Origin of the sequence: Bacillus tequilensis KCTC 13622 (assembly GCF_000507145.1) — a bacterium.
Lineage (GTDB): Bacteria > Bacillota > Bacilli > Bacillales > Bacillaceae > Bacillus > Bacillus tequilensis.
In genome coordinates, this window is record NZ_AYTO01000031.1 from 1 (window position 1) to 115,343 (window position 115,343).

Here is a 115,343-nt window from a genome sequence, read left to right on the forward strand (position 1 = left end):
GTAAAGAAACAGCACAAAACAAAAAAGCTTGTAGAAAAAACACCGTTTTCTCTACAAGCTGAAGATACCAATATCATTTGGTATCTTCTTTGGTAGTTCGAGTCCCTCAACCTAGTAAAAACATATCACTGGTTATGAAAGCTTATTTTCATTATACGCCCTATCCCCATTTTCATCATTTCTATATGTTTTCACGAATTATGGTTAAAAATCTGTGATTAAATTGTGCCCATATAGATTAGCAAATATGCCATTGACAGCAAATCATGAACTCCTAAATGAAGGGCAGGTTACTGAAAAAAGAAAGAATAACATGCAGTTGTATTGAGAACATAAAAACAAATAATTTATATACATTCCGCATCTTGTCAATCCAGTATGTTATACTGTAAACAAACCTTTGAAGTTTAAACCTTTTTCTATTACCTTGTACCATCTCTCCCTACTCGAACGTTGAGTGGGGTTTTTTATTAAGTATTGTACAGAGAACATAAAAAAACAGGCCCTTTATAAAGAGCCTGTTTGTATAACGATTGAAGATTAAACAGTTTTTTGAACGTTAGCAGCTTGAGCTCCGCGAGCACCTTGCTCAACGTCAAATGTTACTTTTTGACCTTCGTCTAAAGATTTGAATCCGTCGCTTTGAATGGCAGAAAAGTGTACGAATACATCGTCTCCATTTTCACGTTCGATAAATCCAAAACCTTTTTCTGCATTAAACCATTTAACTGTACCTTGTTCCATTTTTGTTGCCTCCTAGTGTGTTACCACAATGTATTACTATCCTTGCCCAAAGTATCATCAAGACGAAAAGTCAATATTCATACTATCCTTTACACGAACAAAAATAACTCCCCTTTATAATAGCACGAACCGGAAATAACTGCAAGTTAATATTATGTTCCATTTATGGTATTATTCGTTAGGTAAGTCATTCAAATTACTTGCTACAATAAATTGACATCGCAATGTCTGATTTCGTAAATATTTATGCTTCTCAAAAGCACTGATCATCTATTTCTTTCGCTTTCATATAAGGTAGCGTTTCATTTATTCGTAACAAGATTATACGGAATACCTAGGGAGCTGAACTCTAGTTCTAAATCAGCGTTTTCCGAACATATAAAAATCTGGAGCATCTCTACAGAAGCTTCAAGATTTGATTCTTCATGGAATACGCTTTTTCCAGCCCCCATAACGATATGTATTTCGTAAGTATAATCATCACTTTTTTCCACTAAAGTCTTCGTGAAGCATTTCATTTCCCTCCTATGTTCATTTATTTAACCATTACAAATACTCATTTTGTTTTTCTACACTTAAGTTATTGAATTATTTCCCTTAAACAGCCACATCTTGTTACCAATAAAATATATTTCATTTCATAATCATAATTTGACTATTTTAGAAAATTATTTGATACTAAAAGGAACTAGGGGTATAAAAAGTAACTAAAAAAAGAGATATCAACCTTTTTAATTCAAAGTACCCAAATACTTTTCCATTATTTTTGTTACAATAAATGCATAAGTTATTTTTCATCCATATTTATTGAAGGAGGACTTATAATATGGGAGAGTCGAAAGATTTACAACCTAAAGTAGAAAAAAGCTTCGAGATAATTGGGAAAAAGTGGACAGGGTTAATTATTTATGTGCTAATGAGTGGGCCTAAGCGCTTTAGTGAATTAAGTGAGAGCATGCCTTCCTTAAGTAGAAGGATATTAACTGAACGGATTAAAGAATTAGAAGAACAGGGAATTATTGTACGAAATGTAATCCCCGATCGTCCGATACGTTCTGAGTACTCTTTAACTCAAAAAGGAACAGAATTAGGAAAAATATTAGGACCGATTAGTCAATGGGCGGAAAGCTGGGTCAAGGATTGACCGTTCTTTTAGAATCTATGCCAATAAACACAACGTTATTGTTAATAATCTAATAAGGAAGGAAGATCTCCATGTCTAATGTTCTCTATATAACAGCACATCCTCTGCCTGAAGATGAATCACTCAGCATGACCGTAGGCAAAGAATTCATTGAAAGTTACAAGCAAACACATCCTGATGATGATGTTGTCCATTTAGATTTATATCAAGCTGATATTCCTTATCTAGACGCAGATGTATTTAATGGTTGGAAAAAACTTCGCTCTCAAGCTTCACTTCAAGATTTATCAACGGATGAACGGCTAAAAGTCGCCCGTTTAGCTGAATTAGGCGGACAGTTTTTGTTAGCTGATAAATATATTTTTGTAACACCTATGTGGAATTTTTCCGTTCCAGCCATCATGAAGACCTATATTGACGCAATCGCAGTGTCAGGTAAAACCTTCAAGTATACTAAAGAAGGTTCAAAAGGATTACTAAAAGGAAAAAAAGCTCTCCATATACAATCTCGAGGAGACATCTACTCACATGGTCCTGAAATGGAAAGAGAGATGGGAAACCGATACTTAGAAGCCGTTATGGATTTTTTTGGTGTCAAATCTTTTGAAAGTATTATTATTGAAGGGCAAATGAAGTTTCCAGAACAAGCTCCTCAAATTAAAGATAAAGCAATTCAACAAGCCAAAGAGATGGCTAAACAATTTTAATCCAAAACATAGTAAGGCCTTGAACCTTTTCAAGGCCTTCAAATGTCTACAAGCTTTTTTGTTTTATCCCTCTTCATATAAAATAGCTCCCTCATGCCTCTAACCTGCTTGATTTATACGACTGTACCCTTTATGGTCGATTGTTGAGTGCGTATTGAATTTACTTCTTTTCTTTCCCAGAAGATATACTAGATGAATTTTGTATGATCGTAAGAATATGTTGCCATACATAATATCTCTGCCATTTTTTGAGTCTCGCCTTTCTTTTTTATATGTTGGTTAACAAACCACACATAACACATGCGATAAACTAACCTAAGTAACCATTAGTAACTTAGATTAGTTTTTTTCGTTGTAACTGAATTTTTCTTTTGGAATCAGATTTCATATAGATTAACCATTTTTATTATTTCAGACCCGAAACATTAAAAATAAAACCTTATTCTATAAGGTTTTATTTTAATTTGATATAGAAAGATTTATTCGAAGAACTAATCAGAAACGCAAAATAAAATCATTGACTATTTTAGTTACCTAAGTTACTATTAGTAACGTAAAGTGACGAAACAAAACTAGCCACTTTTAATACATCAAGGGTTTGGGAAAGAAGGTTTGGATCAAATGGATATTTTCTTAGCCATTCTTCCTGCAGTTTTTTGGGGAAGTATCGTCCTCTTCAATGTCAAGTTAGGCGGAGGACCTTATAGTCAAACACTTGGAACAACGATTGGAGCACTGATCTTTTCAGCTGTTACCTATCTCGTTATCCATCCTGTATTGACGCCTTTTATCTTTATTGTAGGAATCGTTTCTGGGTTGTTTTGGGCTGTTGGACAAAGTAATCAGTTAAAAACCATTGAATATATTGGTGTTTCTAAAACGATGCCAATTTCAACAGGTATGCAGCTCGTATCAACAGCTTTGTTTGGGGTGATTGTTTTTCATGAATGGTCAACAGTCACTACAGTTCTATTGGGAATACTAGCCCTCCTTTTTATCGTGATTGGGATTGTGTTAACCTCTCTTGAAAGAAAAAAAAGCGAAGAGCAATCTGGTCAATTTAAGAAGGGCATTATCACACTCATCATATCTACGATTGGATATTTAGTATATGTTGTCGTTGCACGTTTGTTTAACGTTGATGGCTGGGTAGCTTTATTCCCTCAAGCTATTGGTATGTTTATTGGCGGACTCATCCTCACTTATAAACATAAACCTTTTAATAAATACACAATTCGTAACATTATACCAGGTCTTATATGGGCTGCGGGTAATATGTTCTTATTTATTTCCCAACCTAAGGTAGGGGTAGCGACAAGTTTTTCACTATCACAAATGGGAATTGTCGTTTCAACGCTTGGAGGTATCTTCTTACTAGGCGAAAAGAAAACAAAACGTCAACTGATTTCGATTTCACTTGGCATTGTGCTCATTATTTTGGGTGGAGTGCTGCTGGGAATAGCAAAAAGTTAAAATACATTTCGAGCTAACAGTAATATATCTAAAAAATAATCGTTAGAATCAGGAGGAACTGATCATGTATAAAGATTTAAAAGATAAAGTAGTTGTGATTACAGGCGGATCTACAGGCCTAGGACGTGCAATGGCTGTTCGCTTCGGTCAAGAACAAGCTAAAGTGGTCATTAACTATCGCAATAATGAAAATGAAGCCTTAGAAGCTAAAAAAGAAGTGGAAGCAGCAGGCGGACAAGCTATTATTGTACGTGGTGATGTAACAGTAGAAGAAGATGTCATCAACCTTGTACAAACAGCTATAAAAGAATTTGGCACATTGAATGTAATGATTAACAATGCAGGTGTTGAAAACCCTGTACCTTCTCATGAACTTTCTTTAGACAATTGGAATAAAGTAATTGACACGAACTTAACAGGAGCCTTTCTTGGCAGCCGTGAAGCGATTAAATACTTTGTAGAAAATGATATTAAAGGGAATGTCATTAACATGTCTAGTGTACATGAAATGATTCCTTGGCCGCTATTTGTTCACTATGCAGCTAGTAAAGGCGGTATGAAGCTAATGACAGAAACATTGGCGCTTGAATATGCACCAAAAGGAATTCGCGTGAACAATATTGGACCAGGAGCAATGAACACACCAATCAATGCTGAAAAATTTGCAGATCCAGTACAACGTGCAGATGTTGAAAGCATGATTCCAATGGGTTACATTGGTAAACCAGAAGAAGTAGCCTCTGTAGCAGCATTCTTAGCATCTTCTGAAGCAAGTTATGTAACAGGTATTACACTCTTTGCAGATGGCGGTATGACGAAATATCCTTCTTTCCAAGCTGGAAGAGGTTAATAAGAATAAGGCCTTAAGGCTTTAGAAAAATAAAAAATAGAAGTCTGCGGACACTGAACTTATAGCACTAGTGCTGTTTGTTCGGTGTCCTTCTTTATATCCTTTCAAACTTTTTTCAGAGCAATTATCACGTTATTATGATATTCAACACGATCATAAAAATTTTCACTTGATTTTCCCGAAAAGTTATTGACACTGAAAAACCGATCATGTTATTATTAAAAATTTGATATCCCATTCCATGTATGGTAATCTTAAGTTGAGTTACCATATATGGAGGTGGATTATATGTTTCAAATTGGCGATAGGATTGTTTATCCAATGCAAGGAGCAGGTATAATTGAAGCCATAGAAGAAAAAGAAATCTTAGAGGAAAAACAACACTATTATGTCATAAAAATGTCAATCAGTAATATGACAGTTATGATTCCAACGCGTAAAATATTGAGTTCAAATATACGACCAGTTACTGATATACTTGCATTAAAACACATTATGCACATTTTTCAGCATGGAGAATCAGATAAGTTACTGCCGTGGAAACAAAGGTATAAAGTAAACACAGACAAAATAAAAACGGGTAAAATACAAGAAGGTGCTGAAGTTGTGCGTGATTTAATGCGTTTGAAGAAAGAAAAAGCACTTAATGCAAGCGAAAAAAAAATGTTGGATAATGCATATGAATTTTTGATTAGTGAACTGGAAGTCATAAAAGGAATCACTGAAAATCAAATAAAAAGTTTCTGTTAAGGTTAATTATAGATAATGTTTTGCATTCCAAAAAGCACCCTTTAATTTTCATAATATTACGATTAAGGTAAACTATTTCAAAAACGTTTAACTTCTTCAACTTACTTTAGAACATTAACCTCTTTTATTATCCCTACAATCTAATCAGTTTCAAAATTTCTTCAACGAACATTTGAAGTTTTATCAAAACACTCACTGAAATAGTCACTTGGTTTTTGTAATCCTGATTCACACTGGCACGGACAAGGAGCCGTAAGGATGGAAGAGAGGCAGGGCTTTCATTGTTTTAGGTCTAAGTGATTATTTCCAGAAGAAAAAATAATTACTCTCCTCTCTATCTTTAAGAATTTCTTACATCTGCTGCGACAGTGAGAGATATGCGAGTTGTAACAACTAAATATATGGTCAACAATAAAAAATGAAGAAATTTCTAGATATCATTCATTTAATCTTGTACTTAAATTAACAGGCAGGTTACTGAAAAAAAGAATAACATGCAGTTACATCGAGAACAGAAAAACAAATAATTTATATACATTCCGCATTTTGTCAATCCAGTATGTTATACTGTAAACAAACCTTTGAAGTTTAAACCTTTTTCTATTACCTTGTACCATCTCTCCCTACTCGAACGTTGAGTAGGGTTTTTTATTAAGTATTATACACAGAACAGAAAAAAACAGGCCCTATATAAAGAGCCTGTTTGTATAAACGATTGAAGATTAAGCAGTTTTTTGAACGTTAGCAGCTTGAGCTCCGCGAGCACCTTGCTCAACGTCAAACGTTACTTTTTGACCTTCGTCTAAAGATTTGAATCCGTCACTTTGGATTGCAGAAAAGTGTACGAATACATCGTCTCCATTTTCACGTTCGATAAATCCAAAACCTTTTTCTGCATTAAACCATTTAACTGTACCTTGTTCCATTTTTGTTGCCTCCTCGTGTGTTACCACACATTTTGTTACTATCCTTGCCCCAAGTATCATCAAGACGAAAAGTCGATATTCATACTATCCTTTACACGAACAAAAATAATTCTCCTTTATCATAGCACGAAACGGAAATAACTGCAAATTAGTATTATGTTCCATTCATGGTTTCATTATTTGTTAAACATGTAGATAATACCAGTGCAAAATAAGATGCCTATTAATAACTTTGCTTTGAAAACACCGTGAAAATGAATCACAAGTGTCTTCAAACCTTTTTCTTGGCTAAATAGTACTTCACTATTGATTGTTAAAGATTTCTTTAAAAAGTTCAGCTGTTTCTCGATCGAGTGCAATGATGTTCTTTTAAAAGCAGAGCTGCCCGCTGGTAAAGCTTGTTTCTGCAGATGTTTCCAAACGGTCACTCATGGTATATCCCCATTTGCCAAGGTGCTCATAAAAATAGAGCTTAATCATAAATCATCTTCCTTTCCAAAGCCTTTTTAATTAAGAAACAAGGAAATTCAAGCTGAATAGTAAATGGGCTTCTAGCTCTCTTTATCTTGTCTCTCAAAAATCAATCAATATTTTCTTAATGTTTGCTCCTCAAACAATCCATGTTCACGGTCTAATTAAACTGATTCCCATAGAGACCAGGGAGAGAGTTTAGCTCGATAAAAGGCTGGGTATAATCTTCATACGCTTTGTATCTCGGTTGGCTCTGCTAATTGAGCTTTCAATCAGTTTTCGCAATCCCAATCATTTTACAGTGGGATCGAGAAACTGATTCATTTAACAGCTTTTGAAAAGGATCCTTAGCTGGCGGGCAAGTTATAACAAAACCATGATACTTATCATATATGGAGTATGACAGCTGGGACTTCAAAGGCTATAAAACGTTTTCTATACTTAGATTAAAAACAGCAGGGAAGGAGAAACTTTTAAGAATGAATAAACAAAATCTAAGGACTTTGAGAAAAATGGTTACCCCTTATGAAAAGTCCGATTCACAAAAAAGTATTTATCAAATCATAAACACATTGGTGCCATTTTTCCTGTTATGGTGTTTGGCATATAAGAGCTTGTCGATTTCTTATATCCTTACATTAACGATTTCTGTCCTTGCGGCAGGTTTTTTAGTGAGAACTTTCATTATCTTTCATGATTGCTGCCACTATTCCTTTTTTAAGAACAGAAAGGCGAATCGAATTCTTGGAACAATAACAGGAATTCTAACTCTGCATCCTTTTGATCATTGGGCACACGATCATTCTATCCACCATGCGACAAGCAGCAACCTGGACAAACGCGGTACAGGCGATATTTGGGTACTGACCGTTGAGGAATATAAGGAAGCCTCAACTAAGACAAAAATCATGTACCGTTTGTACAGAAATCCGTTTGTTATGTTTGTTATCGGACCGATTTACGTCTTTGGGATTACTAATCGTTTTAATCGTAAAGGGGCAACACGCAAAGAACGGATGAATACGTATGTAACGAACCTGGGGATCGTCGCTTTGGCAGCACTTTTATGTTGGGCTATCGGCTGGCAAAACTTTCTGCTGATTCAGACGCCAATTTTTATGATATCGGGATCCCTCGGAATTTGGATGTTTTATATTCAGCATACGTTTGAGGATTCATATTTCGAAGAAGATGAGCATTGGGAATATGTAAAAGCAGCAGTTGAAGGAAGCTCTTTTTATAAGCTTCCAAAAGTCATGCAATGGTTAACAGGCAATATCGGTTTCCATCATGTTCATCATTTAAGCCCAAGAGTCCCAAACTATAAGCTTGAAATCGCACATAACAACACTGAACCATTGCAAAACGTGCCGACCATCACACTGACAACAAGTATTAAGTCGTTAAAGTTCCGCCTATGGGATGAAGAAAGCAAAAAATTTGTTGGTTTTAACCACTTAAAAAAAACTTCTAAAAGCCAAGTACCAGATCAGCTAAGAACGGATTAAATAAACTCCATAATCGATGATAATGGGCAGTGTATCTTACAGAATAAAAGTGCAGACTCGCGCAAAGGTTTTGTGCAGAGGTCAGCACTTTTTTAATGCCAAATGTACTTGCAACAAAAAATACCAAAGGTGATTAAATCCTTGGTATTATCGGGATGCGGCCGAGAGGACTTGAATATCCACGGGTTATTCACCCACTAGGCCCTCAACATAGTAAATCTTTAACATTGGTTATGAAAGCTTGTTTTCATTACACTCCGTAACTTCTCGTTATACCATTTCTATATGTTTATACGAATTATGGTTAAAAAATGGTGAATCAAAACATAATGATATCAATCTGTCCATACGGTAAACGTCAAAATCCATTCTATGTTTTTATTCTCTAAGGAACATTTAAAAATTAGTATATCATACTGTTGAATCTCATTTTTATCATTTGTTAAGCTTAATGCTAGCATAAGAAGAATCCGTGCTTTTGTGGGATTTCATGATTCAGATACGACTATCCGAGTTGATTATCCATATCAGTACGGCTAACAATTCCCCTATTGAGTCGAGATGACCGTATGACGGTAACCCCGTTGTTTAACGCATCATGAATTTCAACTTCTGCTTGTTTAGAAATAGTATAGCCTTCAGCCATAGCTACAATAATTCCTTTTGCACCTGCTTGTACCGCTGCGTCATATAAATAACGATTATCCCCTTGATGCGCATATATAATCGAAACCTTAGACAACTCGTTGATTAACCTTACGTCAAAGGCTGTTTCGGTAGTATGGCGATAGGTAATATCTTTATAAAAATAGTAAACCTCTCCTCCAACAATTGAGCCAATGTATCCTTGTTTCAGGCCTTAAACGGGTCTACCGTTGCAGTGTTCGTTTTTGTTATAAAACGTGCGGATCCAATACGATCATTGAGAACAACAAGCACACCTTTTCCATGTGATTTTTTTTATCACAATCAACTTTCACACCATTATAAATGTTTAACAGGCCTTCTGGATTTATTTTGATTTAATACCTGCGCCACAAAGAGGTATGATTATTTTTTCTTCTGGTGCCTTTTTATACTTGATGTAGCCAGCATAGTTTACTGCTGATGTCACTTCCACATAAAATCCTTTCGTACTCAGTTTTGCTCGTGCACTCAGAATCTCATCTTCTTCAATATCAATAAACGTACCATTGGTATTACGTACAGCTTCTAAAATTTGTTTGGAACGCGCTGGTGCAGCAATAGATATCCCTTCCGCTAAAGTACCTTTATTTGCAACGGGTTGTGCTGATTCCTCCCCGGTTTGGTAAGCTTTCACAAGGGGCGCACAGTTCTCCGCTTGAATGGCAACGATTTTCGGTATTTTATCAATTAATCCATTTTCAAATAACTCTTTAAAGCCATAGTACGCACCTAGGAGAAGCGTACCGTTTCCAACCGGAATAATTAAAGCATCAGGCGCACCATTTAATTGTTCATAAATTTCATAGGCATATGTTTTCGTTCCTTCATAAAAATAAGGATTATACACATGACTTGCGTAAAAAACTTTTTCTTCGTCTACAGCTTTTTGTGCCGCGGCTGCAATGTCCTCTCGTGTACCACGAATCTTTTTAATCGTTGCTCCGTGGGCTTTTATTTGAGCAATCTTTTTGGGTGAAGTTTCATCACTTAGATATATATCACAGGCAATATTACAACGTGCTGCATAAGCTGCAATAGCCGTTCCTGCATTACCACTGCTATCAGCAATTACTTTTGATACCCCTAATTCTTTTGCCTTTGTCATCAAAACAACGGCTCCTCGATCTTTAAAGGATAATGTAGGCATCATATAATCAACTTTTACATACGTATTGGTCTCGATATGGTCTAGAACGATTAAAGGTGATTGACCTTCACCCATTGTCACGGATTCCCATGTCTTCGAATCTTTTGCGAATGGCATGGTTTCAAAATAACGCCATAATGAGTTTGGATAGTTATTCCAAGCTGCAATATCAACTTTTGGGGTATCTTTTACTATGTTTAATACTCCGCCACATTCACATTTCCATAAAGTTGGTGTAATATCATGCTTTTTACCACAACTGTTACAAACAAATTGTTTCATCATTTATCAATCCTTTCGAATAATTTTTTATACGAATTAGATTTTTTTATACGATATAGACAAAAAAATATAACTAAATATATGCAATAGCATCAATTTCAATTTTGAATCCAAAATGTAATTCATTAGTTGGTACAACGGTACGAGCTGGTTTATGGTCACCGAAAAATTCCTTACACACAGCATCTGCTTTATCCCATAATTTCACATCTGGAATATATAATGTTATACGCAAAATCTTCTCTTTTTTACTTCCAGCTGCTTCTACAATCATTTCCACATTCTTAAGTGCTTGTAGTGTTTCTTCTTCGATGGTGCCAAATTTTCTTTCACAGGTTTCTGGATGAATAGCAAATTGCCCTGATACATAGACAGTGTTCTGATGAGCTGTTGCCAATGCATAGTGTCCATTTGATTTTAGATTTCCTACTTCAAAGATGCTTTTCATTTGATTCCCCTTAACTTGATTTATTTTTGATTTCATCCAAATAACTATAAACTGTTACTTTGGATATACCTAACAAAGATGCGACCTTCTCAACAGATCCTTTCATTAGAAAAATGCCTTTTTCGTCCATAAATCTTATTAATTCAATCTTTTCATGACGTTTCATGACTGGATGAACACTGTTTTGAATAATTTGTTGAATCAATTGATCCACTATTCCTTCAACATTTTCAATATCATCATCTGATTTTGTTTCATTCTCCTGAACTTCAACTTGTGTAGAAAGAAAAGCATTCATAAATTGTTGCATTTGATTCAGTGCTTCAACATCAAAATTTATGCAGAAAGCACCAATCACTTTTTGCTTGGAATCACGTATTAACGAAGTCGAAGAACGAATCGTACGCTTATCTTCTGTTACAAATGTATAACCTGCAAGATAATCTTCTTTAAAATCTTCTGATTGTAATACAGTCTTTACTAGGTGATCAAATGATTGACCGATTTCTCTTCCTGTAACATGGTTATTTACTGTAAACATTACAGAGGCTTGAGGGTTCGTCAAATCATGAATAACGACTTCACAGTTTGATCCAAACATTTTTGCAGTAGATTTTGCTATAGGGATAAAACTCTCTAATACTTTCTTAATTTCTTCCACGTCTAATTACCTCATTTTTTAAAATTCCACCCAATTGTATATTTTTTTATACAAAAAGGCAATATGTAGATTTTTTTATATATCCAACAGAAAAATTTTTTTGCCATACAATCATCAATAAAAGCTTTTAGCAACTCCAGACTATCTCATTTTGCAGATGAAGACACTACTCCAAATAGTGGTTTCAAAATTGCCGCAGATCGAGTTGGTGCATAAAAAGGGAGGGGAGTTGATCCTTTCTTTTTTTCGAATAACTCTTCTTGCTTCTTTCTCTAACTCTTTACCCTGCAATAATATTCCTGAGCAACATTAAAATTATTTCTTTTCGCCTCAACATGAGCCATAGCAAATAAAGCTTTTGTTAAAAAGATGTGTTCAGATTTTCCGAAAATTTTAATTGATACACCTAGATGATTAGCCGCATTATCAAATCCTTTAATTCCTCATAACAAATTCCAATATTCATGTGAGACATACCAATGAAATGATCAATCTTTATCTCCTCTGCAATATCTTTAAAAATTGCTGTAAAGTCATTTCAAACTCAAAAGAATCAATCAAATTACCCGCTGCAATAAATTAACATCGCATTGTCTGAAAAGCATATTCATCATATTTCTTAAATATTTTCAGTGCTCGATTAGCATAGTTCATTGAGAAATAAGTCTGTTTCATATCATAATAAACGTACGACACTTTGAAGAAAAATTCTGCCCTCTCTAATTCATCCTCAACCTGATATAACTTAGATTCAGCAATCCTATAAGCCCTTATAGCAGTTGTTAACTCTTTTCGTCTAAATTCGTGCATACCCAAGAAAAAGAAATAATAACATTCAAGCATTCCTGCCAATTGCCCTGCTCTTCTATTTCCTTTATTGTCTCGTAAGCATTATTTAGATCATCTATTTCTAGTTTCAAGTGTTCGAGTCCATTCAACATCAAATGAATACTGTTACTATAAATGACTTGATGATTAAAAGAAACTCAACACAAAATATGGAAACATATGATACACTATAAACAATAGAAAAAGATATTAAATTTTGAAACTTATTCTTAAATTTTCTGTATTTTAATATAAAATGATATCTAATGCAGGGAGGAATATTAGTTGGCTGAAAAACAAAAAAGTGTTTCATTTTTTAAAAAATATTGGGTTTCTCAAATTGGTGTATTTTTATTGTCACAGGTGATTTTTATAACATTTGAAACAACAGGATGGTTACCTAATTATAGAGAGATTGATGGAACACTATTTGGGAGAATTACGGAATCGTCTATTTTTATACAATGGTTTACCTTTTATAAAACACCACAATTAAATTTACTTACTGTCTTTTTTGGCGTCTTCTTTCTTGTGCCTGGAATAATAAGTGCATTAAAAAACGTATTTTCACCTAGACACTATAGTAATAGCTCTAGATAACGGTGATTAAAAATAAATTGGTTTAGAAGAGTTTTACTTAGCCTATTGAGTGTGTTCGTTGAACAAGTCAATATCACAAGAATGGAACTTCAATATATTTAGGAGTTCCGTAGCCGAAAAATCAAAACAATTTGTAATCGAAGAGAAGTAGAACTGATCTGCCTTCATGATCTGAGTCATTCACATGTTGCACTATTAATACACCAAGGAGAAGATTACATCACAATAAAGGAACGACTAGGACATGCTTCAATCAAAACAACAATCGATGTTTATGGTCATCTCTTTCCTAATAAACAAAAAGAAACTGCTGATAAGCTGGATGAATTATTCTAACAAGTGGGGTAAAAAGGAGTAAACCACCCTAAAATTAAAAGAGAGCATAAAAAAATACCAGGGGTCTACAACCCTTGGTATCATTGATGCGGCCGACAGGACTTGAATATCCACGGGTTATCCACCCACTAGGCCCTCCATCTATATTCATAAAACTATTGCTCAGTTGTCAGCATGTTAAGCAAATTACGAATTTCCTTGTTATAACTTTTAATTTCTTCTTCATTACAACCAGTTTTATCAAATACTGCATTAGGAATCATTGTGACTTTTTCTTTAAACTCATTCCCTTCAGTTGTTAACGTAATAATTACACTTCGTTCATCCTCTTTTGAACGCTCTCTTATAATAAGACCTCGCTCCTCAAGTCGTTTTAAAACTGGAGTTAATGTTCCGGAGTCTAGATATAATTCTTCGCCTAAACCTTTAACAGATATTTTTTCCTTCTCCCATAAAACAAGAAGAACCAAATACTGTGGATAAGTAATTCCTAATTCTTTTAAGAGAGGATGGTATAACTTTATCATTTCACGGGAAGCTGCATAAATCGCAAAACATAGATGATTACTTAACAGTAATTTATCATCATTCTTCATGTTAAATCCCTCACAATATTTATATTCATTATTACACATAATAGCACAAGAATTACATTAAGTAAAATTGAATGACTAACAATTTAATTAATCATAACTTATACGCATGGAAAATCAGAAAGAATCTATCTTTATTTATAACCATCATGTGTTTGAGGGGCTTTCTTATTATTACCGATACTATATTGTTTAAACCGACTCATAGATTTATTGAGCCGCCAATAATATGATCTTCTATTTTCTCAATATGGTTATTATGTACACTAACTTTAAACTGCCGAAAACTGTTCTTTATTTTAGTCTAATCAATAATTTAGAGGATTTTCATTATGAATTTAAATTGAGAACAATTAAATTTTTAAAAATTTAATTGACAACGATAATTATATTGATTAAAATTCAATTGTGTTAAATTTAATTTATAGGAGTGTTTGATGATGACAGTATATTTTACAGCAGAAGCTACAACAAAAGGCGGAAGAGAAGGTCATGTAAAATCTAATGATCTTATTATTGATTTGGATTTAGCTATGCCAAAACCAAATCAAGCATCCACGGCTACAAATCCAGAACAATTATTTGCGGCAGGCTATTCAGCTTGTTATGACAGTGCTCTTCATTTAGCAGCCCAAAGACAACGATTAAAAATCGAATCAGCAGTTACTGGTAAAGTAAGTTTATTAAAAGATGAAAGTGATAATGGTTATAAACTCGGAGTTGTTTTGGAGGTGGAAATTCAAGGGGTATCTCAAGAGCAAGCGGAAGAATTAACCCATGCAGCTCATCAAGTATGTCCATATTCTAAAGCTACTCGCGGAAATATTGATGTACAAATCATTACAACAGCAATGTAAGACGAAAGATGCCAAGATCAAAAGGTAATGGAATAAAAGTTACCAACCTTCAAATAAGGAGAGAGATCTATGTTAAAAAAAGTACAATTAGAAAAAGCAGCTCAAGAATTTGCAGAAGCAACCGCGAACCCCCCCTATCTATTCGACCTTGGACCTGAGAAAGGACGAGAAGCTGTAGATGAGGTTCAATCTGACCCAATTGATAAACTGCCAGTTGATATTGAAGATATTATGATTTCAGGAGGACCGAGCGGACAGGTATCAGTAAGAATAATGCGCCCACAGAATGCGCCTGCGCACCTTCCTGTCATCGTGTACATTCATGGGGCCGGCTGGGTATTTGGTAATGAGCATACACATGATCGGCTCATCCGTGAGCTCGCAGTTGGAGCACAAGCTGCTATTGTCTTTCCAAATTACACCTTATCTCCAGAAGCAAAATATCCGACAGCCATTGAAGAAATCTATGCAGTAGTGAAGTGGGCAGCTGAAAATGGCCGTGAGAACGGCATGATTCCCGAGAGTCTAACAATTGCAGGTGATAGTGTTGGAGGCAATATGACTGCTGCTGTCACGCTAATGGCCAAAGCACGAGATGACTTGAATATCCGACAGCAATTACTTTTCTATCCGGTAACAGACGCTTCTTTCGATACGGAATCCTATCACCAGTTTGCTACAGGATACTTTTTACGCAAGGACGCGATGATGTGGTTTTGGGACCAGTACACAACCAATTCGAACGAGCGTACTGAAATTACAGCATCACCTCTACGTGCAACTACTGAGCAGCTTCAAGGGCTTCCACCTGCATTGATTATCACAGCTGAAGCTGATGTACTTCGTGACGAGGGAGAAGCATATGCCAATAAACTTCGTGAAGCCGGTGTTCCGGTCACTGCCGTACGTTTCCAAGGTATCATTCACGATTTCGTGATGCTCAACGCCTTAGCCAAAACTGAAGCTGCGCGCGGAGCAATTGATCTTGCCACAACCTGGTTGCGTAAAGGGTTTTAATGAATCTATTGTTTCGTCACAACTGCTGCAAATAAATAAATAAAAAACAAACAGATCCACTCCATAATTGAGTGGATCTTATATCTATTCAATCACTTATCGCAAATATATTCACAATCGAGTATGCTTTCTTTTACTTTCGTGAGGATAAATTGAAAAATGCTGAAACTGATGCTCAAACAAATGCTAACTATCATGAATGGAATGAAAAGGCCAATATCATTTATGAATTTGTGATGAAATACAATGATTATATAAAAACTGCACGTGATTATGGTACCGGTGAGATCATTAATATGGTTGAAGTACACACTCTCACTGTTATTGAGGAGAACCTAAGAATTACTGTTAACTGAGGTAGCGTTGAAGCGGAACCGAACAAGGGGTGCTGTATCACAGATTATCTCTGAACTTGAAAAACGCGATTTGATTATAAGAAAAAAAGAAGACGGAAACGCCAAGCATGTACATCTGTATGCAACCGAATTGCTGAATAGACCTTAAATAATGTTTCTTGACATGTATATGACCCATCTATACCCTAATAAACAAAAAGAGATGGCTGACAAATTAGATAACTTACTATAAGTTAATCGACACTTTTGGTCACAAAACACATTTTAAATAAATAAAAAATACCAAGGGTATCAAAACCCTTGGTATCATTGATGCGGCCGAGAAGACTTGAACCTCCACGGGTTATTCACCCACTAAGCCCTCAAAGCTTCTTGCTTCTTATTTTGCTGTATTGCTCGGATAATCCCAGCTTATTCTGAGTCTGTATTTCGAGTAGCCGGTCAATTAAATGGATGTTTTTTTCATTCCTTTTCTGTTTGTTCCATTTTCCACCACAGTGAATCTTTTGGATTTTCCACAGCTTCTTGAAACTCAGCTTTAGAAGCAACTGTTGGGTAAGAACCTTTTAAAGATTTACCTGAAGTATCTTTAAATAAGGTTAGCACAACTATTAAGCCAATTAAACTGACTGCTAATAAATAGAAACCTGGCGCCAAATTGTTTCTTGTCACATGGGTTAACCAAGAAGCAACTAAAGGTGTTGTTCCGCCAAAAATAGAAACTGATAAGTTGAATGTCCAGGATAATGTACGATATCTAATGTCAGTATGGAACAACGTAGGTAAAGATCCTGGCATAGTACCTTCGTATACAGATAATACAATACCTAACATTAAAAGCCCTATAAACAAGAATGTTATATTCCCCATATTAAGAAATTGGAAAGAGATAATCGAAAATACAATTCCTAATACTAATCCAATTGTTATAACTTTTTTATTTCCTAATTTATCTCCTAGTTTACCAAAAGTTAAAGCGAACGGTACCATAATAATCAATACAATTGCTGTAACCGGTGTACTTATATTATCACTTATACCAAGGTTCTCATCTAAATAAGAAGGCATATAACCTAACAATAGGTAATTGGTTATATTGAAAAATGCCACAAATACGATACATAAAAAGATATCTTTTTTATATGTTTTAATTACTTCTAATAAACCTGGTTGTTGTTCTTGGTTATCAGAGATGTCATTTTCAAAGATTGGCGATTCATCTAAATGACTTCTCAAATATAAACCAAATAATCCCATTGGGATACTCAAGAAGAAAGGAATTCTCCATCCCCAACTATTCATTTGAACATCAGATAAAGTCCAGAAAAGTACTGTAACTAAAACAGAAGCTACTATATAACCAGATAATGTGCCGATTTCTAAACCACTGCCTAACCTTATACGTTTATTATCTGGAGAAGATTCTGCGATATATACCATTGCACCAGCGTACTCTCCACCCACAGAAAAGCCCTGTAGAATACGAGCTAAGAGTAATAATATAGGGGCCCATACGCCAATCTGATCATAGGTAGGAAGTACACCAATTATTAAAGTAGATAAAGCCATCATTAAAATAGTAATTGTTAATACTATTTTCCGACCAAATTTATCACCCATTTTACCAAAAATAATTCCGCCTACCGGTCTAAGTAAAAAGGCAATTGCAAATGTAGCAAAAGTAAATATTAACTTTAATTCATCGTTTTGAACTGGACTGAAAAAGTTTTTACTAATAATAACTGCCAAATAAGAATATAAAGCAAAATCAAACCATTCCATCGCGTTTCCTATCCCTGTAGCAAACACGCTTTTCTTCGCTTTTTGAATGTCTACAACGTTAATTTTTTTCTTGTTGAACTTCATCTAATAATATCAACTCCTTAATTATCAGAACCTCATTATACAAGCGCATAAACGGTCCAAGCATGCAGTCCCAGAATGTATAGCGTAATGCTTCTCTAAAAGTCTGGGGGTTTCTGTTTCACCTGATGGAGAGCTAATGGCATAGTGGCTGATTGGTTCAACTGTACCTTAAAAGAATAGACTAACATCCATATCAGCCCCAAATAACATTGAACCAGGAAAGAAGGATGAAATTCAGTTTTTTCGCTGGTTTCCTTAACTTATTTTTGCCGATTGGACTAAAAATAATACAAAAAGCAACAAAAAGAGAAACAGCCAACAGATAATACCAGCCAAAGTGGTTGGTGATATATCCTTGGGCTGTGGTTGGATTTTCTGCAGACTATTTGGAGAAATGATTCCCCTTCATACAGCTTGATTGTGAATATTATCACAATCAAAAAGACTTTTATTTCTTCTAAGTATCCAAACCTTTATTTTAGTTCTTCCATTACGTCTTCCAATATGTTTATTATGTTTTGCAGATAGATTGAGGTCATTCCTAAGAATTATTTACTGATTCTATCTTTATTACCCCACAATCAGGTGAAACAAAACACTATAAACGTACCATATCTTTTTAAAATCTGACAAGCCCAACAGGGTGATAGAAACCCGGCTAAAGCCAAGCTAATCAATGGATAGAAGAATTTTTTTTTGTTTTTCCCAAGGAATAACGTCTGTGTTTAATCTAGCCCAATTAGAAAGAAAAAGAGCAGGAGTAATCCTGCTCTTTCATTCAAAACTTTAATTTATATGACGAATGTCGTATACCTTTTCGACTTTCTTTACCTATTAATTAGTATGCAGACTACAACAGAAATAAGTGAAATAATGGTTGTATTTAAACAGGCCAATCATCGACAATTGAATGTATTGCATGACACCTAACAAAATTATTTTTCATCCAGCTGGAAATAAAGTAACATTTTTAAGGTAATGGTTTTATTTTTGATCGGCTTTTTCTTACAGCTAAATCCAGACATCATTTTCAGCTGTTTGATCAGTTATTTCTTGCCCGGTATTCACAACACCTTTAGGTTCTACAAGCAAAATTTTACACTCTGCTTCTGCATAAGGTTTATGTTCAACATTTTTCGGAATGACAAACATTTCACCTTCATTTAATTTTACTTCTCCATCACGAAATTCAATGATTAAATTACCCCCAATGACAATAAAGACTTCATCTGTTTCGTCATGCTTATGCCAAACAAAGTCCCCTTGTACTTTAACTAGTTTAAATTGATAGTCATTCATTTCAGCGATTACTTTTGGAGACCATTGATCTTGGAATTTAGATAATTTCTCTTGAAAATTAATCGGTTTATATTTCATTCTTTCTCCTCCCCGTGTAAAACTAAAGACAGCATATTTCGGTCTTTGCTCTTCCCCTGATTTTAACTAGTCCCAAATTAAAGACCGGTCCACTTCAGCAGTTCTAAGATAGTCTAAAAGTTGACCGGTTTGTACTGACTCATGATAAGCGATTCTTAATAACCTGTCCCCTAGTTTTCGAACTGACCCAACATCAGACCTGTCTATCTTTCTATTTGTTAAATCTGTTTCGTTTAAAGATTTAATGACATTGATGACACGCCATGGGTATTTTAAAAACATAAATAAAAACTCACGGAAATTCAGGTGTGTTTCAGATAGGCCCTCAACCTAGTAAAAACATATCATGAGTTACAAAAGCTTTTATTCAAAGCATCTGTTTATTTTATTTATACTTATTTTCATCATTTTACATGAATTCTGGGCACAAATTGGGCACCTATTATTATTAAAATCTATCACAAACCCTTACTTTCACAACACATAATTTGTTTCAGTTTCCCTCGCGAATACCGGGTCAATGCTCAGCTTTTAGATATTCAACCAATTTCTCCGCACTGTTCTTAACATCTTCTTTTGAAAGGTGAAGTGTATCATATTGTGTAAACGCAGGAAGAAAACGCATTCCTATATAGTTAGCCGTGACTTGAAACGGTCTGATAAGCTCGCTGATCGTGATATTATATTCTCCGCCTGCTTGATAATCAGATTCCTGTGCGCCTAAGGAGATAGCTAAGAGTAGTTCTTTTCCATGCAATTTAGTTCCCCCAGTTCCATAAGCCCAACCATGTGTTAACACATCATCTTCCCATTGTTTGAGTAACGCGGGACTGCTGTACCAATACATTGGGAACTGGAAAACGATACGCTCATGATCTAACAGGAGCTGCTGCTCTTTTTCTACATCAATGATAAAATTAGGGTATTCACTGTACAGGTCATGAACCGTAATGTCATTCTCTTGCTTTAAACGATTCATCCAGGTTTTGTTGACAACAGACGTTTCCAAATTTGGGTGTATAACGATAACTAATGTTTTCATATGACTGATTATCCTTTCTTCGCCGATTAGTTATTATTGCCGACAATGAATTGATTCTAATTTTAAAAAAGCAACTTTATTTACACCTATTTTATCCTTTTTCATGAATTCAGGGCAACTAATTGGGCACTGATTATATTTGTAGCCCCAAAAAAGGCTTAACCTTTTAAAAAAGATTAAGCCTTTTTAGTCCCCTCATGCGCCTACCCTATCTGCAGCCACTTTGACTTCTGTACTATGATCACTTTGCAAATAAATTATTGAAAATACACTACTTAAAACCACTGCTGCCAATAGAATCCGGCTGATTTTCATTAATAATCTCCCTAATTTTTCGTCTTGCTTCAATACTCATACGATAATATTCATGAGAGAGCATTAAATTTCCTTTTCCCCTCTAATATTTTGATTTGAATTTCGCTGAGTATTCCTTATCATCACTTTTATTGGCAATAAATCGCCCTATCCTAAAGTATAGCAATGCAACATCATAATTTTGTTGTTTTGCTTCAACATAGGTTAAAGTGAATAAAGTCTTTGCTAGGAAACTATCTTTTGATTTCCCGAAAATTTCTAACGACAAGATTAAATGTTATGAAGCCTTTTTATATTCTTTCAATTCATCATAACAAATCCCAATATTCATGTGTGACATTGCAATTAAATGCTCTATGTTACTTTCTTGGCAATTTCTAAAGAAATTGTTCCAAGGCTCTTTTATTAGATATTATCCATTTTTTTTCTCACTCTCTTACTAAGCTTGAAGCCGAATCTATTTATATACTCTTCATTTTTCACCATGATTTGATATGCCTCTATGATTGGCAAGGTACGAATCAAGATATAGACACCTACAGCTATCAAAACTACACAAACCGGATAGTAGGCAATTAAACCTGAGGCAATATGTTTTCTTTCAAGAAGAAAAGGAATTACGCCTGCCACAATAGAACAAACTCCAACGACCATGATAGCAGCATACCTTTTTTTAATATCTTTATATCTCGCTGTCAGCTCTTTATGATGATTTTGATCAAAAATCAGAGCCTCTTTCTTGAGTACCTTATATTTATCTTCTTCCGTAATCATTCCTGTCACAATAGCTCCAATGCCTAGTACTGCTATAATAATGATAAGGAGTGTATAAATAGCGGGTTCTTGTTTAAAAACCAAATAAGGGACAGTGGAAAAAATAAGCATGCTCAGTCCGAAAGATACATACTGGAAAACTTTGCGTTGATGCAATAAAAAGCCGTCTGCCATTTCTCTGCTTACATAATATCCTTCTTTGTTATCGGGACGAGGTTCAACAGAGTCTTTTAACAAATAATCAATTGATACTTCGAAAATGTTTCCAATCATTAGAAGCTTTTCTGTTTCAGGAAACCCTTGCCCATTTTCCCACTTACTAATCGCCTGCCTTGTCGTGTTTACTTTCTCTGCTAAAGCTTCCTGTGACAGACCTTTTTCTTTTCGCAGCTTAAAAAGTTTTTCACCAAATGTCATATTTAAGAACTCCTTTACTTTGATGACTACATTGTATGAAAACAGCGCTCTCCGTTCTATCTTCCAGCAAATGCACTTTGTCAACTTACGGTTGCAACGATGTTATACAGTGTGTTTTATACCTATTATGATCATGTCTTTGATAAGTAAAAGTTTTCAAAATTAAGCACCTAATTCCTTTTCCTTCTTAAGTATAGATAAACAATAAATTCTTTTCCACTTTTTATTCACCCTTTAACTTGTGATGTGCATTTTAAATTCAACTCCTAATTATTAATTCGTCCAAGAGATACAAGGTGATCTCTCCAATACTTGAATTTCAGATCAGAATATTCAATTCCACTGTCATTTGAATTAAACATTCTGCCATTGCCTACATAGATGCCGACGTGAGTAATGGCTTTTCCTTCATATGTGCCGCCAAAGAACACTAAGTCACCCGCAGTCGCTTCTTTTTCACTTATTTTCTTTGTTACCCCATGTTGTTCCTGTGCTGTTCTTGGAAGAGTAATTCCGGCTTTGGCGAAAGCCCACTGAACTAGGCTTGAATAATCAAAACCAGTTTTCGGATTTGAATCTCCCCAGGCATACGGTTGCCCTTCATGCTTCAAAGCTTCTTTCATGAAAGTTTCATAGAAATCCATAGAGCCGTTCACATACCCCATGACATGGTCAACATAACTTGGGTCACCGTAGCTTTTCCAGCCCATTTTAAAAGCTTGCAACCGGCTGAAATCAAGTGCCAATTTCTTTGTGTATTTTCCGCCATTCTTTTTGACATAGTCTATAAATCCAGAACCAAAGTTGTATGCCTGTAAGGTTAAACGAACATCACCGCCAGCCTGTTTAAAAACCTTCTTAAAATGTTTAATGCCGACTTCAATCGAACGTTCTGGGTCAGTTATGGAGTTGGGAGGTAAGCCGATACTTTCGGAACTTTGCATGATATCTAAAGAACGCCCACCACTTTCTTGCATGGTGAGCGCCATAATAATATTCACTTGGTCAAAAACCAAAAAGCATGTGCAAAAGTGAAAAATTTAAGTGTTGTCAAAAACAGATGAAATTTTGGAATCCCGATCAGTTTAAAGAATTTATTAGTCTCATAGAAAAAGACGAATTTATTTTTAAGGTGTTCTATACAACTGATGATCTGACTGGAATGCACTTAGGAGAAATTTTAGCGTTTCAATAGAAAGATTTAGACAAGTTTAGAAGAGGAAATCAATGTATACAAAGCTTTAACATATATAAATCAAGAATATATAATTACAGCTCTCCAAAACTAAAAATTCTGTTCGCTGTATAAGTATCAATTCAAAACTTATAACGTTGCTTGATGAATGGAGACGACATCAGAAGGAAATCTTACAGATTTGTCCAAGAGGGAATGTTGAGCCTATCCGTTTCCATGATTTGAGGCAATCACTTGTAGCCTCGCTTATCCATCAAGGGGAAGAAAAGAACGATTAGGACATAGTTCTGTTTCTTTTACTATGAATACTTACGGACACCTTTTCCCTAATAAATAGAGGGAAACTGCCGACCGTTTAGACGAATTACTTTAAGTAACTGGTGAGTATTGGTGAGCAAGTCCTTTTTAAAGGCCGTATTTTCAGCATAAAAAAATAATACCAAAGGTGGTTAAACCCTTGGTATTATTGAGATGCGGCCGAGAGGACTTGAACCTCCACGGGTTATTCACCCACTAGGCCCTCAACCTAGCGCGTCTGCCATTCCGCCACGACCGCGTGATCATTAAATTGTTTGTGCTGGTTTAGTAGGCTCTTAACCTAGTAAAACCCATTTGCGTGCACTTTGTAAATAAAGTGCGGGTGAAGGGACTCGAACCCCCACGTCGTAAGACACTAGATCCTAAGTCTAGCGCGTCTGCCAATTCCGCCACACCCGCAAAAAGACAAATGGTGAGCCATGAAGGACTCGAACCTTCGACCCTCTGATTAAAAGTCAGATGCTCTACCAACTGAGCTAATGGCTCTTACTATTCAATTTCAAAATAAAAATGGCTGGGCTAGCTGGATTCGAACCAACGCATGACGGAGTCAAAGTCCGTTGCCTTACCGCTTGGCTATAGCCCAACGAAAATGGAATGACCCGTACGGGATTCGAACCCGTGTTACCGCCGTGAAAGGGCGGTGTCTTAACCGCTTGACCAACGGGCCGATGGTTGAGAACTTATATCGAAATGTTATGGCGGAGAAGGAGGGATTTGAACCCTCGCGCCGCTTACGCGACCTACACCCTTAGCAGGGGCGCCTCTTCAGCCACTTGAGTACTTCTCCAATATGGCTCCACAGGCAGGATTCGAACCTGCGACCGATCGGTTAACAGCCGATAGCTCTACCACTGAGCTACTGTGGAATAATGAGACAAAGCTTATTATATCAGCCTTGATTTTTAGCGTCAAGAGGTAAATGTTTTTATTTATCTCTCGTGACGACTTTTATAATGTAACATAGGCTTGCCATATTCGTCAACCTTTTTCACGAAAAAATTCTTTTTATTTTTCCGCGGCATTTTCCGCATCTGTATCTGTCAGGGTTCATGGCGCGCTTCTTTATATACTGTTGGCCGCAGGCCGTGCAGATATACATATAAGTTTTTTTGCTTTCTGTTTTTTTGTTAAGAGGTGTACAGAACCTCGGCGCATTGACCTTCTGCAGCAGCTCTCGGAAATCTCTGTCTCTGTGCTTGTACCCTTTTCCTTCAAGGTGAAGGTGATAATGGCAAAGCTCGTGCTTAATGATGCCGATCAGTTCCTCTTTGCCGTGTTCAATCAAATATCTTCTGTTCAATTCAATGTTATGGGAGGATAACAGGTACCTTCCGCCCGTAGTTTTAAGCCTGTCATTAAAAAGCGCCTGATGGCGGAACCGCCTTTTAAAATACGTTTCCGAAATATCCTCTGTCAGTTTTTGAAGCTCTGTGTTATCCATGGTGCACCTCACTTAAAAAACATTGAACGGGACAATTCACCGTTTGCATACAATATGGTAATCACCGTCCCTCTTATGATAAAAGCTGAGGAGGAATGAGCCTATGCCAAATTGGCTTAAAAAACAGATGCAAAAAGCGTTCCTTGAAAAAGATAATTACCAAATTAAACTGCTGAATCAATGCTGGTATTTCTATAGGAAAAAACACTGCTCGTAAGCAGCGCTTTTATTTTACCATAGACAGCGATACTCTGCCTTTTTGTACATCTACGCCATCAACCCACACCGTCACAATATCACCGACGGATACGACATCAAGAGGATGCTTGACGAATTGATTGCTGAGCTTTGAGATATGCACAAGCCCGTCTTGTTTGACTCCGATATCAACAAACGCTCCGAAGTCCACTACATTGCGCACGGTGCCCTGCAGTTCCATTCCCTCTTTCAAATCTTCCAGCTGAAGGACATCTGTTTTCAGTAAGGGCTTAGGCACCTCATCACGCGGATCGCGTTCCGGCCTTGTCAGTTGCTCACAAATATCTTTCAGAGTGATTTCACCGATTCCCAGCTCTTTTGCCGTTTCAGAAAGCGCAAGCTGATTGATTTTGTCCTTTAATTCCGCCGTGCCGATTTGTTCTGTTGAAAGACCAAGCTTTTTCAATAACGCTTTTGTTTCCTTATAGCTTTCCGGGTGGATGCCCGTTCTGTCCAAAGGCTCTGTCCCTTCCTGCACCCTTAAGAAACCGATGCATTGCTCATAGGTTTTCGCACCGAGTCTCGGAATGTCCTTTAGTTCTTTTCGATTGGAAAACTTTCCGATTTCCTCGCGTTTTTTGACAATGTTGCCTGCGACAGACTTTGATAATCCCGCTACATATTGAAGCAGCGCGGCGGATGCTGTGTTAACGTTTACTCCAACTTGGTTTACAACGGTTTCAACAACAAACCGCAGAGATTCATTTAAGCGCTTTTGGCTGACGTCATGCTGGTACTGCCCGACGCCAACAGACTTCGGATCGATCTTGACGAGTTCCGCGAGCGGGTCTTGAAGTCTTCTCGCGATAGATACAGCACTGCGCTCTTCAACCTTAAGCTCAGGGAATTCTTCTCTGGCAAGCTCAGAAGCCGAATATACGCTTGCTCCCGCTTCATTGACGATCACATAATAAATTTTACGCGGCATGTCCTTCAGTACATTAACGATGAACTGCTCTGTTTCTCTGGATGCCGTGCCGTTTCCGATCGCCACCATCTCGACTTGGTGCTGCTCAAGAATCTTTTTCACTTTTTCATGGGCTTCTTTTGTTTTGTTGACTGGCGCATGCGGATAGATGACATCAATCTCCAAAACTTTTCCGGTCTCATCTGACACAGCGAGCTTGCAGCCAGTTCGGAAGGCTGGGTCAACACCGAGAACGGTTTTGCCTTTCATCGGCGGCTGAAGCAGAAGCTTTCTCAAGTTTTCAGAGAAAATATGAATCGCCTGTTCATCCGCTTTTTCTGACAGCTCTTTTCTGATTTCACGTTCGATTGCCGGCTGAATCAGCCTTTTATAACTGTCTTCAATCGTCTCCTGCAAAATTTCTTTTACAGACGTTGCGCGGTTTTTGATGATTTGCTTTTCTAAATATGCCTTAATGTGATCCGCTGGCGGTTCGATAGACACCTTTAAAATGTCTTCTTTTTCGCCGCGGTTCATCGCCAACACTCTGTGCGGAACGACTTTTGCGATTGGCTCTTCATACTCATAATACATTTCATATACATTTTTCTCATCGGCGTCTGCCGATTTTCCGGCTGCAGACTTAATGGTTCCTTTTTTGAAGGTTTCCTGGCGAATCCACTTTCTGAAATTCGGCTCGTCTGAGATTTGCTCAGCAATAATGTGCTTGGCGCCTTCAATCGCTTCTTCCCGTGTGAACACTTCTTTTTCTTCGCTGATGTATTTGTCTGCAACTGCTGCCAGACGGTTATCTTGCGGGAGTGTCAGAATATAGTCGGCAAGCGGATCGAGACCTTTGCTTTTCGCAACTGTCGCCTTTGTTTTGCGTTTTTGTTTATACGGGCGGTAAAGGTCTTCCACTTCCTGAAGCTTCACCGATTGCTCAATTTTACGTTTTAGATCATCTGTCAGTTTATCCTGCTCTGCAATCAGCCTGATGACTTCTTCTTTTCGCTGATTCAGGTTTTGTATGTATTGCCAGCGTTCAGAAATCGTCTGAATCTGAACCTCATCCATTGACCCCGTCTGCTCTTTTCGGTATCGGGCGATAAACGGGACTGTGTTGCCGTCCTCCAGCAGGCGGATGACACTTTCAACGTGTTTTTGTGACAAACCTATTTCTTTCGCAATTTGCTGTTTTAAAAGGGCTGACGTTTCCATATAACCAAAGCCTCCAATATTGTCGTTCTATCTCTAGTGTATCAAAAACCGAAAAAAACACATAAAAAAAGACAGCTGCCGCTGCCGGTTTTTTTCCTCTTATTTCAACATGTCCGTTTAATTGCCTGTAAAAAAAGAAGCCGGTATTCCGGCTTCTTTTTGTTCTTATTCTCCTAGGACAGCTGTCCAAGAATATAGGTCAGATCGTCTTTTCTTGATGTCGTATACATTTTCAGTGAATTCGATATGTCTTCTACCGATTGGCCTTTTTTCAAATGGGAGCGGATATCGGGTACGTTGAGTCCATCTGTATGTATAATGAACTTTGAACCCTTTTCATAAGTGGCGGTATGCGTTTTGTATTTTTGCGGCTTGCCTGATAAGTAGCCCGAAATCGGCAGAGGATAAAAGCTTTCACCAGACGGGGAATGCAGAATAAACCGTACGTTTCCGACAGAGCAGTACGTAAACTGCCTTTGTTCAAAATTGATTTTCAGGATTGACGCTGTAGCGCCTCTTTTGTTTTTCATGGCCTGATTACAGCGTTCGATAATGCTTTGTACGTCTTCATCCGCATAGTTTTTCACTAAGTCTTTAATTGCTGAAGAAGATTCGTTGGCAAGCGACCCGCTTCCAAGTCCGTCAGCTACCGCACAAATTAGCTCCTTATCATCAGCTTTCATAAAAAAGCTGTCACCGCAAATCGATTTTCCTTCTTTATTCAGTTGGTATACAAGAGTTTGAATATGCTCGTTTTCTTCAACCTGGATCATTACATTAACTCCATCGAGGGATCTTCAATCAAGGCCTCTCTGAGCTTCTTCACAGCTTTGCGCTGCAGACGCGAGACGTGCATTTGAGATATACCGAGAATGTCCCCAGTTTCTTTTTGGCTTTTGTTTTGGATATACGTAAGGTCTATGATTTGTTTTTCACGGTCTGAAAGGACATGGAACACGCTTTGCAGCATCATTTGCTGGTTCACCCGCTCATATCCGTCCTCCTGTGATCCGACAATATCAAGAATTGTGACCGTGCTTCCGTCCGAATCCGCTTCAATGCTGTGGTCAACAGATAGAGCCTGATAGCTTTTGCCCATTTCCATCGTTTCAAGAACTTCTTCTTCTGAAACATCGAGAAATTCGGCAATCTCTTCGACTTTCGGTGACCTTTGGGTTTCAGTCGTCAGCTGATCAACCGCCATTTTGATTCTTGGGCCCAGCTCTTTAATCCGTCTCGGTACGTGAACGCTCCACGTTTTATCTCTTAGGAAACGTTTAATTTCACCGATGATTGTCGGAATCGCAAAAGCTTCAAACGATTTGCCGACGACGGGATCGTATCGCTTAATCGCACCAAGCAGCCCGATCATGCCGACCTGACGAAGGTCCTCGTGAAAGCTTTTGCCTTTTGAATATTTTTTCGCAAGCATATCAACCAAATTTGTATACACCCGCACAAGCGTTTCCTGCGCCTGTTCATCTTGATTTGTTTGGTAATCGCTTATGAGCCGATCGACTTCATCTTTAGTTAGTTTCGTAGTTTTTGATGGTTGTGTCATGATCAACTCGCTCCCCATTTAAATACTTTGTCATCGCTACGGTGACGCCTGAGTTGTTTTGCACTCTGACTTCATCCATGAGCGTTTCCATTAAATATAGACCGAGCCCTCCTTCTGATAATTGATCAACTGTGTGCGAAGGTGTGTACGGGCCTAGATCTTGCTGCTTTTGATCGAAATCAAAGCTGTCTCCTTCATCCGCCACAATCACCTCTAACCGGTCTTCGAACACACCGAATCGTATTGACACTTCCCCATTTTTATCTTCTTTGTAAGCGTGCTGAACCGCATTTGTACACGCTTCACTGACTGCGATTTTCAGATCTTCAATTTCATCGTACGTATAGCCCATTCTGCTTGCGACGCCTGACAGCGTCAGCCTTATAATTCCCACGTATTCAGGCTGGGCCGGCACTTTCATTTCGATGTAATCAGCGTTATTCTTCATTGCACTCCACCTTCTGACTTTGCAGAAATATCAATGATGTCCTTCAGACCTGTGATGTCAAACAGACGGATCAGCCGGTCAGAAAGATTTTCAAGCTTCAGCGAACCGCCTTGTTTTTTCACTGTCTTAAAGACACCTACAAAAACGCCCAGTCCGGTACTATCCATGTAGCTCACATCTTTCAGGCAAATTTTTAAATCAGCGCCTTGTTCTGCCAGAGGAACAAGTTTCTCTCTGAGCACCGGAGCTGAATATACATCGATTTCTCCTGCAATATTTACTTGTATATCATTCTCGTTTTGCTTCACATCAACATTTATATTCATACATATCACCTCAAATTTTCCTTCAAATCACTAATTCACTTATACCCACGGCCGGCTGATGCTAAACCTTTCTTCGCAAAACAATTAACGTAAAATCATCGTGAAGCTGAAAGTCCTGCAATTTGAGGAGGCTGTCATAAATGTTTTTGACCATTTCCTGCGCGGAGGAACACATATGTTCCTCAATGAGTTTCTGTAAATCAGGACGCTCCAAGAAACCATTTTCTGTTCTGCATTCTGTGACGCCGTCAGAAAATAACACAATCATATCGCCCGTTTCGAGATGCTGATCGAATTGTTTATAGTCATAATCCTGCGAGATGCCGAGAACAAGCCCTTTGGCCTCTAAATCGTAAAACGTGTTGTCTTTTTGAGAATAATAGAATCCCGGTTCATGTCCCGCTGAAGCATATGTAATTTGATGTTTGTCCATATTGTAATTTGCATAAAACATCGTAATAAACATGCTGGCATCAACATTTTGCTCAACAACCCGGTTTAAATTTTTCAGCACCTGAGAAGGGTGTATGCCCGTTTCCGGCAAAGAATCCATCGCATATTTAATCATGGACATACAAAGAGCCGCCGGAATGCCTTTTCCGATCACATCAGCAATTGCGATATTGATGGATTCCTTGTCTTTGACAAAGTGATAGTAATCACCGCTCATCTGTTTAGCGGGCACACTGATGGCGCCGATATCCAGCGCTTCTTCTTGCGGAATCTTTGTTCCTAGCAGCGTCTGCTGAACATTTGCCGCGATTTCAATTTCTGATTTGATTTCCTGCTGTATCCCCCTAAGGGTTTGATGCTCCTGATAAGCCATTCCATACCCAATCATGACTTCTATTAAAAAATCCAGCGAATGAAAAACATCTTCCGGGAGACTCGGATACAGCTCCTTCAGCACTTTTCGGTGTATGCTGATGATTTCTTCCGGAGGAATTTGATGCTCGATTGTTTTTCGGCTGAATTTTTGGGCCTGATATAAAGATGTTTCTGTTAATTCGGCTATATATCGACTAAGCAGCTGGTGATACCGCTGCTCAATAACCTCCCTAAAATCCACTTTCTTACCTCCTACCGAAGCCATTTAATGGCTTGTATCTCTGTTCCTTCCCCCGTTACGGAATTTAAGCTGAATTCATCCATCAGCCTTTTCACGCCGGGAAGTCCCGCTCCGAGTCCGCCAGACGTTGAAAATCCGTCTTCCATGACTTTGCGGATATCGGGAATTCCCGGCCCTTTGTCTTCCGCTATGATTTTGAGGCCTTTTTTTCCTCTGTCAGCGACCTGTTCAATTCCGATCTGGCCTTTACCGGCATATAAATAAATGTTTCTGGCTAATTCTGAAATAGCCGTTGTAATTCTAGCCTGGTCTACAGTGCCGAAACCCAGTTCTTTTGCAACGTTTCGCCCCAGCTGTCTGGCGGCCACAATATCCCATTCTGTCATGATTTTTACACAGGATTGGTCGTTCATTCGCTATTCCCCCAATTCCCGCTTCAATGTCTCAAGCCCCTGCTCTAAGTCGAGCGCAGTTTCGATTTCCTCAAGCGCGATTCCAAGCTCAATCAGTGTCACTGCTACAGCAGGCTGAATTCCCGTCAAAACCACTTTTGCGCCCATTAGTTTGGACATCGTGATCACGTCGCCAAGCACTTTTGCGATAAAGGAATCAATCATGTCCACAGATGTCAGGTCAATGACAACTCCGTTAGCGCCTGTTTCGTATATTTTATTTAATAAGTCTTCTTGAAAGGTTAATGCGGTTTGGTCATCAAGTTCCCATTGAATGGACACTAATAAGCAATTATACAGTTTCAAGATCGGGATTTTCGGATGTCTCAAAATGTTATTCCCCCAATGAAACAATTTTTCGATCTGTCATTTCCAAAGCCGTTTGAATTCCTTTTTGCAGGGTATTCTTAGTAATAACTTGGGATAAATCAATGCCAAGGTTGACGATGGTCTGAGCAATCTCCGGACGGATTCCGGCAAGCAGGCATTTTGCTCCGACAAGCCTTACCGCTTCAGACGCTTGAATAATATGATGGGCAACCATCGTGTCGACGACCGGCACGCCCGTAATATCTATCAAAACGACTTGTGAGCGATATTTGACGACGCCATTAAGCAGATTTTCCATAATTCGTTTTGCGCGTTCGGTATCAATTGTTCCGACCAGCGGCATCACAGTGATATTTTCAAACACCGGGATGAGCGGCGCCGACAGCTCCTGCAGGGCGATTTTTTGCAGGGATACTGTTTTTTCCCAGGAGATGGAGTACTGATTAAAGATTTCTGTATTAATCGGGCTGAAAAAGCGGTCAATCTGCCAGATTAGTTCCGTACTCTCTTGATCTGGCAATCTCTTATCATTCATTTTTGTGTAGAGACCCTTCCAGAATTCAGCAAGCGCCGTAGCGAGAAACTTCAAAGAAAGTCCGATTTGCACGGCTCTCAGCGCCAGTTCACTGATTTGGTCCTCAGCAGAGATGTCATCCTTAACAGATAAAAGAAGAATGTCGATATATTCTTTAGATATATTTTCATACACTTGATCAGTGAGCTGATATGATTCTTGCTCGCTTAATTCTTTTAGTGTGTCAGTCCACAGTTGGAGCAGTTCATTTTGATTCTCGGCAATGAACTGGTATACAGTCTGGTTCGACATCAAATTCGCTTACCTCCCGATAAAAAGCAACATATTTTTTCGTTATTTCATTATTATATCGCTAATTTTTTTTGAAAACAAAAAAAGTTGCTCTATTTGAGCAACCTGTACATATGTCTAAAAATCAATGAGTGCCAAACTGATTTGTAAGGCTTCATCAACCTTATCCATCATTTCATCATCCAGATGAGTAATCTTATCCGTTAACCTTTGCTTGTCAATCGTCCGAATTTGCTCCAGCAAAATAACGGAATCTCTTTCAAAACCGTAGCGTTTTGCATCGATTTCGACGTGGGTTGGTAATTTCGCTTTCTGTATTTGTGCTGTTATGGCTGCAACAATAGCAGTTGGGCTGAAGCGATTTCCGATGTCATTTTGGATCACTAAAACCGGGCGCACCCCGCCTTGCTCTGAGCCAACAACAGGAGATAAATCAGCAAAATAAACATCGCCGCGTTTCACAATCAAATGATTATCCTCCGCTGACTAAGCGCTCAACTGTCGTTTCAGCCTCGCACTCCGCAAAGTGAGCCTCAGAAGAAATATTCAGGTTGATTTTCGCCATTTCCATATAGCCGCGTCTCATCAAATCACGGTTGTGACGAGTTGTTCGTTCGCTGACATACGCTCTCACTGCTTGTGATATCAGTTCGTTTCTGCTTCGTTTCTCCCGCATCGCTACACCATCCAATTCAGCCACTAGGTTTTCGGGCAAGCTGATTTTCATTTCGGTTCTTGCGCTGGATTCAGACAAAAAACATACACCTCCACCAAACTTACGGATACGACTCTTTATCCATCCAGTGATAATGATACCATTATTCACTCTTCAAGCAAAGCTGTTTTATGAATTCTCCATTGAGATGAGCTATTTGCTTGCATTTTCCTGCAATAAAGGATTTCTCAATTCCATTATACTCCCATTTTCCAAAAACATACGGGGAACACGGGAACTTATTGTACAAGACACCTCGTAGTTGATGGTTTCCAGCCTGCCGGCGATTTCATCCATGGAAATATATTCATCCCCCTGCCGGCCTATTAATGTTACTTTTGTGCCCGGCGGATATTCCTGATCCAGTTCCACCATAAATTGGTCCATGCAAATTCGGCCGGCGATTTTCAGCCGTTTTCCCTTCACAAGAATCTCGGTTCCTTTCAATTTTCGAAGCCAGCCGTCGGCATAGCCAACAGGCACCGTTCCGATCCATGTGTCTTTTTCTGCTGTGTATTCCGCTCCATAGCTGACACTCTCGCCTTTTCTGATTAATTTAACATGAGACAGCGTCGAATGCAGGGTAAATGCAGGGAGCAGCTGAAACGGTATTTCGTCCGTAATGTCGGCTGACGGACGGAGGCCGTACATGCCAATGCCGAATCTGACCGCGTTGAAAAAGCCTTTTTTCAGACGAAGACCGGCGGCGCTGTTCGCGCAGTGGACCATCAGGTTCTTTAACGGCAGCGGCGCAATCAGCTCTTTAAAGCGCTCAAATTGCATCAAAAAATAGCTTCTTTCTTTTTCATCCGCTGTCGCAAAATGGGTAAATACCCCCTTGCACTTTAAACGGGGGTTGCGGTCAAGAATCGCCAGCACGTTCTGAACTTCTTCTTCCGATTTTACGCCAAGCCTGTTCATCCCCGTATCGACCTTCAAATGAAAATGAAGAGGACGTTTTTTCAAGTGGCGGGCTGCTTCCTGAAGCCATTCAACAGAATAGCCTGTTAATGTCACGTCATATTCCGCCGCGATTTCCGCATACTCCGGCGGGACCGCGCCAAGCACTAATATAGGCGCCTTAAAGCCCTTGTTGCGCAGGGAAATCGCTTCATCCAGAATGGCCACCGCCAAGCATGAAGCACCTGCATCAAGTGCCGCCTGCGCTGTTTCTGCGTCGCCATGCCCGTAGGCGTTCGCTTTTACAACCGCTATCAGTTGGACATGTTCGCCGATGTGTTTTTTCATATTGCTGACATTTTCCTTTATTGCGGACAAGTCGATTTCTGCCCACGTATCTCTGTAAAAAGGTTTTGTGCTCATCATGACACTTCCTAGCTTTTATTCAATATCATTTACATATCATACTAAAATTATAGACAAAGGGAAATGATCCCTAACGAAAAAAGGCCAAATCACGTTTGGCCTTTGGCGATTATTTAGACGATTGTCCCTGCATGCTTTTCGCGACTGTCACCATTTCCTCTTTAGAAAGATCTTTAGAGGAGAGAAGGTAATCTACACCGTCATATGTCCATGATAGTGATGCGTCTGACAAGGCGCCGATGGTGTAGCCGAGATTCACCGGTTCGCCGTTCATTGTAACTGAGGAAGAAGCTTTGGCGACCTGGGCTTTTTCCTGTATTAAAGTAAATGATTTTTCTCCTCCGTAGGTCATGATGATACGCTTCCCGTCTTCAGAGGAAATATCTTTTTCTTCAAGCAGCTTTACGCCAAGCGGCAGTTCAAGCGGGGTTTTGACCGCGAACGTGTCGGATGGCTTCGCGCTTGTGGCGACATCCATTTGGGAAAGCGTCATATTTTTCTTTTCGTCAAATGATTCTTTGTCGAATTGTTTATTAAATTCGAAGCTGCTGAATTCCACTTTCACCATGACTTTTCGGTCTGTATCCATCACTTTGACAGATGATGGGCTCATATCTTTTTTGTTAAATGTGATTTCTTGCGTCGGCAGCATTTTGTTATGCTGATAGTTTGTTTTTGTTTCGAATACGTATTTCTTTTCTTTCGCAGTGAAGACTGCATCCGAATCGTTTTGAACATCCTTTACAAGCGATTCAAACAGGTAGACCTGGCTGCTGTTGTTCGGCCAGTCGCTTTGAAACCTGAAGCTCTTATTTAAAGACGGCGTGAGAACAAATACTCCGTTTTCATTTCGTAAAATGACTTGGTTTTGGTCCTTTTTCGGATTTTCCAGATAAACTCTGTACAGAGACGGCTTTTTGTGCCAGATTTCCACATTGTATACTTGAGGCTCACTCCCTGTCTCGATGGTCATTTTCGCTTTTGCTTTGTACGAGGTGTATTCTTTCGCCTTTTCATCTAATCCGGTCACAATATCTTGCTGCGTTTTTTGCCCGCAGGCAGAAAGAATAAGGACAGCAAGCAGTCCCGTTAAAAGCAAAACAAAGCTTTTTCTCACCTTTTTCAACCCCTTTTTCTCAATTGATGTAAAAGGAAGAAATCGCTTGTTTGACTTTAACGGTACGCTCGGTACACGTTAGGCAGAACGGATGCGTACCATAAAAGCCTCAAACAACTTGTCTCCCTTAATGCACTATCAAATATATGAGTGGGGTTTCCCTAATATGCAGACTAGCTTGACAACCTTTCAATCACAACCTGCGCGGCCGCATATTCCTTTGTATGTGTGATTGATACGTGAACAGCGGCTTGGCTCAGTTTCGTGCAAATGATGTAAGGCTTGCCATTATGGTCTTTCTTAATTACGATGTCCTGAAAACTGAGATGCTTCCCTATACCGGTGCCATATGCCTTCGAGAATGCTTCTTTTGCCGCGAATCTGCCCGCGAGAAATTCGATTTTTCTTTTTTCTGAAAGCTCATGATATTGGTCAAGCTCGCTTCGGGTTAAAATCCGCTCGGAAAACCTTTTCTGGCGGCCTGCCATAGAGGCGATCCGTTTAAGCTCGGTGATGTCCAGTCCAATGCCGTAAATCATGTGCAATAACCTCCTTTGCGGTACGTACTATTTGAATGGTTTGTCTCATAAACGTGTTACTATAGAAATACAAAAATGAAGAAAAGGGGCTCGGAATGTTTATACGGACTGAAAATTTCCAAACGTTCATCAGACTTTATCCCGCTGTCACCTTTATATTGGCCTTACAAGCTGTTCTCTGGCTGTTTTTTTCACTTCCTGCCCATTCAGTCGTGTTGTGGAGAGACGCGGTCACAGGCTATAATCTAGGCGTTGCAAACGGTGAATGGTGGCGGCTGATCACACCGATTTTGCTGCACGCAGGTTTTACCCATCTGCTGTTTAATTCCATGTCCATCTTTTTATTTGCCCCCGCTTTGGAGCGCATGCTGGGAAAAGTGCGTTTTCTGCTTGTGTACGCCGGCTCCGGTATCATCGGCAATATCGGCACATATGTGGCAGAGCCGCTTGATTACGTGCATGTCGGGGCTTCAGGCGCGATTTTCGGGCTGTTCGGCGTGTATCTGTTTATGGTTCTTTTTCGGAAAGAGCTGATCGGACAGGAGCACTCCAAAATGATTCTCACACTGCTCGCATTTGCCATTCTCATGTCGTTTATCAACTCCAATATTAACATGATGGCCCATCTGTTTGGGCTTTGCGGCGGGTTTCTTCTCTCGTTTTTATGTGTGCAAAAAAAAGAGCGGCGGTATTAACCGTCCGCTTTTTCATATGAATACCAATTCAAAATGAAGCCCGCATCCTCTTCACCTACATCCCTCACCGTTAATTCTTCCATATGGCTTGATGATTTTACCGAGGTAGAAATGGTATACAGGCTGCCTTTCTTTTGAAAATAGGATTGGCTGAACTTGCAAACCTGCATTCGTTTTTTCAGCACAATCGCTGTTGTTCTATTTATCAATCTGGACGTCAATTGGAGGCGATCGCCGTTAATCGTCCAAGCCGCATCCTTATATGCGAGGTAGCCGAAAATCAATTCAACCGGCAGCAAGATGATTGACAGATAACCCCACGGCTGAAAGAAGATGCATAACGGGATAATCAAAAAGATTGAAAAAATGACGGAACGGAATAAATATCGTTTTAACGCGCGCCGCGGCAGGCGGCGGATGTTGTCTTCCAGCGTGTATTCCGGCGTAAATGTCCGAAGCATGTCCGGAAGCTTTTGTTTATGAATCATCGGAAAGAGGATGGTCAAAGCGCCTTCTTCTTTTTCCCTTTCGCCGCCGCCCGCGCTGACGATGGACACCGTCACAAAGCCGAAGAGCTGTCGGATGATATTTTCTTTTATTTTAATGGCTTGTATTTTCCGGAGCGGTATTGTGACTTGATGTTTTTCAATAATTCCTCTTGAAATCACCAATTCCTGCTCTTTTTTTATGATTTGAAAGTTCGCGTATCTAAACATCATACCGGCGATGCTGAAAATCCAGGCAATAAATAAACCGATAAAAATAAGGACCGCGTAAATGCCGATGCTGGCGTGCTTCAGGAAGGAGAATTTATCGAAAATCCAATCCATCGGCAGCACTTCGTCAAGCTGGGAAATAAGCGCAAATACAGCGGAAATAATCACTCCGATTCCGCCGGAGGTTGAAGCGGCCACGAGCAATTCTTTTGCGTTCATGCGGTAGTGCTCTTGCGGTTCAACTGCTGGAATCAGCTCCTGCTCTGCTTCGGAACAATCTTCATCGTGTTCGCTTGCGTGTCTTTGCGCTTTTTTCTTAAAGACGGCTTCCTTGATGCGCTCGGCTTCTTCAACAGAAATAGCAGAAAGAACCGCTTCCGCCTCCTTGCCTCCGCCCGCCGTTTCAATTTGCAGCTTCACTAGCTTAAAAATTTGCTGGACCACGCCCGCACTCGTATTCATCGTTTGAATACGCTCAATCGATATGTATCGCTTTTTCGTCACAAACAAGCCTTCTTCGATCCTAAATTCATCATCTTCAATTCGATAGGTGAACTTTCTCCATTTGATGATGCTTGCCGCTACAAGCCAGATGAACAGCACGCCGAGCACAATGGCTCCGTAAAAACGGACTGTATGGTTCGAATTGACGATGTACACAAAAAAGAATGGCAGAATGATATTTTTTACCGTTTGAATAATGGTATGGCATAAATTCAAAATGACTGCCGCCGGGTGCAGGCGTTTCGGTTCAGACATCATCGTCAGTCACCCTTGCCAGACGGGAAATGGAGTCTCTCAGCCGATCCGCTTCCTCCATCTCTAAAGCTGGGATCGAATGAACGGTCGCGGCCGTGGAAATTTTCACCGTTGCCAGGTTGTATTTTTTTAATAATGGCCCTTGTGACGTATCGACGTGCTGAACTCTGACCATCGGGACAATCACACGTGTCACCACAAAAATACCTGACTGAATGTCTATTTCATGTTCATGGACTTCATAGCGCCACACTTTATGGCGGATCTTTGGAATGATAAGGACTGTCACAATCGAACCCAGCAGCCAAACCGCGCCGAGCACGCCGCTGATCCAGTACGGCCAATGAAAATAATAGCTTAACACTGCAACTGCTATGACAATAAGCAAGCAGACAGCGGATACGATGATTTCTTGAAGTCGCCAAACCTTTAATCCGTCTGGACTGATTTGGTTTTTTGGCTGCTCTCTCAATATACCTACCTCCCGTTTTTTCGTCGTTACTTATACGTCTCTTATACAGAAAGGTTTCATTCTTAAGCATACATAGAAAAATGGCTCCCGTCAGCTGAAAGTTTGCTGAATCACAAATTGCGAACATAAAAAAGCCCAAAACGTTATGTTTTGGGCTTTAATCGATAGAATTAGTAAGATTTTTTCTGGCGTCTGTCACCTGAACCTGAAGAACGGCGATCGTTTGAACGCTTTTTGTCATAGGAAGAACGGTTGTTGCTTTTCCCTTTTCCGCCGCGGTAGCCGCCGCCTTGCCCGTCTCTGCGTTTAGAAGAGCGTTGGTTCTTATAGCGTTTGCTGACCATCGGCGCTTCGTCTGTTAAGCGAACCGGTGTGTCGTCCGGCTCTTTTGTAGCCATTTTGATAGCCGCTGCAACCACTGTTACTGCATCATGATCTTCAAGCAGCTCAGCTGCCGCTGTCATGTAGAAGTTCAGGTTGTTTTCACTGATTGTCGTGCGAAGACGTTCAACAGTAACCTGCTGCTGGCCTTCTAACGCTTCATCAAGTGTAGGCTCCTTCATGCGGTCCATTTTGCGTTTTGTTGTTTGTTCAATTGCGCGAAGCATGCTTTTCTCACGCGGTGTAATGAACGTCATCGCCATACCTGTTTTTCCTGCACGGCCTGTTCTTCCGATACGGTGAACATAGCTTTCAGGATCTTGAGGCACGTCGAAGTTGTACACGTGTGTTACGCCTGAGATATCAAGTCCGCGAGCGGCAACATCAGTTGCGACAAGAACTTCGATTGCACCTTCTTTAAATTTGCGAAGCGCAACCATACGTTTCGCCTGCGTTAAGTCACCGTGAATTCCTTCAGCCGCATATCCGCGAAGGTTCAGGGCTTCAGCAAGCTCATCGACACGGCGTTTTGTACGTCCGAATACGATCGCAAGCTCAGGAGACTGAATGTCAAGAAGACGAGTCAGTGTATCGAATTTTTTGCGCTCTTGCACTTCTAAATAGAACTGCTGAATGTTAGAAACCGTCATTTCTTTCGCTTTTACTTTTACATGTTCCGGTTCAGTCATGAAGCGCTCTGCAATGCGTTTGATCGGCGCTGGCATTGTAGCAGAGAACAGAAGTGTCTGATGCTCGCTCGGCACGTTTGAAAGGATAGATTCAATGTCATCAATGAATCCCATGTTCAGCATTTCATCGGCTTCATCCATTACAACAGTGTTTACGTTGTTTAAACGAATTGTGCGGCGGTTGATATGGTCAAGAAGACGTCCAGGTGTTCCGACAATGATATTCGGATTTTTCTTTAACGCCCGGATTTGCCGTCCAATATCCTGCCCGCCGTAAATAGGAAGAACCTTCGCACGCTTATCTTGTCCGATTTTATATAATTCTTCTGATACTTGAATGGCTAATTCACGGGTTGGCGCGATTACGATTGCTTGAATATTAGGAGACTCGGGGTTAATTTTTTCAACAAGGGGTATACCAAACGCAGCTGTTTTACCTGTACCTGTTTGCGCTTGTCCAATGACGTCTTTATTTGAAAGTCCGAGCGGTATTGTTTGTGCCTGAATCGGTGTTGCTTCTTCAAATCCCATACGATTAATTGCTTTCATGAGATCAGAACTTAAATTAAAATCTTGAAACGTTATAGTCAAATTATTCAAACTCCTTCTAATTGCTGTTTCAGTAATGTCGTGATTTACCACTTATAAAACTGCCCTTTAAACCAAAAGGACAGGATCCATCCGTATACAAAGCCCGAATTACTTTACATTTTATCTTACCATTACACTATTGGTTTTTCAATAAGATGAGAAGCAGATCCGCTTCTCGAATATGCCGGCTTGCTGCTTCATCCGCTTCCAAATGTCCGGCGGAGAACTTCGGGGCAGCGGAAGAAAGTCCGGACGAGTATTTACGCATCATGAAATAACCTGTCTTTATTGTATCATAGCCGCAGCCGGCCAGACATACATAATTTCCGGCCGGCATACATTATTGTTCGCACATCATATTATTTTATGATGCCATATGCGGTTTTTTTGCAGTTTTTTTATGAAAGCGGGCTCTCTATTAAATCTTTAACGATTTCTTCAAGCTTCATACCTCTGGACGCTTTGAATAAAATCAAATCTCCTTTTGACACGTTTTCTTTCACAGCTTGGAGGAGATCTTTTTTTTCGGTGTAATGGCTGACGCGGTCTTTCTCAAAGTGTTCCAGTGCGCCTTCCGCGATAAAAGCTCCCAGCTTTCCGTACGTAAAGACACGGTCGATTTTTTCAGGGCAGATCACAGCGCCGCACTCTTTATGAAACGTCTCTTCAAGATCGCCGAGTTCAAGCATATCACCAAGCACGAGCATTTTTTTTCCGTAGCCATCAAGGCTTTCAGTCAATTGAATGGCCGCCTTCATGGAAGTCGGACTCGCATTATAAGCGTCATTGATAATCGAAATGCCGCTGTCTGTTTTGATGAGTTCAAGTCTCATGCCGGTTACCTTTAGTCCGCTTAATCCTTTTGCCGCATCCTCAGGGGTGATACCGAAATAAGCTCCCGCGGCAATCGCAGCCATGGCGTTCATGACATTGTGTTTTCCAAGGATCGGAATAAAAAACGTTTTTTCCATTCCTTTGATGGTAAAATGGGTTCCCGCTTCACTCTGGCTGACATCCTGAAGCTGATAATCATTTTGCGCTCCAGTTCCGTACGTTTTCGTTTGGCAGCTGTACGCTTTTTGAAGAAGCGGCTCGTCACCGATATAAATCAGCACTCCGTCTTCTTTAAGCCCGTTAATGATTTCAAGCTTCGCCTCCGCGATGCCTTCTCTTGAACCAAGGTCCTGCATGTGGGATTCACCGATATTCGTAATCACTGCCGCATCCGGGTTTGCCAAGCGGGACAATAGGTCAATTTCTCCTTTGGCGCTCATTCCCATCTCCAATACAGCGATCTCCGTATCTTCAGGCATGGCTAAAACCGTCAGGGGCAGACCAATGTGATTATTGAAGTTTCCTCCTGTTTTGTGAACGCGGTACCGGGTTTCCAAGACAGCGTGAATCATATCTTTCGTTGTCGTTTTCCCATTGCTTCCGGTTACCCCGATGACACGAGTGCCAAGCTCCCGCAAATATGCTTTTGCAAGCTGCTGAAGAGCGGAAAGGGTGTCGTCCACTAAGATAACGGCTTGATTCTCGGGCGGATTTGGTTCTGACCGATCCCAAAGAACGGCCGCAACACCGGCTTCAAAAGCCTGCGGCACAAAAGTATGGCCGTTAAAATGTTCCCCTTTCAGCGGGATGAAAAGCTGGTGCTGTTCCAGTTTTCTTGTATCAGTTGCCACTCCATAAATGACTGTTTGTTCATATTGCGGATTTGTCAGTGTGCCTTTGACCATCTCGGCAATGTTCTTTACTGTTCGCTTAATCAAGTGAGGTCCCTCTCTTTCTTGTGATATACGGGAAAAGACACTGCCTTTTACCGGCAGTGTCCATTTCATTAGAATGTATGCTTGATCAATTGTTTTTCAGCATGGCGTTCTTTTGCAAGCTCCACAAGCTGTTCAATCAGGTCTGCGTATTCCACTCCAGCCTCTTTCCAGAGCAGCGGGAACATGCTGAAAGGTGTAAAACCAGGCATTGTATTGACTTCATTGATCAGAAATTCGCCGTCAGCTGTCAGGAAAAAGTCCGCTCTGACAAGGCCTGACCCATCGATCGCTTTAAACGCCTTAATCGCCATGTCACTGATTTTCGCGTATTCCTCATCGGTCACATTCGCCGGAATCATCAGATCGGTGTCTCCATCCTCATATTTCGCTTTGTAGTCGTAGAAATCTGTCTTCGGCGCGATTTCTCCCACAGCAGAGCATTTAGGATCGTCATTTCCAAGAACGCCGATTTCGATTTCGCGGCCGTTAATTCCTTCTTCAACGACGACTTTACGATCATATTGGAATGCCAGCTCAAAGGCTTTTTGCAGTTCTTCACGGTCTCGGCACTTGCTGATTCCGACACTTGAGCCAAGGTTCGCCGGTTTTACGAAACAAGGGTAGCCTAATTCCTGTTCGACCTGCTCACAGCTTTCTTTCGGTGAACGAGTCCAGTCTTTCTTAAGGAAAGCTGCGTATTTAGCCTGAGCAAGGCCGGCTTGCGCGAATAAATGTTTCATGACGACTTTATCCATGCCGGCTGAGGAAGCAAGCACACCATTGCCGACATAAGGAATATTCAACAGTTCGAGCATTCCTTGAATCGTTCCGTCTTCCCCGTTCGGTCCGTGGAGGAGCGGGAATACGACGTCAATAGATTCATTTTGCTGTGACGCTTCCTGCGGAAACATCTCCTGATTCAAGGCAGCTGGAGAAAAAGCACTGCCTCCCTGCTCAAATTGAAGCATTTTCACGTTAGAAACAGGCTCAGTTAAACGGGTGCCTCTTACCCATTCGCCTTTTTCAGTTATATAAATCGGATGTATATCAAACTTCTCAGTATTTAGCGCTTTGATTACAGCCAGAGCTGTCTGCAGGGAAACATTATGTTCTGCCGACTTTCCTCCGTATACTAATCCTAGACTTGTTTTCAATGGATACTCCCCCCACTACAATTCATCTTTACTATCTTATCACTTTCACGAGAAAATGATCTAATTATTTTTGGGCATGCTGATGTTGAATGCATATATATGTAATTCCTTTTTATTTTATATTAAAATGACATTGAAAAGGAGATGTGACATATGAAAAAAATCACAACAAACGAACAATTTAATGAACTGATTCAATCTGATAAAGAAATAATCGTAAAATTTTATGCTGATTGGTGCCCAGATTGCACACGCATGAATATGTTCATCGGCGATATTCTGGAAGAGTACAATCAAAACGATTGGTATGAGCTCAATAAGGACGAGCTTCCCGAACTTGCTGAAAAATACCAAGTAATGGGTATTCCCAGCTTGCTTATCTTCAAAAACGGTGAAAAAACAGCTCACCTTCACAGCGCCAATGCCAAAACGCCTGAAGAAGTGACTGAATTTTTATCTGAACATATAAGCTAATTCGTTAAACAGCCTTATTTTATGTCGTCAGGCTCTACATGAACATGAACATGTGTGACATCGTGTTCATGTTTTATTTTGTCCTCTACTTCATCCGCCACTCCATGCCCTTCTTCTACTGTAAGCTTCGGATCTACCGTAATGACCATCTCAATATGAACGGTGCTGCCTAAATACCTCGCTTTCACATCCTTTAGACGATGTACATTTTCAATTCTGGCGACGGTTTGTTTGTAAGGCTCAAGATCTTTTAATTGGAAGCCGTCTGTTAAGGAATGTGAAGCGTCTTTAAAGATATCCCAAGCCGTTTTGCAAATGATGATGCCGATGATAAAAGCTGTTACCGGATCGATCCACGGCAGCTGCAGCTGAGACGAAAAAACACCGATAAACGCGCCGGCACTCACATAAGCGTCTGACCTGCTGTCCTTCGCCGCCGCCATCAGGGCAGAGCTTTTAATGGATGCCGCCAGCCTTTTGTTATACAAATAGATGCCATACATAAACACAGCACTTCCTAACGCCGTCCATGCCGCGATAAGGTTTGGCGTTTCCGTAGTTCCGTCCGCTATCGCTCTTCCTCCGCCGATTAACACTTCAATGCCGACAGCCATCATAATAAAAGACGCAACAAGAGACGAAATTGTTTCAGCCCGATAATGGCCATATGGATGATCGCTGTCAGCCGGCCTTTGGGAAATACGCAATCCAATCAGCACAGCTGCTGATGCTACAATATCTGTTCCATTATTTAATCCGTCTGCTCTTAACGCTTCGGAATGATATAGAATCCCAATGACAAGCTTCACAACAGCAAGGATGACATATGCCAAAATATTGAGGAGCGCCCCTTTTTCTCCCTTTTTCAGATTTTCTGTCCGCTCCATTGAATACCAGCCTCCATTCTATTACTTAGTATGGTTCAATTCATAAAAAATAGTAGCGGCAGCATTTTCAATGAAGAGTGCCATTTCGACAGCAAATTATTGCCCGGGAAACATTTTGTCGATCTTTTGAACACTTTCATATTTTGGAAGAAAAGGACTGTTTTTACCTTTACAGGCTTTTGGGGACATTGTATAATGAAGTTAATTGATAATGATTATCAATATCGTTCGATTGGAGGTTGGTGACATAATGACACCTCAGTCAGAAACCAGAAAAAAACAGCTCATTCATCTGTTAATTCAGAATGGTATATACAAAAAGTCAAAGCGTCATTTGTATGAATTGTCGCTTACAGAGTTAGAAAGTGAATACAAACATGTCAGGAGGGCGCCAGAGCATGTCGAAGCGTAATGTGAAAACGTACCAGCAGCTGATACAGGAAAACAAAGAGGCAATTATCGGCAATCCAAAGCTCATGAACGTGATTTATGACAGGATTGACCGTAAGCATCAAAAAAATCTCCAAGAGCAAAACAATACATAAAAAGAGCCGGGAAGGCTCTTTTTTTATGACTCAAACGCCTCGGCAGCCAGTTTTTGGATTACAGCGTCATCCATCGGCGGGTTATGGAGACCGGCGCGCACATCCCGATAATAGCGCTGAAGCGGGTTAGTTCGTTCAAGGCTTTTGGCCCCTACGATTCTCATTGCTTTATCGACAACAGACAGCGCAGCATTTGTAACGATATGTTTCGCTGCACCGAGCTCACTTCTCAAGTGGGGACGGCGTTTGGGATCGTCATACAATTGAGCGATATGGAACAGAAAATGTCTGGCCTTAAGCAGTTCAAGCTCCATTTCACCGGTTCTTTGCTGGACGGCTGGGACATCCTTGATCGGTCCGTTCAAACTGTTTGGTGAATACTCAGAAGCAAATTGTACCGCATAGTCTCGTGCTGCTTGAGCAATGCCAAGATAAACCGCCGGAATATGAAGCAGCCAGCCATTCGGCTTCGCTCCCCGGGGCCCTTGAAGCAATTCCACCAGTTTCTCCTCATCGAGCGTTACCTCATTCAGTACAAGGTCATGGCTTCCTGTCGCCCGCATCGCACTCATATCCCACGTTTCTTCAATCGACAAACCGGGATCATCTTTATGAATGAGAAAGACGCCTGTTGTTTGTTTTTCTTCCATCCATGCGGTCACTAAAAAATAATCCAGCGCTTGTGACATCGTCGTAAAGGTTTTTCTTCCATTCACTGTCCATTTGCCATCCTTTTTGACGGCGTTTGTACCGGGACGCCCTCCTCTTGTCGGGCTTCCTGTTTGCGCTTCTGTGGCCGCCCTGTTGATGACGGCTCCATTTTGAACTTCCTTGGCAATAAACGCAAACACATCCTTATCCCAGCTGTTGCCTTCCCCGAGCTCCCCGATTACGCTTAAATGCCAGCCGATGCTCAGTGCTGTAGGAGCATCTCCCTGCGCCAGCCGTTCTTGAAACAAAAGCATATCGTAAACAGAAATGCCCCCGCCTCCATAAGACGACGGCAATGTTAATGACGTATATCCGGCAGCACGCAATTTTTGTATTTTTTCGACAGGAAAACGTCCCTGTTCGTCATCTTCAGCGGCTGTTTGCTGAAATTCATCCGCAAGCCGTCCGATTTTTTCCATCCATTGCCGTTGTTGATCGTTTTGTATCAATAATGACATCCGGCAGCCCCCCAAGTTTTTAATTCCGATAAATTTAATATGTATTATAGATTTCCCGCCGCCATTCCGCAACTGTTAACCTTTTTGTCCGGTATAGAAAAACACGCCGTTCCCCAGGGAACAGCGTGTTTACACAGGATTTGCATCCCGGTCTTGTTTCATACCGAGATAAATCAGCATATATGTCAGGTAACCCATTGTCATCACAAGGCCGCCAAAGAAAAAGCTTGAGAAAATCGGCTCTTCAAAAGCGGTCACTGCTGCAAGCACAATCCAGCTGGCATACAGATAGATGATGAAATAGCGGATGCCCGTCTTCATTTTATATATCATGTACAGCCCCGCGAGAGAGAACAGTCCAAGCGCGAGCCTGAAATAAACAAGATGTTCAAACTGAAACATAAATGACACAAATGAGAATCCAAGCAGCAATACGATCGGTAAAGCGGTAATAAAGTTCCTCAATCGAGACACCTCCGTCAGTACCTTTAGTATAAACCAAAATATCAAATGATATTGATTTACGTGAGCTTTTTCACAAAAATGTCATTCCTTTCCTTCACACCCGGACATCTCGCTTACAGAAGCACCACCAGCCAACGGCGATGAAGAATATGGCATGTATGATGATAATTCCCGCTGAAAACAACGGCGTCATGCCTGAAAATAGGACTGTCTGTCCACTGCTGTATTGGGTAAAGTCAGTGTTCGCAAAAAGCAAAAAGCTGCCCCATTTGTTTTCAAAGAGCTTCATGATCTGGACAAGTGTGCTCGCTCCATATAAAACGACAAAAGAAACGACGACTGCTACGGCGCTGTTGCGAAACAGTGAAGAACAAAGCAGCCCGAATAATCCCATCATGACGGCTTCAAGCCAGTTTGACCCGATCAGTTCAAGGGTGTTGATCAGCAATGTCTTTGATTCCGCGCTCACGGATGTGCCGAAAAAGACGAGACCGAATAATAATGACAGAATGTAGTATGCCAAATACAAGTAAAAGCTGACCAGCACGACTGTGATTAATTTTGACCAAAAAATCTTTTGCCGTTTTACCGGACGAATGAGCAGAAATTTGATCGTCTTTTTATCAAATTCCATTGAGACAATTGTTGCTGCAATCACGATCGTTAAGGCCTGCAGCAGGATGTTCAGGCTCGGTGTATACGATAAATAGCCGATAAAGTTTTCATCTGTTCCGGCACCGATGACAATCCGTTTAATGATCAATGCCATGAAAAATTGAAAGACTGCCATCAGGATAAGAGATACCAGTGTGACCTTCCGATTAAAAAGTTTCATGTGTTCATTCCAAATTAACTTAGACAAGTTCTTCTCCCTCCTCTTGATGAGCAGTTGTCGCTTTTATGAATTCGTCTTCCAGTGATTGTGTGTAAGGCCTAATAGAAAAGACATTCAGATCTTGTCCGACAAGTAAACGGTTCAGTTCCGGAATATTTTCTTTTGCCACCTCAACAACAATCGCCCCGTTTTGCCGCTCAGCTAGATATTGATTGCCTGTCAGCCAATTGAGCGCTTTTTCTTCCGGCTGCACTTCAATGACCGCTTTCTCTGTTTTTTGATCCGTTCCATGTAAGCTGACTTCCGCTTTAATTTCGCCTTTTTGAATGATGATGACACGGTCGCACAGATCCTCAACCTCACGCAATAAATGTGTCGCGAACAGGACTGCTGTTCCTTCTATTTCTGCGAGCTCCTTAATATGGTCACGAAAATCCTTCATGCCTGCAGGATCGAGACCGTTTGTCGGCTCATCTAATATAAGAAGCTTCGGCCGATGAAGAATCGCCTGGGCGATGCCAAGACGCTGGCGCATGCCGAGGGAATAGGTTTTCACCTTATCGTGAATCGCTGACGTCAGCCCGACACGTTCCACTACTTCATCAAGTCGTTCATCGGTTATTTTTTTGTGCATATTTGCAAAGTGCTTTAGATTTTCCCAGCCTGTCAGGTACGGATAGAACTCAGGGTTCTCGACGATCGCCCCAACAGCTTCCATCGCTTTTTCAAACTCTGTATCGTGCTGGAATCCGCTGATTGTCACGCTTCCGCTGTTTTGTGTTAACAGCCCGACGATGATACGGATGAGGGTTGTTTTTCCGGAACCATTCGGACCGAGCAGGCCGATAATTTCTCCCTCCATGACGTCCATGCTGATTTGTTTGAGTATTTGTTTAGATCCAATCTTTTTATCGAGTCCTTCAATATGTAAAATCGGCTCAGCCATAAAGCCTTCCTCCTTTTTCGACAAAAAATAAACAGTGCCTAAAAATAGGCACTGTGTGTATTATAGCATTTGTTGCTTCCAAATGTTTGGTTAAACCGATAGCGTCGGCGTTTGCTCTGGCTGTTTGTTCTTTTCGGTTTCTGTAATGATGACGGCGCAGGCTGCGTCACCTGTTGTGTTCACCACTGTACGGAGCATATCGAGCAGACGGTCAATGCCGAGAATCAAGCCGATTCCCTCGACTGGCAGGCCGACAGATTGAAGCACCATGGCGAGCATAATCAAGCCGACTCCAGGTACACCTGCGGTTCCGACACTTGCCAGCACCGCCGTCAGTATGACCATCAGCAGCTGCGTGAATGTCAGATCCTGTCCGAATACCTGTGCAATGAAGATGGTGGCTACCCCTTGCATGATGGCTGTTCCATCCATATTAATTGTAGCGCCGAGAGGCTGAACGAAGCTGCTGATCGGCTCAGGCACTTTTAATTTTTTCTGGGCTACATCCATTGATACCGGCAAGGTCGCATTGCTGCTGGACGTACTGAACGCGACGACCATGACCTCTGAGAAATCTTTAAAGAACGTAATCGGATTTCGTTTCGCAAAAAGTGCAATCGTTGAACCGTACGTCACGATTGCATGAATGATCAGGGAGAGCGTCACAACAATCATATACAGTCCCATCGCCTTAATTGCGCTGAAGCCTTGGCTGCCGATTGCAGTCGCAATCAGACCGAACGTTCCGTATGGCGCAAATTTCATGACCAAGTTGACGAGATACATCATCAGTTCATTTCCCTGTTCAACGACTTTTAGAAGCATATCCGCTTTTTTGCCGAGCATCGTGATGCCGAGCCCTACAAAAATAGAAAATACAATGATTTGCAGCATATTTCCTTCTGTCATCGCTTGAACGGGATTCGCAGGAATAATGTTCAGAAGAGTATCGGCAATACTTGGAGCTTCCTCAGCATCAAACTTGGCAGATGAAACATCATATGTCCCAAATTCACCAGGTTTAATCGTAAGAGCAAGAATAAGCCCGATCGTAATTGCCACTGCTGTCGTAATGAGAAAATAAGAGATGGCCTTCACGCCGATTCTGCCAAGCTTCTTTGGATCACCCAGCCCGGCTACTCCCAGTGTCAGTGAGAAAAAGACAATCGGCACGACAAGCATTTTAATGAGGTTTAAAAAGATGGTGCCAAGCGGACCGAATACAAACTTATTCAAATTTTCAAATAATTCAGGTGACATAACGTTGAGGACCAATCCAGTCACTGCACCAAGAACCAATGCAATGATGATTTTTGTTGCCAGTTTCATCAGCATTCCTCCCTTTTTTGAAAAAAAGCCCGCGAGAGACTCCCGCGGGCTTTGGCTGTATATCAAACCACAGAGCCCTCTCTTCACACCGATGGGGTTAGCTGACGGGTTCGGACGAAGAGATGTCCGTTTTTCAGATGAAAAATTAACCCCAATAGACCGGGTCCCCCACTCCTTATGCAAGGATTAAGCGTGTGGCTTGCTATTGTATGATTTAGTTTATTTATACAGAAAATATCCAATTTTGTAAACTGTTTTTTGTTACTTTTCTTTCGGATTTTTTTTAGGTCGATCTTCCTTGTTGGTGACATCAAGAATATCAAGGAGAAACACAAAGATCGGAATCCCGATAATTAATCCCCAAATGCCCAAAAAGTGCTCAGAGAAAATGAGTACTGTGAAGGTGAAAAAGATCGGCAGCTCCGTTTTCGCAGACATCAGCTTCGGATTTAAGAAATAGGTTTCGATCGCATGTATGGCGAAGATGACAAGCACAATATAGAGCACATACATTCCGCCGCCAGTGCTGTAAGCGATGATACTGAGCGGGATCAGTGAAATGACGACGCCTGCTACAGGGATTAACCCTAGGAAAAACACCATGATAGAAAGCCCAAACAGCTGCGGGAAATGCATAATCGAAAGCGCAATAAACGTCAGAATGCAGTTGACGAGCGCAATGATGAATTGAGCTTCAAGCACCTTGCCGAACGTTCTTGCAAATTTGCTGCCGAAAAAAGCAAATTCCTCATAAAAGACCGCCAGTTTGCTCGTTTTAAATTTTCCCATGAATTCAGTAAGCCGCTTTTTCTCAAACAAGAAAAACATGCTGAGAATGAGAGCCATTACGATCTGTAAGCCGAATGTGCTGATATCGGCCAGATACGTATACACCACATTGAACCCCTCTTTGACATATGAACTGATATTAATATCCCCGAAAACACTGGTGATCTCATCAAAGAAAGGGATGCTGTCCGGGTGGTACGCAATATGTTTAATCTGCTTAACCAGCTGTTTAATCTGCTCCGCGACGACCGGATAAAATACAAATCCTCCGACTGTCAGCAGCACAGCCAGCAATATATAAAGAAACGTAATGACAACCCGCTGGCTCACGCGGAAAAACCGGCTTAAAAACTGCCGGACGACAGACTCCAAACGATCCATAAGAAATGTGAAAATGAAGGTAAGCAATATTAAGTTGATCATGCTCTTAAATAGATATAACACACCAGTTAACACGAGAAAGATGGAAAAACGCCTTACTCCCGGGTGCTGAAAAAATTTAACTAAAGCTGCCATTTATACACTCCTGTTAGGACAAACGTCCCTCATTCAATATAGTATCCATTTGTAAATTATATAACAAAAAAATGCTGAGGTCTCTGTCCTAACCTTAATAATTCTTAAACAATTAAAAAAACGGCCCCGTGGATGGGCCGTTCTTTTTCAGACTGCTGTTTTCATGCTTTCCACAGCCTCCACGCTTTTCGCTTCATCGAATTCATTTTCACTTTTTGCCACAATGATCGTGGCGATTCCGTTTCCAATCAGGTTCACAATGGCTCTTCCTTCACTCATAAAACGGTCGACACCAAGCAGGAGGGCAAGCCCCTCAAGCGGAATGACCTGAAGCGCTGACAGTGTTGAGGCCAGGACGATAAATCCGCTTCCCGTCACACCGGCCGCCCCCTTCGATGTCAGCATCAGAACGAGGATAATTGTAATTTGCTGCCCGATGCTGAGATCAACTCCAAATACCTGTGCCAGAAAAACCGTTGCCATTGATAAATAAATGGACGTGCCGTCGAGGTTAAATGAATAGCCCGTCGGAATGACAAGCCCGACAACGGATTTCGAGCAGCCATAGCGCTCCATTTTATCCATCATACGCGGAAGCACCGATTCTGAAGAGCTTGTGCCAAGCACGATCAGAAGCTCATCTTTAATGAAGCGAAGGTAATTCCACAGGCTGAATCCGTAAAGCTTGCAGATGATATTTAACGCAACAAATACGAACAGGAACATCGTAATATAAACAGACATCATTAAGCTTGCCAGAGGCTTGATGGAATCGAGGCCGAAGTGTCCGATCGTATACGCCATCGCCCCGAATGCCCCGATTGGCGCCGCACGCATAATGTAGCCGATGATTTTGAAAAAGACGTGAGAAATCTTGTCGAAGAAATCAATGACGCTTTTCCCTTTTTCACCTAATGCCGCAAGACCGACTCCGAAAAGAATAGAAAAGAATAAGACCTGCAAAATGTCCCCTTTTGCGAAGGCATCAATCATGTTGGACGGAACAATGTGTGTGACAAATTCAATCCAGTCGATTCCCTGACCGCCATTTTGCGTGTATTGTGATACATCTCCCTTTTCAAGCTTGCTGTAATCAAGACCGGCGCCCGGCTTCATGATATTGACGACAAATAAACCGATAATGAGCGCGAGAGTCGTCACAACCTCGAAATAAACAAACGCCTTTCCCCCTACTTTTCCAACCTTCTTCATATCGCCCATTTTTGCAATCCCGAGAACGATTGTGAAGAAAATAATTGGAGCGATCACCATTTTAACAGCATTGATAAATGTATCGCCAAGCGGCTTCATTTCTTTTCCGACGTTCGGCCAGACCAGCCCGACAATGACCCCGATGATGACCGCGGTTATGACCTGAACTGTTAAATTTTTAAACAGTTTCAAATTCTTCATCCCCCTGTCCTATTTCCCTTTGTGTCTTTCTTACTAGGATGATAGCGTTTTCAAAAGATATCGGGAAGTTTATGATCATAACGGACATTTTGGTCTTTTTGGTCTCAGGTTTATCCTTTAAACACGTAGCGGTTAACGGGCCGCCCCACTCCTCCGTATTGGACATCCAGCTTAATCGTTCCGTTTTTTTCAAGGTAATCAAGGTATCGTCTGGCTGTCACTCTGGCGATGCCGAGCGCCTTGGCGACTTCTTCTGCAGAAAGGGATGCGGTTTGCCGTTTCAAAAAAGCAGTGACTTCATTCATCGTGAAATGATTCAGTCCTTTCGGCAAATCCTGTACGGGCTGCTGCGGAATATTCAGGATTGCATCGAGCTGTTCCTGGGACAGCGTATCATACGCTTCGATTTTTTGTTTATATTGCTTGTACTTTTCAAGTGCCTGTCTCATTCGCTCAAGCTTAAACGGTTTTAAAATATAGTCGGCCGCTCCATTTTGCAGCATAAGAGAGATCGTTTCCTTGTCTTTTGCGGCGGAAACGACGATGACATCCACTTCAAGCTTTTGCTTTCTGATTTCCTGCAGCGTTTTGATTCCGTCCTTTTTCGGCATGTACACATCGAGAATCACGAGGTCTGGCTGTTTTTCTTTAATCAGCTTAATGCCTTCTTCTCCGTTCCCCGCTGTTGCACAGACAGTGAAGCCTTTGACAGTTGTAATGAAATCCTTGTTTACCTCTTGAACCATCGGATCGTCTTCAATGAGCAGAACCTTCCATTCCTTACGAGCCATGCTGTAATTCCTCCCCCTTCATTGGAAAAACGATAGAAAAAGATGTTCCCCTCCCCGCGTGTGAATCAACCTCTACCGTGCCCGATCCTTTGTCGGTGATTTGTTTCACTAAATACAGGCCGTAGCCTGTTCCGCCTGTTTTATTGACCGTAAACCCTTTGTCGTAAAGGTGCGGCATATGTGCGGGTTCAATTCCGCAGCCGTTATCTTCTATTAAAATAGCAAGGATATCATCCGTTTGTTCGATGCTGATGTCAATTCGTTTGTCATCAGATTGGACGGTTTCAAAGGAACCGAAGGCATTTTCAATCAGGTTGCCGAGAAGCACGACGATGTCATGCTGATCAACATGCTCGGGAAATTGCTGCAGACTGCTGTTTTCATCTATATGAACAGCAATGCCAAGCTCCCTTCCCCTTCTGATTTTGCTCAATAGAAGACCGGCCGCGGCGTCATTTTGAATTGAGCGGTGCAGAAACTCAGTCACATTTTCCTGCTCGGTTGACGCTTGAAATGCGAGCTGCAAGGCTTTTTCAGATTTCCCCAGCTGAATGAGGCCGGCGATCGTATGCAGCTTATTCATATGCTCATGGTTTTGGACGCGGAGCGCCTCCACAAAGTTTTTGACACCGGTCAATTCCTCCGCCATTTTAGCCGCTTCCGTTCTGTCTTGAAAAATCGCCACGGCGCCGATGACTTTTTTCTTCATCACAATCGGAATTCTGCTGCTCATGATGACCTTTCCGCTGACGCGAATTTCTTCATTATAAACGGCCTTGTTCCGCTCCACGATTTCGGGCAGTCGAGAATCCTTGAGAACCTCCCAAATCACCTTTCCAACCAGATCCCCCTGCACCTCAAAGATTTGTTTCGCTTTTTCATTAAAAATCGTGATGATGAGGCGATTGTCGATGGCGATCACTCCTTCATTCATGGAGTGAAACGTTGCTGTCCGTTCTTCATACATTCGGACAATCTCATGGGGCTCAAGCTGGAACATTTGTTTTTTGATATGACGGGCGAGCAGTAAGGAACCTGCAAGGCCGAAGCCGAGAGTCAGCACAACGATGAATGCGATATCTCGTTTTGACTGAAGCAGGATGTCGGCGATCCCCGGCAGTGTTTTCCCGACAAGCACCACGCCGATCTGATTTAGATCGTGATCCTTCACCGGATAAAAAGCGCGGACCGCCGTGCCGATCGCACCCTTAGCTTCTGAGAAATAAATGTGCTCCGCAAACGCCGCCTCTTCGTCTGCACCCCCGGATTTCTTGCCGATGCTCGTGCTGACAGGATGCGTATATCGGGTGTGATTCATATCCATGACGACAATATAGTCTGCTTCATTAATCATCCTGATTTCTTCCACTCCGTGACGAACCGCTTCTGTTTGTTTTTTTCGCGCCAAGGCTTCTTTCACCTCTGTCATCTCTGACACTGTCCGAGCCGTATTCATCAGCCGCTTTTTCAGCTCGCGCTCCTCTGTATGCTGGATATTTCCAATGAGCACAATGCCGCCGATCAAAAAAGAGAAAATGACGAGAATATAGGATAAGATCGTGATTTTCCAGCGGATTGAGAGCTTCTTTTTGTTCATCAGCTTCTCCTTTCAGGTCTTTACGGATGGCATGGCCCCCATTATTCTTAACATAGAGGGAGGGGCTTTTCATGAAGAGTTTGCTTGCATGTCTCGCATTGATGATCGCCGGAATTGCAACCGCTTTATTTATCGGATTCCATGATCGTTCAGGCAGTAAAGAGCTTGTTTATGATGACGATCAGGAAGGTTTACAGAATCAAATCGTGTTTACATTCAGCCATGTGGTTGCCGAAAATACGCCGAAAGGGCTGGCTGCCAATAAGTTTGCCGAGCTGGTAAACGAAAAATCAGGCGGGAAAATAAAAATTGAAGTGTTCCCGAATGGAAGCCTGTATTCGGATATTGAAGAAATTGAAGCTTTGCAAAACGGCGATGTTCAATTTATCGCCCCCTCCACATCGAAGCTCGGCATGCTCTCGCCCGAATGGGGCGTGCTGGATCTGCCGTATGCATTTACAGATTACAATGCCGTCAAAAAAGGGCTGAACGGCAGCATCGGCACACAGCTGTTTGATTCTTTGAAGAAAAACCAATTAAAAGGCCTCGCCTATTGGACAAACGGTTTTAAGCAAATGACGACAAATCGAGGACCGGTCAAAACCCCGGATGATTTAAAAGGACAGGATCTACGCATTATGCAAAGCGATGTGATAGAGGATCAGTTCAAGCTGCTTGGCGCAATACCTCATCAGGAATCCTTCAATTCTACCTTTCAGCTGTTAGAAAACAATGTAGTTGACGGTGAAGAAAATACAATCTCAAACATCTATTCTAAAAAATTTTATAATGTTCAGGACTATTTGACAATAAGCAGCCACGGTTATCTCGGCTACGCTGTCATGACTGATGAGCATTTCTGGAACGACCAGACCCCGGAAACAAGACGCATTTTGACTGAAGCGATGAAGGAAACGACGGAGTGGAATGAAACGTATGCCGAACAAATGAACAAGGAGCAGCTGGAGGAAATCAAAAAGAATTCATCTATTACAATCTATGAGCTGACAGAGAAAGAGAAAAAAGCATGGATGCAGCGCCTTGATCCTGTTTATCATCAGTACGAGCCCATTTTCGGCCGAAAACTGATTCAGGCGCTTTTAAAACTGCGCGAAGAGTCATAGCCCATCTTAATAGGCTGTTTTTTGTTTATCTTTGCTCCTGCCGGAAATATAGAAAGAGATAAACGAAAAAAGGAGATGGGTACATGTTTAAGCATACAAAAATGCTGCAGCATCCTGCTAAACCAGATCGTCCAGATCCGTTATTCGCTAAAAAAATGCAAGAAATTTTAGGCGGGCAATTCGGAGAAATTTCGGTTGCCATGCAGTACTTATTTCAAGGCTGGAATACAAGAGGAAATGAAAAATACAAGGATTTGCTGATGGATACGGCAACTGAGGAAATGGGGCACGTTGAAATGATCGCGACGATGATCGCCAGACTTCTTGAGGATGCCCCGCTTGATCAGCAGGAAAAAGCCGCTGAAGATCCTGTGATCGGCTCCATCCTGGGCGGCATGAATCCTCACCATGCCATTGTATCGGGACTCGGCGCCATGCCGGAAAGCAGTACAGGCGTCCCTTGGAGCGGCGGCTATATCGTAGCGAGCGGAAACCTGCTCGCTGACTTTCGCGCCAATCTGAATGCGGAATCACAAGGCCGTCTGCAGGTCGCGCGCCTGTTTGAAATGACGGATGACAAAGGCGTCAAAGATATGCTCAGCTTCCTGCTGGCACGTGACACGATGCATCAAAATCAATGGCTCGCCGCCATTAAAGAATTAGAAGCACAGGAAGGCCCGGTTGTGCCGGGGACATTCCCGAAAGCACTCGAAAAACAGGAATTTTCGCATCAGCTGATCAACTTCTCTGAAGGCGAAGAAAGCGCCGGACAAACCTGGCTGAATGAAAAAGCGCCGGACGGAGAAGCCTTTGAATATGTGAAAGAAGCAAAAGCTTTTGGCGAAAAGCCTGAGTTAAAACCAGCGCCGCCTTATGTTCATAATACGCTTCCAGGACGCGAGTAAAGACCAAAGCCCAAAACAAGATGTTTTGGGCTTTGATTATGCCTTCAGTACCGTCCAGTCTGGTTCGTATTGGATGTCAGAGTTATGTAACAGATCGTGAATGAAAGGTTCATCCTCTTCATACAGCGTCACTTCTATCGAATGAATCACAGCCTTCTGTTCGTTTCCATCGTAAATGCTGTCATGCTCGTTCTCCATAAAATGGTCATATGCGGCTCTGCTCTCCCAAACACTGATGATCTCTGCGGTCAGCGGTCCATCTATCGTTTTTTGCCAGCCGCCGGCCTGTTTGATGAAGCCATTTACATGTGATAATGCTCCCCACTGAGACTGCGCTTTTGCAAATGCTTCAGCGTTTGCATCGTCTACTTCACATATAATCTTTTTGATTAGCATGGCAGCTCCTCTATGATGACGGTTTTGGCTTGTTTGTGCTCCACACAGAGATTCACCGTCCTGACGTAAGAGCGTGTGCGGTGAACTGTGCCTTTCGGGATCAGCAGGCTGTCATTTGCTTTGAGTACCGCGGTTTCTTTGTCCTGAAAATCGATCAGCAGTTCTCCTTCAAGAACGATGAACAATTCATCTGAGTCGGGGTGATGATGCCAGTCATATTCTCCCGTAAACACTGCAAGGCGCACGCAGTGGTCGTTGACCTCTGAGATTGAAAAATTGGCGTGCTTTTCTTTGACTTCATTTGCGATGGCGAGCAAGTTTTGCATTTCGGACATTAGCGAAAACCCCTTTTTCACTAATTGTATCGCAACATCGGCTTAGATCAAGAAATTTCCACCATAAAAAGCGATCCAGCTGATGCGCCGGATCGCTTTTTATCTTCAGATAGTCTGCCTTTATGCTTTTGATTAGTCGTTGTTGCGGGCGTTTCCGCCTTTTGAGCCAATTTCTTGATAGAATTCTTTATCGTGATTTTTGCTTGTTGCTTCTCCGCCTTTACGGCCGATTTCTTGATAGAATTCTTTGTCGTGATTTTCGCTAGTGGCTTCTCCGCCTTTTTCACCGATTTCTTGATAAAACTCTTTGTCATGGTTTTGGCTTGTGGCTTCTCCGCCTTTTTCGCCAATTTCTTGATAGAATTCTTTGTCATGGTTTTCGCTAGTGGCTTCTCCGCCTTTTTTCCCAATCTCTTGATAGAATTCTTTATCATGGTTTTTGCTTGTTGTTTCTCCGCCTTTTCTACCTGCTTCTTCTCTGCTCATTTTGTTATTGTCTGCCATTTTGAATTCCTCCTTTAATTGGTGTTGGTTGTTGTATTCCCGCTGACAATTCTTTTAAACAAACAAAACACATCGGGTGTGTTTTCATTAAAAAAAGCAGGCGGAGCGCGGTGTCCGTCTGCTTTCTGCTATACCGTTTCTTGTTGTGTTTCTTTCAGCCGCTCAAGAATGCGCCGCTTTTTATACAGCATCATGCCTGTTTCGGTAATGTCGTTTAATGTCGAGCGATTGGCTGATGCACCAAAGACCATTCCCGCGACCGGCACAAGCTGAAAAAGCTTTTTCCAGCCGAATGTGTCACGGTAGCCTAACACGACTTCACGCCAGCCTTGAATTTGAGAAGCGACATTCTTATATATACGGTCTTGATCGTAATCTTTTAATTCCTGCAAAATCGATTTTTTGCCGACAACATCAGCCGATGTCAGCTGCAGACATTTTACGATGAAGACACGCTCTTTTTTCTCTTTTGGGTCATAGCCGTAAGCAACCGCGATATCCTGTAACGTTTTCAACGACAGGCCAAGCACGGCCGGAATATCTGCCGCAAGAGTAAACACGCCGCCCACACCCGTTGTCGCGCCTTGAACGGTTGCGGCGTTGATTCTGTTTTTGCCCATTCCTTCCGCAATTTCATCCATGACAGGCAAAGGCGCTTTTCGGATATCCTCCAACGATTCGTAAGTCTCCTCCGGCAGTTTCTTTTGAAACATCTTGATAATCTGTTTTTCAGATGTCAGATACTGTCCTCCTGTTTGAACAAAGCTTCCCACCTCATCCAAGAGCTTGCCGATCTTTTTCTGGATGAATTCCGGTGTCAGCTTGTCCAGCAGCTGAAACGGGAGACGGCTGAGCTTTTCCCAAAACCAGACTTTTTGCTGATCTTTTTCCCATTTCTCTATTTCTTTTAATTGCTGATGCAAGTCTTCTTTTCGTTCAGTTGTCACCCAATCCGCACTTCCCTTCTGTTTTTTCTACTATATAGTAGTATACCTTCATTTTCTCGGGTGCGTTTTTATTTTTCACCCGCGGGTACCATTTTTATAAAAGGAAAAGGAGTGATGGACATGCCTTGGTCGATGAAGGATTATCCAGCTTCATTGAAAAACCTTGAGAAGCCGGTGAAGAAAAAAGCAATTGAGATTGCGAATGCGATGATTGATGAGGGCTATGAGGACGGACGTGCGATCCCGATTGCGACAAGCAAAGCAAAGGAATGGGCGGAAAACGCCTCTAAAGAAGAGATTGATGATTTCCTCAAACATGATGACGAGACAGAACACGATGAGGATTCCAGCAGCGGCGGAGACCCTGAACTCATGGATAAAGCGGAGCATGTCATCAAGCATAAAAACGGCTGGGCGGTCAAAGCTGAGGGTGCCAAACGTGTGTCTGAGATCAAGGATACAAAAAAAGAAGCCATTGAACGGGCAAAGGAAATCGCAGCGCATAAAGGCACTGAGGTGATTGTTCATTTGGCTGACGGAAACGTGCAGCGAAAAATCAAAACAGGATCATAACGCGATATGCTATTCGATGTTTCGGATTCGGCAGGAGCGGTTATTGATTGATAAATCATTTATGAGAGGTGAATAGAATGATTAGCTTTTTGGTTTCATTAGTTGTTGCTATCGTAATCGGATTAATCGGGAGCGCCATTGTAGGCAACCGGATGCCGGGTGGGATTTTCGGCTCTATGATTGCCGGGCTGATCGGCGCTTGGATCGGACACGGACTCCTCGGTACTTGGGGACCGAGCCTCGCAGGCTTTGCTATTTTCCCAGCCATTATCGGGGCCGCCATCTTCGTGTTCTTGCTGAGCCTCGTATTCCGCGGTCTGCGGAAGGAAGCCTAAACTCATTTGATACAGGAGGCATCGTTTCGAATTGAAACGATGCCTTTTTATATGGGACCTTATCCGAATCCCTACATATCATGTTACATAACAGGGAAAAATTCAGTAATGGATTTTGAACATTTTCGGTTGACAAGAAACTGGGAAGATCATATGATGTAGATAAAATAATTTGCCTTAAGGAAACTCTTTGTTGTACGGCAAAAACAATCAGAATTCAGGTGAGGTATGATGAACAAGGACATCACAGCACAATCTCCCCGTTCCAAAGCAGTCCAAGATGCGCTTGACGGGAAAATCAGAGGATTCAGAGGGCTGCTCCCTTTTCTTGGTCCTGCGTTTATAGCAGCCATCGCCTATATTGATCCCGGCAACTTCGCAACGAATATATCAGCGGGTTCTAAATATGGATATATGCTGCTATGGGTGATTTTATTTTCTAATATCATGGCGCTGTTAATCCAATCACTATCCGCTAAACTCGGTATTGCGACAGGCAAAAATCTGCCTGAGGTTGCCCGCGAAGAATTCCCAAAGCCCGTCTCCATCGGATTATGGATTCAGGGCGAGCTGGTCATTATCGCAACTGATCTGGCGGAATTTATCGGAGCGGCTCTGGGACTGTATTTGCTGTTTGGCATCCCTATGCTTGAAGCGTCAATTATAGCGGCGGTCGGATCTTTCGCGATATTGGAGCTTCAGCGCCGCGGTTATCGATCACTTGAAGCCGGCATTGCCGGTATGCTGTTTGTAGTGGTGATCGCCTTTGCGCTGCAGACTTTTTTTGCAAAGCCTGATGCCGTGTCAGTGATGAAGGGCCTATTTGTCCCGACGTTTCACGGTACTGACAGTGTGCTTCTTGCAGCGGGGATTCTTGGCGCCACCGTTATGCCGCACGCCATTTATTTACACTCAGCCCTTACACAGCGGCGGGTGGTCGGCAAAACTGATGCTGAACGGAAAAAAATCTTCAGATTTGAGTTTATTGATATTTTAATAGCGATGCTGATTGCAGGTGCTATTAATGCGAGCATGCTGATTGTGGCTGCCGCATTATTCTTTAAAAACGGCCTGTTTGTCGAGGATCTTGATATCGCATTTCAGCAATTCGGACATCTTGTCAGCCCTGTGTCAGCAGCTTTATTCGGAATTGGACTGCTCGTTGCCGGACTATCCAGTTCATCTGTCGGCACACTTTCAGGCGACGTGATCATGCAAGGATTTATTAATTACCGCATCCCGCTGTATGTAAGGCGGTTTATCACGATTATTCCGCCGATCCTGATCATCGCGTCAGGCGTCAATCCGACGTCTGCTCTCGTGCTGAGCCAGGTTGTGCTGTCCTTCGGCATCGCCTTTGCCTTAATCCCGCTTATTATGTTTACAAGCAATAAACGGATTATGGGCTCACTGATCAACGCAAAATGGGTCACAGTTGTGTCTTGGCTGATCGCTGTATTGATCGTCGCTTTGAATGTGTTTTTGATTGTTGATACGTTTCGTTAGAAAAAACCGGCTGGAGAGGCCGGTTTTTTTGTTTTGTCTAAAACTCATTGATATGCTTTTTGACAGAAATTTGTTATGATAAAAGAAAAAAATCGGAGTTTTGATGATGTCAGTATTTATTCTGTTTTATTTATGGATTGTTCCTATTGTAATCGGTATTTTATGTTCTGTTGCTGCCTATAAATCCAAGGGGAAAATGAGAGTCGCGCCTGGCATTGCCATGATCGTGCTCAGTATCATTTCCTTAATCACCGCGTTTACGGCCGGGCATACGAATTTTCACGTGTTTATCGGCGGCATGTTTTTATTCGGCACATTATTGGTCGGTTCTGCTTTTCCTTTCTTTTTCGGGCTTAAGAAAAAAGAGAAATAAGCTTATAAAGACATGGGCTCTGTCAGATGTGACAAGAAAAAACATATGAAACATACAAGGACAAATGCATCTTCTTGCTTTGAAAGAAGATGCATTTGTCCTTTTGTCTGTTTCGAGCAATGCAAACCATGAAGGCCGTGATAAACACAACAATATTTCCCAACATGTTACCCCCCAATTATCCCCAATAAAAAACAGAGGCCGCTAAGGACCCCTGTTTTTTAGAATAACCGTTTTAAACTTTTCTTCAGTGACGGCATTTCAATTTTTTGGTTTTCGAAGAAATTTTTCAACATGTATTTGCTGAAGCCTTTTGCCTGTCCGTAGGTGATTTTGCCGGGAAGCGGCGGTTCGTTTCCGATCATGACATCCACAACAACCGGCTGATCTGAGTGCAGCGCCGCATGAAAAGCCGGCGCAAGCTCTTCCGCTCTGGTTACTTTGATGCCCTTTGCGCCGCAGCTTTCTGCAAATGCGGCATAGTCGACGTTTTGAAGGTTTGTGGCATAGTCGATATTGCCTTTGACCTGCTGCTCATACTCGATCATGCCGAGATTTTCATTGTTTAAAATGACGACGGTGATCGGGAGCTTGTATTTGACGGCCGTCGGGAGATCCTGCATGACCATGGAAAAGCCTCCATCACCACAGACAGCGATTGTCTGGCGTTCTGGTTCGGCCAAGCTTGATGCGATCGCTCCCGGCAGGCCGCAGCCCATTGTCGCAAGCCAGCTGGAAACGATAAAATCCTGGTTCGCATTCATTTTGAAATGACGCGCCATCCAAACTGTCACAGTGCCGACATCTACAGAGAGCACCGCATCATCGGCAGCCGCTTCCTGAAGACGTGCCACGACCTGCTGGGGTTTAAGCGGTGTTGCCGCCTCTGTCTCATCTTTTTCAATTTCGTTCCACCAATGCTGCATATGTTCTGTGCAGGCATTCAGGAATCTTCTGTCTTCCTTCCGCTCAATATACTCCGTCAATTCGCGCAGACCGAGCGCAGAATCGCAGACAAGACCCGCTGTCACCGGATAGCGTTTTCCGATTTTCGCCGGATCTGAATCGAGCTGGATGGCCGGTGTGTCATCAGGCAAATAATCACGGTACGGGAATGACGTTCCGAGCATGATTAATAAATCGCATTCCTCCATTGCCTCGTAAGCCGGCTTCGTGCCGATCTGCCCGAGGTTGCCGAGAAAATGCGGGTGCTTATCAGGAACGACGCCTTTTGCCGGGAGCGTGACCACGATCGGCGCGGCGGCTTTGTCAGCAAATTCCAAAAGCTCCTGTTTTGCCTTTTTCATTCCCTGCCCCGCCAAAATAATCGGCTTTTTGGCGTTATTAATATATTGCGCACAGGTGACGAGCTGCTCCTTTTTCGGTTCAAGGTTCCCTTCTATATACACTGGTGAAGTGTACACGGGCTCGCGTTTGATTTTCTCCGCAAACAAATCATCAGACACGCTCAATACCGCAACGCCTTTTTTGCTGTAGGCGGTGCGAATAGCCTGATTCAAGAGATCCGGCAAAGATTCCGTGCTATGTACCTCTCTGTTGAACACAGCCACGTCCTCAAACATTTGCTCAAGCTTGATCTCCTGAAAATAATCCCGTCCGACTTCACCTGATGAAACCTGTCCCGCAATCGCCAGCACAGGGGCGCCATCCGCTTTTGCATCATATAATCCATTTAATAAGTGCACCGCCCCCGGCCCTGCGATCGACAGGCAGACGCCGATTTTGCCGGTGAGTTTCGCCTCAGCCGCGGCTGCCAGCGCCGCCACCTCTTCATGTCGGGTTTGAATGAATTTCAATTGATTTCGTTCATGTCTTAATTCCTCAATAAATTCATTTATACTGTCTCCGGGGATGCCGTAAACATGTTCAACTCCCCATTGTTCGAGCAGTTCTGTCATTGCTTGTCCTGCAGTTTTATGTGCCATGCCGTATCCTCCTTTTCCCTTTTCTCAATACCACAGGAGAAGGGCTTTGAAACCCGGAGACCTGAATCACTTGCCCAGTCTTCTTTTGAACAGGTCGATCACCGCAAGCATGCTGGTATCCTTAAGGATGACAGTTACATCTCGATCGCCGTTCTTAAAATCGTTTATTTGCCTTTTTCGGTTCGGCACCATTAAAAGCGGCAAATGGTGCGGAGAGAACCACTTTAAACGCGCTGTCTCCGCACTGTCAGCAATCGCTTTTCCGCCTGTTATGATACCTGCAAACACATGCTGTTCATCTTGAAACTTCGGCCTTCGATAAACACCTATTTTCGCAGAAAGCGCGGCGCTGTATCCCGTTTCCTCCAAAACCTCCCTGACTGCCGCTGTCTCAGCCGTTTCCCCGGGATCGATCGTGCCGCCCGGCAGATCCCATAAAGGAACGTCTTTTCGTTTTACCAGCAGGATCTGATGTGTTTCGTTCGATACAATGTCAAATGCCCCTTTCGTATCCATCGCCATTTCTCCTTTTCCCGCAAAAAAAGACCAAGGTGATTCCCTTGGTCTCTAGAGCACTACTTTTTAAAATGATACGGAAGCGTGGCCACTATTATGTCCTTTTTCCAGAACAGCCGGACTCTGAGAAGGAAGGCTGATTGGTTGTGAAGGATGGTGTGCCAGCGTTTTTTTGTAATAAATTGCGGAAACAGCACCATGACGGAAAACTGTTTCTTCTTCGCTTTTGCTTCTACCGTTTCCAAAAACTTATCAAACGGGTGGACGAGGCTTCTATACGATGAGTGAAGCGTAACGAGACGCACGCCGTTATCAAGCTCTTCCCAGCGTTTTTCAACTTTCTTTTCCTGTTCTCTGTCAAATGACACGTGAACGGCAATGACCTGATCGGACAGTGATTTCGCGTATTGAATCGATTTTTGCACGACAGTCGTGACACCGGCTACAGGCACAATGACAACCGTGCCTTTGATTTCTTCCGGCTGTTGATCTACGATGCGAAGCTGTTCGCCAACAGCTGTATAGTGATTTTTAATCACATAAAACAGCAGAACGACGATAGGCATAAAGATTAAAACCGGCCATACGACATTAAACTTCGTCACAAATAGGATGGACAGAACCATAAACGAAATCAAAGCGCCACACGCGTTGATGAGCATTTTTCCGATCCAGCCTTTTGGTTTTTGCTTGTTCCATTTGATGCACATGCCGGTTTGCGAAAGCGTAAATGGAATAAATACGCCGACAGCATATAACGGGATTAAGTGCTCTGTCTGTCCACCGGAAAACAGGATGAGCACAATGGAGGCAATGCCTAAAAAGATAATTCCATTTGAGAAGCCCAAACGGTCGCCTCTGACTGTAAACATACGCGGCATATATTGGTCTTTCGCCAGGTTGAAGGCAAGCTGCGGGAAGGCTGAAAATCCCGTATTCGCCGCAAGGACCAAAATAAGTGATGTCACACCTTGAATGACATAGTAGAACACATTTCGCCCGAAGGTTTCAGACGCAATCTGTGAAACCACCGTTTCATTTGGCTTTGGCGCCACTCCATATCCGTATGCGAGCGCCGTAATGCCGGTAAACAGAATCGCCAGCAAAATCCCCATCATCGCAAGCGTTCTTGCCGCGTTTCGCGCAGGCGGGTTTTTAAAGGCAGGAATCGCGTTAGAAATGGCCTCAACCCCTGTCAGCGCCGAGCAGCCGGAAGAAAAAGCCTTAAGCAGCAAAAACAGTGTAATGCCGGCTACCGGTGTGCCGAGCGGTGTATGATGGGCTGGCTGGTCAATTTGCCCCGTCATGAGTTTGAATAATCCGACTCCAATCAGAACCAAAAGCGCCACCACAAACAGATACACCGGATAGGCTAGAATCGATGCCGATTCTGATAGACCGCGCAGGTTCAAAATCATAATGACTATTACAAGAAAAACAGCGATCGGCACATGATAATGATGCAATGCAGGAAAGGCCGACGTGATGGCGTCTGTGCCTGCGGAAATACTGACCGCTACCGTTAAAATATAATCGACAAGCAATGAACCGCCTGCGATTAATCCCGGCTTTTCACCGAGGTTTTCTTTTGAAACGACATACGCTCCGCCGCCCTGCGGGTAAGCGTAAATAATCTGCCTATATGAAAGAATCAGTGCGAGCAGCAATATGAGAACGCCAACTGCAATCGGAATGGAGTACCAAAAAGCGGCAGCACTGACTGTTGCCAAAATGATCAAAATTTGTTCTGTCCCATATGCGACAGATGACAGCGCATCAGAAGAAAGCATTGCCAAGGCTTTTAATTTCGTCAGCTTTTGCTCTCCGGCTGCTTGAGATTTTAACGGTTTCCCAATCAAAAAACGTTTGATTGAATGATACATCATTGATGTTTTCTCCTTTTAATTTCTGATTTTATTAGAACAATAAAACATCAGCATCTGCATTCACATAATAGAAGAGTCCTTTCTGCTATGATGTCTCTGTATGCGATTTACATTCTAAAAAATGAACGGCAAAAAACACAGAGGCAAACGGATGCCCCTGTGCCATCACATCGAACACAGGTTTCATTCATCTCCTCTCACGAACGCTTACGAGGTTAGCTGACGGATTCGGGCATATGAGAGTTTGCCCTACCTAAAAAGGATTCACCCCTACGGCAAAAAGCCGTTCTAATGGGTCCCCCGCTCTGTTTTCAGATTAAGCGATTTGTTTTCTAAAAGAGATCATACTCCCGTTCAAGCACGTTGTAAAGAGGCTTATTGGCTGAGCGAAAAAAATAAAATGACAGGTTCCACAAATGGAATTTACATACCAAAAAACACAAAAAACAGAGGCTTGATTTGCCTCTGTCTTTTATATTTGATCATGTCCCAAACGGCGTTAAAAACCCTTGAGGCCTCGGAAACCGAGCACCGGGGCTGAAATGGCCTCTGTTTATTCCGTATCTGTCTTTCTTTTTCTTCGTCTTGCGGCAATCCAAATGAACACTGCCGCAATCACTATAATCAGTGCAAGCACACCAATATAAAGCCATTTCTGGCTATAATCCTGTGATGATTGCTCAGCACTGGAACTGCTTGTTTCCGATTTGAGCTGCTGGTGGTTTGAAAACACCTGCTGGCTGTCAGTTTCATTTACGACGGTTGCCGAGTCATCGGTGCTGTTCAGATCATTAATGATCTCTTTTGTGACGGCGGCGCCTGTTCCTTTAGCCGGTGCAAAAACAGCCATCGTGTAGCGTGAATCCCAAAGAGATTTTTGGGTAAACGCCACTTGTTTTGTCGTCTCATTCAGCATGTCAAAACCTGATACATCAAACGAGCCGTTCTTCGCTTGCGGAACTAGAAGATCTGATGATTTCTCCTTCAGAAGAGAAAATTGATTGATGCCTCCTATGAAAATGAGGTTCCGCTCTTTGGCATCATTTGCGGTTACATCAGATGATTTCTTCACCGTGTATGCATACTGCGCTTCGCTGCCAAAGGACTCCGTTACGAGTGAAAGCTCCGCAAGCTTCGAATGACTGACATTGTCAGGGAGCACGATCAGCGTTGTCCGTTCCTGAGTTCCGGCATAAGGAAGCGGCCACTCTTGAAAATCTGCTGACGGCGAAATGCCTTTCATGCCATAAGATAGGGTACTGCTTTTATCGATAAAGACCCATTTTTCTTCATCGGTCGTGTTGCAAGGATTGTTTTCCTTTAACCCCGTTGTGACAAACTGAATATCAATATAACGGTTTTTTTGCAGCAGTTTAGGATCCACTTTTACCGTGACATGATAGAACCCGTTTTTATCTTCTTTTCCTAATTCATCAAGCCGGACAGAGTGCGGCTGGCCGTTGATCATGATCTTCAGCTCTGCGGCCTGAGAAGCTGATTCGTTTTCTGCCGTTGGGGCTTGAATCGTTTCGGACTTTTTCAGCTTAAGCGACAGCTTCGCGGATTGGTTTTCATCTAAAACCGCCGAAGCCGGGTAAAAGTAATGTGCTGAAGATGTTTTGTCAGCTCCAATTGTCATATCATCGGCTCCAAAATTCTCGAGGGTCAGCTTATCGCTTTCCTTTTTTTCTGCCTGCTGAAGCTTGCTGATAGAGAGTGTCTCGCCGCTGAGCTGGCCTGTGTATGTTTGATCCGTGATGACGCTGATTTTTTCACTGAGTACGTCATCGGATGCCGCTTGTGCAAACAGAACCGGCTGCTGCTTGCCCTCTGCTTTCAGCACCCGCTCCGCAAGCAGAAGGTGTTCTCCTTTTGCCTGTAAGCCGGCTTGTTTCATAAGCTTCTTCACCTTGCCGTTCCAATGCTTGTCCACTCCGATGAAAATCGTCGGTTTGTCGATTTTTTTCAGATCAGATTCCGTGATATACGAAATGCTGACACTGCTGTCCACCGTTTTCAAATAGCCTTCTGTTTTGACTGCAGCTTCAATTTCCGCCGAACTTGGGTCATCCGGAATGACGATGGCGGTTTTCTCCGCTGTCGTTCCCGATTGGGCGAAAGGATACGGATAATGGTCCAGCGATGTACCCTTCGCTTCACTGCTGTCCGCCAGCGTCAGACGGCTGTCCGGATAAATTTTGATCCAGTTGCCGGACGTATCCTGTCTGACGCAGACACCCTCTTTCATCACCCCGTAAAACTTCAGCGATACGCTGTGATAGCCTTGGGCAGACTGGCTTTTATTCAGGTTCAGCTTCAATGTTTTCCGTTTGGAATCACCATCAAGCTTCAACGTTTTGACCGGTTCATCGTCAATGACAGCCGTTAAAGATGATGGAGAAATTAAAAGATTTGATGCCTCGTATTCAATCACCAATTGCTGGTTGCCGGAAGAGGCGCCTGCCGGGATCTGATACGTCAGCTCTGCGCTGTCTTTTGATCCGTACAGTGTGATCAGGTCACTTGTCAGGACCTGCTGTTTGGCTTTTTCTTGGCTGTTTTTTCCGAGGAGCGAACCGCTGACCTCCACCTCTTTGGCAAAAGCCGCTTGCCCGGTCATCGCCAGCACCATGAGGCTTGTGAGAAAAATCATTATTTGTTTCAAAAAGGTCACCCGCTTTTATGTTGATTGTATCGTTCTGTTTTGTACCATTTGACCTCTTGCTTGAATAAACGGTGCTTGATTTCTACAAATAAAGAATAGATGACCAGCACAATCCATGCCTGCGAGTATGTAAAGTACATAAGAAATACGATAAAAAAGTTTTGCTTGTTCATTTCTGTTTTTTCAATGCTCAGCGTAATCATGACCTCTGTCATAAATAAGAAGAACGCCAGGATCCAGAGAATCATCGCCAAAAATCCGACCGACAAATGCAAATCATAAAACAGATTCACGACAAATATCGTATTTGACATGATCACGCCAAAGAAAAACAGAAAGTACGTAAAGAAAAAATAAAACAAATCAAAGATAATCCGTTTTCGTTTCAGCTTAAAAAACTGCGCCAAAAATTTCAGCACGACATATTGATTGCCGCGCGCCCATCTGGTGCGCTGGCGCCACCACACTTTCCACGTTTCCGGCTCCTGCTCCCAGGTGATGGCGGCAGGGAAAAAGCGGATGTGATAGCCGAGGTTATACACCCGGATGGTCAGCTCTGTATCCTCAGCGAGCGCTTTGTCATCCCAGCCTCCGAGCTTTTCGATAATGCTTCTGCGGATCGCGAAGTTAGTGCCTGGGATAGTGGCGATTTTAAACCACTTCCATCTGCCTCCCTGAGCCATCCACTGAAAACAAATCGTTTCGATATTAATAAACTTCGTTAAGAGCGTTTTTGCCGCATTGATAACGCGGAATTTTCCTACCACGGCTCCTGCCTTTTCGTCATTCATCAGGCCGAGCACGAGATAATACACGGCCATTTTCTCAGGCGTGTTGTCGGCGTCATATACACAGATCACGTCGCCGTTTGATTCGGCAAAACCGGAGTTCAAGGCTGAGGATTTGCCTTTTCCAGCGTTTGGCGGCTCCGTCATCACCATTTTGATGAAATCGTATTTCGCGGAAAATTCATTGACGATATCACCCGTCCGGTCTGATGAATTGTCATTAACCACGATAATCTCCAGCCGGTCCTTCGGATAATAAAGGTTGACCATCGCCTTCAGCGTCTGCCGAATGACAACCTCTTCGTTATGCGCAGGGATAAGGACACTGACCTTTGGCAGCTCCTTCATGTTTTCTCTCCACTTCGGGATATTCCGTTCGAAGGTCATATAGTGGCGGAACCCGCCCTGCATGAGGAACATGTGGTAGAGAAGCATAACCCATATTAAACTTAGCGAGATAAAGAACAGCGTATTACCCAAGGCTTCTTCTCTCCTTAAAAATTCGTTTTTTCAAAGTGGCTCTCAAGTAAAACGTATAACTGACAAACATGACAACAAATAAGAGCACGATTGCGGAGAGAATCCATAACGCTTTTTCCAGAGGGGTTTGCCGATGATGATCGAAAAACTCGTCAATGGCGCTTACGCCGTTTTTTACCTGAATCGTTCCGTCACCGCTTGTATGAATTTCCACTTTGTCTGTTTTGACGGTTTGTTTCGTTTTCTTTAAATCAAGCCATTCACTGTCCGGAATGCGCTCCATCTGGTTAACCAGCTCCGGCAAATATTTCATCCCGAGATACGGGTGATAAAACCCTCCGGCAACTCCGCCTTCAAAATCTATCATCTGGGAGATGTGCTCCTCCATATCGCCGAGCGGGTTTTGCTTAGATGTATCGACAAAGCCGATCGTTTCCGGATACAGCGTCATGCCGTGCAGCATCGAAGGAGTGGTCACATACGGAGATGCGCCGGATGTTTTCCAGGTGGCGCCGCTGAGCTGGACCTGGCCGAAAATACTTGTAAAATATTGCGAAGCGATTTGATAGCCGTATTCTGACATTGTGTAATGAGGCGCTTCAAACGCCAGCGGGTAGAGGCCCGATGATGTCAAATCCTCAATAGCCCGTGTCAGCTTCTGCTTTGTATAAGATTCTTCCTTTTCACGAAATGGTTTCAGATAGCTGTTGTAGGCTTGTTCGTTCGGGAAGTCCTGTTCGTTTTCCAAAATGGACGGGGGGTCTTCGGCATTTCCAGATGTAATTGGCTGATCCGCCTTTGCATCCCAAAATTCAAAGCCCTCTCCTGTTTCACTGTAGCGATAAGCGTGGGTATAGCCGTGAACAATGATGCTTCCGCCCATGCTTTGCAGCTTTTTCAGCACTTTGACCATCTTTGGTTTATCAGACAAATACACTTTGTCACCTGTTTCCGGGTTCAAGTAAACCGGAATCACGGCCAGAATAAAAGGAACATGCCGCTTATACAGATATGTACCGGCTTGAAGGAGCAATTTTTCATCAGACATCGGGCTGATATCCTCGAGGCGCAAATACAATAACGTCGTCCCCGCTTTCTCACCGAAAGCTTCCCTGAGCTGTTTCGCCACGATCAAATTGTCATTTAACAAATTCGTTAATCCAATGTACACATTCGCTTTTTTTGTTTTCCATATAAAAGAATGCGTTTCGCCGTCGTCATCTGATTTGAAGGTATAAAGCGGCTTTCCTTTCAGACCTGATACGCTCAGCACGTTAAGCCCGCTCTCCAAAGACACATCCGTCTTTTCCGACCTGCTGTGGACCTGAAAGACATTTTCTTTCTCAGCTAATGAAAGCCCGGAAAATTGGCTGATTTGGCCTGCGTTATAGCCAATGGCGACAACAGGTTTTTTTACGCTGCTGATAAGAGACACCAGTTTTTTGCTGAGCTTTCTTTTCGTTTGCCCATAATAAATCACACGATCTTTTCCTTTTACATCAGAAGCTTCAACATCCGAGTCTTTTTTGACTGTCACGCGTGATGTAAAGTGCCCCGCAAGCAAATCGAGCATTTTGACTTGAGACGACTCTTTGCCGTTTAAGGTTGAATAGATGATGAGAATGCCGGCATCCCGCTCTTTCGCTTGTGCGGAAACGGGAAAAGCCGCAATAGCTGAAAGCAGAAGCGTTACGACGCAAAGCAGCGTGATTCTTTTATAGTTCATTCATCATCATCTCGTTTTCCAGTTCATCTAAAAATTGATCTGCTGTTTTGATATCTTTGCGGTAAGGCAAATAGCAGACGTGGAACGTAAGCGTCACATACTTGCCATTTTCCAGCTGATACGTGTCTAATTGTTTTTTCAGCTTTGTCAGGACGGCCGGCATATGTTCAGCAGGCGTATGCGTCAGCACGATCCCGATACGCTCGTCGGAGGGACGGAATTTCTTATCCGTTTCCCTGACGCTTGACCTGATTTGCTGACTGACATATTGGAAGAGACGGTCCGTTTCTTTATCACCGTACAAAGACTTAAACTCTTTGAAATAATGCATGTGCAGCAGCAAAAACACGAAAGAATTGCCATAGCGCTCCGCCCGCTTGATTTCCTCTGAAAGCTCCAGCCTCATCCTCTGCTTGTTATCAAAGCCGGTCACTCTGTCAACAGCGACAAAGCTTTTGATTTCGGATTGAAGCCGTGTAACTGAGCGCCGGAGCCCGGCTGCAATGTCGTGGATTCTTCCAGATATAAATGAAAACAGCAAAAGCGCGATCCCCCACACAACAAGCGTTCGCAGCCCTTCCTCAGCCGGAAAGAGCACAGCCTGTCCAGTTTGAAAAAACAGCATTAAGGTGCCGAGAACAAAGAGCACGATTAACGTCACTGCCAGCGCGTAAATCGGTCCGAACCAAATGCCTGCGGCGATGACGACAAACGTGATGCTAAGGATCAAAGCGCCTTCCGATTGCTGGGCTGACACATAATAAATAAACAGAGACAGGGCTGCGATGAGCCCTGAAAAATAAGAAAATAATTTTTGTGATTCATTGAATGATAGTTTCATTAAAAAGCTTCCTTTCGGCTAACAGCGGCAGCAGATTGTCAAAAGAATGCGTCTGAGTGCCGCTCATATAACCTCCATAATACGATTGCACCGGATCAAGGATTTCAAAGTCATTCATTCTGTCATATATCTCTTTAATAACAGAGCTGTCTTCATGCTGCTTCGTTAGAAACAATACGGCTAATGCGTATACGGATGGCGACTCATATTGAACGGCTGGCTCCTTCGTGTCTGCCGAATATCGCCCGTACAGCTTTCCGTTTGTTTGAAATTTCTGCTTGATCCAGTCCGCTAAAACAGCGGCTTTTTCATCCCCTTCCGGCAAGTTCCAAGCGGCGTACAACTGGTCAATCAGGTTCACTTCACTGTCATAGGTGTATTCCTTTGTTTCCGAGCTGTACGTCTTTGGCAGAAAGCCGTTTTTTAATGGAGCTGAATAGAGAACATCGGCATTCCGCTGTTCTGTTTCTTCGTCTATGATTCCATTCTTCTTTAAGACAGCTAACGCATCAGGCATGACGTATGAAATCGTCACATCCTTTGAAGCAGCCTGTGAGTCGTAAAAATCTGTAAATAACCCGTTGTTCATATTGTATGTCTTCAAGGCTTCGCCGATATTCCGAGCCGCTTGCGCATAGTCGCTGCGATCCCATTTTGCGGCGGCTTGGTCAAGAGACAGCATAATTCTCATATCATCTATCAGCGCATTCGTCCCGCTCGCTTGGCCGTTTTGAATCTTCCATGTTACCAAGTGATTGCTCATCAGAAATGAGTCAGTCAGATGCTGGTATTGCTCCTGAAAATGCGGGGCGTCATTTTTGCTGACGAGAAACTCCATCCATAGGCCGAGAGATTCTGATAAATAAGAAGACTGGTCTGACAAGTCAGTTTTGATCAGCCCTTTGCCATTCATTAGATTGTGATAGATGAAATACTCCGCCGGCTGAAGCGGGCTGGCGTTCGTTTCTGCCGCTGACTGAATTTGAGTCTTGTTTCCAGCCTCAGCGCCCCCTGCAGACAGCCCGATAGATAAGAACAATAAGATGACAGCGATTAACACATGCCTCACAGGAAAAATCCCCCTTTGTCGCCTGAAGCGAATCAGACGCTCACAAATATATGCAGACGAAAAAATGACTGCCATGTTACAAAGTACATTTACTATAAAAGAAAAAATTACAGATTACTAGCTTTTTTTCCCCTTTTTGAACAGTTAAAAAAAGGTAGATAAGCCCGATAGAAAAACCTGTGCGGAACGCACAGGTTTTCTGTTATTTATCCAAACCGAGTTTCTTCAGCTGTTCTGCCAGCGCGGTATTAATCGGCTCATCTTTATTTTGTTTTTTCATATAAGAGGAAACGTCCCGTTTGGAAGCACGGGCTTTATCTTTGTTTTTTCGTTTTTCAAATACGGAAAGCTTCTCACGGTGCCCGCACACACACGCGAAGGTCTGGCCCTCGCCTTGGCCGCGAAGCTCCATTCTTTTGTGGCAGTTCGGGCAGCGCGCGTTTGTTTTACGGGCAACCGTTTTTCTGTTTCCGCATTCACGGTCTTGGCACACGAGCATCGTGCCGCGTTTGCCGTTTACTTTCAGCATCATTTTGCCGCATTCCGGACACGCCGTTCCCGTGATGTTGTCGTGTCTGAAGGTTTGGCTGCTGTTTTTGATTTCTTTTACCGTTTGGTTAGCGTAAGCTTTCATGTCCTTAATAAAGACAGCAGATTTTAATGCACCGGCGGCGATCGCAGACAGCTTTTGCTCCCATTCCGCCGTTAAGGCCGGTGATTTTAGATCCTCCGGAACAAGCTGCAGGAGCTGTTTTCCTTTAGATGTGATAAAAATATCTTTGTCTTTTTTCTCGATTAAAAAGCTGTTGAACAGTTTTTCAATGATGTCGGCACGCGTTGCCACCGTGCCGAGGCCGCCTGTTTCTCCGAGCGTTTTGACGAGGCCTTTTTCTTCTCCTTGCATAAAAGCGCTTGGGTTTTCCATCGCCGACAGCAGGGTCCCTTCGTTAAAGCGGGCAGGCGGCTTCGTTTGGCCGCTTGTTTCAATTAATGTGCGAACGGCTAAAGCATCGCCTTTTTGAAGGGCCGGAAGTGTTTGGTCTCTGTCATCCTCCTGCTCATCATCCTCATCTGCCATATCATAAACGGCTTTCCACCCTTGCGACTGCACGGTTTTGCCTTTCGCCGTAAAGGTTTCTCCGCCGATTTCTGCGATGACCTTTGTCTCCTCATATTCGAATGCCGGCATTAATACAGCAAGGAAACGTTTCGCAATCAGGTCATACAGCTTTCGTTCTTTATCACTCAGGCTGCTGAGAACGAGCGGCTCTTCTGTCGGGATAATCGCGTGGTGGTCTGACACCTTCGCGTCATTGACGTAGCCTTTATGGGATTTGATACCTCGTTTTTTAATTTGGCTGACATATTGGGCATACGGTTTGACTTCCATGCCTTCCAGACGGTCTTTTAACGTCGGAACGATGTCACTGGTTAAAAACCTTGAGTCTGTCCGCGGATACGTGACGAGCTTATGCTGCTCATACAGCTTCTGCAGGACAGAAAGCGTTTCTTTGGCAGAAAATCCGAAGCGCTTGTGGGCGTCACGCTGCAGCTCCGTTAAATCATAAAGGGCAGGCGCAAAGCTTTTTTTCGCTGTTTTTTTCAGCTCAGCAATGACCGCTTGCTTTCCTTCGAGGTCTTTCATCAAACGGCTTGTTATGTCTTGATTGAATGTTCTCGTTTGCTTTGATTTTTTATCCTGCCACGTCAGCGTCATGCCATCGACCGCCGCACGGATGCCGTAATACGGAACCGGCTTAAATGCTTGAATGTCTGCTTCTCGCTTTGCGATCATGGCAAGTGTTGGCGTCTGCACACGCCCGCATGAGAGCTGGGCATTGAATTTTGTGGTGAGTGCACGAGTCGCGTTAATTCCCACAATCCAATCCGCTTCCGCTCTGGCGACGGCAGAATGATACAGGTTTTCGTATTCTTTACCGCTGCGCAGCTTTTGAAAGCCTTCCTTGATTGCTTTATCCGTCACAGATGAAATCCACAGCCGTTTGATCGGCTTGCGGACGTTCGCTTTTTCAATGATCCAGCGCGCAACAAGCTCCCCTTCCCGGCCTGCATCAGTCGCGATGACAATCTGATTGACATCTTTACGGGTAAGCTGGGATTTGACCGCATTGAACTGTTTTCCGGTTTTCTTAATCACTACAAGCTTTAAGGGTTCTGGGATAATTGGCAGATCCTCGAGCCGCCATGATTGAAATTCTTTTCCGTAGCCTTCCGGATCAGCAAGTGTCACCAAATGGCCCAAAGCCCAAGTCACAATATATTGATCACCCTCGAGATAACCGTTTCCTTTTTTATGGCACTTCAGCACCCGGGCTAAATCCCGGCCGACTGAAGGTTTTTCAGCTAGTACAACTGTTTTTGACATACTTGATCACTTCTCTTTCTTTCACGCTCATCCTGTTATTATAACAGACTTCGCGCAGCACTCTCTAACCGCGCCCGTTATTCGTGTCAATTTCTGAGAAAATGACGTGAGTGACGGTTTGCGCGTATGGCGATGTTTTGTTGATGAAATCTTCTACCGCTTCAAGGCTTTCGGCATTGATTTTCAGCATATAGCAGGCCGCGCCAGCAATCCGGTAGCAAAATTCGATATTCGGCAATGTTTGAATATAGCTTTTGAACCGCTCGTAATCCGCGTTTTTGACGGTCGCTTCCACAATACAGGAAACGGGAAGCCCGAGTTTTTTCCGATCGACTTCCAGCGTGTATTGCTTGATGATCCCGAACGATTCAAGCTGCCTCACCCGTTCTGTCACGGATGGCGGTGACAGCTTGATTTTCCTGCCCAATTCCCTCATCGACAAACGGCTGTCCTTCTTCAGCTCCTCAATGATATTCAGATCAATCTGGTCAAGTTTCATTTCAACATCCTTCTTTTATGATTTTGTACACATTATCTCGGGTATTTTTGTAAATGACAAGTACAGTTCCCTAGAAAAGGCATATAAAAATGAAAGTTTTCCGAACATTTTCTGAAAGCGGTCATATGCGCTCTCCGGATTGTTTATCATATATAGTGAAAATGTGTCCACAAGGAGGGCGATTTATGCTGCAAACGCCGATCGGAAGACTGCGCACGATGGGTTTTATTGAAGGAATGTCACTCTTAATCCTGCTGTTCATCGCCATGCCGCTGAAATATTGGGCAGGCCTTCCGCTTGCGGTGACCATTGTCGGTTCGGTTCACGGCGGATTGTTCATTTTGTATTTGCTTGTTTTGGCGTATGCGGCTTTCTCTGTCAAATGGCCGCTGAAATGGTCAGCCGCCGGGTTTATCGCCGCTTTTGTCCCATTCGGGAACTTTTTGTACGACCGCGGATTAAGAAAATATAAATAAGAAAACGCGAAAAAGGCTGGATCTTTATGATCCAGCCTTTCTTAGTTAAAACCACTTTGTCAGCCACGCGATATAGTAGGCGCCCGGGATAAACAAGAGCTGGGCGAGGAGCGTACCCGCCACCCTTGAGGTAACCATTGTGATAGAGGTCCACTTTAAATACGTATAGCTTCTTTTTCCTTTTGCCACGTCATCAGCGAGAACAGATACCTTAGGATCAACAAAAATGGCCAGCAGCATCGTCGCAATCCCGTTGATCAAACCCGATGCCATGACCGCTGTCGTGCTGCGCTCCGGCGCCAGAAGGCCTGCGTATAAAGCCGAAAGCACGCCGATCGTATAAATGGATGTAATCAGCATGTTGATGACAAACAAACGCTTCGGGATCAAGCGGATGTCAAACCCTTTTACATATGAAAGAGACGGCAGACGCAAATAGGAAAGGGCATTTTTGAATCCTTGTTTCGAGAATCCCTTTTGAAACACTTGTAAAACAGAGCCGCCGCCGCCCGCCAAGTGAATAATCGCCCGTGAGAAAAGAGCGACAAAAGACGGAAGCAGGATAATGCCCAGGATGGTGCCGACTGTCGATCCGAAAATCAAGAAGCGGAACTGCTCGCTGACAATCGCCAGGGCGTTTTTTCCCGCATCATCAATTAAATGTCCGGTAAAGGGCTGCTGCACCATGTTCGACATTCTGGATACGATGACCATGACATTAAACAGAGAAAGCGCGGACGCAATAAATCCAACGCGGGCCCCGGAAAGCCTGGTGGCATAAGCTAAAGTTTCTATCGAGTGAATCAGTAATAAAAAACAGAAAATAAAAAGTACTTGTGTTGTAATGACATGCACGTTATTCTTCCTCCAATTTCATCCTAGAGATAAGACTATAGAGAAGATAAAGAGGTTTCAGTTTCCAATAAAAAAACCGCCGGCTCGCGCCGGGCGGTTTGTCTTATTCTTTTCTATACGCAAATAAAGATTATATCATCCGCACATCGGGCGGGTTAGATTCATAAAGCATTGTTCCGAAGAATCACTCTTGAAAGTAAACACCATGGAAATTTCTTGAACACAAGACAACGAAAGCCCTACCTCTCAATCGTCACTGCGGCTCCGAAGCCGCGCCAGTGTGAATTGTAAAACAAAAAAGTCTTTTTTCCATCTCATCGTTAGGGGCGATTTGTTATGAAGGAAAAGAATAAGGGCAGCTGGTTTGCTGCTCGTGAAGCGGTAAAGCTTCTATCTCAAAACAGAAAAAAGAAGTTTACTTTCTTTTTTATTTGCTTATTTTTCTTGCTTAGCTATTCATGATAACATATCGCCCCTGCAAATACAACCTTTTTATAATTCGAGTGAGACTGGCGTTTTCTCTCCGGCATTCATCAATCTGATATCCTCCGGTTGAATTTCAAGAATCACCAGATTTGGATCATCCTTGCCGTCAAACCAGCGTTCTAATTTGGAACTCCATATTTTGTCCTTCAGTTCAGCCGAATTGTTGATTTTGGCTTTTCCTGCAACCTCGACATACGCGTCGCCAAAGCCTTCACAATCATAGCCTAATAAAATGTGGACATTAGGGTTGTTCTCAATCTCTTCCGTTTTATGAGTTTCTTTGCTTGTTGGTGTGTAGATCGTCAGCCCGTCATGGAAAAAAGTCATGTAGCGGGAATGCGGCTTACCCTTTTGAACCGTTGCGAGCGAGCCTACTTTATGGTGTTCTAGAACATCTAGCACTTTTTGTTTGATATCTTGCTGATTCATTGTGAATCACTCCTTTTTAACGTCTCCGCTGTTACTTTTCCACATCCGGGGAAGATTTAAACAAGAAAATGCGCGTTTTATTTTGATTCTTTCCATTCACGCTTCAGCATGCTGTAATACACAAGATCATGATACCTGCCGTTAACAAATAAGCCGTCCCGCGCCTTCCCTTCCTCTTGAAAGCCGAGCCGCTCCGGGACCGCCCGGCTTTTTTGATTTCCGACAGCCGCACATATTGCAACGCGGTTCAGTCCAAGCTCTTCAAAGGCATACGTGATGAGAGTCCGGCAGGCTGCCGTCATGATGCCTTTTCCTTCATATTCTTGGGCAATCCAGTATCCGATTTCCGCTTTTCGATTCACTTGATCAAGGTTATGCAGTCCGATCATGCCGCATAGGCTGCCGTCATAAAAGAGCCCCGCTTCGATGCCGTTCAGGTCGGCATATTGCCGCCGCCAATCTGGAATGAGTGTTTCTCTATACGTTTCAGCGCTGCTTGGGTTTTCCGCAAAAAACAGCCACCGGCCGAGCCGCTGCTTATTTTCGATAATGAGTTCGGCAAGCCGATCCGCATCCTTTGGCTCCAGCAATCGAATGGTGATGTGCTCATTTACCTTGCAGGTGAACATTCCCTCGCCCTCTTTCCTTTTTTACCCATTATAGCGGTGATTCTGTTTTTTTCAATACAAAAAAGGATGGGCTGTTTAAGCCCCATCCTTAAATTCTCGGATCCGTAAAGATATCATGTTTATCTGTGCTCGTCGAAGACATTTCCGTCACGACGGCACCTTCTTCCCCGGCCTGGAACCAATGCTTCGTGTTCGGCGGGATCGTATATTGCTCGCCTGGTTCAAGCTCAATTTCGTGCCAGACTGTATAGTGTTCTCTGTCCTCTTGCGGAGGGAGAACCTTTGGAAGCGGCGTTTTTTCTCCTTCTACATAAAGATATACTTTTCCGTAGCGGCAGCGGAATGTCTCCTGCTTGCCTTCCTGGCCGTCGACCGGCGGATGGCGGTGTTCCGGGCACGTCTGTCCCGGAAACAGCACCAGTTCCTTTGAGCAATAACGGTCTGTATTCACGTAGATGAAGAGCTGGAGCCCGGCTTTTCTTTCTTTTCCTAAGCCATAGTCCATCAGCTGTATTTGGTCTACTTCCTCATCCGTTAATACAATACCTGCTTTTTGATAATAGCTGTTTACTTCCTCTTTCGTGATACCCACATGTTTCACTCCCTCTTATGTCGTCACAAAACTGCCGCCATTAACGTGCAGTGTTTGGCCTGTCATGTAAGATGACTCATCTGAAGCCAGCAGCACATAAGAGCCAACGAGCTCAACAGGCTGTCCAGGACGGCCCAGAGGCGCATTTTTTCCAAATTGAGCGACTGTCTCTTCTGAGAATGTAGACGGAATTAATGGCGTCCAAATTGGTCCCGGTGCAACTGCATTCACACGGATTCCATCACTGGCAAGCGCCTGTGCCATTGTTCTTGTAAAGGCATTGATAGCACCTTTTGTCACTGTATAATCAATCAGTTTCGGGTTCCCTACGTACGGATTGATGGATGTCGTGTTGATAATAGTACTGCCCGGTTTTAAGTAATCAATTGCTTTTTTAGTCAAATAAAATTGAGAATAAAAGTTTGTTTTGAATGTGCGGTGAAGCTGTTCACTTGAAATTTCTTTGATGCTGTCCTTCGGATGCTGTTCACCGGCATTGTTTACAAGGATATCTAGGCCGCCTAGCTCCTTGACCGTTTTTTCAACCGCTTCATTGCAGAACTCCTCCTCGCCTACGTCACCGGGGATCAGCAGGCATTTTACACCTTCTTGTTCTATACGCTTTTTCGTCTCTTCGGCGTCCCCATGCTCATCTTTATACACAATGGCGATGTCAGCGCCTTCCTTTGCGTAAGCGACGGATACCGCGCGTCCGATCCCGCTGTCGCCGCCTGTAACGAGCGCTGCTTTTCCTTTTAATTTGCCAGAGCCTTTATAATGTTCGTACTCATACACCGGGGTTGGATTCATTTCACTTTCGATTCCCGGCTGGCGATTTTGGATTTGTCCCGGCAGTTCGTTTGGATAATTTGTCATGATGATTCTCCTCCTTTGTTTTTCATGTCTATTTGTTGAGTACCTCACATGTTCTACTCATAAACATGGATTGGCACCTTCACATTGCTTTATTAGAAAAATGTTTCACATGAAACGTAAGGAGGAAATAACTTGCAAAGGGGGTTGCTGAATGATTAACATGCTTTCTAAAAAATTCAGCCGGCCAAAGGGCGTATTCGGCATGCTTGCCGGGTACATCATGGCAGCTGAAAATCAGACACTGAATCAGTGGACAATCGATCAGCTTGGGGTCAGACGCGGAGACAGCATTTTAGAAATCGGGTTCGGCCCGGGATACTGCATGCAGCAGATGCTGAAACGCGAAAAGGCCGTTGAGCTTCATGGGATTGATATATCAGAAGCCATGCTGAAGCTGGCCGCCCGCAGAGTAAAATCGAAAGGTGTGCGTTTGATACAAGGAAACATTGAGACATTCCCTCTCGCCGCCTCGTTTTATGATAAAGTGATTTCCGTTAACAACTACACCATTTGGAATGACCAGACAAAAGGCGTGAGACAGATTTATCGGGCGCTAAAGCCCGGCGGCAAAGCAGCGATTACGATGCAGCCGCGGGAAGCGGACGCCAGTCCCGAAAAAACCAAATCATTTGGACAACAGATGATTGCCGACTTCAAAGCAGCCGGCTTCGAAGATATTGAGCTGCACTTTAAAAACATTAAGCCTGAGCTTTCCGTCTGTGCAACTGCAAAGAAGCCCGTCACATAAGTGACGGGCTTCTTTTTTACGAATGAACGGCCTGCTTGCGCAAGACGTCTTTTTTTACCTTGCCGAGGTTATTTTTCGGCAGTTCGTTCACGAATTCAACTTCAGGTATTTTGTAAGCGGAAAGGCGTTCCTGGCAAAATGCGACGACGTCCTCTTCCGTTATACGCTGGCCGCCGTTTGTCACGATAAAAGCGCGCGGTTTTTCTCCGTACAGCGGGTCTGGTATACCGACCACAGCCGTTTCAAGAATTCCCGGGATCTGCTGGATGACTTCCTCAACCTGATCCGGATAGACGTTATCGCCTCCGTAAATAATGACATCCTTGTAGCGCCCCGTGATGAAAATAAAGCCATCTTCATCCACATAGCCTGAATCTCCGGTTTTGAACCAGCCGTTTTGCAGCACTTTTGCTGTCGCTTCAGGGTTGTCTTCATAGCCTTTAAATAAGAATGGCGTGTGAACAACGATTTCGCCGATTTCACCTTGAGGGAGTTCTTCTCCCGTCTGAGGATCTTCGACTTTGACTTTAACACCTTCCACAGGTTTCCCCGCAGATGCAGCTTTATCCATTCCCATCTCAGGCATCCATGTGCTGATTCCCCAAGCTTCAGTGCTTCCATAGCCGTGTGCGAGCGGAATGCCGATATCATTATAGCGGCGGATCAGGCTGCTCGGCACTTTTGTTCCGCCTGTCATTAAAATCACAAGCGAAGATATGTCGGTTTGGTGCTTTTCCCATGCTTCGAGCAAATACGTGTAAAACACAGGAAGAGCCATCACGCTTTGAATTTTTTCTTCTTCAATGACCTTCAGCATATCAACAGGATCTTGATCCTTTGTAAAAATGAAAGTCGTTCCTGCAAAGGTTCCCAGCATGATGCAAATGAGCGCACTCGTATGATAAATCGGGTGGCACGCGAGAAAACGAAGGCCCTTCATGCGTGTTGCTGAGCTAGTGGATCTTTCTACATATCTGTATATGCCGCCATGTGTGATCATGCATCTTTTCGGGTTTCCTGTCGTTCCGGACGTAAACATCAGAAGCGCCGTATCATCTGGGGAAACCATTTCAGTTTCGGGCAAATGGTCAGGACCCGCAAACAGAGCTTCAAATTCAGCAGATGTTTCGTAAGCTGTACCTGTTTCCATCATAATCTGGAGTGAAGACAGCTCAGGAAGAACTTCGTTGAGTGTCTCTTTAAACTCCGCTCCGTAAAACATCGCTTTCGGTTCACTCGCTTTTAAAATGCCTGTCATTTCATATGGTTTCAGCTGCCAGCTGACAGGTACCACAACAGCACCTATTTCAAGCGCTGCGAACATAACAGTTGATGCAGGATGCCCGTTTTTGCAAAGCAGTGCGACACGGTCTCCTTTTTGAATTCCTTTTTGCAGCATGGCATTTGCCAGTTGATTAATCCGCTTACGGTATTCTTTATATGTCAGTGTATGAGCTCCGCTTTTTACAGCCTCTATTTCTTCGCTATCCGGCATGTCATGCAGGATCAGATGCTGTAGTGTTTCCATATCGTCATCTCCTATATTCTCATTAATCTTCTATAATTTGTTAGATTTTCTTCCTACCTCACCCATTTTAACCCAAAAAAGATAACTTGTAAAACTATTTCATTTTGGAATTATTCCATTGATGAATGATAAAATAGTCCCGCATTTTCTTATTTTGTGCCCCACCCACATAAAAACACACGCCATTTTTTTGACGTGTGCCGTGCAGGATTACAGGATGTTTTTTTCTTTCAGCCATGTGAAAAATACGCGGTTTAACCGCTGATACAGTTCTTGTTCTCCCTCTTCCTGAAACCCCGCCATGCTTTCTCTGCTCTCGATAATGGCGGAGCTGATTGCGCTTAAAATCTCCGAGCCTTCAGCAGATAATGAATCAGGCGCCATCATCATGAGGATACGTGTCATCCTGAGGGTATTTCCGTCCATGCCATTCACTTCATAAGAGGTGCTGAGATCATATATTTTGAAAAAAGGCAGGACAATTTCATCATTTTTGAGATGATAAAGCGCCATGTTTGTCCCCGGGATTCCCAATCCCCCTTGTTTCTCCCGCTCCGCCAGGCAATCCGCCGCTTTTTTCGGATCACGGATCAAGCCATCTTTCTTCAGCTGCCGGAAAAGCTCTAACAGGAGCATGCTATGATCAGGGTTTGTTTTGAGGTGAGTAAGAGTAAAGTGGCGCAGCACATCTTGCATGACGGCCATATACCGCCCCACGCTTTCCGCCGCTGCCAGCATGTCAGGCACGTCAGCTTGACGCGCCTCTTCCTTCGTGCTTCTTTTTTTCTCAAGAATGAGGGGGATTTTCCGCTTGATATACTGCTTCACCTGATTTGCGTCTTCCTCATTTAAAAGCGGGCTGACCATCATGTAATCAATGTTTTCGTAAGGAATCGGAACGGTGGAAACGATCATATCATACGATTGAACATCTCTGTCCTTCAGCTCGATCAAAGAGGACATGTCAAATGACTGAATTTCCGGAAGCTCTTTCTTCAGTCTGGAAGCAAGCATTTTCGAAGAACCGATCCCGCTTGAGCAGACGACAAGCGCTTTCACTTTTGCTTCTTCTTTTTTGATTTCAAGAGCTGAGCCAAAGTGAAGAACGATAAAAGCGATCTCATCATCAGAAAAGGACATGCCCGGAAAAACCTTTTCCACGCCTTCTTCAATCGCCATATAAAGCAGAAAATAATCGCGCTTGATCTGTTCCTTCATCGGATTGTATATCTCAATATTCTCTTTTATGCGGCTGACGGCCGGCTCCAAGTGGGCGATCAAGCCTTCATATAAAGAGTAGTTTTTCGTGAGATCCATTCTGATTTTGTCTGAAATAAAAGCAATGAGCCGCTTTGTTTGCAGAGCTGTTTCCAGTTCGATTTCCTGCGCTTTGTATTCTGTTTTGTATTTTCGGTTGGCGCTTCGAAGGTGGATTGTAATATAGCCGACCTCCGCCTCCGGAATTGTTACACTGAAGGCACGTTCAAGCTCGCCCGCGATTTCAAGAGCAGAGCTGTATTCTTTCGCACTCTTCAGTTCCTCAAGTTCGGCTTGCTCCATGGTGATGGTTTCCCCAAGCTTGATCCGTTCAATCGCATACGTCAGATGGACGACGAGCGCGATATAGGAGCTGTCGGACAATGAAAAGGCGATTTTTTCTTTCAGCTGAAATAAGATACGCTCCATTTTTAAAAGTTCGCCTTTGCTGACTACGCCGAACATTTTCTCTGATGAATCGGCTTTTCCTTTGATGTTTAACTCAACCGCTTCCAAAAACATTTGGATATCGAGACGGTTCACAATCAAGTTGCCGACAATTTTCCGTTTCGCATTTTCCGGCCCTAAAAGCTGGATGCCAAAGCCTCTTTTACGGATCAATATCAATCCGAAGGGAGAAATCCATTTCTCCAGCTCGTCTAAGTCATAGCTGACCGTGGCATTCGTCACCTGCAGATCATGGGCAAGCGTGTACAGCTTAACCGGTTCCTGAGACTCTAATAACGAACAGAGAATGAGCAGTTTACGTTCGTCCGCGCTATATTCATGCTGTTCGTATGATAAATCAGTCAGCAGCTTTTGTTTGTCCTCGGGACTTCCCACTGCCTTCAACCCTTTACCGGGCTGTTTATCGAGCGTAAGGTTTGCGGTTTCCATCAGTGGCTTAATTGATTTGAGCTCTCTGTGAATGGTTCTCGTGCTGACTTCCATCAGCTCGGCAAGCTCAGTGACAGTGACATATCGGTTTTGCAATAATAAGTGCTTTAACAGCTTTTGTTCTCTGGCAGTCATATACATAAAAAGGCCTCCTAGACAGTCGTGATGTATGGATGAAGTCGCGAGGAAATTCAGGAGATAACAAAAGAGAGGTTTTCTTTTTAATATAAAACGCTTTCAAAGGAGATTCAATCACTTATAAATGGTAATTTGGCACTAGCAAGTGTGACAGTATTGAAAAAGCACCAGCTGTTTAGCTGGTGCTTTTTGTTAAGGTATATCGCAGCCCTGTACGGCTGTAAAAATGCGGAACCACTGATCCTGATCAAGCTTGTATGCCAGCGCATGTACCGCGGCGGAAATCCGCTCGCGTTTTCCGCTTCCGACAATCGGCATGATGCCGGCCGGATGCGTAAACAGCCATGCGTACATCACCTCGTCTATTGACGCGGCGCCGATTTCCGCCTGAACGGATTCGAGCGCCGTGCGGGTACGGCGGTCTTTTTCTGTGTCGCCGGTGAATACTTTGCCGCCTGCCAGCGGTGACCAAGCCATTGGCGGAATCCGTTTTTCCTGGCACAGGTTCAGTGTGCCGTCCAGCACATTTTCTAATTCATATGCGGATAGCTCGATCTGATTGGTCACGAGCTTTTCAGGCAAATACGATTCCAGCATGCGATACTGGTGGTCTTTAAAATTTGAAACGCCGAAGTGTCTGACCTTGCCGGAGCATTTCAGCGCTTGAAACGCCTCTGATACTCCCTCCGGGTCCATGAGCGGGTCCGGTCTGTGAATCAGAAGCACATCGATATAATCCGTTCTTAGGTTCATAAGAGATTGCTCAACGGATGCTAAAATATGTGATTTGCTTGTGTTATAATGATGCGAACTGTGAGCGGGACGTTCAGGTGCTTCAAGAACGATGCCGCATTTTGTGACCAGCTCAATATTTTCCCTTAATCCGGGCGAAAGGGCAAGAGCGTTTCCAAACAGCCTTTCACACGTATAGCCTCCGTAAATATCGGCATGGTCAAAGGTTGTGATGCCGTGATCGATACACCATTCAATGAGGCTGAGCAGCTCGGCATCTGAATAGTTCCATTCATTCAGCCGCCAAAGCCCGTGGATGACTCTTGAAAATTGAAGATCCTCCGCCAATTGAATACGCTGCATGCAAAATCCCTCTTTTCTGTGTACAAACCGGGTTTTGCCCCTTATTAGTTCATTCGGCCTCAGATCCCCTTTTTCCTTTCATTCCTGTCAAAAAGGCATTAATTCGATTGAAATTGCTTTTTCGCTTTCTCAACGACATAGTGGCTGCCGCCGCGGTCTTGCACATTTTGGATCATCATTGCGACAAGCAGGTCTTTATTTTTGTAATCGTAGCCGACGAACCAGCCATTTTCCGCGCCGTCTTTATCATCTTTTGATGTCTTCAGCTCGGCTGTTCCAGTCTTTCCGGCAACGGTGATTCCTTTCACGACAGGCTGATACGCTGATCCGCGCACGTCTTCCACGACGCCTTTCAGACCTTTTGTAATGTCCGCCGCTCCTTCCTTCGTGACCACTTGCTTGTGCCAGACATCGGCTGTTTGTGAATCTTTTTTGATCAGTGTCGGTTTGACAAGATCTCCGTTATCCACAAATGGCGTGTAAGCAGCCGCCAAGTGAAGCGGAGACATTTGCATTTGTCCTTGTCCGTATCCTGTATCCGCAAGCAGAATGTCTGAATCGAGCTTGTCATTTGCGATAGACGACTTCTGGGTCGGGAATTCGTATGGAATGTCCTCTGAGAAGCCAAACGTTTTCAGACCTTTTGTAAAGTTGTCCGCCCCCATATCAAGTGCGTTCTGCGCGAAATAAATATTGTCAGATGTAATGAGGGCATTTTCCAGATCGACTTGCTGAAGGCTCTCGGACACACGTGTCACTGAATAGCCGCCCCAGCTTGAATCCTTTTGCCACTCTTTGCCTTTGATTATTTTCTTCTCATCCGCTTTAAGGGTGCCGTTTTTGAGTCCGATGGCAGCTGCAATCGGTTTAATCGTGGAACCCGGCGCGTAGGTTTTGTTGAATTTCGCTGAAAACGGATTGTTTTTATCTTCGTTTAGTTTTTTCCATTCCTTATCGTCCCAGCCGAAAATAAATCCGTTTGGATCGTAAGAAGGTGCGCTGACAAGAGCGAGTGTTTCGCCTGTCTTCGGCTGCAGTGCGACTGCCGCCCCACTGTCATCCTTCAGTTCATCATACAGCTTTGTTTGCGTATTGATATCAATTGTGAGGTGAAGATCCTCGCCGTCCTTCGCTTTCTTCTCAGCGATGACTTCTCCGGTTTGCGGCACGTAGATTTTCCAGCCGGTTGTGCCTCTTAGCTTGTCTTCATACACATTTTCAAGTCCGGCGATGCCGATGTTAGACGTATCGCTGTATGTTCCGTCTTTCTGTTTCTTCAGTTCCTCCGCAGTGATGGCGCGTACGTAGCCTGTTAAATGGGCAGTCTTTTCGCCATACGGATAGTAGCGGGAGCTGACATTCGTTCTTGTTACACCTTGTAATGAGGTGGCCTCAGATACTAATTTCTGCTGGTCAGGCTTGACCATTTTGACCGGCACAAACGAATCGTCTTTCACCCAGCCTTGATTCAGCTTTTTCTTGATGTCGTCTTCAGTCAAATCAAGTTTTTTCGCAAGCTCTTTTATAGTTTTTTCTTTTTTATCTCCAAGCTCACCGGGAATAATTCCGATTTCAGGAACATCTGTATTGATGGCTAAGCCTTTCCCGTTTTTATCGTAAATTTGGCCGCGTTTTGGTTCGATGCTCATAATTTGCACTTTTTTGTCATCAGCCAGCTGCTTGAAAATAAACGACGGGTCCCAATCTATATTCCATGACTCCTCGTCATCTGTTTTTTCTTTTTTCAGCACGGCGGTATTTTTGAAGCTGACCTTGCCCGCATTTGTATCCATGCTGACCTTATATGGGATGTGCTTCATTGTCTCGTTGTCTTTATCGTCCTTATCCACATCTCCCGCAGTGACTTTCAGATGTTTCACGCCTGCCTGCTCGTAAATGGTTTTATACCTGTTGATGAAATCTTTCTTGGAGATTTCTTTTTTAACATCTTTGGTCAGGCTTTGATACATCTCATCGAATTGCTGATCGTTCCATTGTTTCACGAATGCTTCCATGCGATCCTCTGGTGAATCCGTTTTGGAGCATCCGATTAATCCAATCAATCCGACGCATAGAAATACTAGTAGAATACACTTTTTCAACATGACTTTCCCCTTCCTTCCACTTGTTATTTTCTCTTATATGAATTAGTGCTTGCAAGATTTTTTTGAAAATGAAGGAAAAGCTTCACCGCTTTTGCAGAAATCTCCTGTCGTTTGCTGTAGACTGTTTGAAAAGACAGAAAGAAGGGATGACATGATCAGAGAGGCGGCAATGCTTCACATTAAAAAAGGGCTGGAACAAGAGTTTGAGGAGGCGTTCCGGCAAGCGGCACCGATCATTTCCGGCATGAAGGGCTATATCACGCACTCGTTATCAAAATGCATGGAAGAAACGCATAAGTATCTGCTGCTTGTGGAGTGGGAAACACTTGAGGACCATACGGAAGGCTTTCGCGGTTCTTCAGAGTATCAAGAGTGGAAAGCCTTGCTTCATCAGTTCTATACCCCATTCCCGACGGTCGGGCATTTTCAAGATGTGCAATAGAATTATATGATATGAAGTGTAAAACCGATGAGAGAGACAGACCATACGAAAACGGCGGTATAAATATTAAAAGCGCCTGAGCCGTCGTTTTCTTTTTTGCGCTCTTCAAGCCCCTGCATAAACATGACTGCACCAAGAAAAACGAGCATGAGCGATTGGATAACAGAGGTATGTTCCGTATAGTTAAAAGCAATAAGCGCCAGTATAATAATGATAACCGCAAAAGACATTTTAAAAATCCGAAACAAAAGGACCATCCTTCCTTATATACGAAATATTGAACGTTATGGCTATATTTGCCTACGCCCTCCATTATTCTAGCGCACTTTTTTTGTCTGTAGAACAGAAGACAGGGAATTTTAAGTTTCTTTTAATATTTCAATTTCACATAAAAAACGCGCCCTGTCATAAGGCGCGCGTTTCTATGAAACTGACAGCTCTTTATAGCCTAGCTTGTGAACGGCTTCAGCCATCGCTTGATAGCCCTTGCTGTTCGGATGGACACCGTCAAAGGACAGGTATTCCTGCTCTTTTCCTTTGAAGATGCTGTAGGCGTCCGCGATTTTGACATGGGGTGCTGATGCAAGTGTTTCTAAATGCGAATTAAAAGATGTGATCCATTTGCCGGCGATTTCAATGCCGGGAAACGGATTGTATAGGTTGAACACTCGGATGGCGTACGGGGAAGAATTTTCTCCTTTGATCTCGGCGATTTTGGCAATCATCTTTTCAAAATTCTCATGGCAATGGGCGGATACACGGCTGAAAATCGTTTCATCCTTAGACGTTTCGTATGCTAAGACCGAATCGATGAGATCGTTTCCGCACCCTGTGATGGTTATCATGTCAGCAGCTTGAATGCATTTTTGCACATAGGGATAAGACAGCAGCCCCAGAATTTGTTCTGTATTCAGGCCTGATTTTGCAAAGATGGATATTGCCGTATTTGTTTTCAAGTCGGCTTCCATCATGTCTCCGAAACGCTGGACGAAGCCGGGAGAAAACAGCCCGGCTCCTCTCCCTGTCGTCAAAGAATCCCCCAGTGCTGTATATCGAAGCACCATGTTTTTTCCTCCACTCCTAAAGTCGATACGTTAATGTACGCAGCGGAGAAAAGATCGGCTACTTATGAATACCCTATTTTTCTGGAAATCTCCAAGGCGGCATCCTTCACCTTTTCTGTTAAATACGGAAGCCTGTCTTCTGTAAATCTCGCTTCAAAGCCTGCAATGCTGATGCCTGCTGCCACCTGACGCTTATGGTTAAAGATCGGAGCGCCAATGGCCGCCGTATAGTTTTCGAGCTCTGAATAGCTGATGGTATAGCCGTTTTGTACGGATGCATCAATCACCTGAAGCAGCTTTTCTGGATCGGTGATCGTTCCGGAGCCAATTGAAATAAGCTTTGTTTGTTTGATGTATGTTTCGATTTCTTCACGAGGGAGAAAGGACAGAATGCTTCTGGCACACGCTCCCGCATACAGCGGAGAACGCCGGCCGATCGCCGTGTACAGCCGCACAGTCTGTGTCCCTTCTATTTTCTCAACGTATATCGCCTCATTGCCGTCTCTCATGATCAATTGCACGGCTTCATCCACTTCCCGGCACAGGTCTTCCATAATGGGTTTCGCTATTTTTCTGATATCCAGCCTGTCAGCGACAAGCTGTCCGAATTCCAAAAACATCAGTCCCAGCGAATAAGCGCCGGCCGCATCCCGATTAAGGAAACCCATTTCCTCCAAAGAACTGACCATCCGATGAACAGAGGTTTTCGGCATGCCTGACTTCGACACTAGTTCACTCAAGGTAAGGCTTGGTTCATGCAAAAACAAATGAAGCAGCGACATAGATTTCACAACGGTTTTGTTTTTATTCTGCATCTTTCATCCCCTTTGCTATATCAGCCATTCCATCTTCATTCTTATTTTCAGTTCTTTAATATGCTGTTCCCGTTCAATCGCAAGCGCTTCTGCTTTCTGAAGGGATACAGGCTCAAACTGGATGTGCTCGCCCGGCATAATTTGGGAAACAATCGGAAGATCAGCGGATATAATGTGCGCGATTCTCGGATAGCCGCCGGTCGTTTGCCGGTCCGCAAGCAGGATAATCGGGTTGCCGTCAGGCGGCACCTGAACTGTTCCAAACGAAACCGCTTCTGACACCATCTCAAGCGGCGCCTTCAGTTCGAGCGGTTCTCCTTTGAGCCTGTAGCCCATACGATCGGATTGCGGAGTGACACGAAACGTTTCTTCATAAAAACGCGTTTTTGATTCTTCTGTGAAAAAGTCGAATTGTTTCCCTTCCAGCACCCGAATGACGGGATTCTTTTTCAATGGCAGAAACCTGCCGCGGCTGACCGACCATTTCGGCGCTCCGAATCCCTGCTTTCCAAGCCGCGTGCTTAAGCGGGAAGAGATGATTTTCGAAAGAGATGACATCTCTCCAATGGTGAGTTCATCTTCCTTTTGAAGCGCTCTGCCATGAAGTCCTCCGATACCCGCTCTGACATACGTGCTTTTGCTTTCCATGACAGCAGTCACATCGATGCCGCCGGCAGCCGCTAAATAAGCGCGGCTCCCGAGCTTGCAGGGACCAAAGCTGACTATGCTGTTTTCCTTGACAAGCACGGGCTTCCATAAAGGCGCTTCCTCGTCATTAATACGCAAAGTGAAGTCCGCCCCTGTCACCGCAATCAGCGTCGTTTTAGAAAAATAAAATGACGGACCAGGCCCCATCAGTGTAATTTCAAGACCTGCTTCCTTTTCGCAGTTGCCGATCAGCAGATTAGCAATGCGCAGTGAAACTGTGTCCATGGCGCCGCTTGCCAGAACGCCATATTTTTGATAACCCGTTCTGCCTATATCCTGAACCGTTGTGAGCAGTCCGGGCTTTAACACTTTCATGCTCAATTGGACTCCTCCTTATAGGCGTGATAGTCTTCTTCTGAGATGCGGACAAATTTCACAGTGTCTCCCGCCCGCAGTAATGTCGGCGGGTCTTCGTGCGGCCGGAAAAGAGCAAGCGGCGTTTTGCCGATCAGCTGCCAGCCGCCCGGCGTCGAAATCGGATAAACGCCTGTCTGCAATCCGGCAATACCGACTGAACCAGCGGGAATCGACGGTCTTGGCGATGATTTTCTTGGGGCGGCAATGCGTTTGGACATCCCTCCCAAAAAAGGAAATCCGGGAGCGAAACCAAGCATATACACCACATATTCGCCGCCTGTATGAATATTGATGACTTCCTCCGGTGACAGCTGATTGATCTTCGCCACCTCTTCTAAGTCAGGCCCAAATTCACCGCCATAGCAGACGGGAATTTCTACAACACGGCGGCTGTTTTCATAGTCTGCGGCTATTTCCTTCAGCCGCTCTTCAACATCGCGCTTGACCTTTTCAAAAGGTGAGCTGATCCCTTGAGGCAAATACTTGTACACTTCATACATATCATAAAATACCGTTAGACTTGTAAAAGCCGGGATACATTCAATGAATCCCGGAAATGGCTGTTCTTCTATATATGCGGCCGCGGCATGCACAAGGCCGTTGACCTGTTCATTTATTTCTTCTCCGAATCGGATCATCATTGCAGAATCACCAAGCTGTTCGAATTGATATCGTACAGTCATCTTTCTCACCTCTTTTATTTCTCGTTCATTAGGAGGACGAGAGGTTACAGCACCGCAAGCGACTCGTCTCGAATATCTGTGATGAGCATATGCCCCGGCGCATGTGTGATGACCATTTCAGGTTTTACATTCATAGCCACTGCTTGCGGTGTCACCCCGCATGCCCAAAAAACAGGAACCTCGCCTTCACGAATGGAAACGACATCACCGAAATCCGGTTTGTCCAGATCACGAATGCCGATTGCTTCAGGATTGCCAATATGGATCGGCCCTCCATGCACGGCCGGAAAACGTGAAGTCACCTGTGCGGCCCGTACAGCCAGCCGTTCCGGAACGGGTCTCATACTGACAACCATCTGTCCGTGAAACGCCCCCGCTGGAACACAATTGATATTCGTTTTATACATCGGGACGTTTGTTCCCTCATCAATATGCCTGACAGCTATTCCATTATTGATCAGCGCCTGTTCAAAAGAGAAACTGCATCCGATCAGAAAGCCGACAAAGTCATCCTCCCAGTATGGTGTGATATCAGCTACTTCCTCCGTAAGGACACCGTGCCTGTAAATACGGTATTTCGGAAAATCCGTTCTGATATCAGCATCCGGTGCAGCCAAAGACGGCACAGGTGAACCTGTTTCCGTCACGTCCAGCACAGGACATGGCTTTTGATTCCGCTGACAAAACAGCAGGAAGTCAAAAGCAAGGTCTTTCTTTAAAATCACAAGATTCGCCTGGGCATAGCCGCCGGACATTCCGGCGGTCGGCCCGTTTATTTTTCCCTCTCGTATCAGGGCGCGCACATCTCGCGGCGCCACTTTGTTTAATTGATCCAACTTTTATCAGCTCCACAATTGAGGAAGTTGTGTACATAACGTGTAGATTCCCATAACTGCCATGACGATCACAACAAGTGCGCCTGTACCTGTCAGCCAAAGCGGATGCTTATAATCACCGACAATGTTTTTCTTGTAAGCAGCCACAAGCAGCGTTCCGAGCGCAATCGGCAAAATCAGGCCGTTCAGAGATCCGACAAGCACGAGAATTTTCGCAGGCTGCCCGATTGTGATAAAAGCTAACGTAGAAATCACGATAAATCCGATAATAATGCCGCGTGAGTTCTTTTCGATTTTTGGAGAAAAGGTTTTGAAAAATGAAACGGATGTATAGGCTGCCCCGATAACAGAGGTAATGGCCGCAGACCACATAATCAATCCAAAAATTTTATAACCGACGTTTCCAGCAGCCAGCTTGAAGACAGAAGCAGCAGGGTTGCTTTCATCAATGTGCAGGCCTTTTGACACAACGCCAAGCACCGCAAGGAATAGAGCGATACGCATAACAGAAGTAATTAAAATGCCGACAACCGAGCTTTTTGTCACCTGCGGGATGGATTCCTTTCCTTTAATGCCCGCATCCAGCAAACGGTGTCCCCCGGCAAATGTAATATATCCGCCGACGGTTCCGCCCACTAGTGTGACGATCGCAAATATGCTGATATGTTCCGGAGCGAATGTATTTGTCACTGCCTGTCCAACCGGAGGAGCAGTAGTCGCCGCAACGTAGACCGTTAAAATAATCATGACGAAGCCGGCGATTTGCGTAAAGCGGTCCATCGCTTTTCCCGCTTCTTTAATGACAAAAATCAAAATGGCGATAACTGCGCTGATCAAAGCCCCTGTTTCTGGTGTAATGCCAAACAGCACCTGAAGCCCCAGTCCGGCACCTCCGATATTCCCGATATTAAAAGCAAGTCCGCCAAGCACGACGAGAATTGCGATGAAATAACCCAGTCCGGGAAGCACCATATTCGCAATTTCCTGGCCTCGCTTTCCAGAAACAGCGATGATGCGCCATACATTGGTTTGAGCGAAAATATCTAAAAGAATAGAGATTAAGATGACAAAACCGAAGCTTGCCGCGAGTGTGTTTGTGAATGTTGCGGTTTGTGTGAGGAAACCCGGGCCGATCGCTGATGTCGCCATTAAAAAGGCGGCACCCATCAACAATGACCAGCTGCCCGCTTTTTTTCCTGTTGTTTTTTTCTGCTGCTCCATCTATTGTTCCTCCTTTATGTTGACCTCTGTGCTGAAATAGACGTCACTTCAATTCCCGCCGCTTTGAGCTCTTTTTTGATTTTTTGTGCAAATGTCAGCGCGTGGGCTCCATCTCCATGAATGCAAACTGTATCTGCTTTTAGTGACACATCATGTCCTTGCTGGGATTTGACCGTGCCTTCTTTCACCATTTTGATGACCTGAGTGACAGCTGCATCATCGCTTTCAATGAGTGCGTCCGGCTGGGAGCGCGGCGTGAGCGTGCCGTCTGCTTGGTATGTTCTGTCGGCGAACACTTCATTTGCCGTCTGAAGCCCGATCCGCTCCCCCGCTTTTACGAGCTCGCTCTCAGCAAGACCGAAAAGAACCAGACCCGGATCAACCTTATAAACAGCTTTCGCGATGGCATCCGACAGCTTTTGATCGACTGCCGCCATATTGTATAAAGCTCCATGCGGCTTGACGTGCTGCATGTGAAGCCCTTCTGCTTTTAGAAAACCAGAGAGAGCGCCAATTTGATAGACGACGAGATCATACGCTTCCTCAGGAGAGACCGCCATATTGCGGCGCCCAAAGCCGAGCAAATCCGGCAAACCCGGATGCGCGCCGATTTTCACACCTTTTTCTGCAGCAAGCGCAACGGTTTTCCGCATGACACCGGGATCTCCCGCATGAAATCCGCATGCGATGTTCGCTGATGTGACATACTCTAAAATATCTTGGTCAAGGCCTATCGTATAGGCTCCGAAACTTTCTCCTAAATCACAGTTCAAATCAACCTGAAACACAAAATCCCTCCTGCCAAAGCAACGATTTGCTTGATGTATTTATTGTTCCGAAATTCGGAACAACTATTCCGAATTTTTGAACTTTGCTTCATTATAATTGAATCCTGGCAGTTTGTGAAACGCTTTTGTCAGAAAACCTACCATGGTCCCAGAAGAAAACCTGCCAAATAAAAAAAGAGAGTCCATTTTAGGACTCCCTTTTTTATAGTACCCAATGGCGGATTGCTTTAGCGACACCATCCTTACTATTTGTATCCGTGATCCAATCAGCCGTTTCTTTCACGACGTCTTGCGCATTGCCCATCGCGACACCCAGACCGGCTTCTTTAATCATCGCGATGTCATTGAGGCTGTCGCCCATCGCCATGACATTCTCCATCGTAAAGCCGAGTTTTTCAGAAACCTTCGCAAGGGCTGCGGCTTTGTTGATGCCAAGCGCGTTGACCTCGATGTTTGTCGGGCTTGAATTTGTGATTTCAAGCTCTTTGTTCTTTCTCAGCTCCTCCAGCACTTCGTTTCGGATGTCGTCATCCTCAATCTCAAAACCGAATTTGAGCCATTCATGATCCGTAATGTTTTCCGGAAACTCGCCTCTCCATACTTTATTTACCGTAGAAGCCCAGAAATTGGTGTTGTGCTTATTCCGTAAATCCCACATCATTTGAATATGATCCGTATGGAGCAGCTTCCGCTCCACCAAGTTGAAATCCGAGTCCCAGATTTCACTGCCGTTTGCCGTGATTAAAAAGGATGACAGCTTCAGCGATTCCGCCAGCTCCCGGCACGTCATCAGCGTCCGGCCCGTGCTGATCACCACGTGCACGCCTTTATCCTCGGCTTCACGTATAGCTTTGCGGTTTTCATCCGATATCAGCTGCTCGTCATTCAGCAGCGTTCCATCCATATCAATTGCAATCAGCTTGATATCTACATCTTCTCTTTGAACAGACATATATGTACCTCTCTTTATCTTGAAATTGTGGTTAATTTCTATTCTAATACATTATACCCAGCGGAACAAAAAAGCGATTTCGCATGTTTGAAGCGCATTGATAAGAGGAAAACAAACGGTGAGGTGATCAAACGTGACAGAAAGAAAACAGCAAAACAAACCAAATGAAAACCCCGAACACAATGACTTAACCGATCCGATTCCGAATGAAGAGCTGAAGGAAAATATGAATGATGAAAAACACAAACGGCAGCAAAGAGACCGCTCACAAAGCGAACGGGATTACGATACGAAATAATAGAACCCTTCACAGATTGTTGTGAAGGGTTTTTTTCATTTTTCAATAAAGATGCCGATTTCAGCTTCAGCAACAGGCTGCCCGCCCACTGACGCCTTGGCATGTCCAAATACAAACCCGCGCCGATTACGCGCGACTTCAAACGTAAGATCAAGCCGGTCACCGGGAATAGCCGCGCCCAGCTTTTCCGCTTTCTTCACGGAAGATAATAAGCCCAAGCTGTTCTCTTCCGTAATGCCTGTAAAAGCCGCGGTTTGCGCAAGCGCTTCAATCACAAGTGAAAAAGGCATTTCTGTTTGCGTCTCAGTAATAAACCAGTCGTTCTCACTGACCAGCTTATAAGCCGCCGCATGTTTTCCGGGCTCGCTTTCTGTCACGCCATCAATAAATAAAAAAGGATAGCGGTGAGGCAAAGGTAATGAGTTCATTCTATATCTCCTTTTTTTGACCATTATATATCAGCCGAAAGCTGAGCGATAGGATATAATGGAAAAAACGCAAAAGGAGACCGTTATGCCGCAAAAGCCGCTCGTCATTCTCGCACACGAAATATATGGCGTAAACACCCATATGAAAAAAATGGCCCGGCTGATCAAAATGGCTGGATATGATGTGTTGACGCCCAATCTGCTCGAAGATGGTGAGGTCTACACCTTACAAGAGGAAAAAACCGCATACGAACAGTTTACAAAACATAAACGGCTGAAAACGGGAGAATTCCTTATTCAACACTTGATCAGACAAAACGCCGGACGGCCCATCTTTGTGATCGGATTCAGCGCAGGCGCTACGATCGCATGGAAATGCAGCAGTATGCCTGAGGTGAGCGGAGCTGTTTGTTATTACGGTTCCCGGATACGCGATTCTCTTTATCACGTGCCAGCGTGCTCGGTCTTCATGTTTTTCCCTTCATATGAACCGTCTTTTGACGTTGCGCTTCTCATCAAAAAACTGCGGGAAAAACAGCATCCCCATGTGGAGATTTATCAATTCGAGGCGCTTCACGGTTTTGCCAATCCTGATTCAGATACATTCGACAGGGTACTTCTCTTCAAAACGCTTTCTATCATCAAAAACGAGGCAGAAAAATGGCCTCACCCTGTTTCATCAACGTTTTCTTAAACGCACACAGCCAGTGGTCTCATCAGGTCCGCTCTGTTTGCGATGCAATGTGTTTTGTTTTTATTTTGCCTGTCTCATCTCACCGAATGGATAAAAGACGAGTGATTCAGTACCGATGATATCTTCCTCAGAAGGCATGCCCATTCCGTTTCTGCTATCCATCGAATTGAGACGGTTGTCTCCCATTACAAAATATTTGCCGGAAGGAACCTCAACTTCGAAGTCACCCGTTAAGGCTACACCCAACTTTTTGACCTCTTGTTTCTGTTCCTTTAGGTACGGCTCTTCGACCTTTTTATCATTTATGTATAACTGATCATTCTTCATTTTAACGCTGTCACCGGGCAAACCGATTAAACGTTTCACAAATGAACGGCCGCTCTGTTTGTCATGAATGACTAAGATGTCACCTCTATCAAAACCGCATGTATATTTGGCTGCTTTGTCCACCAGAATTCTTTCTGAATCTTTAAGCGTTGGAGCCATTGATGAGCCTTCAACGAGAAAAGGCTTGTAAAACGCCATTCTAACCGTAAAAATAAGCGCTGCGATAAAAACGATGCTAAGTATAACGATCCATTTGGTTTTTACTTTTTTCTTTAACGTGGTTGTTTTTGCATTCAATTTCCTTCACCCAATACCTTCCTGAGAATTCCAAATTATTATACAGCATTTGGATCTTCTTGGTTAGTCTTTTGTGGAAATTGATTGGCCGGGGCAGCCGTCTGTCCCGGCCTTTTTCATCAAAGTTTCCTTACACGCGCACATATTTCGTCAGTGACTTCGGCCGTTGTGCTTCGTCCGCCAATGTCACGTGTTTTGATGCCGTCAGCCGTGACCCGCTCCATCACTTCGAGGATCTTCGCCCCCAGTTCTTCCTCTCCGAAATGGTCAAGCATCAGCTTCGCTGTCCAAATCTGGCCGATTGGATTAGCTAGGCCCTGTCCGGCAATGTCGGGAGCTGAGCCATGAACCGGCTCGAACATGGACGGGTATTTGCCGGACGGGTTTATGTTCGCAGACGGCGCAATGCCGATGCTTCCCATCAGGCTTGAGCTAATGTCGGTTAAAATATCACCGAACAGATTGCTCGCCACAATGACGTCAAACGTTTCCGGACGCGTCACAAAAAAAGCGGCCAGCGCATCAATGTGCTGAGATGACGTTTCGATTCCGCTGTAGTCAGCCGCAGTCTGCTGAAAGACTTCATCCCAAAACGGCATCGCGTGATAGATGCCATTGGACTTTGTCGCACTCGTCACATGCCCGCGCCGTTTTTTCGCCAATTCGAAGGCAAAGCGCATGACTCGTTCTGTCGCCTTTCTCGTAAATACGGCATTTTGGATGGCGATTTCATCGTCACCCCTGTGAATGCGTCCGCCGACTTCACTGTACTCGCCTTCACTGTTTTCGCGAATCACCACGAGGTCAAAATCATTTGGATGAAGAAGCGGCGACGTAATGCCCGCCATTTGTTTGGCTGGTCTCATATTAATGGAAAGCTCAAGCTCCCTCCGGATTTTCAGCAGCAGCCCCCATAACGAAAGATGATCGGGAACCAGCTTCGGATTTCCGACTGCTCCCAAGAAAACCGCTTCAAATTGAGTAAGTGTATGTATTCCGTCTTCAGGCATCATTTCACCGTGTTCCATATAATAATCACAGCTCCATGGAAAAGACGTAATTGAGAATGACAAACCTCCGTGCACCTCAGCAGCCGTGTGAAGCACCTTCTCAGCAGCCGCCACAACCTCTTTTCCTACTCCGTCTCCCGGTATTGCCGCAATCTCGAATTGTTTCATCGTCATTCTCCTCCCCTGTTATCGTAAGCGTTTTCTATTATACTAGAAAAAAATCCCGTGACGTGGTGTCACGGGTCTGTTATTGGTTGAGTTTCTTTAAAATGATGGCATGCAGCGGTTCATGAGACTGAATGCCGCACACCTCTTGAAGCACGCCGCTGTATCCTTTTTTATCGATCAGCGCTTGCAGTTCAACCGCTTCGGGGTCACCGGTGTAATCAAAGCGCAGGGCTGCGGCAATTCCTTCCGCAAGTGCGTTCGGCTCTTTTATTTTCTTTGCCGGGCCTACGAGTCTATCATTCTCTCCCAATTTTCTGAGGGGCGATCTCGCCACGCGGGTCACATCATCCGTAATAAATTGATTTTCAAAGCGGCCGATAATGTTTTTGATATATTGTTCGTGTTCGGCTTGCTTAAAGCCATACGTTTTGATGAGATAGTCACCGGTTTCAAGCAGCGCTGAATGAACGACACGGCGGATTTCCGGATGATCAATTGCTTCTTTGACTGTTTTCAGTCCGCGCTGATAGCCGACATACGCTGTCACCGCGTGTCCGGTATTGACCGTAAACAGCTTTCGTTCGATGTACGGCGTTAAATCATGAACAAACAGCGCGCCGTTTATGACCGGTGTTTTCCCTTTAAAGCCTGATTCATCAATGACCCATTCAAAAAATGGTTCAACTGATACTTTTAGCGGGTCTTCATGATGCTGAATCGGCACGATCCGGTCTACCGCGGAATTCGGAAAGCCAACTGTTTCACTGACAGATTCCCGCTCCGCTTCTGTTAAGTGGCTAAATACCTCTTTCTTCAAGAAGCTGCTGCCGCCAATCATATTTTCGCAGGCAATGATGTTTAGCGGGTTTTCATGACGTCTTCGTCTTAGGCCTTCTGCGATAGACGGCGCAATCAGCTTTAACACGTTCGGGCCGACCGCTGTCGTGATAAGCGCCGCGTCATTGATCAGCCGGTACAGCTCCTCTTGCTGGCTGCCGCTATTGATGGCGCTGACCGGGCCGATCACCTCTGATGAATGCCCCTCTTCTGCCAGCTCCACTGTATATGCTTTCTTTTCATGAAGGAGGCTGACCATCGTAGCGTTCACATCGGCAAACACCACATCATAGCCGGAGTGGTGAAGCAGCGCTCCGATAAACCCCCTCCCGATATTTCCCGCACCGAAATGTAAGGCGATCATGTCAGTTCACCTCGTTGAAAATGTCGATCAGATCTTCTTCGCTTTGAGCAGAAATCAGGCGTTCAATGTTTTCTTCTTCTGAGCAGATAATGGCGATGTTAGACAAAATATCTAAATGCTCATTATTTTTGCCGGCAATGCCGAATACCACTTTTGCCGTGTTGCCTTCTCCGTATTCGACACCGTCAGGAATCTGTATGATGGAGATTCCAGAGTGAAGCACCTCGCTTTTCGCTTCTTCTGTGCCATGGGGAATCGCAATGAAATTCCCCATAAAAGTAGAGGACGTCTCCTCACGTTCAAACATTTTGCCAATGTAATCTTCTGTCACATAGCCGTTGTCAATCAGCGTCTGGCCTGCCATTTTGATGGCTTCTTCTTTTGATGATGCCGTTTGATTGAGTTTAATATTTTGCTTTGCGAGTACTTGCATGTGTATCACTCTCTTTCTATGAGATTACTTTTTAAGCTTTTCAAGAAGCTCGTCGTATTTTGGGCTGTTTAAGAAGTTATCTACTGATATGTGCGTCGCGTTCGGCAGCTTGGCTTTCGCGCGGTCTGTTAAATCTTTATGGGTAATGACAATATCCGCATCGCTTGGCAGATTGTTAATGGCCGTGTTGGCCACACTGATGTCAAGCTCAGCCTTTTTCACTTTGTTTCTTAAGATGGATGCCCCCATGGCGCTTGATCCCATTCCAGCATCACACGCGAAGATAATTTTGTTTACGCTTTCAGGAGACAGCTCAGACGTTTCCTCAGCTTTCGTTTGCTCCGCTTCTAAAGCTGCGGCAGCTTGGCTTTTCTTCCCTTTCATAGACTGCATTTTTTCTGTTGCGGCAGTGAGATCTTCTTCGCTTGCTTTTGATGATTTCAGGATCACGGCTGATACGATGAACGAAACAGCCGCAGCGACTAACACACCCGCCAATACGCCGAAGTAGCCTCCTCTTGGCGTCATCGCCATCAGTGCGATCATGCTTCCCGGTGACGCTGCTGCGACAAGTCCGGCATTAAAGATCGTAAACGTTAAGAGTCCGCTAGCTCCGCCGGCAATGGCTGCGAGGATTAAGGCAGGTTTCATCAAAATGTACGGAAAGTAAATCTCGTGAATCCCGCCGAAGAAATGAATAATCGCCGCGCCGGGAGCTGTTGATTTTGAAGAACCTTTGCCAAAGAACATGTACGCCAGCAAAATGCCGAGCCCAGGCCCTGGATTTGCCTCTACTAAAAACAGAATTGATTTCCCTGTTTGGGATGCCTGCTCGATTCCGATCGGACTTAAGATCCCATGGTTAATGGCATTGTTGAGGAACAGCACTTTCGCCGGTTCCACAAAAACGCTGGCTGCAGGCAGTAAATTAGCGTGTACAATCACTTCCACACCGGCTGCCAGCAGTTTGTTTAACGTCAGGACAACCGGGCCGATGGCGTAAAACGCGAGAATGGTTAAAGCCGCGCCGACAATCCCCGCCGTAAAGTTGTTGATCAGCATTTCAAAGCCTTGTTTGACTTTTTCCTTGAACAATTTATCAGTCTGTTTAATGAGGTATCCGCCAAGCGGTCCCATCATCATTGCACCTAAAAACATTGGAATATCCGACCCGACAATCACCCCGATTGCCGCTGTCGCCCCGACGACTCCGCCGCGGTGGCCGTAAATCATTTTTCCGCCTGTATACGCTATCAAAAGCGGCAATAAATATGTGATCATCGGGCTGACAAGCGTATTCAGCTGTTCATTCGGAAACCATCCCGCCGGAATAAACAGCGCAGTAATGATACCCCACGCGATAAACGCGCCGATATTCGGCATGATCATTCCGCTTAAATAACTGCCGAAGCGCTGCACTTTCACTTTCATGCCGCCTTGCTGCTCTTGCTGCATATATAAACCCTCCTTGTTTGTCGCTGTAAGATATAAAAGCGAGAATTTTACTTCCCCTTGGCTCTATATTAAAGCGCTTACAACCTCTATACAATTGAAAGTAAAGAGGACTTTGGCACACGGCTGTGACAATTTTTTAAAAATAAAAAGGCTCCTGATTTCAGGAGCCTTTTCTCTTGCCTCTATAAATAATGTTGCCGTTTTGAATCACGTACTTGGCGATCATCCGCTCACTCACAATAAAAACGGGATAGGCGCACACAAGCGCAAATACAGCCATCGGCACGTGCTGCAAGGCCGGTAACATCGAGCTAAGCGCATTGCGGAGAAGCAGCAAAAGATAAATGAGCAGCACGATGACTGCTAATGACACCAGCATAATCGGAGCTGATACTTTATATTCATAAAGCCGTTCCCGGCAGTGTCCGCAGCGAAATTGACAAGGTACATTTGATGATCTGACCATGTCTCCTGTCAAAGGCTTGCCGCAGTTTGGGCATACTGTTTCTTTCATAAGGTATTCCTCACTTTCCATTCCATATGTCTATTATACCAGAGTCCCTTCTGTTTCGTTTTGTTGCCGTTCAACACATTTTCACATTTTTTATCATCAGCTTACTTGTCTCTGTCTCTAAAATCCTCTACGCTTAAATAGATCTTAATGGAGGGGATGTATGAATGCTTCCAATTAATAGACAGCAGCACATCCTGAAATGGCTGAAAGAAGAAGGCACGCTCAAAATTTCTGACATCAGCGCAAGATTCGGCGTTTCTGAAATGACGATATACAGAGATGTCAATCAGCTTGTTCAGTCAAATCAGGTCATGAAAACGGCCGGCGGCATCACGCTGCCAGTCCGAACACCTCAAGCGGATCATATGTGCAGCTATTGCCTGAAGCCGGTTAATCAGGCCTATTCGGTTCAGCTGATTACGGTAAACCAAGACATTGAACAGCTATGCTGCGCACATTGTGCGTTTTTGCGCTATGCAGATAAAACAGAAGAGGTTTCACACTTGATTTGCAGAGATTTTCTGTTACACACAACAGTCAGTGCCGGTTCGGCCTATTTCGTCGTCAATGCGGAATTAAATCTGCAATGCTGCCAGCCGCAGGCGATTCCGTTTGCGACACTCGACCATGCCGAGCGGTTTCAAAAAGGATTCGGCGGAGCCGTCCGCACCTTTGACCAGGCACTGAAAGACATGCTGCAAGACAGAAAAAAACGCTGCACCTGCATCAAGAAATAACACAACATATACAGCGGAAGGTGGTGTCTGAGTGATGAAGCGAAACAGATGGTGGGTCTTCCTTCTGCTTTTTCTTGTTTTCCTGCCGAAAACAAGCTTTGCTCACGCCTATATTGTCAAATCTTCACCTGGAGAAAACAGCGAATTAAAAAGCGCTCCTGCACAGGTGGAAATCGAATTTAACGAACCGGTTGAAGAAGGGTTTCATTTCATTAAAGTTTATAATTCAAACGGCGACCGGGTGGATACGGACAAAACCGAAATCAAAAATGACAACAATCACATCATGACAGTGAAGCTGAAAAAGAAGCTGCCGCATGATGTGTACAGAGCGGAATGGAATGCCGTGTCCGCGGACGGGCATCCGGTTTCCGGCGTCATTCCGTTCAGCATCGGAAAAGCGGACGGCGGATTCAGCAGCCAAAAAGCCGCCGGTGCCACATTGAACCCGGCAACAGCCGCAGACCGCGCAATTCTGTATACAGCCTTATCTCTGTTCATCGGAACGGTTTTCTTCCATCTCTTTTGGTATAAAGGGAATTCAGAACAACTTGCCAAACGGACGAAACGTATCTTAATCGTCTCGATCGCCGCATTGGGACTGGCACTTTTGCTTCAGCTTCCGATTCAGACAAAAGCGAACGCGGGCGGCGGCTGGAGCAGCGCCTTCCAGCCGGGCTACATGAGAGAAACACTGTTTGAAACAGCAGGCGGCACCATTTGGATCATACAAGCCGCGCTGTACGTGCTGCTTGCACTGTCTGTGATCCCTGCGATTCGTAAAAACCGCTTTTCGTCCTTCGGCTATTGGACAGCACCGATGGTTATCTTTTTCGGTCTCCTGCTTGCCAAAGCGTTTACCGGGCATGCCGCTGTCGTTGAAGAAAAAACGGTCGGCATTTTGATGGATTTTCTTCATTTATCTTCCGCTTCCATCTGGGTTGGCGGAGTAGCGGCACTCGTTTTGCTGCTCACAAAAGAATGGAGGCAGCCTGACAAAACGCTCGCATGGGAAACGGTAAGCCGCTTCTCGCCTTGGGCGCTTATTGCCGTCGGCGTCATTTTGTTTTCAGGCTTGCTCAATGGATTTTTTATCATTCGTTCGATGGATTCACTGTTTCACACGGCATACGGCCAAGCTCTTTTAGTCAAAAGCGGACTGTTTGTTTTGATGCTGGCTTTAGGCGCCATTCATTTTCTGCTCACCAGAAAGCAGCGCCGCGCAGGAATCAGCCGAACGCTGAAAGCGGAATGGGCAATCGGCATCGCTGTCTTAGTCACAGCGGCCGTGTTTACAAGCCTGCCGAGCCCGCCTGAGCCGGCGCCGGAACCGTTCTATCAAACCAAAGCGATCGAAAACGGCCAAAGCGTTTCTCTCAGCATCAGCCCGAACCAGCCCGGCAAAAACGTATTTGAGCTGCGGGTTACCGACCATAACGGCGATCCGGTGAAAAACATCCAGCAAATCACGTTAACCGTCTATAAAACAGGCCTGTCAGGCAGCAAAAACAAAAGCACCTTTACGTTAAAAGAAAAAACAAAAGGTGTCTTCCAGGATCAAAACCTGTCCATTAATGAAAAGGGAAACTGGAAGATCAAAGTCCACGGGCTGACCGGTGACTTTAACGAAATCAATATCATATTTACAAAAACCAATTAAAGGAGTGTTTGATATGTTGAAAAAAGTTGCATTCACACTGTGTCCTGCTATTGTCGGCTCTCTCTTATTTTTTACGGCTCCTGCCAGCGCGCATGTTTCTGTAAAGCCTGCTCAATCCGCGGCCGGCTCTTGGGAAACGTATACGATGAAGGTGCCTTCTGAGAAAAATCTGCCGACAACGAAGGTCGTCCTCAAAATGCCGAAGGATGTTGAATTCCAGCAATACGAACCAATTCCCGGCTGGAAGGTCTCCACTCAGAAACACGATGACAAATCAGTATCCGTGACGTGGGAAGCGACTGACGGCGGCATTCAGGAAGGACAGTTCCAGCAGTTTACCTTTGTTGCCAAAAACCCTGATAAAGCGGAGGAAGCCGCTTGGGACGCCTACCAATATTACAAAGACGGCAGCATTGTTGAATGGACAGGTGACGAGGATGCAGATACCCCTCATTCCATTACGAACATCACTGCTGCAAAACAAGTGACAGATGAGCACGGCGCCACGAAAACGGAAAACGATTCCGAAGAATCAGGCTCCTCAGCTCTTGACATTACAGCGATTGTGCTGTCTGCGGCTGCCATTATTTTATCTGCAGCAGCACTTATAAAGAAGAAGCGTGCCTAATAAAAAAGCGATCCAGAATCATATCTGGGTCGCTTTTTTTTGATTAACCTCGTCCCGCTTGGAAGGAAGGATACTTCGTCATTCCACCGTCTGCAAACAAGGTGATGCCTGTGACGTAGCTGGATTCCTTAGAAGCAAGCCACGCTGCCACCGCGGCGATTTCCTCCGGTTCGCCGATATATCCCATCGGAATCATGCTTTCTACATCCGCTTTCTGTTTAGGATCAGCAAATTTTTCAGCATTGATTGGCGTGTTGATCGCGCCCGGTCCGATATTGTTGACGCGAATGCCCTTCGGCGCGTATTCCAAAGCCAATGTTTCTGACATCAGCTTAATTCCGCCTTTACTTGCCGCGTAATGAACAAATAACGGCCACGGAATCATCTCATGCACACTGGACATGTTGATGACATTTCCCTTGATATTGTTTTCCACGAAATATTTAATCGCTTCACGGCTTCCTAAAAAGGCGCCCGTTAAGTTCGTGCCGATAACTTTATCCCAGTCCTTCAGCGGCATTTCGTGAGACGGCACAGGATTTTCAAGTCCAGCGTTATTAATCATAACATCGAGTGTGCCGAACTCTTTTACCGCTGTTTGCACGATATTTTTTACATCTTCCTCTTTTGTGACATCCCCTTGTACGACAACAGCTTCACCGCCCGCCTTGATGATCTCTTCTTTTACCTCATTCGGGTCCTGTTTACCACTGTAGTAGTTGATGACCACCTTCGCCTGCTCCTTGCCGAAGCGAACGGCCATTGCCTTTCCAAGCCCTGATGCCGCTCCTGTAATAGCGACAACTTTTCCTTTTAAATCCGGATACATATACATCCTCCTCCATTTGTTAAGAATTTGATTTGGCGATTCCTAAAAATACAGCGGCTGCGATAATCAGGATAATCCCGATCGCAATTGCGATAAGCTGGCGTTTCGTTTTCTTTTCCCGCAGGATGAAAATACCGCCGAGCGTAGATATGACAATTCCCATTTGCGAGAGGGAAAAGCTTGTTGCAACCCCGACTCTTGGCTGAGAAATAAACAAAAACATATTTCCGCCTGCCCAGATTAAGCCTGGGAGAATATTTCTGATCGCATACTTGTTAAAGGGTTTGTGTCTATAGGTTAAAACTAACCCTCCGACCACCATGCCAATCGCCTGCGGCAGCAGCGCCGACCAGCCGGACACATTGAACAATCTGGCCACGACGACATAAACCAGATAACCAAGAGTCGAGACAAGAAGAATCAAAATGCCCTTTTTCAAGTTGCTCGGCTCTCCCTCTTCCCTGCCTTTCTTATCTTCCAATGACGTGAGGATGATGCCCACAATGATAAAAATCAAAGCAAGAATACCAAGCGTAATTGCAATCGGTGTTGACCATTCGCGGAACACAATCACACCGAACAGCGAGGTGGATACGAGCTGCATCCCTGTCGAAATCGGCATCGTTTTGGATACACCCATCAATTCAATGCTTTTCAGCTGGTTGGCCTGTCCAAGCGACCAAAATAAGCCGGATACGATTCCAACAATAAAAATGCGAAGTGACAGAACGGGCTGAACAAACAAGTAAATAACGATAGAAACAATGAGCGCTCCAATCGTCGTTCCCAGTGTCTGGCTGTACGGCCCGCCGCCTAATTTCACATTAAAGAGAACAATGCTCCCCCAAAACAAAGCCGGGAGAAGAGCCAATAATAAATCCATTGTCGGGGAACCCTCTTTCAAAATGTATTTGCTGTTATTTTGGCTGGAATTGTTGTAATTATTCGCCGGAACACAAAAAGAGCTGCCGGAAAATCCGGCAGCTCTCAGGAGCTTGCATTCTTCTACAAACCGATGGACAAATATTTTGTTTCAAGGTATGGCTCAATGCCTTCCGAGCCGCCTTCACGGCCGATGCCGCTTTCCTTCATTCCGCCGAATGGCGCTTGAACCGCTGACGGTCCGCCGTCATTCCAGCCGATAATGCCGTACTCTAGATTCTCGGAAATATAGATGCCGCGGCGGTAGTTTTCTGTGAAGAAGTAAGCAGCCAAGCCGTACGGTGTATCGTTGGCAAGCTGAATCGCTTCATCGATATCAGAAAACGTAACGATTGGCGCAACCGGGCCGAAGGTTTCCTCGTGCATGATATTCATGGACGTATCGACATCGGCGAGCACTGTCGGGTTGACGAAGTAGCAGCCTTTGTCATCGTTTCGGTCATATGTGCCCCCCGCAAGAACCTTCGCGCCTTTTTCAACCGCATCATCAATTTGGCTGATGATTTTTTCGAAGCCTCTCTTATTGATAATCGGTCCGACGTTCACACCTTCCTCTAGTCCATTTCCGACTTTGAGCTTAGACACTTGCTCGCTTAGTTTCGCCGCAAATTCATCTTTAATGGATTCATGGACGATCAGGCGGTTCGCACATACGCAAGTTTGGCCCGCGTTTCTGTATTTGGACACCATTGCCTGTTCAACGGCAAGGTCAATGTTCGCATCTTCATCCACGATTAGCGGCGCATGCCCGCCGAGCTCCATAGAGACGTGCTTCACGGTGTCCGCGCTGTTTTTCATAAGGATTTTCCCTACTGGCGTTGATCCTGTGAACGTGATTTTCCGGATTTTCGGACTGCTTGTGAACACATTTCCGATTTCTTCTCCGTCGCCGATCACAACCTGAAGAACATCCTTCGGAATGCCCGCTTCATATGCGAGGCGCGCGAGCTCGTAGGCAGACAGCGGTGTGTCCGGTGCGGGCTTGATAATAAATGTACAGCCGGCAGCAAGAGCAGGGGCCGCTTTGCGTGTAATCATCGCATTCGGGAAATTCCAAGGCGTGATCGCAGCAACGGGGCCGACCGGCTGGCGCGTGACAACAATTCGTTTACCCGTTGTCGGAGCAGGCACCGTTCTTCCGTACACACGCTTCGCTTCCTCTGCGAACCATTCAATATAGCCTGCGCCGTAAAGCACCTCGCCGACTGCTTCTTGATATGGCTTTCCGTTTTCCTTTGTAATTAAATCAGCAAGTTCTTCTTTATGTTTAACAATCAGCTCATACCATTTTTTCAAAAGAGAGGCTCTTTCGTTCGCTGATGTTTTAGACCACGTTTTAAACGCTTGATGTGAACGTTCAATGGCTTCTTCTACTTCTTTGGCAGATTGCTGAGGAATCGTTTTGATCTCCTCGCCCGTAGCCGGGTTGTAGACCGTTAATTGATCTGGCATATTGAACATTCCTTTCTTTTCATGATTACTTAAAATGATAGCAGACCCTGCCGTTTTCTTTCCAATGATTAAGCTCGCAGGCCCGCTTCCAAGATGCTGAGCCCTTCATTCAGAAGGCTGTCTGAGATGACGAGCGGCGTCAGAAAACGAATGATATTGCCGTTAATTCCCGCTGTCAGCAAAAGCAACCCATTTTGATTCGCATACGCCGCGACCGCTGCGGCTTTCGCTTTATCAGGCTCACGCGTGTCCGTGTCCTTGACGATTTCGATGGCCGCCATTGCCCCGAGTCTGCGGATGTCACCGATGAAAGGAAATTCTTGTTTCCACTCATATGCCTTGTCTTCAATGATTTTGCCAATTTCTTCAGAACGCTCATTCAGCCCTTCTTCTTCAATAATATCCAAGACAGCCAAAGCCGCCGCGCACCCGAGCGGACTTCCGGCATACGTGCCGCCCAGCTCTCCGGGCGCTGCCGCATCAAGCATTTCCGCGCGGCCGATCACACCGCTTAACGGCAGGCCAGCCGCAAGGGATTTGGAAACCGTAATCAAATCAGGAACAACATCAAAATGTTCAATTGCGAAATAAGTGCCTGTTCTGGCAAAACCGGTTTGAATTTCATCAGCGACAAACACAATGCCGTGTTCCTTGCAGAATGACGCGACGTGCTGCACAAACCGTTTCGAAGGAATGATAAAACCCCCTTCTCCCTGTACTGGCTCCATCACGACACACGCTACCGTTTCAGGCGCGACTGCAGCGATAAAGAAATCATTAAACGCTTGGATCATCATGTCGTCATAGCTTTCATTACTCATGCCGTCAGGTTTCTGATAATAATAAGGAAACGGCGCTTGATAAACCTCTGACGCAAAAGGTCCGAAGCCAAACTTATAAGGTTTTACCTTGCTTGTCATGCTCATCGTCATATTCGTTCGTCCGTGAAACCCGCGTGTAAATGAGACAACCCCTTGGCGTTTCGTATACTTTCTGGCGATTTTCACAGCGTTTTCGACCGCTTCCGCCCCTGAATTCAGAAAGATCGCTTTTTTGGCATGGCTGCCCGGTGCAATGCCGCACAGTTTTTCGGCTAATTCGATATAAGATGGGTACATCATGACATTGAAGCCGGGGTGAATCAGCTCCTCCGCCTGCCGCTTCACAGCCTCAACCACCTTCGGATGCGAGTGTCCGACATTTAACGTTCCGATGGCGCCTGCAAAATCAATAAATCTCCGTCCGTCCAGATCGTACAGCTCAGCCCCTTGTCCTTTGACCGCCAGACTGCGGTTGCCGTTGCTCACACCTTTTGATACGAATTGATCCCGTTTTTGCTGCCACTGGGCAGTCGTGATGCTTGCTGTTGTTTGACTCATATGAAAGCCCCCCTGTTGTTATTTTCTTATCATTCTGACTTCTTTTTGGTATGATGAAAAGTACCAATTATAACTTTTCGATGGTACCAGAAGGAGAACCCGCAGATGGATATCACAATGACACTCGATCGCTCAGAACAAGCCGATTATATTTATCAGCAAATTTATCAAAAGCTGAAAAAAGAAATCCTCAGCCGCAATCTGCTGTCCCATTCGAAGGTTCCCTCCAAACGGGAGCTGGCTGAGAAGCTGAAGGTCAGCGTGAATTCAGTGAATGCAGCCTATCAGCAGCTCTTGGCTGAGGGTTATTTATACGCCATTGAACGAAAGGGTTTTTTCGTGGAGAAGCTGGACATGTTTTCAGCTGAGGAGCACCCTCCGTTTGCCCTGCCAGATGACCTGAAAGAGATTCCGATCGATCAAAGCGACTGGATTTCGTTTTCACACATGAGTTCCGATACAGACCATTTTCCGATCAAGAGCTGGTTTCGCTGCGAACACAAAGCGGCCTCCCGCTCATACCGCACGCTCGGCGATATGTCGCATCCTCAAGGGATCTATGAAGTAAGGGCGGCTATTTCCAGGCTCATTTCTCTGACGCGTGGCGTAAAATGCCGACCGGAACAAATCGTCATCGGGGCAGGCACACAGGTGCTCATGCAGTTATTGACTGAGCTTTTGCCTGAGAAAGCGGTGTATGCGATGGAGGAGCCCGGCTACAGGCGCATGTACCAGCTTTTAAAACGCGCCGGAAAGCAAGTGAAGACGATCACGCTCGATGAAAAAGGCATGTCAATTGATGAAATCAGCAGACAGCAGCCTGACGTGCTGGTGACGACCCCATCGCATCAATTTCCTTCCGGAACGATTATGCCTGTATCCAGAAGAATTCAGCTGCTGAACTGGGCAGCCGAGGAGCCGCGCCGCTATATTATTGAAGACGATTATGACAGTGAATTCACATATGATGTAGACAGTATTCCGGCGCTTCAAAGCCTCGACCGGTTTCAAAATGTCATCTATATGGGCACCTTTTCAAAGTCCCTTCTGCCCGGCTTGCGGATCAGCTATATGGTTTTGCCCCCGGATCTATTGCGGACATACAAACAGCGGGGCTATGACCTGCAGACATGCTCGTCTCTTACGCAGCTCACCTTACAGGAATTTATCGAGTCCGGAGAATACCAGAAGCATATAAAAAAAATGAAGCAGCATTATAAAGAAAAGAGGGAACGCCTGATCACCGCTTTAGAAGCAGTGTTCGGCGGAAAGGCTGCCGTAAAAGGAGCGAATGCGGGCCTGCACTTTGTCACCGAATTTGATACAGACCGCACCGAACAAGACATCCTGGCACACGCCGCCGGCCAGCAGCTTGAAATCTTCGGAATGAGCAGGTTTGATTTGAAGGAAAACAAGCGGCAAACGGACAGGCCCGCTCTCATTATCGGCTTCGCACGGCTGAAGGAAAAAGATATCCATGAGGGGGTCGAGAGGCTTTTCCGCGCTGTTTACGGACATAAAAAAATCCCCGGTACAGGGGATTGATTCACCAGCGGTCCTGGTCCACATGCAGCACCGCTGCAAGCAGGCCCGGAAATGCCTTTTCAAGGTCTTCAGCGCGAAGCGAATAATAACGGCGCTTTCCTTCGATGCGAACTTGGGCGATGCCTGATTCTCTCAAAACTTTGAAATGATGTGACAAGGTTGACTTGGCAACCTGCACATCCGCACATGTGCCGCACGTTTTTTCTTTCGCTTCCGCCAATTGCTTGACCAGCTCTAAACGAAGCGGATCACTCAGTGCGTGAAGAACCTTTGTCAGCTGCAATGTTTCTGTTTCTGGATGGTTTGGAATGTTCATGACACAAATGTATCACACAACAATTCGAATGACAATTTTACTATTTAAGGGTTTTTCCTTTACCTCATTTTGAATACATGTTACAGTTAGTTCGATGAAATTCGAACAATAAATTCATTTTAAAGACGGAGGAGATCAACATGATCGTATTACAAGCTTATATGAAAGTAAAACCAGAAAAACGCGAGGAATTTTTGAGCGAGGCGCAATCGCTTGTTCAGCATTCAAGAGCTGAGGAAGGCAACGCGCAATACGACCTTTTTGAAAAAGTAGGCGAAGACAATACATTTGTGATGCTTGAACAATGGAAAGGTGAAGCAGCAATGAAATCCCATAATGAAACTGCACACTTCCAAGGGTTTGTCGCAAAAGCAAAAGAACTGCTGAGCGCTCCTCTTGACGTTGTCCGCACAGAGCTTAGCGAGTAAGGAAAGGGTGTCCTATATGAATGAAGTCATGACATCACTAACAGACCACCGCTCGATTCGCAGCTACACAGATGAGCCTGTAGCGCAGGAACAATTGGACCAAATCATCCAAGCGGTGCAAGCCGCACCATCATCTATTAACGGGCAGCAAGTGACTGTGATCACCGTACAGGATAAAGAGCGCAAAAAGAAAATCTCCGAGCTGGCAGGCGGACAGCCTTGGATTGACCAGGCTCCTGTTTTCTTGCTGTTCTGCGCAGACTTTAACCGGGCCAAAATCGCGCTTGAGGATTTGAATGATATCAAAATGGAAATCACAAACGGCTTAGAGTCTGTTCTTGTCGGCGCAGTAGACGCGGGTATCGCCCTCGGCACAGCGACAGCAGCGGCTGAATCACTCGGGCTTGGCACGGTTCCGATCGGAGCGGTTCGCGGAAACCCTCAAGAGCTGATCGAATTGCTTGAGCTTCCGAAATACGTGTTCCCTGTATCAGGCCTTGTCATCGGTCACCCTGCCGACCGTTCAGCGAAAAAACCGCGCCTGCCGCAGGAAGCGGTCAATCATCAGGAAACATATTTGAATCAAAATGAACTGACGTCTCACATTCAGAAATACGACGAGCAGATGTCTGAATACATGAATAAACGGACAAACGGAAAGGAAACAAGAAACTGGTCACAGGGCATCGCTGCCTATTATGAGCGCCTGTACTATCCGCATATCCGTGAAATGCTTGAGAAACAAGGATTTAAAGTTGAAAAATAAGCCACACCCGGCCTGTCGGAATCTCCGGCAGGCCTTTCAATTATCCAGTTGAAATCCATTGACTTCTATTTCGTTTATTTGGTAAAATTTTTTCATTGTTACTCATTGGTTTTTTGTGAACCAATGAGTTTTCTAATGTTCAAGAAAGAAGGAAGCCATGAGATGCTTGATAAAAAAACAGATATTTTGTTAGCTGCGCGAAAGCTTTTTTCAGAAAAGGAATTTACGTCGGTTTCCATGCAGGCGATCGCGGAAGAATGCAAGATGTCAAAAGCTTCGATATATAAGCTGTTTCAATCTAAGGAAGATCTGCTTTTGGAGCTGCTGTCATTTAACCAGAAGCAAATGGTGGCCGCGGCCTCAAGACTTCAGGAAAATACCGCGCTGACACCGGAGGAGCGCTTGTCGCAAAAGGTCAAAATGGAGCTGGAAGGCTTTAGGCGGAATCAGCAGTTTTTCAATATGCTGACCTACGGAAACCTCAAGCCTCATAACGATCGAGTCAAACAGCATATCCATCAGACCAGATCGACGATAATCTGTTGGCACCGTGATTCGCTGATTCAAGCGTATGGAGAAGCCATTCTTCCGTTTGTGTGGGATTTGGTGATCATTCTTCACGGCATGATGCGTGAGTTTTTAATGCTGATCAAAATAGAGGAAAAACCGCTAGAGCTTGACCCGATCGCAGAGTTTATCATCAGCACCCTCAATCAGATTGTCAAAAACAAGGAAACCCGGCAGTCTCTTCTTCCGCCTGAAGCCATCGAGCTTTACATTCATTCAGCATCCTCTTACAAGCCGAAGGATAGATCAGCCCTATTATCCGAAAGCCTGAAGGAACTA

The 115,343-nt window shown here is 43.8% G+C and carries 121 protein-coding genes, 7 tRNA genes, 7 pseudogenes and 2 riboswitches (1 of these 137 running past the window's edge); of the genes and pseudogenes, 35 read left to right on the forward strand and 100 right to left on the reverse strand.

From position 1 onward, the window contains the following. Positions 1–540: 540 nt before the first annotated feature. The gene (gene cspC, locus V756_RS0109240; RefSeq protein WP_024714418.1) at positions 541–744 is read right to left on the reverse strand and encodes a cold shock protein CspC; all 204 of its coding nucleotides are present in this window, start codon (positions 742–744) and stop codon (positions 541–543) included. Positions 745–1,570: 826 nt separating this feature from the next. On the opposite strand from cspC (V756_RS0109240), the gene V756_RS0109250 reads away from it, so the two are divergent. The 5 genes from V756_RS0109250 (at position 1,571) to V756_RS0109270 (ending at position 5,668) form a co-directional block, all read left to right on the forward strand. Continuing rightward, entirely contained in the window at positions 1,571–1,888 is a 318-nt protein-coding gene (locus V756_RS0109250) for a winged helix-turn-helix transcriptional regulator (protein ID WP_024714420.1), read from the forward strand. 71 nt (positions 1,889–1,959) lie between these two features. Continuing rightward, positions 1,960–2,595: an FMN-dependent NADH-azoreductase gene (locus V756_RS0109255; protein ID WP_024714421.1), complete on the forward strand. Its 636-nt coding sequence runs from the start codon at positions 1,960–1,962 to the stop codon at positions 2,593–2,595. 621 nt (positions 2,596–3,216) lie between these two features. Then, positions 3,217–4,068, forward strand: coding sequence for a RhaT/GlcU family sugar-proton symporter (locus V756_RS0109260; RefSeq protein WP_024714422.1), 852 nt, complete (start codon positions 3,217–3,219; stop codon positions 4,066–4,068). A 64-nt stretch (positions 4,069–4,132) separates the two neighbouring features. Then, positions 4,133–4,918: a glucose 1-dehydrogenase gene (gene gdh / locus V756_RS0109265; RefSeq protein WP_024714423.1), complete on the forward strand. Its 786-nt coding sequence runs from the start codon at positions 4,133–4,135 to the stop codon at positions 4,916–4,918. A gap of 288 nt (positions 4,919–5,206) precedes the next feature. Next, a complete protein-coding gene (locus tag V756_RS0109270; RefSeq protein ID WP_024714424.1) occupies positions 5,207–5,668 on the forward strand; it encodes a CarD family transcriptional regulator in 462 nt (153 codons plus the stop codon). 722 nt (positions 5,669–6,390) lie between these two features. On the opposite strand, the gene cspC (V756_RS0109275) is transcribed toward V756_RS0109270, so the two are convergent. Further along, on the reverse strand, positions 6,391–6,594 hold the full coding sequence (gene cspC / locus V756_RS0109275) for a cold shock protein CspC (RefSeq protein ID WP_003156143.1): 204 nt from the start codon (positions 6,592–6,594) through the stop codon (positions 6,391–6,393). Between the two features lie 950 nt (positions 6,595–7,544). Here cspC (V756_RS0109275) and desA point away from each other — a divergent pair. Beyond that, positions 7,545–8,573 carry a Delta(5) desaturase DesA gene (desA, locus tag V756_RS0109285; protein ID WP_024714425.1) on the forward strand — a complete coding sequence of 343 codons (1,029 nt, stop codon included), beginning with the start codon at positions 7,545–7,547 and terminating at the stop codon, positions 8,571–8,573. Between the two features lie 505 nt (positions 8,574–9,078). On the opposite strand, the gene V756_RS1000000123070 is transcribed toward desA, so the two are convergent. The 6 genes and pseudogenes from V756_RS1000000123070 to V756_RS1000000124375 all read right to left on the reverse strand — a co-directional run. Next, positions 9,079–9,315 (reverse strand): hypothetical protein, encoded by a 237-nt coding sequence (locus tag V756_RS1000000123070; protein ID WP_255210027.1) that lies wholly within the window; start codon positions 9,313–9,315, stop codon positions 9,079–9,081. A gap of 110 nt (positions 9,316–9,425) precedes the next feature. Next, positions 9,426–9,512, reverse strand: a complete 87-nt coding sequence (locus tag V756_RS1000000124715; protein ID WP_368086258.1) for a hypothetical protein — start codon at positions 9,510–9,512, stop codon at positions 9,426–9,428. Positions 9,513–9,585: 73 nt separating this feature from the next. Beyond that, a complete protein-coding gene (locus tag V756_RS0109295; RefSeq protein WP_024714426.1) occupies positions 9,586–10,689 on the reverse strand; it encodes a threonine synthase in 1,104 nt (367 codons plus the stop codon). 73 nt (positions 10,690–10,762) lie between these two features. Next, positions 10,763–11,137, reverse strand: coding sequence for a RidA family protein (locus V756_RS0109300; protein WP_024714427.1), 375 nt, complete (start codon positions 11,135–11,137; stop codon positions 10,763–10,765). Between the two features lie 10 nt (positions 11,138–11,147). Further along, positions 11,148–11,798, reverse strand: a complete 651-nt coding sequence (locus tag V756_RS0109305) for a helix-turn-helix transcriptional regulator (protein ID WP_024714428.1) — start codon at positions 11,796–11,798, stop codon at positions 11,148–11,150. Positions 11,799–12,088: 290 nt separating this feature from the next. Next, positions 12,089–12,709: pseudogene (locus V756_RS1000000124375) on the reverse strand (tetratricopeptide repeat protein); the annotation flags it as partial. Positions 12,710–12,911: 202 nt separating this feature from the next. On the opposite strand from V756_RS1000000124375, the gene V756_RS0109315 reads away from it, so the two are divergent. Together V756_RS0109315 and V756_RS1000000123395 are read left to right on the forward strand one after the other, a co-directional pair. After that, complete coding sequence (locus V756_RS0109315) at positions 12,912–13,226, forward strand: YfzA family protein (RefSeq protein ID WP_024714430.1); 315 nt, start codon at positions 12,912–12,914, stop codon at positions 13,224–13,226. A 111-nt stretch (positions 13,227–13,337) separates the two neighbouring features. Beyond that, a pseudogene (locus tag V756_RS1000000123395) lies at positions 13,338–13,562 on the forward strand (site-specific integrase); the annotation flags it as partial. 155 nt (positions 13,563–13,717) lie between these two features. Here the strand turns inward: V756_RS1000000123395 and V756_RS0109325 are convergent. Continuing rightward, positions 13,718–14,158 carry a MarR family winged helix-turn-helix transcriptional regulator gene (locus V756_RS0109325; RefSeq protein WP_024714431.1) on the reverse strand — a complete coding sequence of 147 codons (441 nt, stop codon included), beginning with the start codon at positions 14,156–14,158 and terminating at the stop codon, positions 13,718–13,720. 434 nt (positions 14,159–14,592) lie between these two features. Between V756_RS0109325 and V756_RS0109330 the strand changes: the two genes are divergently transcribed. The 3 genes from V756_RS0109330 (at position 14,593) to V756_RS1000000124160 (ending at position 16,385) form a co-directional block, all read left to right on the forward strand. Beyond that, positions 14,593–15,012, forward strand: coding sequence for an organic hydroperoxide resistance protein (locus V756_RS0109330; protein ID WP_024714432.1), 420 nt, complete (start codon positions 14,593–14,595; stop codon positions 15,010–15,012). Between the two features lie 69 nt (positions 15,013–15,081). Then, positions 15,082–16,029, forward strand: a complete 948-nt coding sequence (locus V756_RS0109335; RefSeq protein WP_024714433.1) for an alpha/beta hydrolase — start codon at positions 15,082–15,084, stop codon at positions 16,027–16,029. 152 nt (positions 16,030–16,181) lie between these two features. Further along, positions 16,182–16,385: a hypothetical protein gene (locus V756_RS1000000124160; protein WP_024714434.1), complete on the forward strand. Its 204-nt coding sequence runs from the start codon at positions 16,182–16,184 to the stop codon at positions 16,383–16,385. 462 nt (positions 16,386–16,847) lie between these two features. Here the strand turns inward: V756_RS1000000124160 and V756_RS0109350 are convergent, their stop codons facing one another. The 9 genes and pseudogenes from V756_RS0109350 to V756_RS0109370 form a co-directional block, all read right to left on the reverse strand. After that, positions 16,848–18,251, reverse strand: coding sequence for an MFS transporter (locus tag V756_RS0109350; RefSeq protein ID WP_024714435.1), 1,404 nt, complete (start codon positions 18,249–18,251; stop codon positions 16,848–16,850). A gap of 38 nt (positions 18,252–18,289) precedes the next feature. Next, a pseudogene (locus tag V756_RS1000000124385) lies at positions 18,290–18,653 on the reverse strand (BCCT family transporter); the annotation flags it as partial. 609 nt (positions 18,654–19,262) lie between these two features. Next, the gene (locus V756_RS0109355) at positions 19,263–19,628 is read right to left on the reverse strand and encodes a cupin domain-containing protein (RefSeq protein ID WP_024714436.1); all 366 of its coding nucleotides are present in this window, start codon (positions 19,626–19,628) and stop codon (positions 19,263–19,265) included. 66 nt (positions 19,629–19,694) lie between these two features. After that, positions 19,695–19,877, reverse strand: a pseudogene (locus tag V756_RS1000000124390) (DinB family protein); the annotation flags it as partial. 268 nt (positions 19,878–20,145) lie between these two features. Then, positions 20,146–20,670: an NAD(P)H-dependent oxidoreductase gene (locus V756_RS0109360; RefSeq protein WP_024714437.1), complete on the reverse strand. Its 525-nt coding sequence runs from the start codon at positions 20,668–20,670 to the stop codon at positions 20,146–20,148. Between the two features lie 195 nt (positions 20,671–20,865). Further along, entirely contained in the window at positions 20,866–20,985 is a 120-nt protein-coding gene (locus V756_RS1000000123410; protein WP_081719821.1) for a phosphatase, read from the reverse strand. Continuing rightward, positions 20,942–21,355 (reverse strand): annotated as a pseudogene (locus tag V756_RS1000000123415) (tetratricopeptide repeat protein); the annotation flags it as partial. The pseudogene V756_RS1000000123415 and the gene V756_RS1000000123410, both read right to left, overlap by 44 nt. Before the next feature lie 35 nt (positions 21,356–21,390). Then, positions 21,391–22,176 (reverse strand): helix-turn-helix domain-containing protein, encoded by a 786-nt coding sequence (locus V756_RS0109365; RefSeq protein WP_024714438.1) that lies wholly within the window; start codon positions 22,174–22,176, stop codon positions 21,391–21,393. Between the two features lie 266 nt (positions 22,177–22,442). Then, positions 22,443–23,189: pseudogene (locus tag V756_RS0109370) on the reverse strand (bifunctional lytic transglycosylase/C40 family peptidase); the annotation flags it as partial. A gap of 382 nt (positions 23,190–23,571) precedes the next feature. Here V756_RS0109370 and V756_RS1000000124805 point away from each other — a divergent pair. After that, positions 23,572–23,708, forward strand: a pseudogene (locus tag V756_RS1000000124805) (tyrosine-type recombinase/integrase); the annotation flags it as partial. Between the two features lie 135 nt (positions 23,709–23,843). Here the strand turns inward: V756_RS1000000124805 and V756_RS0109380 are convergent. From V756_RS0109380 to V756_RS0109415, 8 genes are all read right to left on the reverse strand, one after another. After that, positions 23,844–23,927, reverse strand: a tRNA-Leu gene (locus V756_RS0109380). 79 nt (positions 23,928–24,006) lie between these two features. Continuing rightward, positions 24,007–24,088 (reverse strand) — tRNA-Leu (locus V756_RS0109385). Positions 24,089–24,099: 11 nt separating this feature from the next. Then, positions 24,100–24,175 (reverse strand) — tRNA-Lys (locus tag V756_RS0109390). 25 nt (positions 24,176–24,200) lie between these two features. Then, a tRNA-Gln gene (locus V756_RS0109395) sits at positions 24,201–24,275 on the reverse strand. A 12-nt stretch (positions 24,276–24,287) separates the two neighbouring features. Further along, positions 24,288–24,359 (reverse strand) — tRNA-Glu (locus V756_RS0109400). A 29-nt stretch (positions 24,360–24,388) separates the two neighbouring features. Then, a tRNA-Ser gene (locus V756_RS0109405) sits at positions 24,389–24,479 on the reverse strand. Between the two features lie 4 nt (positions 24,480–24,483). Continuing rightward, positions 24,484–24,558, reverse strand: a tRNA-Asn gene (locus V756_RS0109410). A 122-nt stretch (positions 24,559–24,680) separates the two neighbouring features. Continuing rightward, positions 24,681–25,133 carry a SprT family protein gene (locus V756_RS0109415; RefSeq protein WP_024714440.1) on the reverse strand — a complete coding sequence of 151 codons (453 nt, stop codon included), beginning with the start codon at positions 25,131–25,133 and terminating at the stop codon, positions 24,681–24,683. Between the two features lie 103 nt (positions 25,134–25,236). Here V756_RS0109415 and cmpA point away from each other — a divergent pair, with 103 nt between their 5' ends. Next, positions 25,237–25,350 carry a cortex morphogenetic protein CmpA gene (cmpA, locus tag V756_RS1000000123870; protein WP_003225207.1) on the forward strand — a complete coding sequence of 38 codons (114 nt, stop codon included), beginning with the start codon at positions 25,237–25,239 and terminating at the stop codon, positions 25,348–25,350. 9 nt (positions 25,351–25,359) lie between these two features. Here the strand turns inward: cmpA and V756_RS0109425 are convergent, their stop codons facing one another. The 14 genes from V756_RS0109425 to acpS all read right to left on the reverse strand — a co-directional run bounded on the left by V756_RS0109425 (position 25,360) and on the right by acpS (position 36,228). Beyond that, a complete protein-coding gene (locus V756_RS0109425; RefSeq protein WP_024714441.1) occupies positions 25,360–27,519 on the reverse strand; it encodes a Tex family protein in 2,160 nt (719 codons plus the stop codon). Between the two features lie 173 nt (positions 27,520–27,692). Further along, positions 27,693–28,292: a phosphoserine phosphatase RsbX gene (gene rsbX / locus V756_RS0109430; RefSeq protein ID WP_024714442.1), complete on the reverse strand. Its 600-nt coding sequence runs from the start codon at positions 28,290–28,292 to the stop codon at positions 27,693–27,695. Continuing rightward, positions 28,292–29,080 carry an RNA polymerase sigma factor SigB gene (sigB, locus tag V756_RS0109435; protein ID WP_024714443.1) on the reverse strand — a complete coding sequence of 263 codons (789 nt, stop codon included), beginning with the start codon at positions 29,078–29,080 and terminating at the stop codon, positions 28,292–28,294. Before sigB ends, rsbX begins: the two co-directional genes overlap by 1 nt. Continuing rightward, positions 29,046–29,528: an anti-sigma B factor RsbW gene (gene rsbW / locus V756_RS0109440; RefSeq protein ID WP_024714444.1), complete on the reverse strand. Its 483-nt coding sequence runs from the start codon at positions 29,526–29,528 to the stop codon at positions 29,046–29,048. Before rsbW ends, sigB begins: the two co-directional genes overlap by 35 nt. Then, complete coding sequence (rsbV, locus tag V756_RS0109445; protein WP_024714445.1) at positions 29,525–29,854, reverse strand: anti-sigma factor antagonist RsbV; 330 nt, start codon at positions 29,852–29,854, stop codon at positions 29,525–29,527. Before rsbV ends, rsbW begins: the two co-directional genes overlap by 4 nt. A gap of 61 nt (positions 29,855–29,915) precedes the next feature. Continuing rightward, entirely contained in the window at positions 29,916–30,923 is a 1,008-nt protein-coding gene (gene rsbU, locus V756_RS0109450; RefSeq protein WP_024714446.1) for a phosphoserine phosphatase RsbU, read from the reverse strand. A gap of 11 nt (positions 30,924–30,934) precedes the next feature. Further along, positions 30,935–31,336 (reverse strand): serine/threonine-protein kinase RsbT, encoded by a 402-nt coding sequence (gene rsbT, locus V756_RS0109455; RefSeq protein ID WP_024714447.1) that lies wholly within the window; start codon positions 31,334–31,336, stop codon positions 30,935–30,937. 3 nt (positions 31,337–31,339) lie between these two features. Further along, positions 31,340–31,705, reverse strand: coding sequence for an RsbT antagonist protein RsbS (rsbS, locus tag V756_RS0109460; RefSeq protein ID WP_003225190.1), 366 nt, complete (start codon positions 31,703–31,705; stop codon positions 31,340–31,342). A 4-nt stretch (positions 31,706–31,709) separates the two neighbouring features. After that, positions 31,710–32,534 carry an RsbT co-antagonist protein RsbRA gene (gene rsbRA, locus V756_RS0109465; protein WP_081719822.1) on the reverse strand — a complete coding sequence of 275 codons (825 nt, stop codon included), beginning with the start codon at positions 32,532–32,534 and terminating at the stop codon, positions 31,710–31,712. Positions 32,535–32,648: 114 nt separating this feature from the next. Continuing rightward, positions 32,649–32,999: a type II toxin-antitoxin system endoribonuclease NdoA gene (ndoA, locus tag V756_RS0109470; RefSeq protein WP_003156187.1), complete on the reverse strand. Its 351-nt coding sequence runs from the start codon at positions 32,997–32,999 to the stop codon at positions 32,649–32,651. Positions 33,000–33,003: 4 nt separating this feature from the next. Then, positions 33,004–33,285: a type II toxin-antitoxin system antitoxin EndoAI gene (gene endB / locus V756_RS0109475; protein ID WP_003225183.1), complete on the reverse strand. Its 282-nt coding sequence runs from the start codon at positions 33,283–33,285 to the stop codon at positions 33,004–33,006. A 114-nt stretch (positions 33,286–33,399) separates the two neighbouring features. Further along, positions 33,400–34,569 carry an alanine racemase gene (alr, locus tag V756_RS0109480; protein ID WP_024714449.1) on the reverse strand — a complete coding sequence of 390 codons (1,170 nt, stop codon included), beginning with the start codon at positions 34,567–34,569 and terminating at the stop codon, positions 33,400–33,402. 112 nt (positions 34,570–34,681) lie between these two features. After that, a complete protein-coding gene (locus tag V756_RS0109485) occupies positions 34,682–35,698 on the reverse strand; it encodes a LolA family protein (RefSeq protein ID WP_081719823.1) in 1,017 nt (338 codons plus the stop codon). Between the two features lie 164 nt (positions 35,699–35,862). Next, the gene (gene acpS / locus V756_RS0109490; RefSeq protein WP_024714451.1) at positions 35,863–36,228 is read right to left on the reverse strand and encodes a holo-ACP synthase; all 366 of its coding nucleotides are present in this window, start codon (positions 36,226–36,228) and stop codon (positions 35,863–35,865) included. A 95-nt stretch (positions 36,229–36,323) separates the two neighbouring features. Between acpS and V756_RS0109495 the strand changes: the two genes are divergently transcribed. Further along, positions 36,324–36,923: a rhomboid family intramembrane serine protease gene (locus V756_RS0109495; protein WP_024714452.1), complete on the forward strand. Its 600-nt coding sequence runs from the start codon at positions 36,324–36,326 to the stop codon at positions 36,921–36,923. Here V756_RS0109495 and V756_RS0109500 read toward each other — a convergent pair. From V756_RS0109500 to V756_RS0109525, 6 genes are all read right to left on the reverse strand, one after another. Next, the gene (locus V756_RS0109500) at positions 36,920–38,401 is read right to left on the reverse strand and encodes a PH domain-containing protein (RefSeq protein WP_024714453.1); all 1,482 of its coding nucleotides are present in this window, start codon (positions 38,399–38,401) and stop codon (positions 36,920–36,922) included. The genes V756_RS0109495 and V756_RS0109500 overlap by 4 nt on opposite strands. Beyond that, positions 38,391–38,870 (reverse strand): PH domain-containing protein, encoded by a 480-nt coding sequence (locus V756_RS0109505; RefSeq protein WP_024714454.1) that lies wholly within the window; start codon positions 38,868–38,870, stop codon positions 38,391–38,393. The genes V756_RS0109500 and V756_RS0109505 overlap by 11 nt, the downstream gene beginning before the upstream one ends. 170 nt (positions 38,871–39,040) lie before the next feature. Next, positions 39,041–40,531: a degradosome RNA helicase CshA gene (gene cshA / locus V756_RS0109510; RefSeq protein WP_024714455.1), complete on the reverse strand. Its 1,491-nt coding sequence runs from the start codon at positions 40,529–40,531 to the stop codon at positions 39,041–39,043. Positions 40,532–40,667: 136 nt separating this feature from the next. Then, positions 40,668–40,868 (reverse strand): hypothetical protein, encoded by a 201-nt coding sequence (locus tag V756_RS01000000122205; RefSeq protein WP_240939714.1) that lies wholly within the window; start codon positions 40,866–40,868, stop codon positions 40,668–40,670. Between the two features lie 61 nt (positions 40,869–40,929). Further along, positions 40,930–42,303, reverse strand: a complete 1,374-nt coding sequence (locus tag V756_RS0109520; RefSeq protein WP_024714456.1) for a UDP-N-acetylmuramoyl-tripeptide--D-alanyl-D-alanine ligase — start codon at positions 42,301–42,303, stop codon at positions 40,930–40,932. Between the two features lie 68 nt (positions 42,304–42,371). After that, the gene (locus V756_RS0109525; protein WP_024714457.1) at positions 42,372–43,457 is read right to left on the reverse strand and encodes a D-alanine--D-alanine ligase; all 1,086 of its coding nucleotides are present in this window, start codon (positions 43,455–43,457) and stop codon (positions 42,372–42,374) included. A 153-nt stretch (positions 43,458–43,610) separates the two neighbouring features. Between V756_RS0109525 and V756_RS0109530 the strand changes: the two genes are divergently transcribed. After that, the gene (locus tag V756_RS0109530) at positions 43,611–43,931 is read left to right on the forward strand and encodes a thioredoxin family protein (protein WP_003225161.1); all 321 of its coding nucleotides are present in this window, start codon (positions 43,611–43,613) and stop codon (positions 43,929–43,931) included. 14 nt (positions 43,932–43,945) lie between these two features. Here V756_RS0109530 and V756_RS0109535 read toward each other — a convergent pair whose 3' ends face one another. Continuing rightward, positions 43,946–44,818: a cation diffusion facilitator family transporter gene (locus tag V756_RS0109535; RefSeq protein ID WP_024714458.1), complete on the reverse strand. Its 873-nt coding sequence runs from the start codon at positions 44,816–44,818 to the stop codon at positions 43,946–43,948. A 250-nt stretch (positions 44,819–45,068) separates the two neighbouring features. Between V756_RS0109535 and V756_RS01000000122210 the strand changes: the two genes are divergently transcribed. Continuing rightward, positions 45,069–45,230, forward strand: a complete 162-nt coding sequence (locus tag V756_RS01000000122210; protein WP_032682059.1) for a Fur-regulated basic protein FbpA — start codon at positions 45,069–45,071, stop codon at positions 45,228–45,230. Then, the gene (fbpB, locus tag V756_RS01000000122215) at positions 45,184–45,363 is read left to right on the forward strand and encodes a Fur-regulated basic protein FbpB (protein WP_081719825.1); all 180 of its coding nucleotides are present in this window, start codon (positions 45,184–45,186) and stop codon (positions 45,361–45,363) included. The genes V756_RS01000000122210 and fbpB overlap by 47 nt, the downstream gene beginning before the upstream one ends. A 23-nt stretch (positions 45,364–45,386) precedes the next feature. Here fbpB and V756_RS0109550 read toward each other — a convergent pair whose 3' ends face one another. From V756_RS0109550 to dctS, 9 genes are all read right to left on the reverse strand, one after another. Continuing rightward, positions 45,387–46,532: an acyl-CoA dehydrogenase family protein gene (locus V756_RS0109550; protein WP_024714459.1), complete on the reverse strand. Its 1,146-nt coding sequence runs from the start codon at positions 46,530–46,532 to the stop codon at positions 45,387–45,389. A gap of 129 nt (positions 46,533–46,661) precedes the next feature. Then, the gene (locus V756_RS0109555) at positions 46,662–46,997 is read right to left on the reverse strand and encodes a hypothetical protein (RefSeq protein ID WP_019257527.1); all 336 of its coding nucleotides are present in this window, start codon (positions 46,995–46,997) and stop codon (positions 46,662–46,664) included. Between the two features lie 94 nt (positions 46,998–47,091). Then, entirely contained in the window at positions 47,092–47,859 is a 768-nt protein-coding gene (locus tag V756_RS0109560; RefSeq protein WP_024714460.1) for a DUF2705 family protein, read from the reverse strand. Then, positions 47,852–48,778, reverse strand: coding sequence for an ABC transporter ATP-binding protein (locus tag V756_RS0109565; RefSeq protein ID WP_024714461.1), 927 nt, complete (start codon positions 48,776–48,778; stop codon positions 47,852–47,854). The genes V756_RS0109560 and V756_RS0109565 overlap by 8 nt, the downstream gene beginning before the upstream one ends. Before the next feature lie 90 nt (positions 48,779–48,868). Beyond that, complete coding sequence (locus V756_RS0109570; RefSeq protein WP_024714462.1) at positions 48,869–50,107, reverse strand: dicarboxylate/amino acid:cation symporter; 1,239 nt, start codon at positions 50,105–50,107, stop codon at positions 48,869–48,871. 72 nt (positions 50,108–50,179) lie between these two features. Beyond that, positions 50,180–50,310, reverse strand: a riboswitch (cyclic di-AMP (ydaO/yuaA leader). Between the two features lie 58 nt (positions 50,311–50,368). Further along, positions 50,369–51,412: an AI-2E family transporter gene (locus V756_RS0109575; protein WP_024714463.1), complete on the reverse strand. Its 1,044-nt coding sequence runs from the start codon at positions 51,410–51,412 to the stop codon at positions 50,369–50,371. A 147-nt stretch (positions 51,413–51,559) separates the two neighbouring features. Further along, positions 51,560–52,816, reverse strand: a complete 1,257-nt coding sequence (dctP, locus tag V756_RS0109580; RefSeq protein WP_024714464.1) for a C4-dicarboxylate transporter DctP — start codon at positions 52,814–52,816, stop codon at positions 51,560–51,562. A gap of 119 nt (positions 52,817–52,935) precedes the next feature. After that, positions 52,936–53,616: a two-component system response regulator DctR gene (gene dctR / locus V756_RS0109585; RefSeq protein ID WP_024714465.1), complete on the reverse strand. Its 681-nt coding sequence runs from the start codon at positions 53,614–53,616 to the stop codon at positions 52,936–52,938. After that, positions 53,606–55,213, reverse strand: a complete 1,608-nt coding sequence (gene dctS / locus V756_RS0109590) for a two-component system sensor histidine kinase DctS (RefSeq protein WP_024714466.1) — start codon at positions 55,211–55,213, stop codon at positions 53,606–53,608. Before dctS ends, dctR begins: the two co-directional genes overlap by 11 nt. A 71-nt stretch (positions 55,214–55,284) precedes the next feature. Between dctS and V756_RS0109595 the strand changes: the two genes are divergently transcribed. After that, positions 55,285–56,337, forward strand: coding sequence for a TRAP transporter substrate-binding protein (locus V756_RS0109595; protein ID WP_024714467.1), 1,053 nt, complete (start codon positions 55,285–55,287; stop codon positions 56,335–56,337). A gap of 83 nt (positions 56,338–56,420) precedes the next feature. After that, complete coding sequence (locus V756_RS0109600) at positions 56,421–57,242, forward strand: manganese catalase (protein WP_024714468.1); 822 nt, start codon at positions 56,421–56,423, stop codon at positions 57,240–57,242. A gap of 36 nt (positions 57,243–57,278) precedes the next feature. Here V756_RS0109600 and V756_RS0109605 read toward each other — a convergent pair whose 3' ends face one another. From V756_RS0109605 to V756_RS0109620, 4 genes are all read right to left on the reverse strand, one after another. Beyond that, positions 57,279–57,638: a YdbC family protein gene (locus tag V756_RS0109605; protein WP_024714469.1), complete on the reverse strand. Its 360-nt coding sequence runs from the start codon at positions 57,636–57,638 to the stop codon at positions 57,279–57,281. After that, positions 57,632–57,973 (reverse strand): cupin domain-containing protein, encoded by a 342-nt coding sequence (locus V756_RS0109610; protein ID WP_024714470.1) that lies wholly within the window; start codon positions 57,971–57,973, stop codon positions 57,632–57,634. The genes V756_RS0109605 and V756_RS0109610 overlap by 7 nt, the downstream gene beginning before the upstream one ends. 132 nt (positions 57,974–58,105) lie before the next feature. After that, the gene (gene gsiB / locus V756_RS0109615; RefSeq protein WP_024714471.1) at positions 58,106–58,477 is read right to left on the reverse strand and encodes a glucose starvation-inducible protein GsiB; all 372 of its coding nucleotides are present in this window, start codon (positions 58,475–58,477) and stop codon (positions 58,106–58,108) included. A gap of 128 nt (positions 58,478–58,605) precedes the next feature. Beyond that, complete coding sequence (locus V756_RS0109620) at positions 58,606–59,424, reverse strand: EcsC family protein (protein WP_024714472.1); 819 nt, start codon at positions 59,422–59,424, stop codon at positions 58,606–58,608. Between the two features lie 120 nt (positions 59,425–59,544). Between V756_RS0109620 and V756_RS0109625 the strand changes: the two genes are divergently transcribed. The 4 genes from V756_RS0109625 to V756_RS0109640 all read left to right on the forward strand — a co-directional run bounded on the left by V756_RS0109625 (position 59,545) and on the right by V756_RS0109640 (position 62,211). Beyond that, positions 59,545–59,997: a DUF2188 domain-containing protein gene (locus V756_RS0109625; RefSeq protein WP_024714473.1), complete on the forward strand. Its 453-nt coding sequence runs from the start codon at positions 59,545–59,547 to the stop codon at positions 59,995–59,997. A gap of 77 nt (positions 59,998–60,074) precedes the next feature. Further along, positions 60,075–60,332 (forward strand): GlsB/YeaQ/YmgE family stress response membrane protein, encoded by a 258-nt coding sequence (locus V756_RS0109630; RefSeq protein ID WP_003225121.1) that lies wholly within the window; start codon positions 60,075–60,077, stop codon positions 60,330–60,332. A 228-nt stretch (positions 60,333–60,560) separates the two neighbouring features. Beyond that, complete coding sequence (locus tag V756_RS0109635; RefSeq protein WP_032682067.1) at positions 60,561–61,838, forward strand: Nramp family divalent metal transporter; 1,278 nt, start codon at positions 60,561–60,563, stop codon at positions 61,836–61,838. Positions 61,839–61,944: 106 nt separating this feature from the next. Next, positions 61,945–62,211: a hypothetical protein gene (locus V756_RS0109640; RefSeq protein WP_024714475.1), complete on the forward strand. Its 267-nt coding sequence runs from the start codon at positions 61,945–61,947 to the stop codon at positions 62,209–62,211. Positions 62,212–62,432: 221 nt separating this feature from the next. Here the strand turns inward: V756_RS0109640 and V756_RS0109645 are convergent, their stop codons facing one another. The 10 genes from V756_RS0109645 to lrpC all read right to left on the reverse strand — a co-directional run bounded on the left by V756_RS0109645 (position 62,433) and on the right by lrpC (position 77,013). After that, a complete protein-coding gene (locus V756_RS0109645; protein WP_024714476.1) occupies positions 62,433–64,157 on the reverse strand; it encodes a pyruvate oxidase in 1,725 nt (574 codons plus the stop codon). A gap of 66 nt (positions 64,158–64,223) precedes the next feature. Further along, positions 64,224–64,673: an NUDIX hydrolase gene (locus V756_RS0109650; protein WP_024714477.1), complete on the reverse strand. Its 450-nt coding sequence runs from the start codon at positions 64,671–64,673 to the stop codon at positions 64,224–64,226. Between the two features lie 59 nt (positions 64,674–64,732). Beyond that, on the reverse strand, positions 64,733–66,556 hold the full coding sequence (gene kimA / locus V756_RS0109655) for a potassium transporter KimA (RefSeq protein ID WP_024714478.1): 1,824 nt from the start codon (positions 66,554–66,556) through the stop codon (positions 64,733–64,735). A 192-nt stretch (positions 66,557–66,748) separates the two neighbouring features. Further along, positions 66,749–66,892: riboswitch (cyclic di-AMP (ydaO/yuaA leader) on the reverse strand. A gap of 220 nt (positions 66,893–67,112) precedes the next feature. Next, the gene (locus V756_RS0109665) at positions 67,113–69,224 is read right to left on the reverse strand and encodes a cellulose biosynthesis cyclic di-GMP-binding regulatory protein BcsB (RefSeq protein WP_024714479.1); all 2,112 of its coding nucleotides are present in this window, start codon (positions 69,222–69,224) and stop codon (positions 67,113–67,115) included. A 5-nt stretch (positions 69,225–69,229) separates the two neighbouring features. Beyond that, complete coding sequence (locus tag V756_RS0109670) at positions 69,230–70,492, reverse strand: glycosyltransferase family 2 protein (RefSeq protein WP_024714480.1); 1,263 nt, start codon at positions 70,490–70,492, stop codon at positions 69,230–69,232. After that, a complete protein-coding gene (locus V756_RS0109675; protein WP_081719828.1) occupies positions 70,485–72,197 on the reverse strand; it encodes a DUF2334 domain-containing protein in 1,713 nt (570 codons plus the stop codon). Before V756_RS0109675 ends, V756_RS0109670 begins: the two co-directional genes overlap by 8 nt. A 10-nt stretch (positions 72,198–72,207) precedes the next feature. Further along, a complete protein-coding gene (locus tag V756_RS0109680) occupies positions 72,208–73,059 on the reverse strand; it encodes a diguanylate cyclase domain-containing protein (protein WP_024714482.1) in 852 nt (283 codons plus the stop codon). After that, positions 73,040–74,128 carry a glycosyl hydrolase family 8 gene (locus V756_RS0109685; RefSeq protein WP_024714483.1) on the reverse strand — a complete coding sequence of 363 codons (1,089 nt, stop codon included), beginning with the start codon at positions 74,126–74,128 and terminating at the stop codon, positions 73,040–73,042. Before V756_RS0109685 ends, V756_RS0109680 begins: the two co-directional genes overlap by 20 nt. A 202-nt stretch (positions 74,129–74,330) precedes the next feature. After that, entirely contained in the window at positions 74,331–76,514 is a 2,184-nt protein-coding gene (locus tag V756_RS0109690) for a DNA topoisomerase III (protein WP_024714484.1), read from the reverse strand. A gap of 64 nt (positions 76,515–76,578) precedes the next feature. Beyond that, positions 76,579–77,013 (reverse strand): transcriptional regulator LrpC, encoded by a 435-nt coding sequence (gene lrpC, locus V756_RS0109695; protein ID WP_024714485.1) that lies wholly within the window; start codon positions 77,011–77,013, stop codon positions 76,579–76,581. Positions 77,014–77,198: 185 nt separating this feature from the next. Between lrpC and V756_RS0109700 the strand changes: the two genes are divergently transcribed. Continuing rightward, on the forward strand, positions 77,199–77,489 hold the full coding sequence (locus V756_RS0109700) for a DUF3817 domain-containing protein (protein ID WP_019257503.1): 291 nt from the start codon (positions 77,199–77,201) through the stop codon (positions 77,487–77,489). Between the two features lie 45 nt (positions 77,490–77,534). Here V756_RS0109700 and amj read toward each other — a convergent pair whose 3' ends face one another. From amj to V756_RS0109730, 5 genes are all read right to left on the reverse strand, one after another. Beyond that, entirely contained in the window at positions 77,535–78,344 is an 810-nt protein-coding gene (amj, locus tag V756_RS0109705; protein WP_024714486.1) for a lipid II flippase Amj, read from the reverse strand. A gap of 492 nt (positions 78,345–78,836) precedes the next feature. Continuing rightward, positions 78,837–79,259 (reverse strand): pyridoxamine 5'-phosphate oxidase family protein, encoded by a 423-nt coding sequence (locus V756_RS0109715; RefSeq protein WP_024714487.1) that lies wholly within the window; start codon positions 79,257–79,259, stop codon positions 78,837–78,839. 77 nt (positions 79,260–79,336) lie between these two features. After that, positions 79,337–79,888: a GNAT family N-acetyltransferase gene (locus V756_RS0109720; protein WP_024714488.1), complete on the reverse strand. Its 552-nt coding sequence runs from the start codon at positions 79,886–79,888 to the stop codon at positions 79,337–79,339. Positions 79,889–79,976: 88 nt separating this feature from the next. Then, complete coding sequence (gene lyxE / locus V756_RS0109725; protein WP_024714489.1) at positions 79,977–80,480, reverse strand: D-lyxose ketol-isomerase; 504 nt, start codon at positions 80,478–80,480, stop codon at positions 79,977–79,979. A gap of 15 nt (positions 80,481–80,495) precedes the next feature. Further along, on the reverse strand, positions 80,496–81,356 hold the full coding sequence (locus V756_RS0109730; RefSeq protein WP_024714490.1) for an SDR family oxidoreductase: 861 nt from the start codon (positions 81,354–81,356) through the stop codon (positions 80,496–80,498). A 151-nt stretch (positions 81,357–81,507) separates the two neighbouring features. Here V756_RS0109730 and V756_RS0109735 point away from each other — a divergent pair, with 151 nt between their 5' ends. After that, positions 81,508–82,104 carry a class I SAM-dependent methyltransferase gene (locus V756_RS0109735; RefSeq protein WP_024714491.1) on the forward strand — a complete coding sequence of 199 codons (597 nt, stop codon included), beginning with the start codon at positions 81,508–81,510 and terminating at the stop codon, positions 82,102–82,104. Positions 82,105–82,120: 16 nt separating this feature from the next. Here the strand turns inward: V756_RS0109735 and V756_RS0109740 are convergent, their stop codons facing one another. The 4 genes from V756_RS0109740 to pbpC form a co-directional block, all read right to left on the reverse strand. Continuing rightward, the gene (locus tag V756_RS0109740) at positions 82,121–83,632 is read right to left on the reverse strand and encodes a class I adenylate-forming enzyme family protein (RefSeq protein WP_024714492.1); all 1,512 of its coding nucleotides are present in this window, start codon (positions 83,630–83,632) and stop codon (positions 82,121–82,123) included. A 210-nt stretch (positions 83,633–83,842) separates the two neighbouring features. Continuing rightward, the gene (gene mtlR, locus V756_RS0109745) at positions 83,843–85,927 is read right to left on the reverse strand and encodes a mannitol operon transcriptional activator MtlR (protein ID WP_024714493.1); all 2,085 of its coding nucleotides are present in this window, start codon (positions 85,925–85,927) and stop codon (positions 83,843–83,845) included. A 189-nt stretch (positions 85,928–86,116) separates the two neighbouring features. Further along, complete coding sequence (locus V756_RS0109750; RefSeq protein ID WP_024714494.1) at positions 86,117–87,019, reverse strand: aldo/keto reductase; 903 nt, start codon at positions 87,017–87,019, stop codon at positions 86,117–86,119. A gap of 98 nt (positions 87,020–87,117) precedes the next feature. Next, positions 87,118–89,124, reverse strand: a complete 2,007-nt coding sequence (pbpC, locus tag V756_RS0109755; RefSeq protein ID WP_050585655.1) for a penicillin-binding protein 3 — start codon at positions 89,122–89,124, stop codon at positions 87,118–87,120. Positions 89,125–89,275: 151 nt separating this feature from the next. On the opposite strand from pbpC, the gene V756_RS0109760 reads away from it, so the two are divergent. Beyond that, complete coding sequence (locus V756_RS0109760) at positions 89,276–89,566, forward strand: antibiotic biosynthesis monooxygenase family protein (RefSeq protein ID WP_024714496.1); 291 nt, start codon at positions 89,276–89,278, stop codon at positions 89,564–89,566. 2 nt (positions 89,567–89,568) lie between these two features. On the opposite strand, the gene V756_RS0109765 is transcribed toward V756_RS0109760, so the two are convergent. From V756_RS0109765 to V756_RS0109810, 9 genes are all read right to left on the reverse strand, one after another. Next, positions 89,569–89,814, reverse strand: coding sequence for a YczI family protein (locus V756_RS0109765; RefSeq protein ID WP_024714497.1), 246 nt, complete (start codon positions 89,812–89,814; stop codon positions 89,569–89,571). Positions 89,815–89,988: 174 nt separating this feature from the next. Further along, entirely contained in the window at positions 89,989–90,630 is a 642-nt protein-coding gene (gene lipC, locus V756_RS0109770; protein WP_024714498.1) for a spore germination lipase LipC, read from the reverse strand. A gap of 62 nt (positions 90,631–90,692) precedes the next feature. Then, on the reverse strand, positions 90,693–91,445 hold the full coding sequence (locus tag V756_RS0109775; protein WP_024714499.1) for an IclR family transcriptional regulator: 753 nt from the start codon (positions 91,443–91,445) through the stop codon (positions 90,693–90,695). A 15-nt stretch (positions 91,446–91,460) separates the two neighbouring features. After that, entirely contained in the window at positions 91,461–92,468 is a 1,008-nt protein-coding gene (locus tag V756_RS0109780) for a 5-oxoprolinase subunit C family protein (protein WP_081719830.1), read from the reverse strand. 2 nt (positions 92,469–92,470) lie between these two features. Continuing rightward, positions 92,471–93,193: a 5-oxoprolinase subunit PxpB gene (gene pxpB, locus V756_RS0109785; protein ID WP_024714501.1), complete on the reverse strand. Its 723-nt coding sequence runs from the start codon at positions 93,191–93,193 to the stop codon at positions 92,471–92,473. Between the two features lie 44 nt (positions 93,194–93,237). Then, positions 93,238–94,011, reverse strand: coding sequence for a putative hydro-lyase (locus tag V756_RS0109790; protein ID WP_081719831.1), 774 nt, complete (start codon positions 94,009–94,011; stop codon positions 93,238–93,240). Between the two features lie 24 nt (positions 94,012–94,035). Continuing rightward, positions 94,036–95,250, reverse strand: coding sequence for an NRAMP family divalent metal transporter (locus V756_RS0109795; protein ID WP_024714503.1), 1,215 nt, complete (start codon positions 95,248–95,250; stop codon positions 94,036–94,038). A 14-nt stretch (positions 95,251–95,264) separates the two neighbouring features. Continuing rightward, a complete protein-coding gene (pxpA, locus tag V756_RS0109800; protein ID WP_024714504.1) occupies positions 95,265–96,038 on the reverse strand; it encodes a 5-oxoprolinase subunit PpxA in 774 nt (257 codons plus the stop codon). A gap of 202 nt (positions 96,039–96,240) precedes the next feature. After that, the gene (locus V756_RS0109810; RefSeq protein WP_024714505.1) at positions 96,241–96,990 is read right to left on the reverse strand and encodes a phosphoglycolate phosphatase; all 750 of its coding nucleotides are present in this window, start codon (positions 96,988–96,990) and stop codon (positions 96,241–96,243) included. A 133-nt stretch (positions 96,991–97,123) separates the two neighbouring features. On the opposite strand from V756_RS0109810, the gene V756_RS01000000122220 reads away from it, so the two are divergent. Continuing rightward, positions 97,124–97,288: a YczO family protein gene (locus V756_RS01000000122220; RefSeq protein WP_032682072.1), complete on the forward strand. Its 165-nt coding sequence runs from the start codon at positions 97,124–97,126 to the stop codon at positions 97,286–97,288. A 35-nt stretch (positions 97,289–97,323) separates the two neighbouring features. On the opposite strand, the gene V756_RS0109820 is transcribed toward V756_RS01000000122220, so the two are convergent. After that, entirely contained in the window at positions 97,324–97,716 is a 393-nt protein-coding gene (locus tag V756_RS0109820; protein ID WP_024714506.1) for a 3-hydroxyacyl-ACP dehydratase FabZ family protein, read from the reverse strand. Positions 97,717–97,801: 85 nt separating this feature from the next. On the opposite strand from V756_RS0109820, the gene V756_RS0109825 reads away from it, so the two are divergent. Then, positions 97,802–98,410: a dienelactone hydrolase family protein gene (locus tag V756_RS0109825; protein WP_024714507.1), complete on the forward strand. Its 609-nt coding sequence runs from the start codon at positions 97,802–97,804 to the stop codon at positions 98,408–98,410. 60 nt (positions 98,411–98,470) lie between these two features. On the opposite strand, the gene sipU is transcribed toward V756_RS0109825, so the two are convergent. The 6 genes from sipU to V756_RS0109855 form a co-directional block, all read right to left on the reverse strand. Continuing rightward, positions 98,471–99,034 carry a signal peptidase I sipU gene (sipU, locus tag V756_RS0109830; RefSeq protein ID WP_024714508.1) on the reverse strand — a complete coding sequence of 188 codons (564 nt, stop codon included), beginning with the start codon at positions 99,032–99,034 and terminating at the stop codon, positions 98,471–98,473. Between the two features lie 119 nt (positions 99,035–99,153). Next, on the reverse strand, positions 99,154–100,218 hold the full coding sequence (locus V756_RS0109835) for a tartrate dehydrogenase (RefSeq protein WP_081719826.1): 1,065 nt from the start codon (positions 100,216–100,218) through the stop codon (positions 99,154–99,156). A 73-nt stretch (positions 100,219–100,291) separates the two neighbouring features. After that, complete coding sequence (locus V756_RS0109840) at positions 100,292–101,413, reverse strand: mannitol-1-phosphate 5-dehydrogenase (protein ID WP_024714510.1); 1,122 nt, start codon at positions 101,411–101,413, stop codon at positions 100,292–100,294. 1 nt (position 101,414) lies between these two features. After that, the gene (locus V756_RS1000000124395) at positions 101,415–101,846 is read right to left on the reverse strand and encodes a PTS mannitol transporter subunit IIA (RefSeq protein WP_024714511.1); all 432 of its coding nucleotides are present in this window, start codon (positions 101,844–101,846) and stop codon (positions 101,415–101,417) included. A 24-nt stretch (positions 101,847–101,870) separates the two neighbouring features. Then, positions 101,871–103,301: a PTS mannitol transporter subunit IIBC gene (locus V756_RS0109850; protein WP_024714512.1), complete on the reverse strand. Its 1,431-nt coding sequence runs from the start codon at positions 103,299–103,301 to the stop codon at positions 101,871–101,873. Between the two features lie 160 nt (positions 103,302–103,461). Then, positions 103,462–103,815 (reverse strand): YcnL family membrane protein, encoded by a 354-nt coding sequence (locus tag V756_RS0109855; protein ID WP_024714513.1) that lies wholly within the window; start codon positions 103,813–103,815, stop codon positions 103,462–103,464. Positions 103,816–103,979: 164 nt separating this feature from the next. Between V756_RS0109855 and cutR the strand changes: the two genes are divergently transcribed. The 3 genes from cutR to V756_RS0109870 are packed head-to-tail and all read left to right on the forward strand — an operon-like array spanning position 103,980 to position 106,840. Then, on the forward strand, positions 103,980–104,552 hold the full coding sequence (gene cutR, locus V756_RS0109860; RefSeq protein ID WP_024714514.1) for a copper uptake transcriptional regulator CutR: 573 nt from the start codon (positions 103,980–103,982) through the stop codon (positions 104,550–104,552). Positions 104,553–104,586: 34 nt separating this feature from the next. Continuing rightward, the gene (gene ycnJ, locus V756_RS0109865; RefSeq protein WP_024714515.1) at positions 104,587–106,212 is read left to right on the forward strand and encodes a copper transporter YcnJ; all 1,626 of its coding nucleotides are present in this window, start codon (positions 104,587–104,589) and stop codon (positions 106,210–106,212) included. A 13-nt stretch (positions 106,213–106,225) separates the two neighbouring features. After that, positions 106,226–106,840 carry a YcnI family copper-binding membrane protein gene (locus tag V756_RS0109870; RefSeq protein ID WP_024714516.1) on the forward strand — a complete coding sequence of 205 codons (615 nt, stop codon included), beginning with the start codon at positions 106,226–106,228 and terminating at the stop codon, positions 106,838–106,840. A gap of 43 nt (positions 106,841–106,883) precedes the next feature. Here the strand turns inward: V756_RS0109870 and gdh (V756_RS0109875) are convergent, their stop codons facing one another. From gdh (V756_RS0109875) to gabT, 4 genes are all read right to left on the reverse strand, one after another. Then, complete coding sequence (gene gdh / locus V756_RS0109875) at positions 106,884–107,669, reverse strand: glucose 1-dehydrogenase (protein WP_024714517.1); 786 nt, start codon at positions 107,667–107,669, stop codon at positions 106,884–106,886. Between the two features lie 19 nt (positions 107,670–107,688). After that, entirely contained in the window at positions 107,689–108,552 is an 864-nt protein-coding gene (glcU, locus tag V756_RS0109880) for a glucose uptake protein GlcU (protein WP_024714518.1), read from the reverse strand. 122 nt (positions 108,553–108,674) lie between these two features. Next, positions 108,675–110,063 carry a succinate-semialdehyde dehydrogenase gene (gene gabD / locus V756_RS0109885; RefSeq protein ID WP_024714519.1) on the reverse strand — a complete coding sequence of 463 codons (1,389 nt, stop codon included), beginning with the start codon at positions 110,061–110,063 and terminating at the stop codon, positions 108,675–108,677. Positions 110,064–110,131: 68 nt separating this feature from the next. After that, a complete protein-coding gene (gabT, locus tag V756_RS0109890) occupies positions 110,132–111,442 on the reverse strand; it encodes a 4-aminobutyrate--2-oxoglutarate transaminase (RefSeq protein WP_024714520.1) in 1,311 nt (436 codons plus the stop codon). A gap of 105 nt (positions 111,443–111,547) precedes the next feature. Between gabT and gabR the strand changes: the two genes are divergently transcribed. Next, positions 111,548–112,987: a MocR-like transcriptional regulator GabR gene (gene gabR / locus V756_RS0109895; protein ID WP_024714521.1), complete on the forward strand. Its 1,440-nt coding sequence runs from the start codon at positions 111,548–111,550 to the stop codon at positions 112,985–112,987. Between the two features lies 1 nt (position 112,988). On the opposite strand, the gene V756_RS0109900 is transcribed toward gabR, so the two are convergent. Further along, positions 112,989–113,303, reverse strand: coding sequence for an ArsR/SmtB family transcription factor (locus V756_RS0109900; protein WP_024714522.1), 315 nt, complete (start codon positions 113,301–113,303; stop codon positions 112,989–112,991). A gap of 140 nt (positions 113,304–113,443) precedes the next feature. Between V756_RS0109900 and V756_RS0109905 the strand changes: the two genes are divergently transcribed. From V756_RS0109905 to V756_RS0109915, 3 genes are all read left to right on the forward strand, one after another. Further along, positions 113,444–113,731: a putative quinol monooxygenase gene (locus tag V756_RS0109905; protein ID WP_024714523.1), complete on the forward strand. Its 288-nt coding sequence runs from the start codon at positions 113,444–113,446 to the stop codon at positions 113,729–113,731. Between the two features lie 16 nt (positions 113,732–113,747). Then, positions 113,748–114,497: an NADPH-dependent oxidoreductase gene (locus V756_RS0109910; protein WP_024714524.1), complete on the forward strand. Its 750-nt coding sequence runs from the start codon at positions 113,748–113,750 to the stop codon at positions 114,495–114,497. 162 nt (positions 114,498–114,659) lie between these two features. Further along, positions 114,660–115,343, forward strand: partial view of a TetR/AcrR family transcriptional regulator gene (locus V756_RS0109915; protein ID WP_024714525.1) — the 5' portion only. The gene runs 195 nt beyond the window's last position; 684 of the gene's 879 nt are visible here — the first part of the coding sequence; its start codon is at positions 114,660–114,662; the stop codon falls past the right edge of the window.

Coding starts and splice junctions, on each gene's coding strand:
- cspC (WP_024714418.1), bottom strand. CDS start 744: ATGGAACAAGGTACAGTTAAATGGTTTAATGCAGAAAAAGGTTTTGGA.
- V756_RS0109250 (WP_024714420.1), top strand. CDS start 1,571: ATGGGAGAGTCGAAAGATTTACAACCTAAAGTAGAAAAAAGCTTCGAG.
- V756_RS0109255 (WP_024714421.1), top strand. CDS start 1,960: ATGTCTAATGTTCTCTATATAACAGCACATCCTCTGCCTGAAGATGAA.
- V756_RS0109260 (WP_024714422.1), top strand. CDS start 3,217: ATGGATATTTTCTTAGCCATTCTTCCTGCAGTTTTTTGGGGAAGTATC.
- gdh (WP_024714423.1), top strand. CDS start 4,133: ATGTATAAAGATTTAAAAGATAAAGTAGTTGTGATTACAGGCGGATCT.
- V756_RS0109270 (WP_024714424.1), top strand. CDS start 5,207: ATGTTTCAAATTGGCGATAGGATTGTTTATCCAATGCAAGGAGCAGGT.
- cspC (WP_003156143.1), bottom strand. CDS start 6,594: ATGGAACAAGGTACAGTTAAATGGTTTAATGCAGAAAAAGGTTTTGGA.
- desA (WP_024714425.1), top strand. CDS start 7,545: ATGAATAAACAAAATCTAAGGACTTTGAGAAAAATGGTTACCCCTTAT.
- V756_RS0109295 (WP_024714426.1), bottom strand. CDS start 10,689: ATGAAACAATTTGTTTGTAACAGTTGTGGTAAAAAGCATGATATTACA.
- V756_RS0109300 (WP_024714427.1), bottom strand. CDS start 11,137: ATGAAAAGCATCTTTGAAGTAGGAAATCTAAAATCAAATGGACACTAT.
- V756_RS0109325 (WP_024714431.1), bottom strand. CDS start 14,158: ATGAAGAATGATGATAAATTACTGTTAAGTAATCATCTATGTTTTGCG.
- V756_RS0109330 (WP_024714432.1), top strand. CDS start 14,593: ATGATGACAGTATATTTTACAGCAGAAGCTACAACAAAAGGCGGAAGA.
- V756_RS0109335 (WP_024714433.1), top strand. CDS start 15,082: ATGTTAAAAAAAGTACAATTAGAAAAAGCAGCTCAAGAATTTGCAGAA.
- V756_RS0109350 (WP_024714435.1), bottom strand. CDS start 18,251: ATGAAGTTCAACAAGAAAAAAATTAACGTTGTAGACATTCAAAAAGCG.
- V756_RS0109355 (WP_024714436.1), bottom strand. CDS start 19,628: ATGAAATATAAACCGATTAATTTTCAAGAGAAATTATCTAAATTCCAA.
- V756_RS0109360 (WP_024714437.1), bottom strand. CDS start 20,670: ATGAAAACATTAGTTATCGTTATACACCCAAATTTGGAAACGTCTGTT.
- V756_RS1000000123410 (WP_081719821.1), bottom strand. CDS start 20,985: ATGAAAATCAGCCGGATTCTATTGGCAGCAGTGGTTTTAAGTAGTGTA.
- V756_RS0109365 (WP_024714438.1), bottom strand. CDS start 22,176: ATGACATTTGGTGAAAAACTTTTTAAGCTGCGAAAAGAAAAAGGTCTG.
- V756_RS0109415 (WP_024714440.1), bottom strand. CDS start 25,133: ATGGATAACACAGAGCTTCAAAAACTGACAGAGGATATTTCGGAAACG.
- cmpA (WP_003225207.1), top strand. CDS start 25,237: ATGCCAAATTGGCTTAAAAAACAGATGCAAAAAGCGTTCCTTGAAAAA.
- V756_RS0109425 (WP_024714441.1), bottom strand. CDS start 27,519: ATGGAAACGTCAGCCCTTTTAAAACAGCAAATTGCGAAAGAAATAGGT.
- rsbX (WP_024714442.1), bottom strand. CDS start 28,292: ATGATCCAGGTTGAAGAAAACGAGCATATTCAAACTCTTGTATACCAA.
- sigB (WP_024714443.1), bottom strand. CDS start 29,080: ATGACACAACCATCAAAAACTACGAAACTAACTAAAGATGAAGTCGAT.
- rsbW (WP_024714444.1), bottom strand. CDS start 29,528: ATGAAGAATAACGCTGATTACATCGAAATGAAAGTGCCGGCCCAGCCT.
- rsbV (WP_024714445.1), bottom strand. CDS start 29,854: ATGAATATAAATGTTGATGTGAAGCAAAACGAGAATGATATACAAGTA.
- rsbT (WP_024714447.1), bottom strand. CDS start 31,336: ATGAACGACCAATCCTGTGTAAAAATCATGACAGAATGGGATATTGTG.
- alr (WP_024714449.1), bottom strand. CDS start 34,569: ATGAGCACAAAACCTTTTTACAGAGATACGTGGGCAGAAATCGACTTG.
- acpS (WP_024714451.1), bottom strand. CDS start 36,228: ATGATTTACGGCATTGGACTGGACATCACCGAGCTTAAACGGATCGCC.
- V756_RS0109495 (WP_024714452.1), top strand. CDS start 36,324: ATGTTTATACGGACTGAAAATTTCCAAACGTTCATCAGACTTTATCCC.
- V756_RS0109500 (WP_024714453.1), bottom strand. CDS start 38,401: ATGATGTCTGAACCGAAACGCCTGCACCCGGCGGCAGTCATTTTGAAT.
- V756_RS01000000122205 (WP_240939714.1), bottom strand. CDS start 40,868: ATGCCGGCCGGAAATTATGTATGTCTGGCCGGCTGCGGCTATGATACA.
- V756_RS0109530 (WP_003225161.1), top strand. CDS start 43,611: ATGAAAAAAATCACAACAAACGAACAATTTAATGAACTGATTCAATCT.
- V756_RS0109535 (WP_024714458.1), bottom strand. CDS start 44,818: ATGGAGCGGACAGAAAATCTGAAAAAGGGAGAAAAAGGGGCGCTCCTC.
- V756_RS01000000122210 (WP_032682059.1), top strand. CDS start 45,069: ATGACACCTCAGTCAGAAACCAGAAAAAAACAGCTCATTCATCTGTTA.
- V756_RS0109550 (WP_024714459.1), bottom strand. CDS start 46,532: ATGTCATTATTGATACAAAACGATCAACAACGGCAATGGATGGAAAAA.
- V756_RS0109565 (WP_024714461.1), bottom strand. CDS start 48,778: ATGGCTGAGCCGATTTTACATATTGAAGGACTCGATAAAAAGATTGGA.
- V756_RS0109570 (WP_024714462.1), bottom strand. CDS start 50,107: ATGAAACTGGCAACAAAAATCATCATTGCATTGGTTCTTGGTGCAGTG.
- V756_RS0109575 (WP_024714463.1), bottom strand. CDS start 51,412: ATGGCAGCTTTAGTTAAATTTTTTCAGCACCCGGGAGTAAGGCGTTTT.
- dctR (WP_024714465.1), bottom strand. CDS start 53,616: ATGGCTCGTAAGGAATGGAAGGTTCTGCTCATTGAAGACGATCCGATG.
- dctS (WP_024714466.1), bottom strand. CDS start 55,213: ATGAACAAAAAGAAGCTCTCAATCCGCTGGAAAATCACGATCTTATCC.
- V756_RS0109595 (WP_024714467.1), top strand. CDS start 55,285: ATGAAGAGTTTGCTTGCATGTCTCGCATTGATGATCGCCGGAATTGCA.
- V756_RS0109600 (WP_024714468.1), top strand. CDS start 56,421: ATGTTTAAGCATACAAAAATGCTGCAGCATCCTGCTAAACCAGATCGT.
- V756_RS0109605 (WP_024714469.1), bottom strand. CDS start 57,638: ATGCTAATCAAAAAGATTATATGTGAAGTAGACGATGCAAACGCTGAA.
- V756_RS0109610 (WP_024714470.1), bottom strand. CDS start 57,973: ATGTCCGAAATGCAAAACTTGCTCGCCATCGCAAATGAAGTCAAAGAA.
- gsiB (WP_024714471.1), bottom strand. CDS start 58,477: ATGGCAGACAATAACAAAATGAGCAGAGAAGAAGCAGGTAGAAAAGGC.
- V756_RS0109625 (WP_024714473.1), top strand. CDS start 59,545: ATGCCTTGGTCGATGAAGGATTATCCAGCTTCATTGAAAAACCTTGAG.
- V756_RS0109630 (WP_003225121.1), top strand. CDS start 60,075: ATGATTAGCTTTTTGGTTTCATTAGTTGTTGCTATCGTAATCGGATTA.
- V756_RS0109635 (WP_032682067.1), top strand. CDS start 60,561: ATGATGAACAAGGACATCACAGCACAATCTCCCCGTTCCAAAGCAGTC.
- V756_RS0109640 (WP_024714475.1), top strand. CDS start 61,945: ATGTCAGTATTTATTCTGTTTTATTTATGGATTGTTCCTATTGTAATC.
- V756_RS0109645 (WP_024714476.1), bottom strand. CDS start 64,157: ATGGCACATAAAACTGCAGGACAAGCAATGACAGAACTGCTCGAACAA.
- V756_RS0109650 (WP_024714477.1), bottom strand. CDS start 64,673: ATGGATACGAAAGGGGCATTTGACATTGTATCGAACGAAACACATCAG.
- kimA (WP_024714478.1), bottom strand. CDS start 66,556: ATGTATCATTCAATCAAACGTTTTTTGATTGGGAAACCGTTAAAATCT.
- V756_RS0109680 (WP_024714482.1), bottom strand. CDS start 73,059: ATGAAACTATCATTCAATGAATCACAAAAATTATTTTCTTATTTTTCA.
- V756_RS0109690 (WP_024714484.1), bottom strand. CDS start 76,514: ATGTCAAAAACAGTTGTACTAGCTGAAAAACCTTCAGTCGGCCGGGAT.
- lrpC (WP_024714485.1), bottom strand. CDS start 77,013: ATGAAACTTGACCAGATTGATCTGAATATCATTGAGGAGCTGAAGAAG.
- V756_RS0109700 (WP_019257503.1), top strand. CDS start 77,199: ATGCTGCAAACGCCGATCGGAAGACTGCGCACGATGGGTTTTATTGAA.
- V756_RS0109715 (WP_024714487.1), bottom strand. CDS start 79,259: ATGAATCAGCAAGATATCAAACAAAAAGTGCTAGATGTTCTAGAACAC.
- V756_RS0109720 (WP_024714488.1), bottom strand. CDS start 79,888: ATGTTCACCTGCAAGGTAAATGAGCACATCACCATTCGATTGCTGGAG.
- V756_RS0109730 (WP_024714490.1), bottom strand. CDS start 81,356: ATGACAAATTATCCAAACGAACTGCCGGGACAAATCCAAAATCGCCAG.
- V756_RS0109735 (WP_024714491.1), top strand. CDS start 81,508: ATGATTAACATGCTTTCTAAAAAATTCAGCCGGCCAAAGGGCGTATTC.
- V756_RS0109740 (WP_024714492.1), bottom strand. CDS start 83,632: ATGGAAACACTACAGCATCTGATCCTGCATGACATGCCGGATAGCGAA.
- mtlR (WP_024714493.1), bottom strand. CDS start 85,927: ATGTATATGACTGCCAGAGAACAAAAGCTGTTAAAGCACTTATTATTG.
- V756_RS0109750 (WP_024714494.1), bottom strand. CDS start 87,019: ATGCAGCGTATTCAATTGGCGGAGGATCTTCAATTTTCAAGAGTCATC.
- pbpC (WP_050585655.1), bottom strand. CDS start 89,124: ATGTTGAAAAAGTGTATTCTACTAGTATTTCTATGCGTCGGATTGATT.
- V756_RS0109760 (WP_024714496.1), top strand. CDS start 89,276: ATGATCAGAGAGGCGGCAATGCTTCACATTAAAAAAGGGCTGGAACAA.
- lipC (WP_024714498.1), bottom strand. CDS start 90,630: ATGGTGCTTCGATATACAGCACTGGGGGATTCTTTGACGACAGGGAGA.
- V756_RS0109775 (WP_024714499.1), bottom strand. CDS start 91,445: ATGCAGAATAAAAACAAAACCGTTGTGAAATCTATGTCGCTGCTTCAT.
- V756_RS0109780 (WP_081719830.1), bottom strand. CDS start 92,468: ATGAAAGTGTTAAAGCCCGGACTGCTCACAACGGTTCAGGATATAGGC.
- pxpB (WP_024714501.1), bottom strand. CDS start 93,193: ATGACTGTACGATATCAATTCGAACAGCTTGGTGATTCTGCAATGATG.
- V756_RS0109795 (WP_024714503.1), bottom strand. CDS start 95,250: ATGGAGCAGCAGAAAAAAACAACAGGAAAAAAAGCGGGCAGCTGGTCA.
- V756_RS0109810 (WP_024714505.1), bottom strand. CDS start 96,990: ATGTCTGTTCAAAGAGAAGATGTAGATATCAAGCTGATTGCAATTGAT.
- V756_RS0109820 (WP_024714506.1), bottom strand. CDS start 97,716: ATGAACTCATTACCTTTGCCTCACCGCTATCCTTTTTTATTTATTGAT.
- V756_RS0109825 (WP_024714507.1), top strand. CDS start 97,802: ATGCCGCAAAAGCCGCTCGTCATTCTCGCACACGAAATATATGGCGTA.
- V756_RS0109835 (WP_081719826.1), bottom strand. CDS start 100,218: ATGACGATGAAACAATTCGAGATTGCGGCAATACCGGGAGACGGAGTA.
- V756_RS0109840 (WP_024714510.1), bottom strand. CDS start 101,413: ATGATCGCCTTACATTTCGGTGCGGGAAATATCGGGAGGGGGTTTATC.
- V756_RS1000000124395 (WP_024714511.1), bottom strand. CDS start 101,846: ATGCAAGTACTCGCAAAGCAAAATATTAAACTCAATCAAACGGCATCA.
- V756_RS0109850 (WP_024714512.1), bottom strand. CDS start 103,301: ATGCAGCAAGAGCAGCAAGGCGGCATGAAAGTGAAAGTGCAGCGCTTC.
- V756_RS0109855 (WP_024714513.1), bottom strand. CDS start 103,815: ATGAAAGAAACAGTATGCCCAAACTGCGGCAAGCCTTTGACAGGAGAC.
- cutR (WP_024714514.1), top strand. CDS start 103,980: ATGCTTCCAATTAATAGACAGCAGCACATCCTGAAATGGCTGAAAGAA.
- ycnJ (WP_024714515.1), top strand. CDS start 104,587: ATGAAGCGAAACAGATGGTGGGTCTTCCTTCTGCTTTTTCTTGTTTTC.
- V756_RS0109870 (WP_024714516.1), top strand. CDS start 106,226: ATGTTGAAAAAAGTTGCATTCACACTGTGTCCTGCTATTGTCGGCTCT.
- gdh (WP_024714517.1), bottom strand. CDS start 107,669: ATGTATCCGGATTTAAAAGGAAAAGTTGTCGCTATTACAGGAGCGGCA.
- glcU (WP_024714518.1), bottom strand. CDS start 108,552: ATGGATTTATTATTGGCTCTTCTCCCGGCTTTGTTTTGGGGGAGCATT.
- gabD (WP_024714519.1), bottom strand. CDS start 110,063: ATGCCAGATCAATTAACGGTCTACAACCCGGCTACGGGCGAGGAGATC.
- gabT (WP_024714520.1), bottom strand. CDS start 111,442: ATGAGTCAAACAACAGCAAGCATCACGACTGCCCAGTGGCAGCAAAAA.
- gabR (WP_024714521.1), top strand. CDS start 111,548: ATGGATATCACAATGACACTCGATCGCTCAGAACAAGCCGATTATATT.
- V756_RS0109900 (WP_024714522.1), bottom strand. CDS start 113,303: ATGAACATTCCAAACCATCCAGAAACAGAAACATTGCAGCTGACAAAG.
- V756_RS0109905 (WP_024714523.1), top strand. CDS start 113,444: ATGATCGTATTACAAGCTTATATGAAAGTAAAACCAGAAAAACGCGAG.
- V756_RS0109910 (WP_024714524.1), top strand. CDS start 113,748: ATGAATGAAGTCATGACATCACTAACAGACCACCGCTCGATTCGCAGC.